The organism is Arthrobacter sp. K5 (assembly GCF_040448525.1).
GTDB classification, from domain to species: Bacteria; Actinomycetota; Actinomycetes; order Actinomycetales; family Micrococcaceae; genus Arthrobacter; species Arthrobacter globiformis.
This window is the reverse complement of sequence record NZ_CP159279.1, coordinates 3,934,693-4,048,726: the sequence shown is the minus strand read 5'-3', so window position 1 is coordinate 4,048,726 and position 114,034 is coordinate 3,934,693. Positions and strand designations below refer to the sequence as shown.

Annotated in this window: 97 protein-coding genes, 5 tRNA genes, 3 rRNA genes and 1 riboswitch (1 of these 106 cut by a window edge); of the genes, 44 read left to right on the top strand and 61 right to left on the bottom strand. The window is 66.4% G+C overall.

Features of this window, described 5'->3' with window-relative positions; translation table 11 throughout:
• Nucleotides 1-6 precede the first annotated feature (6 nt).
• On the top strand, nt 7-1,758 hold the full coding sequence (locus ABRP34_RS18470; protein WP_353711273.1) for a glycoside hydrolase family 13 protein: 1,752 nt from the start codon (nt 7-9) through the stop codon (nt 1,756-1,758).
• A 3-nt stretch (nt 1,759-1,761) separates the two neighbouring features.
• Entirely contained in the window at nt 1,762-2,775 is a 1,014-nt protein-coding gene (locus ABRP34_RS18465; protein ID WP_353711272.1) for a LacI family DNA-binding transcriptional regulator, read from the top strand.
• A 7-nt stretch (nt 2,776-2,782) separates the two neighbouring features.
• On the opposite strand, the gene ABRP34_RS18460 is transcribed toward ABRP34_RS18465, so the two are convergent.
• The 8 genes from ABRP34_RS18460 to ABRP34_RS18425 all read right to left on the bottom strand — a co-directional run bounded on the left by ABRP34_RS18460 (nt 2,783) and on the right by ABRP34_RS18425 (nt 17,987).
• Complete coding sequence (locus tag ABRP34_RS18460) at nt 2,783-3,271, bottom strand: hypothetical protein (protein ID WP_353711271.1); 489 nt, start codon at nt 3,269-3,271, stop codon at nt 2,783-2,785.
• Nucleotides 3,272-3,377: 106 nt separating this feature from the next.
• Nucleotides 3,378-4,019 carry a LysE family translocator gene (locus tag ABRP34_RS18455; protein WP_353711270.1) on the bottom strand — a complete coding sequence of 214 codons (642 nt, stop codon included), beginning with the start codon at nt 4,017-4,019 and terminating at the stop codon, nt 3,378-3,380.
• Between the two features lie 211 nt (nt 4,020-4,230).
• Nucleotides 4,231-4,347 (bottom strand): 5S ribosomal RNA (gene rrf / locus ABRP34_RS18450).
• Between the two features lie 154 nt (nt 4,348-4,501).
• A 23S ribosomal RNA gene (locus ABRP34_RS18445) occupies nt 4,502-7,627 on the bottom strand.
• Nucleotides 7,628-8,169: 542 nt separating this feature from the next.
• Nucleotides 8,170-9,696 (bottom strand): 16S ribosomal RNA (locus ABRP34_RS18440).
• Together the 16S, 23S and 5S rRNA genes form the textbook arrangement of a ribosomal RNA operon.
• 529 nt (nt 9,697-10,225) lie before the next feature.
• Entirely contained in the window at nt 10,226-14,110 is a 3,885-nt protein-coding gene (locus tag ABRP34_RS18435; RefSeq protein ID WP_353711269.1) for a 1,4-alpha-glucan branching enzyme, read from the bottom strand.
• 1 nt (nt 14,111) lies between these two features.
• Nucleotides 14,112-15,908, bottom strand: coding sequence for a maltose alpha-D-glucosyltransferase (gene treS / locus ABRP34_RS18430; protein ID WP_353711268.1), 1,797 nt, complete (start codon nt 15,906-15,908; stop codon nt 14,112-14,114).
• Nucleotides 15,909-15,914: 6 nt separating this feature from the next.
• Complete coding sequence (locus ABRP34_RS18425) at nt 15,915-17,987, bottom strand: alpha-1,4-glucan--maltose-1-phosphate maltosyltransferase (RefSeq protein ID WP_050934315.1); 2,073 nt, start codon at nt 17,985-17,987, stop codon at nt 15,915-15,917.
• Between the two features lie 131 nt (nt 17,988-18,118).
• On the opposite strand from ABRP34_RS18425, the gene glgP reads away from it, so the two are divergent.
• Nucleotides 18,119-20,737, top strand: a complete 2,619-nt coding sequence (glgP, locus tag ABRP34_RS18420) for an alpha-glucan family phosphorylase (RefSeq protein WP_353711267.1) — start codon at nt 18,119-18,121, stop codon at nt 20,735-20,737.
• 65 nt (nt 20,738-20,802) lie between these two features.
• Here the strand turns inward: glgP and ABRP34_RS18415 are convergent, their stop codons facing one another.
• From ABRP34_RS18415 to glgX, 3 genes are read right to left on the bottom strand one after another with little or no spacing between them, the layout of a single operon-like run.
• A complete protein-coding gene (locus ABRP34_RS18415; protein ID WP_307099851.1) occupies nt 20,803-21,159 on the bottom strand; it encodes a barstar family protein in 357 nt (118 codons plus the stop codon).
• A 4-nt stretch (nt 21,160-21,163) separates the two neighbouring features.
• Nucleotides 21,164-21,637 carry a ribonuclease domain-containing protein gene (locus tag ABRP34_RS18410; protein ID WP_353711266.1) on the bottom strand — a complete coding sequence of 158 codons (474 nt, stop codon included), beginning with the start codon at nt 21,635-21,637 and terminating at the stop codon, nt 21,164-21,166.
• Between the two features lie 17 nt (nt 21,638-21,654).
• Entirely contained in the window at nt 21,655-23,790 is a 2,136-nt protein-coding gene (gene glgX, locus ABRP34_RS18405; protein ID WP_353711265.1) for a glycogen debranching protein GlgX, read from the bottom strand.
• Between the two features lie 112 nt (nt 23,791-23,902).
• On the opposite strand from glgX, the gene ABRP34_RS18400 reads away from it, so the two are divergent.
• Complete coding sequence (locus ABRP34_RS18400; RefSeq protein WP_353711264.1) at nt 23,903-24,712, top strand: carbon-nitrogen hydrolase family protein; 810 nt, start codon at nt 23,903-23,905, stop codon at nt 24,710-24,712.
• A 220-nt stretch (nt 24,713-24,932) separates the two neighbouring features.
• Here ABRP34_RS18400 and rlmB read toward each other — a convergent pair whose 3' ends face one another.
• The 6 genes from rlmB to ABRP34_RS18370 form a co-directional block, all read right to left on the bottom strand.
• Nucleotides 24,933-25,934 (bottom strand): 23S rRNA (guanosine(2251)-2'-O)-methyltransferase RlmB, encoded by a 1,002-nt coding sequence (gene rlmB / locus ABRP34_RS18395; RefSeq protein ID WP_353711263.1) that lies wholly within the window; start codon nt 25,932-25,934, stop codon nt 24,933-24,935.
• A gap of 92 nt (nt 25,935-26,026) precedes the next feature.
• Complete coding sequence (gene cysS, locus ABRP34_RS18390; RefSeq protein ID WP_003801157.1) at nt 26,027-27,481, bottom strand: cysteine--tRNA ligase; 1,455 nt, start codon at nt 27,479-27,481, stop codon at nt 26,027-26,029.
• 32 nt (nt 27,482-27,513) lie between these two features.
• Nucleotides 27,514-27,840, bottom strand: a complete 327-nt coding sequence (locus tag ABRP34_RS18385) for a hypothetical protein (protein ID WP_003801159.1) — start codon at nt 27,838-27,840, stop codon at nt 27,514-27,516.
• A 100-nt stretch (nt 27,841-27,940) separates the two neighbouring features.
• A complete protein-coding gene (ispF, locus tag ABRP34_RS18380) occupies nt 27,941-28,426 on the bottom strand; it encodes a 2-C-methyl-D-erythritol 2,4-cyclodiphosphate synthase (RefSeq protein ID WP_353713403.1) in 486 nt (161 codons plus the stop codon).
• A 50-nt stretch (nt 28,427-28,476) separates the two neighbouring features.
• The gene (ispD, locus tag ABRP34_RS18375) at nt 28,477-29,259 is read right to left on the bottom strand and encodes a 2-C-methyl-D-erythritol 4-phosphate cytidylyltransferase (protein WP_353711262.1); all 783 of its coding nucleotides are present in this window, start codon (nt 29,257-29,259) and stop codon (nt 28,477-28,479) included.
• A 176-nt stretch (nt 29,260-29,435) separates the two neighbouring features.
• Nucleotides 29,436-29,918: a CarD family transcriptional regulator gene (locus tag ABRP34_RS18370; protein WP_003801164.1), complete on the bottom strand. Its 483-nt coding sequence runs from the start codon at nt 29,916-29,918 to the stop codon at nt 29,436-29,438.
• A gap of 341 nt (nt 29,919-30,259) precedes the next feature.
• Between ABRP34_RS18370 and ABRP34_RS18365 the strand changes: the two genes are divergently transcribed.
• Nucleotides 30,260-30,835: a hypothetical protein gene (locus ABRP34_RS18365; RefSeq protein WP_353713402.1), complete on the top strand. Its 576-nt coding sequence runs from the start codon at nt 30,260-30,262 to the stop codon at nt 30,833-30,835.
• Nucleotides 30,836-30,950: 115 nt separating this feature from the next.
• Here ABRP34_RS18365 and ABRP34_RS18360 read toward each other — a convergent pair whose 3' ends face one another.
• A complete protein-coding gene (locus ABRP34_RS18360; protein WP_003801167.1) occupies nt 30,951-31,631 on the bottom strand; it encodes a response regulator transcription factor in 681 nt (226 codons plus the stop codon).
• Nucleotides 31,628-32,914: an ATP-binding protein gene (locus ABRP34_RS18355; protein WP_003801169.1), complete on the bottom strand. Its 1,287-nt coding sequence runs from the start codon at nt 32,912-32,914 to the stop codon at nt 31,628-31,630. Before ABRP34_RS18355 ends, ABRP34_RS18360 begins: the two co-directional genes overlap by 4 nt.
• A gap of 203 nt (nt 32,915-33,117) precedes the next feature.
• Between ABRP34_RS18355 and phoU the strand changes: the two genes are divergently transcribed.
• Entirely contained in the window at nt 33,118-33,780 is a 663-nt protein-coding gene (gene phoU, locus ABRP34_RS18350) for a phosphate signaling complex protein PhoU (protein WP_003801171.1), read from the top strand.
• A 126-nt stretch (nt 33,781-33,906) separates the two neighbouring features.
• On the opposite strand, the gene ABRP34_RS18345 is transcribed toward phoU, so the two are convergent.
• Nucleotides 33,907-34,653 (bottom strand): phosphoglyceromutase, encoded by a 747-nt coding sequence (locus ABRP34_RS18345; protein ID WP_003801172.1) that lies wholly within the window; start codon nt 34,651-34,653, stop codon nt 33,907-33,909.
• 116 nt (nt 34,654-34,769) lie between these two features.
• Here ABRP34_RS18345 and ABRP34_RS18340 point away from each other — a divergent pair, with 116 nt between their 5' ends.
• A complete protein-coding gene (locus tag ABRP34_RS18340; protein WP_003801174.1) occupies nt 34,770-35,591 on the top strand; it encodes a class I SAM-dependent methyltransferase in 822 nt (273 codons plus the stop codon).
• 6 nt (nt 35,592-35,597) lie between these two features.
• On the opposite strand, the gene ABRP34_RS18335 is transcribed toward ABRP34_RS18340, so the two are convergent.
• Both ABRP34_RS18335 and ABRP34_RS18330 read right to left on the bottom strand, forming a co-directional pair.
• Complete coding sequence (locus tag ABRP34_RS18335) at nt 35,598-35,954, bottom strand: DUF2516 family protein (RefSeq protein ID WP_003801177.1); 357 nt, start codon at nt 35,952-35,954, stop codon at nt 35,598-35,600.
• A gap of 9 nt (nt 35,955-35,963) precedes the next feature.
• A complete protein-coding gene (locus ABRP34_RS18330; RefSeq protein WP_353711261.1) occupies nt 35,964-37,148 on the bottom strand; it encodes an aminotransferase class I/II-fold pyridoxal phosphate-dependent enzyme in 1,185 nt (394 codons plus the stop codon).
• 109 nt (nt 37,149-37,257) lie between these two features.
• On the opposite strand from ABRP34_RS18330, the gene tmk reads away from it, so the two are divergent.
• The 3 genes from tmk to ABRP34_RS18315 are packed head-to-tail and all read left to right on the top strand — an operon-like array spanning nt 37,258 to nt 40,682.
• Nucleotides 37,258-37,911, top strand: a complete 654-nt coding sequence (gene tmk / locus ABRP34_RS18325; protein WP_353711260.1) for a dTMP kinase — start codon at nt 37,258-37,260, stop codon at nt 37,909-37,911.
• Nucleotides 37,908-39,053: a DNA polymerase III subunit delta' gene (locus tag ABRP34_RS18320; RefSeq protein WP_353711259.1), complete on the top strand. Its 1,146-nt coding sequence runs from the start codon at nt 37,908-37,910 to the stop codon at nt 39,051-39,053. Before tmk ends, ABRP34_RS18320 begins: the two co-directional genes overlap by 4 nt.
• A gap of 57 nt (nt 39,054-39,110) precedes the next feature.
• Nucleotides 39,111-40,682, top strand: coding sequence for an alpha/beta hydrolase (locus ABRP34_RS18315; RefSeq protein ID WP_353713401.1), 1,572 nt, complete (start codon nt 39,111-39,113; stop codon nt 40,680-40,682).
• A gap of 33 nt (nt 40,683-40,715) precedes the next feature.
• On the opposite strand, the gene ABRP34_RS18310 is transcribed toward ABRP34_RS18315, so the two are convergent.
• Nucleotides 40,716-41,483: an HAD family hydrolase gene (locus tag ABRP34_RS18310; RefSeq protein WP_003801185.1), complete on the bottom strand. Its 768-nt coding sequence runs from the start codon at nt 41,481-41,483 to the stop codon at nt 40,716-40,718.
• 222 nt (nt 41,484-41,705) lie between these two features.
• Here ABRP34_RS18310 and ABRP34_RS18305 point away from each other — a divergent pair.
• The 3 genes from ABRP34_RS18305 (at nt 41,706) to ABRP34_RS18295 (ending at nt 42,674) form a co-directional block, all read left to right on the top strand.
• A tRNA-Thr gene (locus tag ABRP34_RS18305) sits at nt 41,706-41,778 on the top strand.
• 275 nt (nt 41,779-42,053) lie between these two features.
• Nucleotides 42,054-42,218, top strand: a complete 165-nt coding sequence (locus ABRP34_RS18300) for a hypothetical protein (protein WP_003801187.1) — start codon at nt 42,054-42,056, stop codon at nt 42,216-42,218.
• A 72-nt stretch (nt 42,219-42,290) separates the two neighbouring features.
• The gene (locus tag ABRP34_RS18295) at nt 42,291-42,674 is read left to right on the top strand and encodes a hypothetical protein (protein ID WP_353711258.1); all 384 of its coding nucleotides are present in this window, start codon (nt 42,291-42,293) and stop codon (nt 42,672-42,674) included.
• A gap of 12 nt (nt 42,675-42,686) precedes the next feature.
• Here ABRP34_RS18295 and ABRP34_RS18290 read toward each other — a convergent pair whose 3' ends face one another.
• From ABRP34_RS18290 to ABRP34_RS18270, 5 genes are all read right to left on the bottom strand, one after another.
• Nucleotides 42,687-43,487: a hypothetical protein gene (locus ABRP34_RS18290; RefSeq protein WP_353711257.1), complete on the bottom strand. Its 801-nt coding sequence runs from the start codon at nt 43,485-43,487 to the stop codon at nt 42,687-42,689.
• A 246-nt stretch (nt 43,488-43,733) separates the two neighbouring features.
• A complete protein-coding gene (locus ABRP34_RS18285) occupies nt 43,734-44,207 on the bottom strand; it encodes an SRPBCC family protein (protein ID WP_003801192.1) in 474 nt (157 codons plus the stop codon).
• 130 nt (nt 44,208-44,337) lie between these two features.
• Entirely contained in the window at nt 44,338-44,577 is a 240-nt protein-coding gene (locus ABRP34_RS18280; RefSeq protein WP_003801193.1) for a helix-turn-helix transcriptional regulator, read from the bottom strand.
• On the bottom strand, nt 44,577-45,164 hold the full coding sequence (locus ABRP34_RS18275) for a hypothetical protein (RefSeq protein ID WP_353711256.1): 588 nt from the start codon (nt 45,162-45,164) through the stop codon (nt 44,577-44,579). Before ABRP34_RS18275 ends, ABRP34_RS18280 begins: the two co-directional genes overlap by 1 nt.
• Before the next feature lie 223 nt (nt 45,165-45,387).
• Nucleotides 45,388-45,876 (bottom strand): DUF805 domain-containing protein, encoded by a 489-nt coding sequence (locus ABRP34_RS18270; RefSeq protein ID WP_003801198.1) that lies wholly within the window; start codon nt 45,874-45,876, stop codon nt 45,388-45,390.
• A 316-nt stretch (nt 45,877-46,192) separates the two neighbouring features.
• Between ABRP34_RS18270 and ABRP34_RS18265 the strand changes: the two genes are divergently transcribed.
• On the top strand, nt 46,193-46,522 hold the full coding sequence (locus tag ABRP34_RS18265) for a nuclear transport factor 2 family protein (RefSeq protein WP_245531503.1): 330 nt from the start codon (nt 46,193-46,195) through the stop codon (nt 46,520-46,522).
• Between the two features lie 92 nt (nt 46,523-46,614).
• Here the strand turns inward: ABRP34_RS18265 and ABRP34_RS18260 are convergent, their stop codons facing one another.
• A complete protein-coding gene (locus ABRP34_RS18260) occupies nt 46,615-46,809 on the bottom strand; it encodes a hypothetical protein (RefSeq protein WP_353711255.1) in 195 nt (64 codons plus the stop codon).
• 178 nt (nt 46,810-46,987) lie between these two features.
• Nucleotides 46,988-47,251, bottom strand: a complete 264-nt coding sequence (locus ABRP34_RS18255) for a GlsB/YeaQ/YmgE family stress response membrane protein (RefSeq protein WP_003801204.1) — start codon at nt 47,249-47,251, stop codon at nt 46,988-46,990.
• 431 nt (nt 47,252-47,682) lie between these two features.
• Between ABRP34_RS18255 and ABRP34_RS18250 the strand changes: the two genes are divergently transcribed.
• The 3 genes from ABRP34_RS18250 (at nt 47,683) to ABRP34_RS18240 (ending at nt 49,290) form a co-directional block, all read left to right on the top strand.
• Nucleotides 47,683-47,928 carry a hypothetical protein gene (locus ABRP34_RS18250; RefSeq protein WP_353711254.1) on the top strand — a complete coding sequence of 82 codons (246 nt, stop codon included), beginning with the start codon at nt 47,683-47,685 and terminating at the stop codon, nt 47,926-47,928.
• Between the two features lie 93 nt (nt 47,929-48,021).
• The gene (locus ABRP34_RS18245) at nt 48,022-49,071 is read left to right on the top strand and encodes a hypothetical protein (protein ID WP_353711253.1); all 1,050 of its coding nucleotides are present in this window, start codon (nt 48,022-48,024) and stop codon (nt 49,069-49,071) included.
• Between the two features lie 39 nt (nt 49,072-49,110).
• Nucleotides 49,111-49,290 carry a hypothetical protein gene (locus ABRP34_RS18240; protein WP_003801210.1) on the top strand — a complete coding sequence of 60 codons (180 nt, stop codon included), beginning with the start codon at nt 49,111-49,113 and terminating at the stop codon, nt 49,288-49,290.
• 140 nt (nt 49,291-49,430) lie between these two features.
• Here the strand turns inward: ABRP34_RS18240 and ABRP34_RS18235 are convergent, their stop codons facing one another.
• The 10 genes from ABRP34_RS18235 to ABRP34_RS18190 form a co-directional block, all read right to left on the bottom strand.
• Complete coding sequence (locus ABRP34_RS18235; RefSeq protein WP_353711252.1) at nt 49,431-50,276, bottom strand: aldo/keto reductase; 846 nt, start codon at nt 50,274-50,276, stop codon at nt 49,431-49,433.
• A 114-nt stretch (nt 50,277-50,390) separates the two neighbouring features.
• Nucleotides 50,391-50,834, bottom strand: a complete 444-nt coding sequence (locus ABRP34_RS18230; RefSeq protein ID WP_353711251.1) for a hypothetical protein — start codon at nt 50,832-50,834, stop codon at nt 50,391-50,393.
• A 6-nt stretch (nt 50,835-50,840) separates the two neighbouring features.
• A complete protein-coding gene (locus tag ABRP34_RS18225) occupies nt 50,841-51,563 on the bottom strand; it encodes a bacterial proteasome activator family protein (RefSeq protein ID WP_353711250.1) in 723 nt (240 codons plus the stop codon).
• A 38-nt stretch (nt 51,564-51,601) separates the two neighbouring features.
• Nucleotides 51,602-52,066 (bottom strand): GNAT family N-acetyltransferase, encoded by a 465-nt coding sequence (locus ABRP34_RS18220; RefSeq protein WP_003801218.1) that lies wholly within the window; start codon nt 52,064-52,066, stop codon nt 51,602-51,604.
• A gap of 2 nt (nt 52,067-52,068) precedes the next feature.
• Nucleotides 52,069-52,290, bottom strand: coding sequence for a YbdD/YjiX family protein (locus ABRP34_RS18215; protein ID WP_353711249.1), 222 nt, complete (start codon nt 52,288-52,290; stop codon nt 52,069-52,071).
• Nucleotides 52,290-54,581, bottom strand: a complete 2,292-nt coding sequence (locus ABRP34_RS18210) for a carbon starvation CstA family protein (RefSeq protein ID WP_353713400.1) — start codon at nt 54,579-54,581, stop codon at nt 52,290-52,292. The genes ABRP34_RS18215 and ABRP34_RS18210 overlap by 1 nt, the downstream gene beginning before the upstream one ends.
• A gap of 223 nt (nt 54,582-54,804) precedes the next feature.
• Nucleotides 54,805-57,711 (bottom strand): FtsX-like permease family protein, encoded by a 2,907-nt coding sequence (locus ABRP34_RS18205; RefSeq protein WP_353711248.1) that lies wholly within the window; start codon nt 57,709-57,711, stop codon nt 54,805-54,807.
• Nucleotides 57,659-58,393, bottom strand: a complete 735-nt coding sequence (locus tag ABRP34_RS18200) for an ABC transporter ATP-binding protein (RefSeq protein WP_003801227.1) — start codon at nt 58,391-58,393, stop codon at nt 57,659-57,661. Before ABRP34_RS18200 ends, ABRP34_RS18205 begins: the two co-directional genes overlap by 53 nt.
• Nucleotides 58,390-59,004 carry a PadR family transcriptional regulator gene (locus tag ABRP34_RS18195; protein ID WP_353711247.1) on the bottom strand — a complete coding sequence of 205 codons (615 nt, stop codon included), beginning with the start codon at nt 59,002-59,004 and terminating at the stop codon, nt 58,390-58,392. The genes ABRP34_RS18200 and ABRP34_RS18195 overlap by 4 nt, the downstream gene beginning before the upstream one ends.
• A 126-nt stretch (nt 59,005-59,130) precedes the next feature.
• The gene (locus ABRP34_RS18190; RefSeq protein ID WP_353711246.1) at nt 59,131-60,114 is read right to left on the bottom strand and encodes an NAD(P)H-quinone oxidoreductase; all 984 of its coding nucleotides are present in this window, start codon (nt 60,112-60,114) and stop codon (nt 59,131-59,133) included.
• 113 nt (nt 60,115-60,227) lie between these two features.
• Between ABRP34_RS18190 and ABRP34_RS18185 the strand changes: the two genes are divergently transcribed.
• The 3 genes from ABRP34_RS18185 to ABRP34_RS18175 all read left to right on the top strand — a co-directional run bounded on the left by ABRP34_RS18185 (nt 60,228) and on the right by ABRP34_RS18175 (nt 61,659).
• Nucleotides 60,228-60,315: transfer RNA gene (locus ABRP34_RS18185), tRNA-Ser, on the top strand.
• A 303-nt stretch (nt 60,316-60,618) separates the two neighbouring features.
• On the top strand, nt 60,619-60,750 hold the full coding sequence (locus ABRP34_RS18180; protein ID WP_280959902.1) for a hypothetical protein: 132 nt from the start codon (nt 60,619-60,621) through the stop codon (nt 60,748-60,750).
• Nucleotides 60,751-60,870: 120 nt separating this feature from the next.
• Nucleotides 60,871-61,659, top strand: coding sequence for a VOC family protein (locus ABRP34_RS18175; RefSeq protein WP_353711245.1), 789 nt, complete (start codon nt 60,871-60,873; stop codon nt 61,657-61,659).
• A 145-nt stretch (nt 61,660-61,804) separates the two neighbouring features.
• On the opposite strand, the gene ABRP34_RS18170 is transcribed toward ABRP34_RS18175, so the two are convergent.
• A complete protein-coding gene (locus ABRP34_RS18170; protein ID WP_353711244.1) occupies nt 61,805-63,811 on the bottom strand; it encodes an FAD/NAD(P)-binding protein in 2,007 nt (668 codons plus the stop codon).
• Nucleotides 63,812-63,872: 61 nt separating this feature from the next.
• Between ABRP34_RS18170 and ABRP34_RS18165 the strand changes: the two genes are divergently transcribed.
• The 3 genes from ABRP34_RS18165 to ABRP34_RS18155 all read left to right on the top strand — a co-directional run bounded on the left by ABRP34_RS18165 (nt 63,873) and on the right by ABRP34_RS18155 (nt 68,001).
• Entirely contained in the window at nt 63,873-66,116 is a 2,244-nt protein-coding gene (locus tag ABRP34_RS18165) for a prolyl oligopeptidase family serine peptidase (protein WP_353711243.1), read from the top strand.
• 178 nt (nt 66,117-66,294) lie between these two features.
• Nucleotides 66,295-66,383, top strand: a tRNA-Ser gene (locus tag ABRP34_RS18160).
• Between the two features lie 142 nt (nt 66,384-66,525).
• Nucleotides 66,526-68,001: an MFS transporter gene (locus ABRP34_RS18155; protein ID WP_353711242.1), complete on the top strand. Its 1,476-nt coding sequence runs from the start codon at nt 66,526-66,528 to the stop codon at nt 67,999-68,001.
• Here the strand turns inward: ABRP34_RS18155 and ABRP34_RS18150 are convergent.
• Nucleotides 67,946-70,159, bottom strand: a complete 2,214-nt coding sequence (locus tag ABRP34_RS18150) for a RecQ family ATP-dependent DNA helicase (RefSeq protein ID WP_353711241.1) — start codon at nt 70,157-70,159, stop codon at nt 67,946-67,948. The two genes, ABRP34_RS18155 and ABRP34_RS18150, sit on opposite strands and share 56 nt — an antisense overlap.
• Nucleotides 70,160-70,286: 127 nt before the next feature.
• Between ABRP34_RS18150 and ABRP34_RS18145 the strand changes: the two genes are divergently transcribed.
• The 4 genes from ABRP34_RS18145 to ABRP34_RS18130 all read left to right on the top strand — a co-directional run bounded on the left by ABRP34_RS18145 (nt 70,287) and on the right by ABRP34_RS18130 (nt 74,081).
• Entirely contained in the window at nt 70,287-71,705 is a 1,419-nt protein-coding gene (locus ABRP34_RS18145; RefSeq protein WP_003801245.1) for a phosphomannomutase/phosphoglucomutase, read from the top strand.
• A 9-nt stretch (nt 71,706-71,714) separates the two neighbouring features.
• The gene (locus ABRP34_RS18140; protein ID WP_353711240.1) at nt 71,715-72,197 is read left to right on the top strand and encodes a hypothetical protein; all 483 of its coding nucleotides are present in this window, start codon (nt 71,715-71,717) and stop codon (nt 72,195-72,197) included.
• 101 nt (nt 72,198-72,298) lie between these two features.
• Entirely contained in the window at nt 72,299-72,748 is a 450-nt protein-coding gene (locus ABRP34_RS18135) for an Rrf2 family transcriptional regulator (RefSeq protein WP_003801248.1), read from the top strand.
• A 172-nt stretch (nt 72,749-72,920) separates the two neighbouring features.
• Nucleotides 72,921-74,081 (top strand): globin domain-containing protein, encoded by a 1,161-nt coding sequence (locus ABRP34_RS18130; protein WP_353711239.1) that lies wholly within the window; start codon nt 72,921-72,923, stop codon nt 74,079-74,081.
• Nucleotides 74,082-74,277: 196 nt separating this feature from the next.
• Here the strand turns inward: ABRP34_RS18130 and ABRP34_RS18125 are convergent, their stop codons facing one another.
• Complete coding sequence (locus tag ABRP34_RS18125) at nt 74,278-76,104, bottom strand: phosphoenolpyruvate carboxykinase (GTP) (RefSeq protein WP_003801252.1); 1,827 nt, start codon at nt 76,102-76,104, stop codon at nt 74,278-74,280.
• A 279-nt stretch (nt 76,105-76,383) separates the two neighbouring features.
• Here ABRP34_RS18125 and ABRP34_RS18120 point away from each other — a divergent pair.
• A tRNA-Arg gene (locus tag ABRP34_RS18120) sits at nt 76,384-76,457 on the top strand.
• 137 nt (nt 76,458-76,594) lie between these two features.
• Here ABRP34_RS18120 and ABRP34_RS18115 read toward each other — a convergent pair.
• Nucleotides 76,595-77,323, bottom strand: a complete 729-nt coding sequence (locus ABRP34_RS18115; RefSeq protein WP_353711238.1) for an FCD domain-containing protein — start codon at nt 77,321-77,323, stop codon at nt 76,595-76,597.
• Nucleotides 77,324-77,452: 129 nt separating this feature from the next.
• Here ABRP34_RS18115 and ABRP34_RS18110 point away from each other — a divergent pair, with 129 nt between their 5' ends.
• From ABRP34_RS18110 to ABRP34_RS18090, 5 genes are all read left to right on the top strand, one after another.
• Nucleotides 77,453-78,910: an NAD(P)/FAD-dependent oxidoreductase gene (locus ABRP34_RS18110; RefSeq protein WP_353711237.1), complete on the top strand. Its 1,458-nt coding sequence runs from the start codon at nt 77,453-77,455 to the stop codon at nt 78,908-78,910.
• Between the two features lie 67 nt (nt 78,911-78,977).
• Complete coding sequence (locus ABRP34_RS18105; RefSeq protein ID WP_353711236.1) at nt 78,978-79,706, top strand: ABC transporter ATP-binding protein; 729 nt, start codon at nt 78,978-78,980, stop codon at nt 79,704-79,706.
• Complete coding sequence (locus ABRP34_RS18100; RefSeq protein ID WP_353711235.1) at nt 79,703-81,739, top strand: YhgE/Pip family protein; 2,037 nt, start codon at nt 79,703-79,705, stop codon at nt 81,737-81,739. The genes ABRP34_RS18105 and ABRP34_RS18100 overlap by 4 nt, the downstream gene beginning before the upstream one ends.
• Nucleotides 81,736-82,386, top strand: a complete 651-nt coding sequence (locus tag ABRP34_RS18095) for a TetR/AcrR family transcriptional regulator (protein ID WP_353711234.1) — start codon at nt 81,736-81,738, stop codon at nt 82,384-82,386. The genes ABRP34_RS18100 and ABRP34_RS18095 overlap by 4 nt, the downstream gene beginning before the upstream one ends.
• A gap of 8 nt (nt 82,387-82,394) precedes the next feature.
• Nucleotides 82,395-82,997 (top strand): hypothetical protein, encoded by a 603-nt coding sequence (locus ABRP34_RS18090; protein ID WP_050934316.1) that lies wholly within the window; start codon nt 82,395-82,397, stop codon nt 82,995-82,997.
• Nucleotides 82,998-83,022: 25 nt separating this feature from the next.
• On the opposite strand, the gene ABRP34_RS18085 is transcribed toward ABRP34_RS18090, so the two are convergent.
• From ABRP34_RS18085 to ABRP34_RS18075, 3 genes are all read right to left on the bottom strand, one after another.
• Nucleotides 83,023-84,450 (bottom strand): D-alanyl-D-alanine carboxypeptidase family protein, encoded by a 1,428-nt coding sequence (locus tag ABRP34_RS18085; protein ID WP_353711233.1) that lies wholly within the window; start codon nt 84,448-84,450, stop codon nt 83,023-83,025.
• 52 nt (nt 84,451-84,502) lie between these two features.
• On the bottom strand, nt 84,503-85,030 hold the full coding sequence (locus ABRP34_RS18080; protein ID WP_003801267.1) for a histidine phosphatase family protein: 528 nt from the start codon (nt 85,028-85,030) through the stop codon (nt 84,503-84,505).
• A 150-nt stretch (nt 85,031-85,180) separates the two neighbouring features.
• Entirely contained in the window at nt 85,181-86,056 is an 876-nt protein-coding gene (locus ABRP34_RS18075) for a winged helix-turn-helix domain-containing protein (RefSeq protein ID WP_003801270.1), read from the bottom strand.
• A 154-nt stretch (nt 86,057-86,210) separates the two neighbouring features.
• Here ABRP34_RS18075 and ABRP34_RS18070 point away from each other — a divergent pair, with 154 nt between their 5' ends.
• Nucleotides 86,211-86,477 carry a hypothetical protein gene (locus ABRP34_RS18070; RefSeq protein WP_353711232.1) on the top strand — a complete coding sequence of 89 codons (267 nt, stop codon included), beginning with the start codon at nt 86,211-86,213 and terminating at the stop codon, nt 86,475-86,477.
• Between the two features lie 177 nt (nt 86,478-86,654).
• Here ABRP34_RS18070 and ABRP34_RS18065 read toward each other — a convergent pair whose 3' ends face one another.
• Complete coding sequence (locus tag ABRP34_RS18065) at nt 86,655-87,704, bottom strand: hypothetical protein (protein ID WP_353711231.1); 1,050 nt, start codon at nt 87,702-87,704, stop codon at nt 86,655-86,657.
• A 197-nt stretch (nt 87,705-87,901) separates the two neighbouring features.
• Here ABRP34_RS18065 and ABRP34_RS18060 point away from each other — a divergent pair, with 197 nt between their 5' ends.
• The 6 genes from ABRP34_RS18060 to ABRP34_RS18035 all read left to right on the top strand — a co-directional run bounded on the left by ABRP34_RS18060 (nt 87,902) and on the right by ABRP34_RS18035 (nt 97,373).
• On the top strand, nt 87,902-88,642 hold the full coding sequence (locus ABRP34_RS18060; protein ID WP_003801275.1) for a response regulator transcription factor: 741 nt from the start codon (nt 87,902-87,904) through the stop codon (nt 88,640-88,642).
• A gap of 3 nt (nt 88,643-88,645) precedes the next feature.
• Entirely contained in the window at nt 88,646-90,256 is a 1,611-nt protein-coding gene (locus tag ABRP34_RS18055; protein WP_353711230.1) for a HAMP domain-containing sensor histidine kinase, read from the top strand.
• Between the two features lie 94 nt (nt 90,257-90,350).
• Nucleotides 90,351-90,514, top strand: a riboswitch (cyclic di-AMP (ydaO/yuaA leader).
• 5 nt (nt 90,515-90,519) lie between these two features.
• Entirely contained in the window at nt 90,520-91,416 is an 897-nt protein-coding gene (locus tag ABRP34_RS18050) for a hypothetical protein (protein WP_353711229.1), read from the top strand.
• A 312-nt stretch (nt 91,417-91,728) separates the two neighbouring features.
• Nucleotides 91,729-93,168, top strand: coding sequence for a bifunctional glycosyltransferase family 2/GtrA family protein (locus ABRP34_RS18045; RefSeq protein WP_353711228.1), 1,440 nt, complete (start codon nt 91,729-91,731; stop codon nt 93,166-93,168).
• Entirely contained in the window at nt 93,165-95,306 is a 2,142-nt protein-coding gene (locus tag ABRP34_RS18040; protein ID WP_353711227.1) for a glycosyltransferase family 39 protein, read from the top strand. The genes ABRP34_RS18045 and ABRP34_RS18040 overlap by 4 nt, the downstream gene beginning before the upstream one ends.
• Nucleotides 95,307-95,312: 6 nt before the next feature.
• Entirely contained in the window at nt 95,313-97,373 is a 2,061-nt protein-coding gene (locus tag ABRP34_RS18035) for a glycosyltransferase family 39 protein (RefSeq protein WP_353711226.1), read from the top strand.
• 39 nt (nt 97,374-97,412) lie between these two features.
• Here ABRP34_RS18035 and ABRP34_RS18030 read toward each other — a convergent pair whose 3' ends face one another.
• From ABRP34_RS18030 to ABRP34_RS18015, 4 genes are read right to left on the bottom strand one after another with little or no spacing between them, the layout of a single operon-like run.
• Nucleotides 97,413-98,093, bottom strand: a complete 681-nt coding sequence (locus tag ABRP34_RS18030) for an HAD-IA family hydrolase (protein WP_353711225.1) — start codon at nt 98,091-98,093, stop codon at nt 97,413-97,415.
• Nucleotides 98,094-98,139: 46 nt separating this feature from the next.
• Nucleotides 98,140-98,517: a VOC family protein gene (locus tag ABRP34_RS18025; protein WP_043418505.1), complete on the bottom strand. Its 378-nt coding sequence runs from the start codon at nt 98,515-98,517 to the stop codon at nt 98,140-98,142.
• Between the two features lie 43 nt (nt 98,518-98,560).
• The gene (upp, locus tag ABRP34_RS18020; protein WP_003801288.1) at nt 98,561-99,196 is read right to left on the bottom strand and encodes a uracil phosphoribosyltransferase; all 636 of its coding nucleotides are present in this window, start codon (nt 99,194-99,196) and stop codon (nt 98,561-98,563) included.
• 12 nt (nt 99,197-99,208) lie between these two features.
• The gene (locus tag ABRP34_RS18015; protein WP_353711224.1) at nt 99,209-100,042 is read right to left on the bottom strand and encodes a phosphatase PAP2 family protein; all 834 of its coding nucleotides are present in this window, start codon (nt 100,040-100,042) and stop codon (nt 99,209-99,211) included.
• 60 nt (nt 100,043-100,102) lie between these two features.
• On the opposite strand from ABRP34_RS18015, the gene ABRP34_RS18010 reads away from it, so the two are divergent.
• Nucleotides 100,103-100,609, top strand: coding sequence for a nucleoside deaminase (locus ABRP34_RS18010; protein ID WP_003801292.1), 507 nt, complete (start codon nt 100,103-100,105; stop codon nt 100,607-100,609).
• Between the two features lie 26 nt (nt 100,610-100,635).
• Here ABRP34_RS18010 and ABRP34_RS18005 read toward each other — a convergent pair whose 3' ends face one another.
• From ABRP34_RS18005 to ABRP34_RS17990, 4 genes are read right to left on the bottom strand one after another with little or no spacing between them, the layout of a single operon-like run.
• On the bottom strand, nt 100,636-101,862 hold the full coding sequence (locus tag ABRP34_RS18005) for a crosslink repair DNA glycosylase YcaQ family protein (protein ID WP_353711223.1): 1,227 nt from the start codon (nt 101,860-101,862) through the stop codon (nt 100,636-100,638).
• A 3-nt stretch (nt 101,863-101,865) separates the two neighbouring features.
• Nucleotides 101,866-103,041 carry a glycosyltransferase gene (locus tag ABRP34_RS18000; protein ID WP_353711222.1) on the bottom strand — a complete coding sequence of 392 codons (1,176 nt, stop codon included), beginning with the start codon at nt 103,039-103,041 and terminating at the stop codon, nt 101,866-101,868.
• A 7-nt stretch (nt 103,042-103,048) separates the two neighbouring features.
• Complete coding sequence (locus ABRP34_RS17995) at nt 103,049-103,447, bottom strand: 6-carboxytetrahydropterin synthase (protein ID WP_003801297.1); 399 nt, start codon at nt 103,445-103,447, stop codon at nt 103,049-103,051.
• Nucleotides 103,448-103,450: 3 nt separating this feature from the next.
• Nucleotides 103,451-104,497 carry a zinc-binding alcohol dehydrogenase gene (locus tag ABRP34_RS17990; RefSeq protein ID WP_353711221.1) on the bottom strand — a complete coding sequence of 349 codons (1,047 nt, stop codon included), beginning with the start codon at nt 104,495-104,497 and terminating at the stop codon, nt 103,451-103,453.
• A 148-nt stretch (nt 104,498-104,645) separates the two neighbouring features.
• On the opposite strand from ABRP34_RS17990, the gene ABRP34_RS17985 reads away from it, so the two are divergent.
• Nucleotides 104,646-104,735, top strand: a tRNA-Ser gene (locus ABRP34_RS17985).
• Nucleotides 104,736-105,018: 283 nt separating this feature from the next.
• On the top strand, nt 105,019-105,624 hold the full coding sequence (locus tag ABRP34_RS17980; RefSeq protein ID WP_003801301.1) for a dihydrofolate reductase family protein: 606 nt from the start codon (nt 105,019-105,021) through the stop codon (nt 105,622-105,624).
• Nucleotides 105,625-105,649: 25 nt separating this feature from the next.
• Here ABRP34_RS17980 and ABRP34_RS17975 read toward each other — a convergent pair whose 3' ends face one another.
• Together ABRP34_RS17975 and ABRP34_RS17970 are read right to left on the bottom strand one after the other, a co-directional pair.
• Complete coding sequence (locus tag ABRP34_RS17975; RefSeq protein ID WP_353713399.1) at nt 105,650-106,351, bottom strand: pyrroline-5-carboxylate reductase dimerization domain-containing protein; 702 nt, start codon at nt 106,349-106,351, stop codon at nt 105,650-105,652.
• 538 nt (nt 106,352-106,889) lie between these two features.
• Nucleotides 106,890-107,243 (bottom strand): hypothetical protein, encoded by a 354-nt coding sequence (locus tag ABRP34_RS17970; protein WP_003801307.1) that lies wholly within the window; start codon nt 107,241-107,243, stop codon nt 106,890-106,892.
• Between the two features lie 104 nt (nt 107,244-107,347).
• Between ABRP34_RS17970 and ABRP34_RS17965 the strand changes: the two genes are divergently transcribed.
• On the top strand, nt 107,348-107,929 hold the full coding sequence (locus ABRP34_RS17965) for an SRPBCC family protein (protein WP_353711220.1): 582 nt from the start codon (nt 107,348-107,350) through the stop codon (nt 107,927-107,929).
• Here ABRP34_RS17965 and ABRP34_RS17960 read toward each other — a convergent pair.
• The 3 genes from ABRP34_RS17960 to ABRP34_RS17950 form a co-directional block, all read right to left on the bottom strand.
• The gene (locus ABRP34_RS17960) at nt 107,926-111,063 is read right to left on the bottom strand and encodes an efflux RND transporter permease subunit (RefSeq protein WP_353711219.1); all 3,138 of its coding nucleotides are present in this window, start codon (nt 111,061-111,063) and stop codon (nt 107,926-107,928) included. The two genes, ABRP34_RS17965 and ABRP34_RS17960, sit on opposite strands and share 4 nt — an antisense overlap.
• Before the next feature lies 1 nt (nt 111,064).
• On the bottom strand, nt 111,065-111,427 hold the full coding sequence (locus tag ABRP34_RS17955) for a hypothetical protein (RefSeq protein ID WP_353711218.1): 363 nt from the start codon (nt 111,425-111,427) through the stop codon (nt 111,065-111,067).
• Nucleotides 111,428-111,510: 83 nt separating this feature from the next.
• Nucleotides 111,511-114,034 carry the 3' portion of an efflux RND transporter permease subunit gene (locus tag ABRP34_RS17950; RefSeq protein ID WP_353711217.1) on the bottom strand. 635 nt of this gene lie beyond the right edge of the window, so only the last 2,524 of its 3,159 coding nucleotides appear in the window; its start codon lies off the right edge, out of view; it ends in the stop codon at nt 111,511-111,513.

The window sequence follows — 114,034 nt, the reverse complement described above, 5'->3', positions numbered from 1 at the left end:
GGCCCAATGTCTGTTGACTCGTTTCTGCACTCGGCATCGCCGCTGGCTGGCGCCCTGACGCCCATCCATGCCCCGGACAAAGCGCACGGCTGGTGGCGATCAGCCGTCATTTACCAGGTGTACCCGCGATCCTTCAGGGACATGAACGGCGACGGAATCGGTGACTTCGCGGGGATCACCGCCGAGATGCCGCAGCTTGCCGAGCTCGACGTGGACGCCGTCTGGCTCTCACCCTTCTACCGCTCACCACAGCGCGACGCCGGATACGACGTCAGCGACTACTGCGACGTCGACCCGATCTTCGGTACGCTCGGCGACTTCGACGGCATGGTGGCCGAGGCGAACCGGCTGGGCCTGCGCGTCATCGTGGACCTGGTCCCGAATCACTGCTCAGACCAGCACCGGGATTTCCAGGCGGCGCTGGCTGCCGGCCCTGGCAGCCCCGAACGGGACATGTTCATCTTCCGCGACGGCCAGGGCGCCGAGGGTAACGAACCACCCAACAACTGGGAGTCGCACTTCGGCGGCTCAGCCTGGACCCGCATTACCGAACCTGACGGTACTCCGGGCCAGTGGTACCTGCACCTCTTCGATTCATCGCAGCCGGACTTCAACTGGGACAACCAGGCCGTGCATGCCGAGTTTGAGCGCATCCTGCGCTTCTGGCTGGACCGCGGCGTGTCCGGGTTCCGCGTGGACGTGGCCCATGCCCTGGTCAAGGCCCCGGGCCTCCCCGCCTGGGGCGGGCGCGCGGATGGCAGCAGCTCCGACGGTTTCCCCGGGCACGAGGCACCGATGTTCGGGCAGCCGGCCCTGCACGACATCTACCGTGCGTGGCGCCGGATTCTTGAGGAATACGGTCCCGACCGCATTCTCTGCGCCGAGGCCAACGTGGACCCCCTGCCGCGGCTGGCCCACTGGGTCAGGCCCGACGAAATGCACCAGGCCTTCAACTTCCCCTACCTCCATGCGGGGCTGGACCTCCCCCGCCTGCGCCACATCGTCACCGAGTCCCTGACGTCCTTGGATGCCGTGGGTGCACCCAGCACCTGGGTGCTGTCCAACCACGACGTCGTCCGGCACGCCACCCGCTTCGGGTACGCCTGGTCCGGGCCGCGGGACGGCGACGGCATCGGCCCCCAGGACCCCCAGCCGGATGAGGAGCTGGGCAGGGCCCGGGCAGCGGCGGCGTCGCTGTTCATGCTCGGGCTCCCCGGCGGCGCCTACCTCTACCAGGGTGAAGAACTTGGGCTCCCTGACGGGATCGATATCCCGGACCACCAGCGGCAGGACCCGACGTTCGCACGGACCGGCGGTGACCGGCTGGGACGTGACGGCTGCCGGGTCCCGCTGCCCTGGAAGGCGTCCGAGCGACACAGCGGATTCGGCGACGGCGACGCGCCCTGGCTACCGCAGCCCGAGAGCTTCGCGAAACTGGCCCGTGACGCCCAGGCCGGGGACCCGTCGTCGCACTTGAACCTGTACCGCCGCATGCTCAATGCCCGCCGCGAACTGGACCTTGGGCGCGGCTCCCTCTCATGGGCGGAGGAATGGTGCACCGCTTCGTCCCTGGCCTTTCTCAACGGAGACATCCTGGTTGTCATGAACGTCGGCTCCGATCCGCTGGAACTTCCCGCCGGCGAGGTTGTGCTCCGCAGTTCGTCGCCCTCAGGCTACGGCGAGGATGACCGGCGGTTTACCTTGGGCTCCGGCGAAACCGTCTGGCTGCGGATCCCTGTCGAGGGCACGGAGGGTTAAGACATGGCCGGCATCAAGGACGTTGCGGAACGGGCCGGGCTTTCCATAGCCACCGTTTCGCGCGCCTTGAGCGGCAAGGGCAACGTGTCACCCGCGAGCCGCGAGCGAGCCCGGGCAGCTGCGGCCGAGCTTGGCTTCGTGCCGTCCTACCAGGCATCCAGCCTCGCCTCCGGCCGTACACGCAACATCGGCCTCGTGGTCCCCACCGTCCGCCGCTGGTACTTCTCGTCCGTGGTGGAGGGCATTTCCGCTGCCCTCCTCGACGCCGGCTACGACCTGACGCTCTACAACATCACGGAGGGGCCGGTCCGGCGCCGGAGCATCCTCCAGGACTTCCTGCTGCGGAAACGCGTGGACGCGGTCATCGCGGTGGCGCTGGCGCTGACGGAAGGGGAGATCGGCCAGATGCTTGCCATCAACCGTCCGCTCGTAGGCATCGGCGGACCACTGCCCGGAGCTTCGACCATCCGAATAGACGACCATGCTCTGGCGGAGTCGGCGGTGAACCACCTCATCCGGCTCGGCCACACGCGGATCGCGCACCTCACGGGCGATTCGGTGTACGAGCAGGACTTCAAGATCCCGCGCACACGTCTCGACGGATATGAAAAGGCGATGACGGCTGCAGGACTCCCCCTGCGTTCCTCGTGGGTGGTCAGGGCGGATTTCACCATCGAGGGTGCCTACACCGTTGCACGGGACCTTCTCGGCGGAGCTTCGGAACGGCCAACGGCAGTCTTTGCAGCGTCGGACGAGATGGCGATAGGAACCATCCTGGCCGCCCGGGACTTCGGGCTCCGGGTGCCCGAAGACCTGTCAGTCGTCGGCTTCGACGGACACGAACTGGGCGAGCTGTTCGGCCTGACCACGATTGATCAGGATCCGCGGGGCCAGGGAGCATTGGCGGTGCGCCTGCTGCTGGAGGAGTTCGACGCCGGAGCGGAGAGCGCCGTCGCGAACACCGAATACCCCACACGGTTTGTTATTCGGCGGAGCACGGCGGTACCCCCGTCCTAGAGCCGCACTAGTCTGAAGCGCCGCCCATGAACCGCACGTACCGGTCAAGAACCTCCGGCCAGTCCTTCTCCCAGGCAGCCCGGGTGCCGGCCGGGTCCTCGGCACCTTCCCAGCCGTCGTGGACTATGCGCACCTCCGTGCCGTCCTCGACGCCACGGAACGCAACACGAAGCTCAGTGGACCAGAGCGCGGTGCTGCCGGGGTACCACGACGCGTGGAAGGACAGCGGTGGCTGCCAATCGTCAATGGTTCCCCATGTAGCGCCCCGGCCGTCGTCGGCGGTCTCCAGGATGAGGTTTTCCTCGAACTCCACGTAGGAGCCGGGACCGTACACGCTGATGTTCTCCATGGGCCACCACAGATGCGTGTGGTCTGTGAAGCCCATGAACGCCCGGGCTACCGGCCCTGGGACCACTGCAGTGCAGATGACAGGGTCCAGGTTGTCTACGGGCTCGGGCACATCGCTGCCTGCGGCGTGGCTGAAGAGATTTTCCATGGCTACCAACTCTACCGGCCTCTCCACCGCGGACGCTTCCTCACATCCCGCCGCGAAACCCCGGACGCTTCCTCACATCCCGCCGTCCCGATGAAATGTAGCGGGGCTAGCTGCTCGCGCCGGAGGCGATGACGCCGGCGCCGAGGGCGGTGATGATGCCGCTGCTGACGCGTTCGACGCCGGTGCTCACTTTAGGGCGACGCAGCCACCCCATCGCCTTGTAAGCGACGAGCGAGACGACGGCCAGGTAGGCGAACGCGATGACCGCTTCCAGTGCCCCCAGGATCATCGCGGTACCCATGGTATCGCCGCCCTGTGGGATGAACTGCGGAACGACCGCCAGGTAGAAGAGGCCAACTTTGGGGTTGAGCAGCGTGGACAGCGCGCCGGCACCGAGGCCAGCGATCCTGCCGTAACGAAGCCCGCCTACTTCGTTGCCACCCTGCATGCCATCCTTTGCGGCCTTCCGCGTCTTCAGGAACGAGGAAATGCCGAGATAAAGCAGGTAGAGGCCGCCCGCGATCTTGATCCAGCGGAACACCTCTGCGGACTGCTCCAGGATCGCTGCCAGTCCGAGCCCGACAAGCGCCGCCCAGGCAACGGCGGCAACGGCCGAGCCCGCCCCGGCCGCAATCCCTGCGCTGGGCCGGTTCAACGCGATGCGCAGCACCAGGAACGTGTCCGGTCCGGGCGTAAGGGACAGAACCAGGCACAGTCCAGCGAAGGCTACAAGCGAAGCGAATGTCATGGCGACGATTATCCTCGACCGGAATCCTGCCGGCCAATTTCATCCAACAAGTCCGGGCCCGCAGGACGTGAGGGAGCGTTCGGGAAAAACCTGCAGGATGTGAGGGAGGGTTCGGGAAAAACCTGCAGGATGTGAGGGAGGGTTGGGTCTCCCTAGGCGTTAAAAGGGTCAGGCCCCGACGTTCATCGTCGGGGCCTGAGCCCTAAATAGTGTCCGGCGGTGACCTACTCTCCCACACCCTCCCGGGTGCAGTACCATCGGCGCTGTGGGTCTTAGCTTCCGGGTTCGGAATGGGACCGGGCGTTTCCCCCACGCTATGACCGCCGTAACCCTGTGTCCCGTCACACACCCGTGCGGGTGTGCGGGGGAAATCTTGTGGTTACAACAACTGTGGTGTTGTTATTCAGTTTATTTTGGTTCCTGTTCCAACGGGTTTGTTGGTTGGGAACCACATAGTGGACGCAAGCATGCTTTGTTCTTGTGTGGTGTAAGTTATCGGCCTATTAGTACCGGTCAGCTTCACGAGTCGTTAGTCCTCGCTTCCACATCCGGCCTATCAACCCAGTGGTCTGGCTGGGGGCCTCTCACACCCGAGGGTGTATGGAAATCTCATCTCGAAGCGAGCTTCCCGCTTAGATGCTTTCAGCGGTTATCCCATCCGAACGTAGCTAATCAGCGGTGCACTTGGCAGTACAACTGACACACCAGAGGTTCGTCCGTCCCGGTCCTCTCGTACTAAGGACAGCCCTTCTCAAATTTCCTGCGCGCGCAGCGGATAGGGACCGAACTGTCTCACGACGTTCTAAACCCAGCTCGCGTACCGCTTTAATGGGCGAACAGCCCAACCCTTGGGACCTACTCCAGCCCCAGGATGCGACGAGCCGACATCGAGGTGCCAAACCATGCCGTCGATATGGACTCTTGGGCAAGATCAGCCTGTTATCCCCGAGGTACCTTTTATCCGTTGAGCGACGGCCATTCCACAATGTACCGCCGGATCACTAGTCCCGACTTTCGTCCCTGCTCGAGATGTCTCTCTCACAGTCAAGCTCCCTTGTGCACTTACACTCGACACCTGATTGCCAACCAGGCTGAGGGAACCTTTGGGCGCCTCCGTTACTTTTTAGGAGGCAACCGCCCCAGTTAAACTACCCATCAGGCACTGTCCCTGACCCGGATTACGGGCCGAAGTTAGATGTCCAAAGTGACCAGAGTGGTATTTCAACGATGACTCCACCCGAACTGGCGTCCGGGCTTCAACGTCTCCCACCTATCCTACACAAGCCACTCCGAACACCAATACCAAACTATAGTAAAGGTCTCGGGGTCTTTCCGTCCTGCTGCGCGTAACGAGCATCTTTACTCGTACTGCAATTTCGCCGAGTTTATGGTTGAGACAGCGGGGAAGTCGTTACTCCATTCGTGCAGGTCGGAACTTACCCGACAAGGAATTTCGCTACCTTAGGATGGTTATAGTTACCACCGCCGTTTACTGGGGCTTAAATTCTCAGCTTCGCCGTGAGGCTAACCGGTCCTCTTAACCTTCCAGCACCGGGCAGGAGTCAGTCCGTATACATCGTCTTGCGACTTCGCACGGACCTGTGTTTTTAGTAAACAGTCGCTTCCCTGGTCTCTGCGGCCCCGATCCCCTCCCGGACGCACGGTCCGTTCAAGGTTGGGGCCCCCCTTCTCCCGAAGTTACGGGGGCATTTTGCCGAGTTCCTTAACCATAATTCTCTCGATCGCCTTAGTATTCTCTACCTGATCACCTGTGTCGGTTTGGGGTACGGGCGGCTAAAACCTCGCGCCGATGCTTTTCTAGGCAGCATAGGATCACCGAATCCCCCCTTTACGGGAGTCCCGTCAGATCTCAGGCACATGAACAGCGGATTTGCCTACCGTTCGCCCTACATCCTTGGACCGGGACAACCATCGCCCGGCTCGGCTACCTTCCTGCGTCACACCTGTTAATACGCTTGCCTCCCAGGATCAGGTCCCGCGCTCCACCAAAACCCTTCACCCACAAGGGGTGTCAGGCAGGTCTCGGGCGGTTAGTATCCCCTGTTCAACATGGGCGGTTTTTCGCCGGTACGGGAATATCAACCCGTTGTCCATCGACTACGCCTGTCGGCCTCGCCTTAGGTCCCGACTTACCCAGGGCAGATTAGCTTGACCCTGGAACCCTTGATCATCCGGCGGACGGGTTTCTCACCCGTCTTTCGCTACTCATGCCTGCATTCTCACTCGTGTAGGCTCCACCGCTGGTTTACACCGCGACTTCACCGCCCACACGACGCTCCCCTACCCATCCACACTCCTGAACCACAAAGGCTTGGAAAATATGTGAATGCCACAACTTCGGCGGTGTACTTGAGCCCCGCTACATTGTCGGCGCGGAATCACTTGACCAGTGAGCTATTACGCACTCTTTTAAGGATGGCTGCTTCTAAGCCAACCTCCTGGTTGTCTTCGCAACTCCACATCCTTTCCCACTTAGCACACGCTTAGGGGCCTTAGTTGGTGGTCTGGGCTGTTTCCCTCTCGACTATGAAGCTTATCCCCCACAGTCTCACTGCTGCGCTCTCACTTACCGGCATTCGGAGTTTGGCTGACGTCAGTAACCTTGTAGGGCCCATTAGCCATCCAGTAGCTCTACCTCCGGTAAGAAACACGCAACGCTGCACCTAAATGCATTTCGGGGAGAACCAGCTATCACGAAGTTTGATTGGCCTTTCACCCCTACCCACAGCTCATCCCCTCCATTTTCAACTGAAGTGGGTTCGGTCCTCCACGACGTCTTACCGTCGCTTCAACCTGGCCATGGGTAGATCACTTCGCTTCGGGTCTAGATCACGCCACTGCAACGCCCTGTTCAGACTCGCTTTCGCTACGGCTTCCCCACACGGGTTAACCTCGCGACGTAACACTAACTCGCAGGCTCATTCTTCAAAAGGCACGCCGTCACAACTACTATGGCTGCTCCGACGGATTGTAAGCACACGGTTTCAGGTACTGTTTCACTCCCCTCCCGGGGTACTTTTCACCTTTCCCTCACGGTACTGGTCCGCTATCGGTCATTAGGGAGTATTTAGGCTTATCAGGTGGTCCTGACAGATTCACACGGGATTTCTCGGGCCCCGTGCTACTTGGGATACTCATCAAAGGCGGTACACAGCATTACGGTTACGGGGCTCACACCCTCTACGGCCGGCCTTTCAAGACCGTTCACCTATACCAGCACTCACACCTCCCCGGTCCGGCAGAACCAGGACAACAAGTCCCACAACCCCGCCCATGCAACGCCCGCCGGCTATCACACATGGGTCGGTTTAGCCTGATCCGCGTTCGCTCGCCACTACTAACGGAATCACTGTTGTTTTCTCTTCCTGCGGGTACTGAGATGTTTCACTTCCCCGCGTTCCCTCCACGCACCCTATGTGTTCAGATGCGGGTCACCAGATCACTCGCGCGTCTGGCGGGGTTTCCCCATTCGGACACCCTGGGATCACAGTCCGGTTATCGACTCCCCCAGGCTTATCGCAGATTCCTACGTCCTTCTTCGGCTCCTAATGCCAAGGCATCCACCGTGTGCTCTTAAAAACTTGACCACAAAAGATCAATCAGTAATTTTCGAGAGAACCATGAAAACCAACCACACCCAACAACCACCCCCAAAAAAGGAAGCCATCATCACGCGCAGCCAGATCCAGGTTCATATTCTTGGAAATTGCTTCTTATAAAAGATGCTCGCGTCCACTATGTAGTTCTCAAACAACAACCCCGTACCACACACCCCACACACAACCCCCAAAGGGGCCAACGCGCATGACCGGTGCAGCCAGGAAACCAGAAACAAACAAGCCCCGGGAAAACACGGCCAAAAACCGCAGCCTCCCCGGCCCTGTTGCCTCAGGACCCAACAGTGTGCCAAACACTAAACCACGCATCCCCCACCCGCACCGTTCCAGGACAAACCCCCACAGGGAACCCATCCGTACTAAACACAGGAAAAAAACACGCGGCCGCTATCCGTTGATATTCCACCCATGAGCACCCGCCGCAGAACAAACGTCTGCGCAACGGGCCTTTACTCCTGACAACCCCTCCACACCCGCCTACACGGGCCGCAGAGACTGTAGGTGCTCCTTAGAAAGGAGGTGATCCAGCCGCACCTTCCGGTACGGCTACCTTGTTACGACTTAGTCCCAATCGCCAGTCCCACCTTCGACGGCTCCCTCCCACAAGGGGTTAGGCCACCGGCTTCGGGTGTTACCAACTTTCGTGACTTGACGGGCGGTGTGTACAAGGCCCGGGAACGTATTCACCGCAGCGTTGCTGATCTGCGATTACTAGCGACTCCGACTTCATGGGGTCGAGTTGCAGACCCCAATCCGAACTGAGACCGGCTTTTTGGGATTAGCTCCACCTCACAGTATCGCAACCCTTTGTACCGGCCATTGTAGCATGCGTGAAGCCCAAGACATAAGGGGCATGATGATTTGACGTCGTCCCCACCTTCCTCCGAGTTGACCCCGGCAGTCTCCCATGAGTCCCCGCCATTACGCGCTGGCAACATGGAACGAGGGTTGCGCTCGTTGCGGGACTTAACCCAACATCTCACGACACGAGCTGACGACAACCATGCACCACCTGTGAACCGGCCCCAAAAGGAGAAACCACATTTCTGCGGCGGTCCGGTCCATGTCAAGCCTTGGTAAGGTTCTTCGCGTTGCATCGAATTAATCCGCATGCTCCGCCGCTTGTGCGGGCCCCCGTCAATTCCTTTGAGTTTTAGCCTTGCGGCCGTACTCCCCAGGCGGGGCACTTAATGCGTTAGCTACGGCGCGGAAAACGTGGAATGTCCCCCACACCTAGTGCCCAACGTTTACGGCATGGACTACCAGGGTATCTAATCCTGTTCGCTCCCCATGCTTTCGCTCCTCAGCGTCAGTTAATGCCCAGAGACCTGCCTTCGCCATCGGTGTTCCTCCTGATATCTGCGCATTTCACCGCTACACCAGGAATTCCAGTCTCCCCTACATCACTCTAGTCTGCCCGTACCCACCGCAGATCCGGAGTTGAGCCCCGGACTTTCACGGCAGACGCGACAAACCGCCTACGAGCTCTTTACGCCCAATAATTCCGGATAACGCTTGCGCCCTACGTATTACCGCGGCTGCTGGCACGTAGTTAGCCGGCGCTTCTTCTGCAGGTACCGTCACTTTCGCTTCTTCCCTACTGAAAGAGGTTTACAACCCGAAGGCCGTCATCCCTCACGCGGCGTCGCTGCATCAGGCTTTCGCCCATTGTGCAATATTCCCCACTGCTGCCTCCCGTAGGAGTCTGGGCCGTGTCTCAGTCCCAGTGTGGCCGGTCACCCTCTCAGGCCGGCTACCCGTCGTCGCCTTGGTGAGCCATTACCTCACCAACAAGCTGATAGGCCGCGAGTCCATCCAAAACCACAAAAAGCTTTCCACCCCCCACCATGCGATGAGGAGTCATATCCGGTATTAGACCCAGTTTCCCAGGCTTATCCCAGAGTCAAGGGCAGGTTACTCACGTGTTACTCACCCGTTCGCCACTAATCCCCGGTGCAAGCACCGGATCATCGTTCGACTTGCATGTGTTAAGCACGCCGCCAGCGTTCATCCTGAGCCAGGATCAAACTCTCCGTTGAAGTAAAACAGACACAACCAACACCCCCGGAAATAACAGGAACGAAGGCTGCACAAAATTTGAAACCAGCTAAAAACACCAGGCCACACCACGGGGGTGGGCAGCCCGGCACAATCAACCAATTCATAAAAAAATCGGTATCAACAAACTTGGCACACTATTGAGTTCTCAAACAACAGACACACCCGGCACCACCCAAACCAACGTTCAGGATCGCTCCGGAGCAACTTTTCAAACTTACCCGCTCGCTTTATCCGAGTCAAATCGGCGGCTTCTGTCCGGTCCAGCCTGTGGCTTCCGGATCACCTCGATCGACTCGCTCTGTGGAGCGGCGCGGAAATAAACTCTACCACTACCTCGGCGGAATGCCAACTGGGCTTACGCAACGCCAAGGAGGGCCCGGAATCCCAAGGGATTCCGGGCCCTCCTCCTAGTGAACAACCGCCCTAGTGAAACAACCGTCTGGTGGCGGCGCCGACCAACGGTCCGCCGGGACCCACATCTGCGGTCCTCCGTGACTCAGACGGGACTCAGACGAGCGGCCCGCCGGGCAAAGCAGACTTCCCCGTCCCACCCTTCGGTTCAGCACTCTTCGGTTCAACAACCCCGGTTTCAGCATCACGGGCCTCAGCACCTCGCGATTCAACACGCCCTGTCTCGGCAGCCGTGGGCCCGGCAAAGATGGATTCAGCTTCAGTGGCTTTAGCCCTGGCCGCAGCCGCCGTGGTGATGACGTTGGCACCGGCGGGCCGGAAGTACGCGGCGCCCAGCGGCGGCAGCGTAACCGTAAGGGTTGCCGGCTGGCCGTCGATTCCCTCGTCCTCCGCGGTCAGTGTGCCGCCGTTGAGGACGCCCGATCCGCCGTATTCCGCGGAGTCGGTGTTCAGCACCTCCGTCCATGCTCCCGTCGACGGCACGCCAAGGGCGTAGTCCTTGTGCGGTCCGCCGGAGAAGTTGACGGCGCAGACCAGCGGGTTGCCCTCAGTGTCCCAGCGGACAAAGGTCAGGACGTTGCGGTCGGCGTCGGCGCCGTTGATCCATTGGAATCCGCCGGGTTCGTTGTCGCGGGCGTACAGGGCGGGCGTCGACCGGTAGAGCCCGTTGAGGTCCTTGAGCAGCATCTGGATGCCGCGGTGCGCCGGAATGTCCGCGAGCCACCAGTCGAGGCCGTGCTGTTCGGACCACTCGGCTTCCTGGCCGAATTCGGTGCCCATGAAGATCAGCTGCTTGCCCGGGTGCGCCCACTGGTAGCCGAGGAAGGCGCGGAGGTTGGCCAGCTGCTGCCAGCGGTCGCCCGGCATCTTGCGGAGCATCGAGCCCTTGCCGTGGACGACCTCATCGTGGCTGATGGGCAGCAGGAAGTTTTCGGTAAAGGCGTACACCATGGAGAACGTGACCGTGCCGTGGTGCCATTTGCGGTTGACCGGGTCTTCGGAGGCGTACTTGAGCGAGTCGTGCATCCAGCCCATGTTCCATTTGAGGCCGAAGCCGAGACCCCCCTGGCTGGTGGGCGCGGTGACGCCGGGGAACGCCGTGGATTCTTCCGCGATCATGACAGCGCCGGGGTGCGTCTTGTATACCGTGGCGTTGGCCTCCTGGAGGAAAGAGATGGCCTCCAGGTTTTCGCGGCCGCCGAAGCGGTTGGGCTGCCACTGGCCGTGCTCCCGCGAATAGTCCAGGTACAGCATGGACGCGACGGCATCCACGCGGAGGCCGTCGATGTGGAACTCATCGAGCCAGTACAGCGCGTTGGCCACGAGGAAGTTCCGGACTTCGGTGCGGCCGAAGTCGAAGATGAGGGTGCCCCAGTCCGGGTGCTCGCCCAGGTTCGGGTCAGCGTGTTCGTAGAGCGGCTGGCCGTCAAACTGTGCCAGGGCCCAGTTGTCCTTCGGGAAGTGCGCCGGCACCCAGTCCAGGATTACCCCGATGCCCGCCTGGTGGAGGGAGTCCACCAGGAAGCGGAACTCATCGGGATGCCCGAAGCGGGACGTGGGTGCGTAGTAGGAGGTGACCTGGTAGCCCCAGGAGCCGCCGAAAGGGTGCTCGGCCACGGGCATGAACTCGACGTGGCTGAAGCCGAGCCACTTCACGTAATCGACGAGCTCCTTGGCCAGCTCGCGGTAGCTAAGCCCCAGGCGCCAGGATCCGAGGTGGACCTCGTAAACGCTCATGGGCGAGTTGTGCGGATCCCGAGCGGCACGTTCCTTCATCCAGTCCGCGTCCTGGAACTGGTAGTGGGACTCGACAACCCGCGAAGCGGTGAGCGGGGGCACCTCGGTGCCGAAGGCCAGCGGGTCGGCTTTCTCCACCCAGTAGCCGCCCTTGGTCTTGATTTCGTACTTGTAGCAGGCGCCGGCCGGGACACCCGGGATGAACAGTTCCCAGACGCCCGAGGAGCCGAGGGACCGCAGCGAATTTTCCCGCCCGTCCCAGGCGTTGAAATCGCCCTTGACCCGGACCGCTTCGGCGTTCGGGGCCCACACGGCGAAGGACACGCCGTCAATGTCGCCCAGCGAGGACTTGTAGTGCTGCACGTGCGCGCCCAGCACCGTCCAGAGCTTCTCGTGGCGTCCTTCACCGATCAGGTGCAGGTCCACTTCGCCCACGGTGGGAAGGTAGCGGTACGGATCGTCCACGGTTACCGGCTCGGCGCCCTCGTACGTGACCTCAAGGCGGTAGTCCGGCACGTGGCCGTGCTGCAACGGCTCCAGTACCGCCACCCAGACGCCTTCGGCCTCATGGGTCATGGGCACGGTTCCGGCTTGGGTCACCACGTTGACGGCCTCCGCGAGGTGCTTCACGGTGCGGATGGTCACGTGACCGTAGTTGTCCAAATGGGCACCAAGCACCGAGTGCGGGGCGTGGTGTTCACCGGCCGCGACGCGTGAAAGCGTGTGCGCGTCCACGTGCAACGGTGCGTGGGGACTGTCGGTGTGTGCAGAGCCTGTCATCTTATTACCTTCCGCTGCTGCCCCGGCCGGTTCGCCGGAGCTTTTAGTGCTGAGGAGCCGTCTTGCCGCATTCACCGGGATGGCCAGCCAGCCCGGCCGGTTGCGCAGCTCGTACACGACTTCGTAGAGCGCCTTGTCCAGCCACAATGCCACAAAGAGCGGCGAATTACGGTCCACCGTTCCGGGAGTTACTTCCGCGTAGCCTGCCAGGAAGGCCTCGGTGCAGTCGTCCACCCAGGATTCCGGGACGCGGACGTCCGGCTGTTCGCGTTCGGCGGCACCGGCCGCGTAGTCAAAGGAGCGAAGCATGCCTGTCACGTCCCGGAGCGGGACGTCGGGGAAGTTGCGCTCGGAGATTGGCCGGAGGGGCTCCCCCTCGAAGTCGAGGATAGCCCACCGGTCATGGCCGCCTCCGGCGCCGGGTACCTGCAGGATCTGGCCGAGGTGCAGATCGCCGTGGATGCGCTGAAGCGCGCCGGCGGGGGTGCCTTCGAGCCGGCTGAGCAGGCTTTCCAGCGCTTCTTCGTAAGGTCCGACGGCGGGTCCCGCCTCCGCCCACGTCTGACGCACCCGCTGGGCTACTCCGGGGGCAATATCCCCGCCCGGAACCGCTTCGGCCGAAACGCCCAGTGTCTCGGCGAGCCTGCGGTGGACTGTGGCCGTCGCATGGCCAAGGGCATGCGCCTCGGCCGTGAAGTCCACTCCCCCGGCCGCCGCGTCAACGGCGAGCCGCCATGCGTCCCGGCCGCCGGCCAGGAATTCGTGGGCCACCGCCAGTTCGCCCCGGGCAGGGCCCCCCGATGCGGGCTTACCCTGGGGCAGCTGCCCCTGCGGATACCACTCGCCGGTGACCCAGCCCAGCGTGGCAGGGACCTCCGAGGTGCGGGCCGCGGACAGCGCGGCGCCAACCTCCACCTCCGGATTTCGCCCGGCCGAAAGCACACGGAAGAACTTCACGATTGCCGCGGAGTCGCCGTCGTCCACTATCACCGACGTGTTGGACTGTTCGCCGGACAGGACACGGACCGTCCCGGAGGCCTGCGGCAGGGGCTGGCCGGCACCGGAAAGGTGGCCACTGGCGGTGCCGGCGGCGTCCTCCGTTCGAATCAGGTCCAGCCACGCTGCAATGAAGGCGGGGTCGTGGACGGCGTCGTAGACCCACCGGTGCCCCATTTCGGCATCGTCGCTTTCACCGATCAGGGCCCGTTCGGCGCCCGGCAGCGGCTGGCTGCGGTAGCTGAGCGGGATCTGGACAACGTCGGTGCGGGAGACGCCGTCGGCCGTTTTGGACTCAACGGACGCGAGGAACACCTCCAGGCCGGCGCGGCGGGTGGGGTCCTCCAGGACCAGGCCGCCCACCGGCGCCAGGGTGAAGTCCGGGGACTTCACCGGGAACCACCTCTGGGCCGGCAGCCAGTCACGGAGCAGTTGTTCGAGTGTGGGTGTCAGTGTGGTTTGGGTCATCTCATCCCTCAATCGACAGTATCGGCATCGCTTGGGTAAAGGGTGAAGCTGGGTTTGAAACCGTGGACCGCAGGCGCAGCCAGAAGAAGTCGTGGCTGCCCAGCGTCAGCGTCAGCTGTCCGTCGTCGCTGATGCCGGGGAATGGCTGGCCTCCGAAGACGTCCCGCAGGCCCCGGCCGGAAAAGTCCGGAAGCCTCAGCGTGGAGGACACCGGATGCTGGGAAAGGTTGAAGACGCACAGGATGGATTCGGCCGGTTCGCCCGCTGCATTGCCTTCCGGCAGTTCGCGGAGGTAGGCCAGCACCACCTCGTGGTCGGCCTCCACATGCCTGAACGCCCCGAGGCCGAACGCCGGGTGGTTCTTCCGCACGCTGAGAATCTGCCGGGTCCAACGAAGCAGCGATCCGGAATGTGCGGCCTCGGCCTCCACGTTTGCCATGGAGTAGTTGTAGACCAGCGACTGGATCACAGGGAGGTACAGCTTGCCGGGATCGGCGTTGGAGAACCCGGCGTTGCGGTCGGGGTTCCACTGCATGGGCGTGCGGACGGCGTCACGGTCCTCGAGCCAGATGTTGTCGCCCATCCCGATCTCGTCCCCGTAGTACAGGAACGGGCTGCCCGGCAGGGACAGCAGCAGGGCATTGATGAGCTCGATTTCCGCCCTGGAGTTGTCCAGCAACGGCGCCAGCCGGCGCCGGATCCCGATGTTGGCCCGCATGCGCGGGTCCGGCGCGTACCAGCCGAGCATGGCAGCCCGCTCATCGGCGGTGACCATCTCCAGCGTCAGCTCGTCGTGGTTGCGAAGGAACGTTCCCCACTGTGCACCTTCCGGGATGTCCGGGGTGTCGTGCATGGTCTCGATGATGGGCGCGGCCTTCTGGTCACGCAGCGCGTAGTAGAGCCGGGGCATGATCGGGAAATGGAAGGCCATGTGGCACTCCGGTTCCTCCTCTGTGCCGAAGTACTCCACCACCTCGTTGGGCGGCTGGTTGGCCTCGGCGATGATGACCCTGCCGGGATAGCTCTCGTCCACCATCTTCCGCAGCTTGCGCAGGAACTCGTGCGTTGCCGGGAGGTTTTCGCAGTTGGTCCCCTCCTCCTCGTACAGGTACGGGATGGCGTCCGCCCGGAACCCGTCGATCCCCTGGTCCAGCCAGAACCGCACGACGTCGAATACGGCGTCGATGACCTTCGGGTTCTCGAAGTTCAGGTCAGGCTGGTGGCTGAAGAACCGGTGCCAGAAGAACTGCCGCCGGATGGGGTCAAAGGTCCAGTTGGATTCCTCCGTGTCCACGAAGATGATGCGCGCGTCCTGGTATTTCTCGTCCGTGTCGCTCCACACGTAGAAGTCGCCGAAGGGGCCGTCGGGGTCCTTCCTGGACTCCTGGAACCAGGGGTGCTGGTCGGACGTGTGGTTCAGCGGGAGGTCGATGATGACCCGGACACCGCGGGCATGGGCCTCCGCGACGAGCCGTTTGAAGTCGCTGATGGTGCCGAACTCGTCCAGAACGGAGTTGTAGTCCGAGATGTCATACCCGCCGTCCCGGAGGGGTGACTGGAAAAACGGCGGCAGCCATAGGCAGTCCACGCCCAGCCATTGCAGGTAGTCCAGCTTGTCGATCAGCCCGTGGAAGTCGCCCGAGCCGTCGCCGTTGGCGTCCGCAAAGCCCCTGACCAGCACTTCATAGAACACCGCCTTCCGGTACCACAGCGGATCATGCTGCAAACCCGGAGCATTGAGCTCGAACGTGCTCTTGGGGGTGAAGTGCTGGAAGGGACTCTGCGGACTGAAACTCACTGGCGGCTACCTCCGGATGCTCAGGATGTGTGCAGGTTCAACATGTGCATCCAGCCTCACGTAGTTGTACTCCCCCCATTCCCAAGACTCGCCTGAGATCAGGTCATCCACCCAGAACCCGCCGTTCGGCGTGAGATCGGCCGGGTCCAGCCCCAGCGCTGACAGGTCCAGCGACACCATGCCTTCCCTCGCACTGTGCGGGTCCACGTTGACCACCACGATGATGGTGTCCCGCGTGCCGTCCGGGAGCGTCTTGTGCTTCGAGTAGACCACCGTGGCGTCGTCCGTGCACTGGTGCAGGGTGAGGTTCTGCAGGTCCCCCAGAGCCGGGTGCGCCCTGCGGATTTCATTGAGCCGGGTCAGGTATGGCGCGAGGGTCCGGCCGGAGGCGGCGGCAGCGTCCCAGTCCCGGGCCTTGTACTCGAACTTCTCGTTGTCGATGTACTCCTCGGCACCGGGCCGGGCAACGTGCTCGTACAGTTCGTAGCCGGCGTACACGCCCCACAGCGGGCTCGCGGTTGCCGCCAGGGCCGCCCGGATCTTGAACGCCGCCGGCCCGCCGTACTGCAGGTACTCGGTGAGGATGTCCGGGGTGTTGACGAAGAAGTTGGGCCGGAAGAAGGCAGCCGACTCGTGGCTGACGTGGTGGAAGTACTCCTCCAGCTCTTTCTTCGTGTTGCGCCACGTGAAGTAGGTGTAGGACTGCTGGAAGCCGGCCCTGCCGAGCGCGTGCATCATGGCGGGGCGGGTGAAGGCCTCGGCCAGGAAGACGACGTCGGGGTCCTTCTTGTTGACCTTGGCGATGAGCCACTCCCAGAACCACACGGGCTTGGTGTGCGGGTTGTCGACCCGGAAGATCTTGACGCCGTGGCTGACCCACAGCTGGACGATCCGCAGGATTTCCTTGGACAGGCCTTCGGGGTCGTTGTCGAAGTTGAGCGGGTAGATGTCCTGGTACTTCTTCGGCGGGTTCTCGGCGTACGCGATGCTGCCGTCCACGCGGGTGGTGAACCATTCCGGGTGCTCGGTGACCCAGGGGTGGTCCGGAGCGGCCTGGAGGGCCAGGTCGAGTGCCACTTCGAGGTTGAGTTCATTCGCCCGCGCCACAAAGGCGTCGAAGTCCTCGAAAGTTCCGAGATCGGGGTGGATGGCGTCGTGCCCGCCTTCCTTGGCGCCAATGGCCCACGGCGAACCGGGATCGTTCGGGCCGGCGATCAGGGTGTTGTTGGGGCCCTTGCGGTGCTGGATGCCAATCGGATGGATCGGCGGCATGTAGATGACGTCAAAGCCCATGCCGGCCACGGCATCCAGCCGGTTGGCGGCGGTCCGGAAGTTGCCGGATGTCCAGGCGCCCGTGCCGGGATCGCGCACCGCGCCCTCGGAGCGCGGGAAGAACTCGTACCAGGAGCCGCGGCCTGCGCGGTCGCGCTCGACGAGCAGTGGGAACGGTTCGGAGACGGTGACGAGCTCACGGATGGGCTCGCGCTCAACCACGCCGGCGACGTCCCGGCTGAAGCCGGCAGCCAGGCGGTCCTCGGGCGACAGGGAGGTGTCCGCGAGGATGGTGGCTGCGGAGCGCAGCGTATGGCGGTCCGCATCGTTCCGGGCCGGTTCCTCGGCGGCCTGGGACAGCAGCGCAGCCCCCTCCGCAAGCATCAGTTCGACGTCGATGCCCGCGTCCACCTTGACCTCGGCGTTGTGGTGCCAGGTGCCGTAGCGGTCGTGCCAGGCCTCGATGACGAAGGACCAGTTACCGGTGGATTCAGGGGTGAGCAGGCCTTCCCAGAGGTCGGTTCCCTTGCCGCGGTCGCCCGACGGCGGCTGGAGCCGGGTCCGCTGGCGCTCGTTGCCCTTCGGGTCCAGAAGGACAGCACTGACGCCCAACTGGTCGTGGCCCTCCCGGAAGGACCTGGCGCTGACCACGATCCCTTCGCCGGGCAGCGCCTTGGCCGGGAACTTCCCCCCTTCGACAACAGGCTGAACGTCCGTGATCGGAAAACGGCCGAATCGAAGGCCCTCCGTGATCGAAACTTTCGGCTTTTGCTTTGCTGGGGCGCTGGTTCGCGTGTTTGTCGTCACAGGCTCGACGTTAGCGAGAAACGGGGCGGATTGCTAAGCCTGCGAACTTAATTAATGAAGCGATTCGTCATTTACCGGAAAGTAATCAAAAGCGGTTCCTGCCGTTCACCTAGTCGGTTAGTGTGGCGCAGGTGAAGGCAATCCGCAGATTTACAGTCCGTACCGTTCTTCCCGAGCCGATCCGGCCGCTGGCCCGGTTGGCGACCAACCTCCGCTGGTCCTGGCACCGGCCCACCCGGGAACTGTTCGAAAGCCTGAACCCGCGTGTCTGGGCCCAGTGCGGTAATGATCCGGTCAGCTTCCTGGGCCTGGTGGGCCGTGAAGACATGCACCGGCTCGCGACGGACAAGGACGTGGTGGCCAGGGTCCAGGCGGCAGCCGCGGACCTGGACCGGTACCTCACCGAACCCCGCTGGTACCAGGGCCTGGGCAGCGACGCCCCCGCCTCCATCGCCTACTTCTCCCCCGAATTCGGCATCACCGAAGTCCTGCCACAGTATTCGGGCGGCCTCGGCATCCTCGCCGGCGACCACCTGAAGGCCGCCTCCGACCTCGGCGTGCCGCTGATCGGCGTCGGCCTGCTCTACCAGGCCGGCTACTTCAAGCAGTCACTCTCCCGGGACGCCTGGCAGCAGGAGACCTACCCGGTCATCGATCCCGACGGCCTGCCCCTCACGCTGCTGCGCGAACCGGCCGCGGACGGCAACGGCAAGCCGCTGGAAATTTCCCTGCCGCTGCCCAATGGGCGGCACCTTGCGGCACACATCTGGCGTGCCGACGTCGGACGCGTCCCCCTCCTGCTCCTGGACTCCAACGTCCCCGGAAACGACGACGCCGCCCGCAGCATCACGGACCGCCTGTACGGCGGCGGCGGGGACCACCGGCTGCAGCAGGAACTGCTACTCGGCATGGGCGGGGTCAAGGCACTGCGCGCCTACCAGAAGCTCACCGGCACGCCCGCACCCGAGGTGTTCCACACGAATGAGGGCCATGCCGGTTTCCTCGGCATCGAACGGATCCAGGAGCTGATGGCCGGCGAACAGGCGCTCACCTTCGACGAGGCCCTCGCTGCCGGGCGCTCGTCCACCGTGTTCACCACCCACACGCCGGTTCCGGCCGGCATCGACCGTTTCGAGGCAGCGCAGATCCAGCACTTCTTCGAGGCCGGGCTGGCGCCGGACGTTCCCACCTCGCGCATCCTTGACCTGGGCCGGGAGAACTTCCACGAGGGCAACCCCTTCGTGTTCAACATGGCCGTGATGGGCCTGCGCCTGGCACAGCGGGCCAACGGCGTTGCCAAGCTCCACGGCGAAGTCTCGCGCGGCATGTTCTCTGCACTGTGGCCGGGATTCGACCACTCGGAAGTGCCCATCACCTCCGTGACCAACGGCGTGCACGTCCCCACCTGGGTGGATCCCCGCATCTCGAAGCTCGCCCGGGAGCGGTTTGGGCCCGAAGCCGAGGTGATGGGCCGGTGGGACCTCGCCTACAACGTCTCCGACGCCGAGGTCTGGGCGCTCCGGCGTGAGATGCGCGTCTCGCTCGTGGAGGACGTGCGGCGACGGTTGCGGGCAGCGTGGAAGAAGCGCGGTGCTGCCGATGCCGAGCTGGCCTGGACCGATTCCGTGCTGGACCCGGACGTCCTGACCATCGGCTTCGCCCGGCGCGTGCCCACCTACAAGCGGCTGACCCTCATGCTGCGGGACCCGGAGCGCCTGAAGGCCCTGTTGCTCCACAAGGAACACCCCATCCAACTGGTCATCGCGGGCAAGTCGCACCCGGCGGACGACGCCGGCAAGAAGATGATCCAGGACCTGGTCCGCTTCACCGACGATCCCGCGGTCCGGCACCGCATCGTGTTCCTGCCGAACTACGACATCGCCATGGCCCGCACGCTGTTCCCCGGCTGCGACGTCTGGCTGAACAACCCGCTGCGGCCACTCGAAGCCTGCGGCACCTCAGGCATGAAGGCCGCGATCAACGGGTCCCTGAACCTGTCCGTCCTGGACGGCTGGTGGGATGAGATGTACGACGGCGAAAACGGCTGGGCGATCCCGACCGCCAACAACGGCGCTTCCGCCGACGAGCGGGACGACATCGAGGCCGCGGCGCTGTACGAGCTGCTCGAGACCCAGGTGGCGCCCCGCTTCTACGGCAACACCGTGTCCGAGGCGGCTGGCGCCGCCGGGCCGTCCGAGTCCGGTCACGAGAAGATCCCTACGCACTGGGTCTCCATGATCAAGCACACGCTGTCGCATCTCGGCCCGGCGGTCTCGGCCGAGCGGATGCTGCAGGACTACGTCAACGTCCTGTACCGTCCCGCCGCGGTTTCGGGACGCGAGGCGGTCGCAGGCTCCTATGCCCAGGCCAAGGCACTGGCGGCATGGGTCGCCAAGGTCCGCGCGGCCTGGCCGCAGCTGCACGTGGAGCACGTGGACTCGCTCGGCGTCTCCGAGGACCCGCAGATCGGTGACACCCTCCAGGTCCACGCCTACGTGGGACTGCACAACCTGTCTCCGCAGGACGTGGCAGTGGAGGTGGCGTACGGGCAGGCAGCCGAGAGCGACGAACTGGCCAATGTGACGATGGTGGAACTGGAGGCCAAGGAGGAGCTCGGCAACGGCCGCTATCTCTTCGCCGGGTCCATTGTGATCGACCGCTCCGGATCCTTCGGCTACACCGTGAGGGTACTCCCCAAACACGACGCCCTCGCGTCCAAGGCCGAGCTGGGGCTGATCGTCAACGCGTAGTCCCCACCGTCTCCGTAGCCTCGCAGGCTCGGCCAGTTACCCCTGACGGCGTGGGCCCAGGTGGGCTACAGCAGCACTGCGATGACTGCGAGGTCCTTGCCGGCGTAGGCCTCGGCGTCCTGGAGGATCTCGCAGATGATGCCGAAGGAGCGGTCGCCGCGGAAGGCTGCGGGAACCTCCCAGATCACGGTCAGGGGCTCCGCGCCGTCATCGGAAATCGCGTCCGCGAAGTCGTGCAGTGAGTCGTTGAGCGCGTCCAGGTTCACGCCGAAGTGCTCCGGAAAGTCCAGGGCCTCGCCGAAAGCGGCGAGCACAGCCTTCTTGGAGTCGGCGGCCGGGACGAGCAGGCTGCGGCGGCCGGCGTCCACGACCTGGTCGCGGAGTTCCTCGAGGGTCCAGGTGTCGCCGGAGTAGATCTTCATGGTGCTATTTGCCTTCTGCTATGAACTTGAACGATTCGTAGTGGTCCGGGGTGTAGTACTTGTCGCCGGCCTGTCCTGCCACGATCCTGCGGGCTCCGCGGTCCGACTCGCCCGGGGTAGGAACCGTGTACTCCTTGTAGTACCCGCTGGCCTTGCGGGGCAGGATGCGTTCGAAGTTGCCGAACGTCACGCCGTCGCGGCTGTACGGGTAAGGGCCGCCCTTCCGGATCAGGGCAAGGGTCCGCCGGCCTTCGGCCGGCAGTTGGGACTCCCGGATAGCGGGCAGTCCGGACGCGTTCGGCACTCCGGTGGCCTTGCCGTCCGACGACGACGGCGCAGCGGCGGGTGCCGACGTCGTCGTTCCCTGCGGTCCCGCTGCGGGCGGCGTGCCGCCCGGCGGGATGAAAAGATTGAAGACCACAAGGGCAGCCACGGCAAGCCCCAGCAGCAGCGTTCCGACAGTCCAACGCCTGCGCATGCCTGATTCCCCGTAGCCTATGTGCGGTAGATGTTGATGGTGTGGGCCTGCACCTCGTCAGGCTCGCCGGACGCCACAAGGGCGCCTTGGCGCCGGTCGTGCAGCTCGGACGTGGTGAGGCGCAGATCGAACAGCCTCTTGCCGGTGCCGTCGTCGTTGGTGACCTGCGGAAGGGTGACCTCAATGTCCTCGGGGCCGCCGTTGACCACGATGAGCCCGGCCACGTGCCCGTCGTCGGAGCCGAGGAGCAGCTGAACCACCCGGTTCCCATTGTCGTTCCACCGTTCCATGGACATGGGCTGCCCGGTCCGGTCGTACCAGTACAGGTAGGAGCGGGCGTCGCGGACCGGATAGTCGTGCGGCTGGGCGGCCAGGAACTCGTTGCGAAGCCGGATGACGCGCTTGGTGCTGCGGAGCATGGCGTGGGATTCCGGCGTGCTGGTCCAGTCGATCCAGGTGAGCGGGTTGTCCTGGCAGTACGCGTTGTTGTTGCCCTGCTGGGTGCGGCCGAGTTCGTCCCCCGCCGTGATCATGGGGACGCCGAGGGAAATCATGAGCGAAGCCATGAGGTTGCGTTTGCTCTGGGCGCGGCGCGTCAGAATGCCCTCGTCCTCGGTGCGCCCTTCGAAGCCGTGGTTGTAGCTGCGGTTGTCGCCGTGCCCGTCCCGGTTCTGTTCCCCGTTCGCCTCGTTGTGTTTGCGGTCGTAGGACACGAGGTCAGTCATCGTGAAGCCGTCGTGGGAGGTGATGTAGTTCAGCGAGGCCAGCCTGGAACGGCCCGACGGTTCGAACAGGCTTGCCGAGCCGGACAGGGCGTCGGCGAGCCGGGCTACGGATCCGCCCCGGCCGCCGTTGTCGAGAGCGGCGCGGTCGGCCAGCCAGAAGGAGCGGACGGCGTCGCGGTAGTGATCGTTCCAATCGACCCAGCCGACGGGGAAACGACCGGTCTGCCAGCCGCCGTAGCCCACGTCCCACGGTTCCGCGATCAGCTTGACGCGGGACAGCTCCGGATCGGCGGCGACCGCTGCGAGGAAGGGGTGGCGGGGATCGAACTCGTTGGCTGCGTTCCGGCAGAGCGTTACGGCAAGGTCGAAGCGGAAGCCGTCGATGTGGAACTCGTCCACCCAGTACCGCAGCGAGTCCAGCACCAGCTGGACGACGCGGGGTTCGCCGAAGTTGAGCGTGTTGCCGCAGCCCGTAGTGTCGATGTATTTTCCGTTGCCGTCGGTGCGGTAGTACTTCTGCTCGCCCAGCCCCCGGAAGCTTAGGGTGGTCCCGTCCGGCCCGCCTTCGGCCGTGTGGTTGTAGACGACGTCGAGGATGACCTCGATGCCGGCTGCATGCAGCAGCCTGACCATTCCCTTGAATTCGTCCTGGACGGCCTGCGGCCCGGCTTCCTGGGCGGCCTTGGTGGCGTACGCGGGGTGCGGGGCGAAGAACGCCGCCGTGTTGTAGCCCCAGTAGTTGGTGAGGCCGAGGTTCTGGAGGTGGGGCTCGTCCAGATGGAAATGCACCGGCAGCAACTGCAGGGCGGTGATGCCAAGGCCTGTGAGGTGTTCGATCATCGCGGGATGGGCCATGCCGGCGTACGTGCCGCGCAGCGCCTGCGGGATGTCCGGATGAAGCATGCTCTGTCCGCGGACGTGTGCCTCGTAGACGATGGTGTTGCGCCACGGGATATTCGGCTTCCCGTCCGAGCCCCAGTCGAAGTCGGAGGACATCCTGACGCTGGTCAGGAATCCGTCGCGTTCATCGACGGCCCGGCCGTAAGGGTCCAGCAACAGCGGTTGCCGGCTGCCGTCGTCGTCGTCGTCAAAATCAACCGTGGGAACCGCGAGCGGCAGTACCTCGTCGCCCGTGGCGGCGGCTTCGTCCCTGGGGGCTGTGAGGAAGCCGTACCGGGATCCCACGGGGAAACCGTCCACCACTCCTTGGTGGACGCCGTTCGCGAGGCTGGACAGGGTCTGGAGCCGCCAGCTTTGGCCGGGCGCCTGGTAGGCCACCTCAAGCGTCGCGACGCCGGGCGCGTAGACGGCGACTCTTACGCGGCTGCCGGGTGCGCCCCCCGGACCTTGGCGCGCGTCGCTGACCCCGAGGGGAAAGGCCTGGGAGTCGTCCACCGTCAAGGCTGTGTCTAAAAGGGGCATTACCATCAATTAAAGCTTAGCTGTCACAGCCAAATAGCTAATCTCCTCCCGCATGTTACGCGGGCGGGCTGTGGCGGCACCGCTGAACGCTCTCACAACGCACCGACTGGAGGTTTTCGTGAAGATTGCATTGGCCCAGATCATCACCGGAAGGGATGTGGCCGGGAACCTCACCGTGGTCGAAGAATACGCCCGCCGTGCCAAGGACGGCGGCGCCGAGATCGTCGTTTTCCCGGAGGCCACCATGCGCGCATTCGGCAATTCGCTGCTGGACATCGCCGAGCCCCTGGACGGCCCGTGGGCCGGCCGTGTCCGCTCGATTGCCGGCGAGTTGGGGATTGTAATTATTGCCGGAATGTTCACCCCGGGTTCATCGAGCTCCGACGGGCAGGCGAAAGTCCGCAACACGCTGCTGGTGACAGGGCCGGGCGTGGACGCCAGCTATGACAAGGTGCACCTGTTCGACGCCTTCGGATTCCTGGAGTCCGACACCGTGGATGCCGGGACCGGGCCCGTAACGTTTGACGTCGGCGGCCTCACCTTTGGCTTGGCCACCTGCTACGACATCCGTTTCCCGGCCCTGTTCACGGCCAACGCCGATCGCGGAGCGGTCGCCAACATCGTTTGCGCCTCCTGGGGTTCCGGCCCCGGCAAGGTGGACCAGTGGCAACTCCTGGCCCGCGCCCGTGCCGTGGACACCACCACCTACGTCCTCGCCTGCGGCCAGGGCGATCCTGCCACCCAGGGCACCGAACCCCGCGGCGCAGCGCCCACGGGCGTCGGACACAGCGCGGTCATCTCGCCTTTCGGTGAGGTGCTCCAGGAGCTCGACGGCGCCCCCGGCCTTCTGTTCGCCGATCTGGACCCCGACCGGGTCAAGGAAGCCCGCACCAAGCTCCCAGTCCTGGCCAACCGCCGGGAATTCTAGGAGCACAAAAACGCTTCCTCACCTCTTGTCGCTTAAAACCGAACGCTTCCTCAGGTCCTGCTCTTAAAACGCAAACGCTTCCGCACCTGGGTGCGGAAGCGTTGGCCGTTTCGCTGCGAAAGGTGCGGAAGCGTCCCCGGTTTACCTGCGAAAGGTGAGGAAGCGTCCCCGGTTTACCTGCGAAAGGTGAGGAAGCGTTTCGGCCCTCGACAGGGTGGGCTTATTTGGCGGAGCGCTGGCGCGAGACCTCGTAGAGCGAGATGCCGACGGCCATGGAAGCGTTCAGGGATTCCATGGCGGAGTCGATCGGGATGGAGACGATCTGGTCGCAGTTCTCCCGGACGAGGCGGCTGAGGCCCTTGCCTTCAGAACCGACCACGATGCAGACGGGTTCGGTGGCGACGGTCAGGTCCGGCAGCGACACGTCGCCGTCGCCGTCGAGCCCCAGCACGAAGACGCCCATGTCCTTGAACTGCTTGATGGCGTTGTTCAGGTTGGAGGCACGGGCCACCGGAACACGCACGGCCGCGCCGGCGCTGGTCTTCCACGCCGCCGCCGTGACGCCGACGGAGCGGCGTTCGGGGACGATGACGCCGTGGCCGCTGAATGCCGAGACCGAGCGGATGATCGCGCCAAGGTTGCGGGGGTCGGTGATGCCGTCGAGGGCAACGAAGAGCGGCGCATTCGCGATGTGCCCCTTCTTCCAGCCTTCAACCGTCTGTTCGGCCAGCTCGTAGGCGTCCTGGTAGTCGTACGGGGGAATCTGGAGCACGAGCCCCTGATGCACGGCATCGTCGGTCATCCGGTCCAGCTCGGGCTTGCCGGTTTCCAGCAGCGGGATGCCGCGTTCAGCGGCGATCTTCAGGGATTCCTTGACGCGGTCGTCCATCTCGATGCGGATGGCAACGTGCAGTGCCTTGGCCGGAATGCCGGCCCGGAGCGCTTCGACGACCGAGTTGCGGCCGGTGACCACTTCTTCGGTGGCACGCCCCTTCGGACCAGACCGGGCACCGGCACTGCGGGTGGCGCCGGCACTGCCGGGCCGCTTGGCGGCCGAGCGCTCAGCGAGCTGCTTGTTCTTGTGCGCCTTGTGGTAGGGGCGGTCCTCGGCCTTGGGGGTTGGCCCCTTGCCTTCGAGAGCCTTGCGGCCGTGGCCACCGGTTCCGGTGGTGGGCCCCTTCTTGAGCTTGCGGACTGCGCCCGGGCGACCTTTGTTGGCCATGAATTCCACCCTTGGTTGTATTGAGTAAGTCTGGACTCCAGTCTACTGACTGGCCTCAAATCGTTGACCGGGCGGGCGCTGAGCCGCCGGGGCTAGCTGCGCTGCAGGCTCCACGTGGCGCCGTCGGCGTTGTCTTCGACCAGGACGCCGGCCGCAGCGAGGGTGTCCCGGATAGCGTCGGAGGCAGCCCAGTCCTTCCTCGAGCGGGCTTCGGCGCGGGCGGCGAGCTGCGCTTCAATCAACGTGCCGAGGGCACTGGTGGCCTGGTCGTCGACGGCAGGCTGCGCGGCGGCGCTGATGCCCAGGACCCTGAGCATGTCGGTCACGCTGTCCAGCGCCTGCCGCGTAGCCGTGAGGTCACCATCGGTCAGTGCCGAGTTTCCGGCCCGGACCGTGTCGTGCAGCACCGCGAGGGCCTGCGGCACGTTGAGGTCGTCATCCATCGCAGCGGCAAACGCCTCCGGAACCGTGCCGTGGCTGCCAAACAGCAGGGCACCGTCGGATGACAGCGCCCGGACGGCGCGGGCCACGAAGCCGTCAATGCGCTCGACGGCGGCAGCGGCCTCCTGCAGCGACGTCGGCTGGTAGTCCAGCACCGAGCGGTACTGTGCCTGGCCCAGGTAGTAGCGGACGACCCGCGGCGGCGCGAGCTCCAGCATCTCCGCCGGGCTGACCGTGTTGCCGACGGACTTCGACATTTTCTCGCCCTGGTACGTCACCATGCCGTTGTGCATCCAGAAGTTCGCGAAGCCGTGGCCCGCAGCCTGGGATTGCGCCATCTCGTTTTCGTGGTGCGGGAACCGCAGATCGAGGCCGCCGCCGTGGATGTCGAATTCGGTGCCGAGGTATTTGGTGACCATCGCCGAGCATTCGAGGTGCCAGCCCGGGCGGCCGGCGCCCCACGGCGAAACCCAGCTCGCCGTCGTCGGCTCCCCCTCCTTGTGTCCCTTCCAGAGGGCAAAGTCGCGAGGGTCCTTCTTGCCGCGCGGGTCGGCGTCGGCGGCTCCCTGCATGTCATCGATCTTCTGGCGCGTCAGTGCGCCGTATTTGTTCCAGGAGCGCACGTCGAAGTAGACGTCCCCCGAAGCATCGAGGGCAGGGTACGCGTGGCCGCGGTCGATCAGCAGCTGGATGAGGGCGTGCATCTCCGGGATGTGGCCCGTTGCCCGCGGCTCGTAGGTGGGCCGGGACACGCCAAGGGTGTCGTAGGCCTTGAGGAACTCCTGCTCATAGCGGTAGGCCAGCGCCCACCATTCCTCCTCTGGCACGGAGCCGGGCTCCTGCTCGAAATCGGGGTGGAAGGAGGCCTCGGACTTGGCGAGGATCTTGTCGTCGATGTCGGTGACGTTGCGGACCACCGTGACACGGAAGCCGCGGTACTCAAGCCAGCGGGTGAGCTGGTCGAAGGCGATGGCGGAGCGGATGTGCCCCACGTGCGGCATGCCCTGCACCGTCGCACCGCAGTAGTACAGGCTTACCTTGCCCGGTACCAGAGGAACGAAGTCACGGACTTCGGCGGATGCAGTGTCGTAAAAGCGCAGGGTCACCGCTCCAGATTAGCCGATGCCAATGTCCCCGCTTACTTGCAGACCTCGCCGATCCTGTTGTTCTGCCTGGCGAGTTCCGCCGTCTGCTCCGCACTCTTGTTGCCCAGCGACGTGCCAGCCACCTGCTTCATGATGTCGGCCATCTTCTGGATGGGGTCGGCCACGTCCTGGGCCACCTTGTCGGCGACCTCCTGGTAGTGCTTGGCGATCTGGTCGGCCTGCTGCTGCTGGTTGCCCGTGGGCTTGAACGTGTCGCCCTGCAGGAACTTGCAGCTCTCCTCGACGCTCATGCGGGGACTGCCGGCACAGCCGGCCAGAAGCACCCCAGCGATCACGACGGCGGGAAGCAACTTTTTCACGGCGGGTCTCCTGGGATTGGGGTACTTGGGCTTATTCCAGCCTAGGCGATTTGGCCGTGGGGGCGGGCAGCCGCCCGGCGGGCCGGTTCCGTCGGGGCAGCTACGCCGCCGGGTAGACCAGGGCCGTAGCCACAGCGGAAATGCCTTCGCCGCGGCCGGTAAAGCCCAGGCCGTCGCTGGTGGTGGCGGTGACGCTGACCGGAGCGCCTGCGGCCTCGGTGAGGACGCGCTGGGACTCCTCCCTGCGGGGGCCGAACTTCGGACGGTTGCCCACGAACTGCACAGCGACGTTGCCTATTTCGAAGCCTGCCGCCCGGACGATCCGGGCAGCTTCGGCCAGGAGCGTGACTCCGGAAGCGCCGGCGAATTCGGGACGGTCCGTGCCGAAGTGGGTGCCCAGGTCGCCGATCCCGCAGGCGGAGAACAATGCATCGGCTGCGGCATGTGCCACGGGATCGCCGTCGGAATGGCCGGCGAGGCCCCGCTCCCCCTCCCAGAAAAGCCCGCCCAGCCAGAGCGGCTGCGGATCGCTGTCCGGGGCAAAGGCGTGTACGTCGATGCCGATGCCTGTCCGTGGCAGGAGCATTGGGGTCCGCGAAGCGTTGTCTGTCAAGGCGTCTTTCGTCATGTGGTTGATCAGCCCTCCACCCAGCGGGCGCCCAGGGGTCCCTCCAGCAGGCCTTCGGCGATGATGAGGTCCAGCGGCGTGGTGATTTTCAGTGACTGGCTGGCCCCGCGGACGGCATGCACCGGCACCCCGAGAAGCTCCACCAGCATGGCGTCGTCGGTAACCGCGGCGGCCTGGCGCTCATCGAAGCCCGAGGCTGCCTCGTGCGCCTGCCGCAGAACGGAGAGCTTGAACCCCTGTGGGGTCTGGACCGCCCGGAGCTCCTCCCGCGGGGCGGTTCCCGTGACGAGTTCAGGGGCGATGTCCGCAGCAGGCCCTTCGGTGGCGGCGACGGTTTTGACCGTGTCCACCACAGGGATGACCGGAATCACTGCGTCGGCACCGGCCGCCAGCGCCTGGACCACCCGGTGGAAGACCGGCTCCGGCGTCAGGGCACGGGCGGCGTCATGCACCAGGACCGCTTCGGTGCCGTCCTCCACGGCGGCCAGGGCGGAACGGACCGAATCCGCCCTGGAGGCACCGCCGTCGACCATGGTCAGGAGCGGGCCGCCGTCCACCAGCTCCAACCGGAAGTCCTCGCAAAGCCGCCGAAGCTCCTGTTCCCCTGCCGGGAGCGCAATGCACACCTGGCTGGCAATGCCTGCCGCGACGACCCCGCGGAGGGCATGCATGAGGATCGGTTCACCCCCCAGCGGCACGGCGGCCTTCGGCATGCCATACCCCAGCCTCTGCCCGGAACCGGCGGCGACGAGGATCACGGCGGTCACAGGGCGCTTGGGTGCAGTGTTCATGCGCTCTAGCCTACGTCCCTGCCGCGCTCCCCCTCCATCTCCCAACTCGGTAGCAGCTGCGGGCGTTCCCAGCGCTGAGACCGCCGCGAGCTGCTACCTGGACGGGGATTTTGGGCCGACAGATTTTGGGCAAAAAGAAACCCCGGCGGCACGGTGCCACCGGGGTTCAATTCTTGTTAGGAAGCCAAGACCTCGTCGAGAACGCTTGCAGCCTTCTCTTCGTCGGTCTTTTCAGCCAGAGCCAATTCTGAAATCAGAATCTGCCGGGCCTTGGCCAGCATACGCTTCTCGCCTGCGGAAAGGCCCCGGTCGTGATCCCGGCGCCACAGGTCGCGAACGACCTCTGCTACCTTGATGACGTCACCGGAAGCAAGCTTCTCCAGATTTGCCTTGTAACGACGCGACCAGTTGGTGGGCTCCTCAGTGAACTCGGCGCGAAGCACGTCAAACACGTGCTCCAAACCGTCTTTGCCCACTACGTCGCGAACCCCAACAAGGTCAACGTTCTCTGCTGGAACTTCAATGGTCAGATCACCCTGAGCCACCTTGAGCTTGAGATACATCTTCTCTTCGCCCTTGACAGTGCGCATCTTGATCTCTTCAATTTTTGCTGCACCGTGGTGAGGGTAAACTACTGTCTCGCCGACCTCAAAAACCATGTGGACTTTCCCCTTTCCCGCAGATCAGTTTATCACGATTAAGGCATATGACTGGCATGGAAACGGCCCGGGAACCCCGTAAATCCGCGGAAAATAGCCGAAATCGGCCGCTCAGACCCCTTGACGAACGCGAACAATAGTGCATCGCATGCAGGCCCACAAGCGTTACGCGCGGGTAGTTGCGGGTCTCCGCCGGCGGCCCGGGGACCCCCATAATCGGCGACGGAGGGGCCAGTCATGTGGAGGGGCCGAATCCTTGTTTGACCCTCTTTGCCGATAGGCTATGCCTGAAAACTGTTTCAAAGACTTTTCGAGGAGTGCGTGACGTGCGTTTCACTGCGATGAACCGGGGCCAGAGCGGCAAAATGGCAATGGCGGCAGCCGCCCTGAGCGTCGGCCTGCTGGCCCTGACGGGCTGCGGCTACGTCAACGCCCAGCAGACCTCTCACCAGTACGCCGCCTCCGACGGAATCCGTGCCGACGTCGGGCCGGTCCAGTTGCGCAACATGCTGATCGTTTCCGGTGGCGAGAACCAGCCGGGCCGCGTCATCGGTGCCGTCTACAACTCCTCGTCGAAGGACGTCAAGGTCACCCTCAAGGGAGCAGAAGGCGCACAGACTGAAGTTGCGGTCAAGCAGAACGCCTACACCCTGCTGAACGAGTCCGCGGACGCAGCGGTCCTGAGCACGTCCGGCGGCAAGCCCGGATCCCTCGTGGACGTCCAGGTGACCGAGGACGGCACCAACGTCAACAAGACCGTGAAGATTCCCGTGGTGGACGGCACGCTGAAGGAATACGCCGCCTACCTGCCGGGCGGGGCGCCCAGCGAGTCCGCCACTCCGAGCGAGACCGCGACCCCGGGCGAAACCGCAACGCCGAGCGAGTCCGCCACGGCCGCGCCCGCCGAAGGCCACTAAGAGCGCAGCCAACAGGGCAGCGATACCAGAAGGAGGGGCTCCCGGCAGGGAACCCCTCCTTCTTCGTTTGTTGCCGCCGCCTCGCCCTGGCCGTTCCCCGGCCGTCGGCCAGCTTCTACGGCTCGAATTTGTAGCCCAGTCCCCGCACCGTGACGAGGTAGCGCGGCAGCGACGGGTCGGGCTCGATCTTGCTGCGCAGGCGCTTCACGTGGACATCGAGCGTTTTCGTGTCGCCTACATAGTCGGAGCCCCACACCCGGTCAATCAGCTGGCCGCGGGTCAGTACTCGTCCGGAGTTGCGCAGCAGCATCTCCAGCAGTTCAAACTCCTTCAGCGGCAGCGACACCTGCTCGCCGTCGACACTCACCACGTGCCGCTCGATGTCCATCCGCACCGGACCGGCATGCACGGTGGATGAGATCAGCTCCTCGGGCTCGCCCTGGCGGCGCAGCACCGCGCGGACACGGGCCACCAGCTCACGGGAGGAGTAGGGCTTGGTGACGTAGTCGTCTGCGCCCAGTTCAAGCCCGACGACCTTGTCGATCTCGGTGTCCTTCGCGGTCAGCATGATGACGGGGACTGTGGAGCGCTGCCGAAGCTGCCGGCAGACCTCCGTGCCGGACTGTCCCGGCAGCTGCAGGTCGAGCAGCACCAGGTCTGCCCCGTTGCGGTCGAATTCCGTGATGGCGTCCAGGCCGTTGTCCACGACCTCCACTTCGAACCCTTCCTTGCCCAGAAGATAGGAAAGGGGATCGCTGAACGACTCCTCGTCCTCGACAATAAGAATCCTGCTCAAGCGTTAGCTCCTCGTTCGTGGACGCCGGCGGCGTCGTGTGGTTCCCTGGCCTGTTGCGGCCGGTCAGGCTGGTTCTGCGGTGAGGCGGGCGCCGGCGCTTTGGTTTCCTGGGCGGCGCCGGCGTCCCCGGCGCGGGGACGCGGCTCCGGTGCGGCTTCCCCTTCCTGACCTTCCATCTCCGGCAGCCGAAGGGTGAATGTGGAGCCCTGGCCGGGCTGCGACCACAGCGTGACTTCCCCGCCGTGGTTGGAAACAACGTGCTTGACGATGCTCAGGCCCAGACCGGTTCCGCCGGTGTGGCGGGACCGGGCCGCATCCACCCGGTAGAAGCGCTCGAAAACCCGTTCCTGGTCCTCTGGTGACAGGCCTTCGCCCTGGTCTGTCACAGAGACGGAAACCAGGCCTTCCTTGGACCGCACGCCGATGCCCACCCGGGTGTTTTCCGGTGAGTACCGGATCGCGTTGTCGATGAGGTTGCGCAGCGCCGTGACCAGCAGGTCCTGGTCACCGTAGACCTTGGCCTCCGCCCGGCCGCCAATGACGATCTGGATGTTCTTGCTCTCGGCGGGCAGCTGCGAGCGGTCCACCGCCTCGGAGATCACGTCGTTGATATCCACGGGGTGGCCCTGCTGCGCCACGTTCGCGCCCTGCAGCCGGGACAGCTCAATGATGTCCTGCACCAGCGCGGCGAGGCGGGCCGACTCCTTGTGCATGCGTTTCGCGAAGCGGCGGACGGCATCCTCGTCGTCCGCCGACGACTCCAGCGCTTCAGCCAGCAGCGAGATGGCGCCCACCGGTGTCTTCAGTTCGTGGGACACGTTGGCCACAAAGTCGTTGCGGATCTCCTCGGTCCGGGTGATCTCGGTGCGGTCATCAGCCAGCAGGAGGATGTATTCCTCGCCCAGCATCGCGGCCCGGACCTGCACGATGATGGTTCCCTGGCCGAGCGGCCCCCGGGGCAGTTCCAGCTGCCTCTCCAGAATGACGCCGTCGCGCCGGACGTTCGCCGTCATGTCCAGCAGTTGGCGGTGCACAACGGTGTGGCCGCGTACCAGGCCGTAGGCATAGGCAGCCGGGCTGGCGCGGACGACGCCGTCGATCGCGTCCACCACCACAAATGCCTGTCCGACGACGGCGAGGACTTCCGCGGAGCCCTGCGGCAGCGCCGGTTCGTCATACTCAATGTCCACAAGCTCGCGCTGCTTCTCGCTGGCGCGGAAGGCGAGCACGCCAAAGACGCCGAACGACAGGCCCACCAGGCCGGCGATGACACCTAAGAGCATTGGATCCACGCCTCCAGCTTATGCTTCCGGGAAGCCCCGATATCCGCTAAACAGCCCACACAGTACGGATTCAGCTAACGTTCATCTTGAGGTGTGTAACAGTTCACCGAACACTGGAAGAGTGTGCGGTTGGACTGCCGGAACGGTGACACGAAATTCTGACCGCCGCGGCGGGGCGGGGTTTCCAAGGAAAGGACGCCTACGTGCGCAAGGTTTTTCAGGAGGAGCTGGCCCATGTGGGCGAGGACCTCATCGAGATTTCAAAGCTGGTCAGCGAAGCGATCGGCAAGGCAACGACGTCGTTCGAGAGTGCCGACGTCGATCTGGCACAGGATGTCATCGCCGCGGACGCCAGGATCGACTTCCTGCAGAACAGCCTCGACGAGCGCGCGATCGACATCCTCGCGCTGCAGGGCCCCGTGGCCAGCGACCTGCGCATGATCGTCGGGTCGCTGCGGATGAGCGCTTCCCTGGAGCGCATGGGTGACCTTGCCCGCCACATCGCCCAGCTCGCCCGGCTGCGGTTTCCCTCCACCGTGATCCCGGAGGCGCTGACCGGAACGTTCAAGAGTTTCGCCGAGCAGGACATCGAGATCGCCAACAAGCTCACGCAGCTGCTGGAGACCCGCGACCTCGAGGTTGCCCGCGACATTCTCAAGGCCAACTCCACGGTGAACGACCTTCACCTCAGCGTGTTCAAGGCGATCGCACGCCCGGACTGGCAGGAATCCCCGGCCACCACCGTGGACGTGGCCCTGGCCAGCCGCTACTTCGAGCGGTTCGCGGATCACGGCGTGTCCGTGGCGCAGAAGGTCACCTACCTCGTGACGGGCGCGTGGCACCCGAACAGCATCGAGCACGGCTAACCTGTCGAGCACGGCTGGGCAGCACCTCCACCGAACTAAACGGACGACGCCGGCCGGTCACCAAGGTGACCGGCCGGCGTCGTCCGTTTGTGGCTGCGACAGGCTCAACCAGCGAAGGGCAGGGGGCTACTTCTTGCCCTGGTTGGCCACGGCCAGGATGGCCTGCTCCGCTGCCTCGGGGTCGAGGTACGTTCCGCCCGGCGTGATCGGCTGGAAGTTCTCGTCCAGGTCGTAAACCAGCGGGATGCCCGTGGGGATGTTCAGGCTGGCGATGGCGTCGTCGCTGATGCCGTCCAGGTGCTTGACCAGTGCGCGCAGGGAGTTGCCGTGGGCGGTGACCAGGACGGTCTTGCCGGCCTTCAGGTCTTCCTTGATGTCCGATTCCCAGTACGGGAGCAGGCGGATGAGGACGTCCTTGAGGCACTCGGTGCGGGGCAGTTCATCGCCGAGGTCCGCGTAGCGCGGATCGCGGGACTGGGAGAACTCGCTGCTGTCGTCCAGGGGCGGCGGCGGGGTGTCGTAGGAACGGCGCCACAGCATGAACTGGTCCTCACCGAATTCCGCAAGGGTCTGGGCCTTGTCCTTGCCCTGCAGTGCGCCGTAGTGGCGCTCGTTGAGTCGCCAGTCGCGCTTGACGGGGATCCAGCCGCGGTCGGCCTTGTCCAGGGAGATGTTGGCCGTGTTGATGGCCCGCTTCAGGAGCGAGGTGTAAAGGATGTCCGGGAGAATGTTGTTCTCAACCAGCAGCTCCCCGCCGCGTGCTGCTTCCTCGCGGCCCTGGTCGTTCAGGTCAACGTCCACCCAGCCGGTGAACAGGTTCTTGGCGTTCCATTCGCTGTGGCCGTGGCGCAGCAGAATCAGCTTGTAAGTCATGATTTTCATCCTAGCCGAGCGCAGCCCGCGGGTGCCGAGAGTTACATCTCGCGGCAGGGGCCGCCCGCATCCCCCGGACGCATCCCCGGGAAGGGCCCGCCAGATAGGCTGGGGCCGTGGTGCAGAAAGCAGAACGGGTGGTGACCAACCGGAGCAGCCGGGGCAAGCCGGTGGGGAACGTGACCCGCGGCACCACCAACCCGAACCGTATGCGCCGGCTGGACCGCTGGCTGGCAGGGCCGCAGGCCTGGCGGCTCCGGAGGTCCGCCGACCCGCTTGTGGTGGACCTGGGCTACGGCGCTTCGCCGGCCACCGCCGTCGAGCTCTTTGAACGGCTCCGGGCGGTACGGCCGGATGTGCGCGTCTGCGGGATCGAAATCGAACCGGAGCGGGTGCGTGCGGCGAAGTCACTGGAGCGCCCGGGCCTGAGTTTCCACAACGGAGGATTCGAACTTCCGGTGCCCGGGAACCCGGTGTTTGTGCGCGCGTTCAACGTGCTGCGGCAGTATGAGGAAGCGGACGTCCGCGGCATCTGGGAACTGGTGCAGGGCAGGCTGGCTCCGGATGGCCTGTTCATCGACGGGACGTGCGACGAGATTGGCCGGCGCTCCGCGTGGATTGCCCTTGATGCCAAGCGTCCGCTCAGCCTCACCATGTCAGTGCGGTTCGGGAGTTTTGTCCTGCCGTCCGAGATCGCGGAACGCCTGCCGAAGGCCCTCATCCACCGCAATGTCCCCGGCGAACGTATCCACACGCTGCTGCAGGCGATGGACCGGGCCTGGCTCGAGTCGGCGCCGCTGGCGCCCTTCGGTAACCGGCAACGGTGGACGGCCATGTGCCGGGCACTGCTCGACGGCGGGTGGCCGGTGCAGGATGGTCCGTCGCGTTGGCGGCTGGGGGAACTTACGGTCGGCTGGGAAGCTGTGGCGCCTGGGTAACGCCGGTCACCAGGGTCCGTACGGGCCCATGTTCCGGCTGCCGCCGCGTCCGGCGTCCTTCACGGCCGGCCGGACGTCGGCCAAGTAGACGGAGGCTGCCACCACGGCGCCGAGGCCGAACAGGCCAAGCGGGCCGAGCAGGCCGCCCGCTCCGCCGCCGAGCACGGACAGCGCTCCGACGGCCAGGCTGCCGCCGGTCAATGCCAGCCAGAACGTCTTGGTGCGCTTGCCTACAGCCTCGAAGGCGTTGGCCCGGTGGCGGACGCAGTCAAAGAAGGCCCACACCTCGAGTGCCAGTGCTATCAGCCCCAGGATGTAGTAGACCGTGCTCTCAACGTAGAAAATCAGTAGTCGTCCGTCCACCAGCCCAGCCTATCGGTCCAGCGCGTCCAGCGCCTGCTTCAAATCGGCCCAAAGGTCCTCGACGTGTTCGATGCCCACGCTGAGCCGTACCAGGTTCTCCGGAACGCTGACCGGTTCCGCGGCGTGCCGGCGCCGCCGCTCGATGAGCGACTCAACCCCGCCAAGGGACGTGGCCGGCAGCCACAGGCTCAGGGCACGGACCAGTTTGTCCGCGGTTTCGGGAGCGCTGAGCCCGCCGGCAGCGGCCACATGGACGCAAAGAATGGAACCGAATCCTGTCATCTGAGACTTGGCCAGATCGTGGCCCGGGTCCGACACGAGCCCCGGGTACCGCACGCTCTCCAGTGCCGGGTGCGCGCTGAGCCGCTCGGCGAGCACCGCGGCCGAGGCCTGCGAACGCTCAATCCGCAGGGCCAGGGTCCGCAGTCCGCGCAGCGCCAGCCACGCTTCGAAGGGGCCGGCGATTCCGCCATGGATGATGCGGTGGTGGAGGAGGGTTTCGCGCAGTTTCGCATCAGAGGTCACCAGGGCGCCGAGTACCACGTCCGAGTGGCCGGCCAGGTACTTGGTCACCGAGTGAAGGACGACGTCGGATCCCAGACTGAGCGGCTGCTGCACCAAAGGGGTGGAGAAGGTGTTGTCCGTGACGACGACGGCGCCGGCGTCATGGGCGGCCTGTGTCAGGGCCCGGATGTCCGCGATGCCGAGCATCGGGTTGGTGGGGCTTTCCAGCCACAGCATGTCCGCCGCTTTGCCGTTGCGCGGCGCGATCTGTGCCCGGACCGCTTCCGTGTCCGCGATATCCACGGTGCGGAGCTCCAGGAGGCCCTTTTCCGCCAGCTCGGCAGCCATGACCAGCGATCCCGAATAGCTGTGGGACGGCATCACCAGGACGCCCCCGTTGGGGATGAGGGAGAGCGCGGAGCTGACTGCCGCCAGGCCGGAGGAGTACAGCAGGCCCGGCAGCGAGGCACCCTCGAGCTGGCCGAGGGCCTCTTCGAACGGGTCCCACGTGGGATTGGAGTAGCGGCCGTAGCCCCGGTCGCCGTCGTCGAGCGCGCCAGTGCCGAAATACGTGGAGGAGAGGACGATGGGCGGGTTGACCGGCGCGTCGTGTTCACGGGGCGGACGGCCGGCGGCCACAACCACCGTTTCGGCGGACAGGGATGCGGCATGCTGATCGGAAAGACTCATGGTCAAAGCGTACGTTGGGTGCCTGCCCGCACGGAAAGCGCCCCCTTCCAGCGAGCTGCGGAAGCGGGCGCCGGGCGTTTTCGTCGGTGGAAATCGGTAGGCTGGATAAGTGAATATGCAGAGTCCCGGACTTTTCATCGCCTTCGAGGGCGGTGACGGTGCCGGCAAGTCGACGCAGGCGGCCCGGCTGGCCGGCTCGCTGGAATCGCGCGGCCTCACCGTGCTGCGCACCCGGGAACCCGGAGGTACGCCCATCGGCGAGAAGCTCCGTTCCCTGGTGCTGGATCACGGCCATGGCCACATTGACGCCCACACCGAGGCCCTGATCTTCGCCGCCTCCCGGGCCGCGCATGCCAGCCAGGTCATCAGGCCCGCCCTGGCCCGCGGCGAGGTGGTGCTGACCGACCGCTACATCGACTCCTCGGTGGCGTACCAGGGCGCAGGCCGCGGCCTCGGGACGGACGCCGTCCGGGGCGTTAACGAATGGGCCACCTCCGGGCTGCAGCCGGACCTGACGGTGCTGCTGGATGTCCACCCGGCCGAGGGCCGCAGCCGCCGCACCGCCGGGGATGCTGCCGAGGACCGGCTGGAGTCGGAAGCAGACGAGTTTCATGCCCGGATCCGGCAGGCGTTTTTGGACCTCGCCGAGGCGAGGCCGGAGAGTTACCTGGTGCTGGAGGCGCGGCTGCCCGTCGAGGAGATCGCCGGACTGATCCTGGCGCGCGTCGAGCAGCTCCTTTCAGCAACCGGCAGGCGGCCATGACGGTCTGGGATGACCTGCAGGGGCAGCCAGCCGTCGTCGCCCAGCTGCGGCAGGCATCCATGGGTGAGGGGCTCACTCACGCCTGGCTGTTCACCGGGCCTCCGGGGTCGGGACGTTCAAATGCCGCCAAAGCTTTCGCCGCCGCACTGAACTGCGACCAGGACGACGTCACCATGCGCGGCTGCGGCACCTGCCCGGCGTGCCTGACCATCCTGGGTGAAACCCACGCCGACGTCTCCTTTGTCCGCACCGAAAAGGTGACCATCACCATTGAAGAGGCACGCGAACTCGTGGCCACGGCCGGCAACCGGCCGTCGTCGGCGCGCTGGCGGATCATCGTGGTGGAGGACGCCGACCGCATGGCAGAGCGCACCACCAATGTGCTGCTCAAGGCCATCGAGGAGCCCACGCCACGCACCATCTGGATGCTGTGTGCTCCGTCCCCCGCGGACGTCCTGGTGACCATCCGGTCGAGGTGCCGTGCGGTTGCGCTGCGGCTCCCGCCGGCCGCCGACGTCGCGGCCCTGCTGGTGAACCGCGACGGCGTGGATCCGGCCCTTGCCGAGCGTGCCGCCCGGGCAGCGCAGAGCCACGTGGGCATCGCCCGGCGGCTGGCCCGCGACGCCGAGGCCCGGGAGCGGCGGTTGGAGACCGTCCGGTTCCCGCTGGGGCTGCGGGGCATCACGGCCGCCGTGATGATGGCTGACAAACTCGTCAAGATCGCCACCGAAGAAGCCACGAGCTCCAACGAGGAACGGGACGCTGCCGAAAAGGCCGCATTGCTGGCCACCCTCGGCGCCCCCGAGACCGGCACCCTGCCGCCCGCCATGCGCAGCCAGGTGAAGCAGTTGGAGGACGACCAAAAGCGGCGCGCCAAGCGCTCCATCACCGATTCCCTCGACCGGACACTGACCGACCTCCTGTCGTTCTACCGGGATGTCCTGATCATCCAGCTGGGGAACGCCGTGGAACTGGTGAACGTTGAGCTGAGGAGCGAGCTGGAAGAGTTTGCCCAAAGGTCCGGGCCGGACGTGACCCTCGCCCGGATGGACGCCATTAACAACGCCCGCAAGCGAATCACCACCACCAACGTCGCGCCGCTGTTGGCCGTAGAGTCAATGGCCGCAAGCCTGATCCAGTAGCCACGCACCCCCATTTGCCTGACCAAACTGGCACCGTCCACAAGGAGAAACCGCATGATGTCTGCACCGCCCCTGTCCTCGCGACCCCGGACCCTCGCGGCCGGGATGCGGGCGGCCGGCGCCATGGCGCTGGCCGTACTGCTGGCATCGTGCAGTGCTCTGGGCCCGTCCAAGGACGGGTCCCCGCAGAACGGCTCCACGGGACAGGCCGACCCCTCCATAGCAGCGGCCGCCCCCGAGGGGCTGAAGGCCTATTACTCGCAGAGGATCATTTGGGAGCCCTGCGAGGACAAGCTGCAGTGTGCCAAGGTCAAGGTGCCCGTCGATTATGCGAAGCCTGACGGCGACACCATTGAACTGGCTGCGGTGAAAATCGCCAGCACCGGGGACAAAAAGGGCAGCCTGCTGGTCAACCCCGGCGGTCCGGGCGCGTCCGGCTACGACTTCGTCAGGGACGCCGGCAACAGCCACTTCTCCGAGACTGTGCGCGCCAACTACGACCTCGTGGGCTTCGATCCGCGCGGCGTCAAGCGTTCCGCGCCCGTCACCTGCCTCACCGACAAGGAACGGGACGAGGCCCGGGCGAAGATCTACACGCCGGAAACCGATGCCGGGCTGGCCACGCTTCTCGCCGACAACAAGGCCACCGCGGCCAAGTGCGCGGAACAGACCGGGCCCGTGCTCGGGCACATCGATACCGTCAGCGCGGCCAAGGATCTGGACGTCCTGCGCGCCGTGCTCAACGATTCCAAGCTGAACTACATGGGCTTTTCGTACGGGACTTTCCTCGGCTCCACGTACGCTTCCCTGTTCCCTGACAATGTGGGGCGCATGGTCCTCGACGGCGCCATGGACCCCTCGCTCAGCGCCGAGGACCTGACGTTGGGCCAGGCCCGGGCGTTCGAAAAGGCGCTGCGCGCCTACGTTGAACACTGCCTCGGCGAGGAAGGCTGTCCCCTGAGCGGCACGGTCGACGACGGCCTGCAGCAGATCCGCGACCTCATCACTTCCGTGGTCCAGACCCCCCGCACCGCCAAGGACGGCCGCCTGGTGGGCGGCAACCTCTTCGTCAGCGGCCTCATTGTGCCGATGTACGGCAACGAAAGCTGGCCGGCCCTGACCCAGGCATTGGACGCCGCTATGAAGGGCGATGTCAGCCCCATGCTCCGCCTGGCGGACCTGGGCGCAGACCGCTCCCCCAACGGCAAGTACACCTCCAACACGGCTTTGGCCTTTAGTGCCATCAACTGCCTGGACTACCCCATGAGCAGCGATCCGGTGGCCATGCGCGCCGAAGAGCAGCGCCTCCTCGAGGCTTCCCCCACCCTGGGCTACTTCTTCGCCTACGGCGGTGCGAACTGCGCCGACTGGCCATACAAGAACATCCGCACCCCGGCCCCGGTGAAGTACAGCGGCTCCGCCCCGATCGTCGTCGTCGGCACCACCGGTGACCCGGCAACGCCGGTGGAAGGGGCCAGCGAACTGCGCAAGCAGCTGGGCAACGCGTCCCTGCTGACCTTCAAGGGCGAGGGCCATACCGCCTACGGCCGGTCCAACACCTGCATCAGCGATGCCGTGGACAAGTACCTGGTTGACGGCAAGGAGCCGGCGGACAACACCGTCTGCTGATCCCTGCGGCTGTGGCGGCCGCCGTCGAGGTCTTCAGAGCCGGTAGGCTCGCCGCTCCAGGAGGGCGGGAAAGTCCTTGATGGAAGGCAAGACGTCGGTGGCACCTGCGCTGCGAAGCGCCGCCTCCGAGTTCGACCCGGTCAGCACCCCGGCAGCCACCGAGGCCCCGGCGCGCAGCCCCGAATGGATGTCCGCGGCGGAGTCCCCCACTACGGCAACTTTCCGGACGTCGTCGATGTCGAGGGCCAGGACCGCGGTCAGCACCATGTCCGGGAACGGCCTGCCCCGGCCGGCGTCCGCGGGGCACAGGCTAAGGTCCGCCAGGCCCATCCAGCCCAGGGATTCGAGCACCATGTTCTGCGTGTGGCGCCCGAAACCGGTGGCCAGGCAGACCTTGATGCCGGCGTCCCGCAGCCAGCCGATGGTGTCCTCCGCCCCGGGGACGGCCCGCACTCCGCCGTCGGCGATGAGTTCGTCGCAGTTCAGCTCAAACTTCTTGTTGGCGCTGGCCGCTGCCTGGGGGTCGTCGAACAGTTCGGCGAAAACCGTCATCCGCGAGATGCCGGAACGCTCCCTCGCGTAGCGCAGCATGCGTTCGAAGCGCGCCGAGCCGGCCTGGACTCCCTGATCCGCCAGCGTGCGGGACATCGCGCGGTCCATGAGGCCGCCGTCGTATACGGTTGTTCCCACCATGGCCAGCACCGCCAGCAGGACGGGCTGGTCATGGTCTGCCGCGTCCGCGCCCGCCGCGGGGGCAGTGCGCAGCTCGCGACGGGTTGAGATTGCACTGTCTGGTGTCATGGTCGAGCTCCTTTGCCGCTGGCGCGCAGGCATGCTGCGCCACTTTCGGGTCCAGCATGGCGGCCGTTGCTGTTGTGGGCCTGAACCGGATCCGACGGCGGAATGAACGTCCTGCCAACGTCAATCTCAGCCTGCGGGACGCTCATTTTGACCCGGACGCGGGGACTCTATTACAGTTGTCTCTTGCATGAACCGGCCGGTTTTCCGGCTGATTGGTGCGGTGCTTCCTTAGCTCAGTCGGTAGAGCGTTTCACTCGTAATGAAAAGGTCATCAGTTCGATTCTGATAGGAAGCTCGGGAAGAACCCCGTATTGTCGCTCGTTCGGCGGCGGTACGGGGTTTTTTGCTGGTTTCGCCCGTAGGCGCCGATAGGCCCGGGGCACATCTTTAGGCGCCCTTCGGCGCCGACCTCCACGGTGTACCGGAGTGCCGTCCTCGGGAACGGATCCTGGCGTACCCCTCATCAGCGCCCGCGCCTCCAGCCGGTCTTGCACAGGCGGCAGCGGAACAGAATTTTCTTGAGCAAGTATTGATCGGCACTCGATAGTTCCTTGAGGCACGGAAGGCAGAGTGTTCGGTACCGGCACGGATGACCGGTCCTCCAGAGTCCGCACGCCGGGCGCCTTCAAGAAACGGACGTTCGCCACTATGGGCCGCAACCTGAACTCCGCCACGGGCAGGGCCTACGCCTTCGTGCTCTTCACCGGCACCCACCCCTCCCGTGCCAACACATAACCCACACACGTCCCCTCCGTCGTCTGGCCCCAGAACCGCGGCGGAGGGGGCCCATCCGTAAGGGAGCAGCGGATGGTGCAAAAACACCGGCCTCAGGCTGAGGCGCCCCCACCGGCCCTGGACGGGCAGCACCTCCGAAACTTGGCGGAAGGTTGTTCGACGGCGGCGGCTGAGGCCTTTGCGGACAACTACACAGCCCTCCTTCCACAGCGCGTTGACCGCATCATCCGGAGTGTCGGCGTCGGGCACCGGGAGATGGCCCTGGACGCTGCCCTCAGCCTGCGCACGTCATCGTCAATGGCTGGCGCCCTGCAGATGAGCCACCTGTGTACCCAACTGGAGAAGGCCCTGGTGGTCGCTGACCTGGCCGCCGCTGCCGGCGTGGCCCGGGACATCGACCTCCACCTGCCGGAACTGCAGGAAGCTCTCGCGAGCCGCCATCGCCCGGCCCAATAGTTCCTTCAGCGCTTAGTTCAGCTGGGCACAGGCTGAGGTCACAAAGTCGTAAGTCTGTCCACGCAGTGCCGTTCCTGCCGCGATCTTCAACTGTCCCTCACGTCCTCCCAAACTCACATTCAGGGGCAGCAGGGTACCCACCTTGTCCTCGGCGACGGCATGCGGATCGCACCGGGCAGGGCGGATGCGCAGACGCAGTTCAATGCGTGGGGCGCCCTGCACGATGCGGATGTTCCGCGGCCAAGGGCTTTCCGCCGATTCGGCAACCAGGGTGGTCCCCGCGATGCTCGCGATGGTCATCGATCCTCCGCCCGGGCCTGCGCCGCCCGCTTCCTTCGGGGTGATGAGCAGGCGGACGACGCCGGTGCGGGAGTCCGGCGCAACCTCAAGTCTGCGGTCCAGGACGATGTCCGCCACCGCGGCCGCCCCTGCCGCAAGGCACAGCTCCATGTTGTTCCGCTCCAGGACCCCGAAAGGGTCGACGGCGACGGGCGCCACCTCCCGCACGCCGGCCTGGCCGGCCTGCGAATATCTCACGGTGACGACAGGCTGCTGGGTGGTTGTTGGCTCCGTGGTTGATTCCTCCGTGGCTGATTGCTCCGGTCCGCAAACCGGGGCCGGAAGCCTGGCTGGAAGACTCTTGGGCTGGCCGGGAGGCAGTTCGAGGCCGCCGCCGGTTGGCTCCCACAGGATCTGCCCGCGGAACAGGGGCGACGCGAGCTGCGCGGCAGCCACCGTCAGGGGCCTGCCGGACACGTTGGTGAGCAGGAGCTGGATGGACTGTTTTCCGTACTGGTCGCGCGACTGGTTCACCTCCACCGTTATCGGCAGTGGCCCAGCAGATTCCTGTGGCTCCGGCGCGGTGCAGCCAGACAGCACAGGAAATGCCGCCGCCAAGGCTGTCACAGCTACGGTGGCGGGCCACCGGCGCGTGCGCGCACGAGTCCCCAGTGCGTGCACAAGGATCCCCACCTCAGGGGAACCCTGCGCTGGGGAACCATGTGCGTAACGGCACGAGCCATGGACCTGTTCATGCAACAGGTCCATGGCGGAGCCTGTCTAGAACTGCCCGGTGGGGCCAGTGTCCTCGACTTCGCCGCGCCAGCCACCGGTTTCGGTGCCGCGTGATTCGATGAAGTCCTTGAACTTCCGCATGTCTGACTTCACCTGCATCTTGTCGATTTGCAGGGCCGCGCCCGCCTTCTCGGTAACGGTTTCCGGCGCCCACTCGAAGTGGACCTTCACCTTGGTGTGGGTGGCGTCCAGCGGCGTGAACCTGATGATGCCGGCATGGGACTTGCCGTCAGTGCTGCGCCAGGCGATCCGGTCATCCGGCTCCTGGTCAACGATCTCCGTATCAAATTCCCGCTTCACGCCGCCGACCTTCGTCACCCAGTGATTCGTGGTGTGGCTCAGCTGGGTTACGGATTCCACGCCGGACATGAACTGCGGAAATGATTCGAACTGTGTCCACTGGTTATAGGCCGTATGGACCGGAACTGCGACATCAACGGTCTCTTCAACAGTTTCCATCTGCTTCCTCCTGTCATTACGGGTGGCCCGATTACGGGCCCTCGGCAGTCGCCGTCGTCTCCCACAGCAACCACCATCTGAACGGTAGGTCCGGTGGCTTCCGGTGTCCAGACCCCGCGGGTAACAGGGATCAGGGAAGGCCAGCGGTGCCGCCCGAGGTGACCAGAAGGTCCCCGACCTGGCAGTCCAAGGCGTCACAGATGGCTGTCAGGGTGGAGAACCTGATCGCTTTGGCCCTGTCGTTTTTCAGCACCGACAGGTTCACCAGGCTGACACCGACGCGCTTGCTCAGTTCGGTCAGGGTCATCCCGCGGTCTGCCAGCAGCTCGTCGAGCCGGCAATGGATTCCTGTTGTTTCGTCCGCCGGCATCAGACCAGGCCCTCGGTGTCCTTCTGCAGCCGCCGCCCCAACTGAAAGACCCCGGCCACGAGAATTAAGGCGATGCCCAGCACCAGCGGACCGACGTTGAAGTCCAGGGAGAAGATGTAGGACTCCCCCGGCGCGTGCCCGTCCGCTCCGATCAGGCCTGCCAGCCAGCTCCGCGCAAGAGAATCGAGTATCTGCCCCACGGTCCCGGTCACAGCGAGGACGGTTCCCCCGGCACCAACAAGCCACGCAGAGCCAGGGGTGAAGAGAATCTCGCTACGAAGCCGGTAGGCCAGCAGGAAGATCAGCGCCAGAACGGCCAGGATACCTGTCTGGTTCAGTGCCTCCGCCCAGCCCAGCAGCGCCGCCGGGCCGGAAGGAAGGACCGGGATGGTCGCATCCAGGGCCGTGTATTCCCCGGTAGCCCCCAGCGACAATCCGGACGCCGTCTGGCGCGGCGTTGCCACAGGAAGCGTGAGCGTAACCTGCTCCGCAGAGGAGGCAACGATGCCCGACACCGTCAGGGCCGTCGTCGCGACTGCCGCCGCCGCCGAGGCAACCATCAGGAATAGCGCATCGGTTCTGGACACAATCTGCTTCCGGCCTGACGCCTCAGCGGCGCTCTTGTAAATTTTCACCCGTCCCCCAGTTATCGAAACTCGTTAATAACGACAATCGATAACATAGGGCTTTCACAAGCCGGCGTCAATTGCCAGTGCACCAGACTGCCGCCCTTACCAGGGCAAAAAGGAGCCCGCCGGGACGGCCGGATGATCCGTGGTCGGCGGGCTCCTTAGGGTAAATGCCCTGGCCTTAGGCCGCCGGCACGTCGAACCGCTGCCCTTCGGGCTTTGACGGCAGGATGGTCAGGACCAGCAGTGCAATGGCCCCAAGGAACGGCACAAGCCCCAGCAGCACAAGCCAGCCGCTCACGTTTACATCGTGAAGGCGCCGCACAGTCAATGCCAGGGAAGGAACAATGGTCGCCAGTCCCCAGATGATGGCCACGACGAGGCCAACCGTGGCGCCCGGACCGGGCACCGCAGTACCGTTGGCGGCCACAGTTGCTCCAGCCGAACCTCCTACGGCCGTGATGATGTTGATGATGATGCCGACCACGGCCGCGACGAGCACCCACCACCAGTACTCACTCCGGCTGGCCCTACCCGAGAACGTGGCGTACTTCTTGAAAAACCGGCGGACTGCCACAGGAAAGGGCGCCCCGTAATACGGTGCCCAAAGCGGCGGCTCGCCGGCTGCTGCCTGGTAAGCCTGCTGCTGCGGATATTGCTGATAGCTCATGGATTTCCCCCCCACGGGTTCTGAGTTATGAGACCAGCTCATCCTAGGGGCCAAACTCCCGGATCCCCCGCGTGATGGAGAAAATTTACTGCGAATTTCACTTCGTGAATGGATAAATGCGGGAATCTCACATTCCCCGGGCCCACTGACGCCCGAGACTGGACGCCAGCAATGAACTGACCATCGACACGATCCTCGCGCAGGCTTAACCTTTCCTCGCTGGGACCCGACAACGACGACGGTGAGGTGCGAAATGGGAACCCGGGAAGATGTTGATTTGGTACGGCGGGGTTACGAAGCGTTTGGTGCAGGTGACATGGACACTCTTCGCGGCCTGTTCGCGGAGGACGCAGTATGGCATCTGGGAGGCAGCGGCGGGCTGTCCGGTGACAAGCAGGGCCTGGACGCCATCCTTGCATACTTCGGCGAACTGTTCACACGATCCGACGGCACCATCAAAGTCGATTTGGATGATCTGATTGGCGGGGAAAAGCACACCATTGGATTCCAGAGGGTGCACGCGCAACGCAACGGCGCTGCCATCGACCAGCGCACTGTCATCGTCTTCGCATTAAAAGACGGCAAAGTCAGCGAGGTATACGAATTCCCGGAGGACACCGCCAAGGCCGCCGATTTCTGGTCCTGAGAATTTGGTTTTCCTCTGGCGAGTACATGCACGACGACGGCGGCCAGCCGGCTTTCCGTCTGTTTTCAACCGCGCGAATCAACCGGGCGCCGCTACGCGACGTCGTCGGCGATGCTCCGGTCCGACAGGTGGGCCAGCAGGGCCCTTTCCGGATTTCCCGGGTTTTCCTCGAGGTGGCGCAACAGGCTAGTGCGCACGTCGGGCCCCGTGGCAACCGCGGAAAGAACATCGACGATGACGTCCATGACCTGACGGCGTATCGTCCAGTCGTCCGAAGCGTACGTCATGAGCACTTCCTCACCGGCCGCGAGCCCTTTGCCCCGGGTGTTCTTGCGATCGATGCTGTTCCCACGATCGATCGTCGCTCCCGCTGTTCCCGCCTGGCCGCGAAAATGCGGGAACCAGTGGGGGCCGGCCCATGTCTGGGCCGGCCCCCACTGCGGATCCCTGTGTCACGAAGTCAGGTCAGACCCGGCTTCTGCGTGTTACGGCGCCGTAGATCAGCAACACAATAACGGCGCCGAGGATGGACAACAGCCAGGTCCTCAGGTCGAAGAAATCACCCAGGCCACCACCGAAGATCAGCGAACCGATCCAGCCGCCGAGGATAGCCCCGACGACACCCAAGACGAGGGTGACAATCCAACCGCCGCCCTGCCTCCCGGGAAGAATGGCTTTTGCAATGGCCCCCGCAATCAGACCGAGCAGGAGAAATCCAAGAATTCCCATGACGCACTTTCCTTTCCACCAGACAGGTACCGCGGGTGTGGCACCAGCTATAGAGATGAGTTAATCAGCAGGCTTAGTAGCTGGCAAGCACCCGGTGCCCGTGCCCCGAAAATTCTCTTGTCAGGCCTGCGGGGCGGTGCTATAAAAATCGGTATCACCAGCATCGGAACTGAGGTCAAGGAGGGGTCCCCGGCAGCAAGTCAACGCCTCATGGACCGGGACGGGATACCGGTAAACGCAAAGCTGCTTATTGGGCGGTGAGCTTATCGAGAACGCCACAGCGCATAATGCGCACGTGCAGCAACATCAGCGTGCGGATCCTCATCCCGCTAAGTGGTCCCCGGCTGCAGGAGCAGCCGGGGACCACATCACCTCAGCTGCAGAGAGTTCCGCAGCATCCGGAGTCATTGAGCTGGTTGTGGTGATTTCACGTGGACCAGGCGACAATCGTCAACTATGCCCTCGGCTATATTGCCGTTGCCGTAGCCGTTTTTCTTATGTTCCTGCCGGCACTCGCTGTTTTTGGCCTGCTTCTGCTCGGGGCCGGCGCCGTGCAGGTGGTCGTTCTACTCATCCATGCAATGGCTGCTGGCCTCTACCGAGCTGCCCTCAGGATGTACCAGCACCTGCGGGACAGGTGGCAGAGCAGCCATGGTGGCAGACTAGCCGCCCACTAGAGCGGAACCGCGCCCGGAGGAATGCGTCGGGCCGGAACGCCGCCTGTGCTGGGGCATGCTCAAACCTGCGCGCCGAAACATATGATGGCTCTCATGGAGGAGGAACTGGAGCGCACCGCCCAGGCCCTGTACGCGCTTCCCTTCGACGAGTTCGTCGCCGCCCGCACTGCCGCAGCCAAGGATGCCGCCGCATCCAACAAGACCCTTGCCCAGGCGATCCGGACCCTGCCGAAGCCTTCGGTGGCCGCCTGGACCATCAACATGCTGGCGCATCACAACCCCGACGCCGTTCAGCGGCTCAGGACCCTCGGACAGACGATGCAGGAGGCTCAGGCGTCACTCGATGCCGCAGCCTTGAGGGAACTCGCCAAGGAACGGCGGAAGCTCCTCGGCACCGCTGTGGGTGAAGCACGGCTCGCCGCTGAAAAGCAGGGCCGGAAGATCAGCGGCGCAGTTGCCACCGAAGTGGAAGCGACACTGCGGGCCGCAACTGCGGATCTGGCGGCTGGCGCCGCCATCGAAAGCGGGCTCTTACTCCGCGGACTGTCAGCCGACGGCGTGGACCAGGTTGATGTCAGTGACGCCGTGGCGGTTCCGTCCGCTCTCGGCAAGCTGCCGCCGCCGCTCCCGCGGCCCAGTGGAACGCAGCGCCCCTCTGGTGAAGTACCGAAAGGTCGCCGGAGGGAACCAACCGCCGCAACGGCTCCGCCCGCTCAGCGCACACGGACCCAGACTCGGAAGGCCGGGGCCCGGACGGACAGCGATGCCGACGCCGTAGAGCCCGAGAAGCCGCGCCTCCATGCGGTCCGCACCGCTCCCCGCCCGGTCACACCGTCACTGTTGGAGAAGGCCCAGGCGGCGCTGGCAGAGGCCGAGGAAGCGGCCGCTGAGGCCGCAGATGAGGCCGCGCGCCGCGCCCGGGCCCAGGAGGAAGCCGCGGCAGCCTTCGTCCAGCTCACTGCGGACGTCAACGAGGCACGGCAGCGGCTCCGGGCCCTGGAGCTCTCGCTCGATGCCGCGCGCAAGGACCGCGAGACGGCTGCCGCCGAGGCGAAGCAGTACGCCCGGGCAGCGGAGAAAAGCGAGCGGTCGGCCGTGCTGGCGAAGGAACGTGTGCTCCGGCTCCGCAACACGCCGGACTGAACTGCCAAAAATGTCAGACCCCGGTTGCACGATGGAGCCATGGAAATTAATCAGGAGTTCCACGTAACCTACTTCGACGCCGACTGCGGCCGGATCCGCACGGAGGTCTTCGACACTGTGGCGGCAGCTGAGCGTTTCGCCAGCCGCAGCATCACGGACGAGGACAGCTGGGCCATCGTCGACGCCGTCGCCGTCCAGCAGGAACAGCTCGCCGCCTAAGCCGCAAAGCCTGCCCAGCCAGGCCCGAACAGCCCGGCCCGGTCAACCCGGCCCGAACAGCCCGGCCCGGTCAACGCTGAGAGGCCCCGCCCCGTCCGCTTGAGCGAACACGGCGGGGCCTCTCAGCGGCCACCTGGGAATTAGGCGAAGTCAGAGACAGCCGGGTCGGGGCCGATCCTGCCAGTTCCTTCCGCGGTGCGGTCCAGGCCGTTGATGGCTTCAACGTCCTCGGCGTCCAGAGTGACGTTCAGGGCGTCGAAGTTCTCGCGGATTCTGGACTCCGTGACGGACTTGGGGATGACGACGTTTCCGATGGCGAGGTGCCAGGCGATGACCACCTGCGCCGGAGTGGCGTCGTGCTTCTGTGCGATGCCGGCAATAATCGGGTCCTCGAGGAGCTCGCCGCCCTGGCCCAGCGGAGACCAGGCCTGGGTCAGGATGCCCTGGGAGGCATTGAATTCGCGCAGTTCCGGCTGGCTGAAGTACGGGTGCAGTTCCACCTGGTTGATGGCGGGAACCACGCCGGTCTCGTCGATGATCCGCTGCAGGCCTTCGATGGTGAAGTTTGAGACACCGATGGACTTGACCCTGCCGCGCTTCTGAAGTTCGATCAGCGCCTTCCACGTGTCCACGTACTTGTCCTGCTTGGGCTGAAGCCAGTGGATGAGGTAGAGGTCCAGTGTTTCAAGGCCCAGGCGCTCCAGTGACTCCTCGAACGCGGCAAGCGTTGATTCGTAGCCCTGGTCGGAGTTCCACAGCTTGGTGGTGATGAAAATTTCCTCGGCCGACAGCCCGGAGCTCGCGATCGCGCGGCCGACGCCGGATTCGTTGCCGTAGATCTTGGCGGTGTCGATGTGGCGGAACCCGGCCTGGAATGCCTGGAAGACAACCTTCTCGGCGACGTCGTCTTCAACCTGCCACACCCCGTAGCCCAGCTGGGGAATGGTGTTGCCGTCATTGAATGTCAGTGTTGGTGAAGAAGTCATTTGTCCATCCTGCCAACAATCAAACTCGGAGCGCATGGAATATGACGAAGCTAAGCTAGCCGCGTAACGGCCCGGCACGGGGAATATTTCGGGGCAGGGGAAAATACAGGCCGGTCACGACTCCGAAAGGAGCCGTTCGGCGTCGGCCACCTGCTCAAAGACAGTTTCCGCCCGGCGCCAGACCGAGGCCGCCCCGACGGGCACCGGACCCACGGCGAGCCGGAGCATCGCGGCCGCCTCGGCGGTGGCGGCCAGCGAATTGCCCGCTTTGGACAGCGAACGGTGAACTCCGGACAGGGCGTGCGGAATATCCAGGCCCTCGCTGGGTGACCGCCGTTGCGCCTCAACACAGATCTCCCGGACACGGCCGGAGAGGCCTGCCAGCTGGTTGGCTATTTCGACCAGTTCTCCATAGAGCTGCTCGTCCTCCACGCCCTCGAGCACCTGGTGGTACCGGTCAAGGCCGCGGTGGAACCGATCGTGGGCTCGGCGCCACAAGCCCTTGCCAAGTTCCGCGTCGTCTTTCCGCCCTTGCCGGGCGGCCGTGAAAAATCCCAAAGAGGCCTACAAGTACTGGCCGGGGCCGTGGTCGGGGTCTTCCTTCCGGCCCGGGTGCAGCGGGTCGGTGCCGGGCTGGGATGCCTTGGCACGCTGCGGCTCGCCGTTTTCACCAATGACGACGCCGGGGGCGATGACGGTCCCCGGCGGAAGCTGCCGGAGCTGCATCTGGGCCATCGTGTGTTCCCGGGCCGCGTGCTGGGCTGCGATCGCCGTCTGGATGCCATGGAACAGGCCTTCCAGCCAGCCCACCAGCTGGGCCTGGGCGATCCGCAGTTCGGCGTCCGAGGGGGTGCCATCCTCCGGGAAGGGCAGGCTGATCCGTTCCAGCTCCTGCACCAGTTCCGGCGCCAGGCCGTCCTCAAGCTCCTTGATGGAGCGCTCGTGGATCTCCGCCAGGCGGCCCCGTGCGGCGTCGTCCAAGGGCGCCGACTTCACCTCTTCGAGCAGTTGCCGGATCATGGTGCCGATCCGCATCACCTTGGCAGGCTCGTCCACTAGGTCCTGCAGGCTGGCATGTTTGGGCTGGCCGGCGTCGGCAGCGCGGTCGGCAGCTCCCGCATCAAGGGTGGTGCCCTCCACGGGCTCCTCGTCATCCTGCGGCGCGGAGGACGCCACGGAAGGCTCCGCGGCCTGCTGCGCAGCGGGCTGAATGCCGGGTTCGCCGGGCTGGGCGGCGGCCTGCGGACCGGCCGCCTGGGCGGGTTGAGTGTCTTCGGGATCGCTCATGCGTTCATACTCTCACGGGCCCGGAACGCGGAGTCCAGTCAATGAAGCTCCTTGACCAGGATTTCGCCTTCGTCCGTAGCGAAACCGCACTTGCGGTAAAAACCGACCGCATAGGTGTTGGCCGGGACCCACACTTCAGCCACGCCGTTGCTCCTCATCCAGGCTTCCATCTCCGCGACAAGCGCCCGGCCCATGCCCCGACGGCGCCACTGGGCATGGGTGCCCATCTCCATCAGCAGAAGCTCCGCCCAGGGGCCGGGCGTCCGGCGCCGCTGGATGCAGCAGTGCAGGAAACCCACGGTCTGTCCCCCGGCCTCCGCCAGCCAGAAGAGAACCGAGGGGTCCGCGAGGAAGTCCCGGGCGCCGTCGGGATCTAAGACCCCCGACGGCGCGGTGCCCGGATCCTCGTCAAAGAGGTTGTCCGTGGCCGCCAGTGCGACGAGCGCGCCGGCATCCGCCGGCCCGATCCTGCGGACGGCGAATCCGGCCGGCAGGGCACCCATGGTCAGCAGCACCTGCCCTGCGGGTTGGTGTCCTGGCGGTCGGTCCGGTCGCGCCAGAACGCCCGCTCGTCCATGGGCGGTGTGCCGTGGCCTGCCGCCGCATGGTGCTCCAGGTACTTGCGGTAAGCGTCAGCCCCCATGACTCCCTGCAGGTACTTCGCCAACCCGCGGAGGGCCTGCGCTACCGGGTGCAGCAGGCCACCCAATCCCGCACCGGCACTCATCAGTGATGGCCTGCCCGCTCAGCACGCATATTTGCCGGCACCTTGTTCCATTCCGCCATGAGCTCGCGTTCGGCAGAAGTGGGGATCAGCCCGGCGGGTGCGTACACCCGAGAGGGATGCGGCCGGTCCTCGTTATTGAGGTTCGGGACCCCTGCCGTCGTGTTCCGGAAGGCCTTCACGGTGGCCGCCACTGCGGTGATGATGACGATGATGCTCAGGACCACAAAGACGACGGACAGCCAGCCCTGGATCATGGTGTTGCGGACCACCGCTTCCATGGCCGCAGTGGTCTTTGCCGTGCCAAAGGAGGTCTTCCCGTCGGCCAGGGCCTTGCTGAAGGCGGCGTTGTTGGCGAAGTACCCCACCGCCGGGACGGAGGAGAAGATCTTGTGGATGCTTGCAGTGATGGTGACGACCGCCGTGAAGGCCAGCGGGACGGCAACAATCCACAGGTACCGGAAAGAGCCGCGCTTGGCCGCGATGGCCATGCACACCGCCAGCGCGATCGCGGCCAGCAGCTGGTTGGCGATGCCGAACAGCGGGAACAGGGTGTTGATGCCGCCCAGCGGGTCGGTGACACCCATCAGCAGCACCGCGCCCCAGGCGCCGACCATGATCGCCGTGCAGAGCCAGGCGCCGGGCCGCCATGACGCTTCCTTGAACCTCGGGGCAAAGTTCCCGATCGAATCCTGCAGCATGAACCGCGCAACGCGGGTTCCGGCGTCGACAGCGGTGAGGATGAACAGAGCCTCGAACATGATGGCGAAGTGGTACCAGAACGCCATCATGCCGGTGCCGCCGATGAACTGCTGCATGATGTGGGCAAGGCCCACGGCCAGGGTCGGTGCACCGCCGGAGCGCGAGACGATGCTTTCCTCGCCCACGTTGGAGGCGGTCTGGGCCAGGACATCGGGGGTGATGTTGACGCCGGCCAGGCCTAGTCCGTTGACCCACTGCGCCGCCGTCTCCACCGTTCCTCCGGTCAGTGCCGCGGGGGCGTTCATGGCGAAGTAGATCCCGCGGTCGATCGAAATGGCCGCCACGAGCGCCATGATGGCGACGAAGGATTCCATCAGCATTCCGCCGTAGCCGATGAAGCGGGTCTGCCGCTCCTTCTCGATGAGCTTGGGCGTGGTGCCGGAGGAGATCAGGGCGTGGAAGCCGGACAGCGCGCCGCAGGCGATGGTGACGAACAGGAACGGGAACAGTGCCCCGGAGAAGACCGGGCCGTTCTCGCGGCCGGCGAACTCGCTGAAGGCGGGAACGGTAATCTCGGGGCGCACCACGATGATGGCCACGGCGAGCATCGCGATCACGCCGATCTTCATGAACGTCGAGAGGTAGTCTCGCGGTGCGAGCAGGAGCCACACGGGCAGGATGGCGGCGATGAAGCCATAGACGATGAGGCCCCACGCGATGGTGACCTTGTCCAGGTGGAAGAACGCAGCACCCCATTCCGTGCCTGCCACTGCGCCGCCGCCGATGATGGCCGCCATGAGCAGCACGAAGCCGATGATTGAAACCTCCATGACCTTGCCCGGACGCAGGTACCGCAGGTACACGCCCATGAAAAGCGCGATCGGAATGGTCATGCCCACCGAGAAGACGCCCCAGGGGCTCTCCCCCAGGGCATTGACGACGACGAGCGCCAGGATCGCGACGATGATCACCATGATCAGCAGGGTGGCCACGAGGGCGGCGGTACCGCCGATGACGCCGAGCTCCTCGCGTGCCATTTGGCCGAGGGAACGGCCGCCGCGGCGCATGGAGAAGAACATGACCAGGTAATCCTGGACGGCGCCGGCGAGGACGACGCCGATGATGATCCAGATGGTGCCGGGGAGATACCCCATCTGGGCAGCGATAACGGGTCCCACAAGCGGGCCTGCTCCGGCGATGGCGGCGAAGTGGTGTCCGAAGAGGACGTTGCGGTCCGTACGGACGTAGTCCTTGCCGTCGGCCTTGTATTCGGCCGGCGTTGCGCGGCGGTCATCAGGCTTGAGCAGATACCGCTCAATGACCTTCGAGTAGAAGCGGTAGCCGATCAGGTAGGTGCACACCGAGGCAAACACGAACCAGATGGCGTTCACCGTTTCGCCTCTGACGACCGCCAGCATGAACCAGGCCACGCCGCCCAGGAGTGCGATGGCAACCCAGATGGCGATCTTCGCAGGGGTCCATCTGCGCTCCTCGGCGTCGCGGACCGCGTCATCAACGGACGCCGGCGGCAGCGATCCGTCGACGTCGGGATTCAGGTCCTCGGCCGCGGTTCGGGTCCCGTCCTCAGGCATGGTGCCCATGTCTCCTCCTTGAGATTCCCAGGTGGCACGGACTGTGCCACGGGCACCCTACCAACGGGTAGGGCTTCAATCGCGGTCATTTGCGGGGTGCTGGCCGAGGAATCGACGAGCGGTCGCGATACCGCGGTGAGCGGACGGCCTGCCGGGTTGTCCGCCGTCCGCCCCGGGCCGTCCGCCGTCCGCCCCGGGCCGGCAGTCAGGGCCAACCTAGCTGTCAGGAGCCGAGACGTCGCCGGGACACCGGCAGGCGGGCACGGGCAAAGACCCAGGCCAGTGCACTGCCTGTCAGCGGCACGCCAACGAGCAGCGCCAGCAGCGGCATCCAGGGAACGACGGGCTCTGCGAACATCCGGGTGGCCCCAATGAGGAGGACTGCGGGCACCACCCCGGCGGCCACTCCCAGCGAGGTGCCAAGGGACGCGGTCATGAGGGACTGCGCAGCGGCCAGTGCCTTCCGCAGCCGCGGCGGCGCCCCGACGCCGGCCAGCGTCATGTGGTCTGCCCGGGCATCGGCGAGCGCAAGTCCCGTGGTGATGCCGGCGGCGCTGAGTGTGATGAGTGCGCTGGTGCCAACGATCAGCCACAGCAGCTCAGACCCTGTTCGGTCCGCTCCCGGCTCAACGTAGAAGCCAAGGGCCTGGATCCGGTAGACCTGCGCGAGTGCCGCCGATGCGCGGTCCTGCTCAGCGGCTTCCGGGTAGGCGGACAGCTGGGCGAGCAGGACGGAATTGCCGACGTGCATGCCCGCCCTGGACGCGGTGCCCGGTGCGATGACTCCGTAGAACGGGACCGGCACCTCCGGCGCCTCGACGACGGCGGGCAGCACGGTGTTGCTCTGGGGCTTGTAGGAAACGGCGGGCCCGGGGCCGGGAACGGGCTGGCGAACGTCATAGGACTGGAGCGTGGTTTTCCCGTCCTTTTCGAAGACCGGGTTGCTGACCACCATTCCGCCGGTGTTCAGTGCCTCCACCGCGGCGGGGCTGGGCTCCCGGCCCAGCAGTGCCCGGAGCTCGTCGGCGCCGCCAACCACCACTGGCGGAAGCTGGCCCGCGGCGCCGGCGGGGAACATTGATCCGTTGCACCGCCAGTCCTTCCCGTCCAGGACGCGGCCCTGCGGCGTGGCGGGGCATTCCTGGCCGGCGGGCACGGCGAGCTTGTATTGCCGGCAGTCCACTCCGTCGTTAGTGGCGGGAAGGGATCCACCGGCGGACGCCTGCATGTTGCACTTGCTCAGCACCGGGCCCTTCAGGACCTGCGTCCACTGCACGGTTTCAAGCTCCCGATGCAGCGCCGCGGCTACGGCGGCCGGGTCAATCGGCGGGGCGGAGGCCGTCCCCGGTGCTTGGATTGGTGCGGTTTCCAGCGGCAGCGAGACTTGGTTCTCCTGTGCAGCCCACATGTGGGTGCGCTTCGCCTCCGCCATCTGGCTGGCGGAGAGGACCATCGCGGCACTGGCAAGCGTTGCGGCGGCGAGGACCGCCGCCACGGCAGGCACCGTGCGGCTCCGGTTCCTGGCAGAGTCCCGGGCGGCCATCCGCAGTGGAAGCGGCAGCCAGGCGGTGCGTGCAGTCAGGATTTTCACGAATGTCCCGGTGAGCAGCACCAGAGCCGCCACTGCCAGGATTGCGCCACCAGTGAGCAGAGCCGCGAGCAGCGGGGTGCGGGCAGCCACGGCGTCCAGGTCACCGGTCAGCCCCAGCGTCCGCCCGGCTGCCAGGCAGATGATGGCCACAACCAGCAGAAAGGCTCCCACCCGCGCCGGCCAGGTCCCCGAAGCAGCGAGGGAGCGGCCCGACTTCAATGCGCCGAGCAGCGCCTGCCGTGCAACCTGCCGCGCAGGAACCACAGCGGCCAGGAAGCATGCCAGCAGGCCCATGGCCATGGCCGCAACAGTCGGCAGGAGGTCCAGATGGATTCCGGGAAATCGGACGGAGCCCAGATGCCTGGCGACGCCCACTACCGCGGCAGCCCCGCCGGCCCCCAGCACGGCGCCGGCAACCACCGCGATGGTCCCAAGCCACAGCCCGGCGGCAGTCACCACCGCCCGGACCGTGGGTGCCTCCGCACCGCTTGCGGCCAGCAGGGCCAGCTCGCGGACCTGCCGTTTGGCGCCCACGGCAAACGCTGCGCCGGCCAGGAGGCCCACTTCGAGCAGGGCAAGTGCCCCGATCAGCACGCCGCCAATGTAGCCGGCGGCGGGCATGGCCCTGGCGTTGGCGGCAGCGCCCGACGTGACCGGCGGCTTCAGGGCCACGGCGCGTGACAGCACAGCGACGCCGGACTTGTTCAGGTCACGGATCTGGTCCCACGTGACGGGTTTTGGACCCATGAGGTAATACATCGTTTCGCCCAGCGGATTCCCCTGGGCAGCCGGCCTGTCGATTGCCGCCTGGCCTGGCTGGAGGAACAGAATGGGGTTGCCGTCCGAGTAGGTGGCATCCCGGACGGTGCCGACGACGGCGAAGGAGCCGTCCGCCGTCGTCATCCTGTCCCCGAGGCGGATCCCGAAGCGTTCCAGCGCTCCGGGCGAGACGAGGATTTCATCACGGGCGGCTGCCGGCCTGCCCTCCAGAAGGGTGTATTTGCCGGTGAAGGCGGGGTTCAGGGCGTCAACAGCTTTGGCCATCACCGGGACATCCGACGCGCCGCCAAGGGACGCGCGGGCCCGGACCATGAGTGTGAGCTGCGTTTCGGTGAGGACTTCGTAGCCGGCGGGGATGGCATCCCTCGGATTTCGCGGTGTGAAGTCGGGGTCGACGGTGAAGTTCCGCGTCATGGTTGCCGTCTCCAGCACGGGATCCTGCACCGTCTCGGCGTTGGAGGCGGGCATGCTGCGGAGCCGCGCCTGGGTGCTGCCCAGCTGGTACTGCACCCGTTCCGCAGGCGTTTCCTGCATGCTTTGCGCTAGGGCCGCGGCACCGGTCATGCCGGCCACGGGCAGCAGGATCAGCAAAATGATCAGCAGGGAGCGGCCGCGGTGCCGGCTGATGTCCCGGCGCGCCATCCGAAGGGCAAGACCGAAACTGTGCCACCGGCCGTGGGGCACGGGCGCAACGTCAAGGGCCATCTCAGCCGGCCGGCGCCAGGAGAACCGCGGGATCGTGCATGGCCGTTGCCTCATCCACAATCCGGCCGTCGCGGATGAACACCACGCGGTCCGCCCACGCGGCATGGCGGGCCTCGTGCGTGACCAGCATGACCGCGGCGCCGTCGTCGGCCCGGGAGCGGAGCACTTCCATCACGCCGTGGCCGGTGGTGGAATCCAGCGCACCGGTGGGTTCGTCGGCAAGGATCAGCCGGCGGCTCCCCACGATGGCGCGTGCGATGGCCACACGCTGCTGCTGCCCGCCGGACATTTCATCCATGAACCGGTCCGCGAGCCCGGGGATCCCCACCTGCCGCAGTGCATCCAGTGCCTGCCGGTGCGCTTTCCTGGCCGGCACGCCGTCGAGTTCGAGCGGCAGTGCGACATTTTCCACGGCCGACAGCGTCGGGACCAGGTTGAAGTCCTGGAAGACGTAGCCCACGGCACGGCGGCGGAGCCGTGCCAGCGCGTTCAGTCCCAGCCCCGCCAAGGGCGTTGACTCCACAAAGACGCCGCCCGACGTCGGCCGGTCCAGTCCGCCGGCCAGCGCCAGGAGGGATGATTTTCCGGAGCCGGATGGCCCCATCACCGCAACGAATTCCCCGGCGTTGATGGTGAGGTCCACATCCCGCAGGGCGGCAACGGCCGTCGCTCCCTGCCCGAACGTCCTGCTGACCTTGGCGAGCTCAAGGACCTGTTGCGGTCCCTGCACGCTCACCGGCGGTTCTCCGCTGTGCGCGGGGCAGCCTCTTGCGCAGTGACCCCGTTGGACGGTTTACGTGCTTGGCTGCGCGTCCCGGAGGCCTGTGCAAGCTGCACCATCCTGGCCTCGCACAGGTCAAGCCAGCGGATCTCGGCCTCCGTCTGGAAGATCAGCGAATCCAGCACCAGCAGCCAGGCCGTGTCCGCCGCCCGCTGGTTGGCCGCGGTGTCCCGCCGGGACTTCGTGTAGTCCTGCAGGGCGCGCATGGAAGCGGCGCGCTGGGCCTGGATGATGGCTGCCACGTCCACCCCGGGCAGGGTGACGGCGAGCGCCAGCTTGATGGCGAGCTCGTTCCGCGGCGGATTGCTGCGTTCCACCGGTGTCGCAAACCAGCCCTGGACCTCTGCCCGGCCCGCATCGGTGATGCTGTAGACGACGTGGCCTTCGCCGTCGCCGCCGTCGTTGCTGACAAGGCCGTCACGTTCCAGCCGGTCGAGGGTGGTGTAGACCTGCCCGATGTTCAGCGGCCAGGTGGAGCCTGTGCGGTCTTCGAATTCGACCCTGAGCTGGTAGCCGTAACGCGGCTGGTCCTGCAGGAGGGCGAGGAGGCTGTGGCGGATGGACATCGGGCTCCTTGGCTGGAAGTCGGCGGCATGCACGCGCCCCCAAGACGCGTGCATACCGCGTATGCCCAGAGCCTAGTACGATCCCGGGCGAATCGCAATACTGAGTATCTACCGCCAGGTGCGCGGTTACATCACCAGCAGGACCTTGCCCACGTGCTCGCCGGAGTCGAAGTACTTGTGGGCCGCCCTGGCCTGGTCCAGTGGAAAGGTCTTGGCCACCAGCGGGTGGATCCGCCCGTCAGCAATGAGGGGCCACACGGAGTCCCTGACCGCCGTCATGATGACGCCCTTCTCCGCAGCCGGCCGGGGCCGGAGCGCTGTTGCCACGACGGCCGCACGTTTGCGCAGCAGCTGTCCGAGGTCCAACTCCCCCTTGGCGCCTCCCTGCAGCCCGATGACGACGAGCCGGCCGTAATCCGCCAGGGCGTCGACGTTCTTCTGCAGGTACTTGCCGCCGACCACGTCCAGGATGACATCGGCACCCTTGCCCCCGTTCTGCGCGCGGAGGCTTTCGGCGAAGTCTTCCTCCGCATAGTTGATGGCGATGTCGGCACCAAGGAATGCCTTGGCGGTGCTGACTTTTTCGTCGGTGCCCGCGGTGGCTGCCACGGTAGCGCCCAACGCCTTGGCCAACTGGATGGCCATGGTGCCGATGCCTCCCGTGGCGCCGTGGATCAGGACGGTCTCCCCCGGCTGCAACTGCGCGGTCATGACCAAATTCGAGTACACGGTGGCCGCCACCTCAGGCAGGGCGGCAGCGGTGACCAGGTCGACGCCGTCGGGAATCCTCAGCACCTGTTCCGAGGGCACCGCGACCTGCTGCGCATAGCCGCCGCCGGACAGCAGCGCCACGACTTTGTCCCCGATGGAAAACGGCTTGGTCACGCCGGGGCCGAAGCCCGCGATCCTGCCGGAAACCTCCAGCCCGGGAATCTCCGAGGCACCCGGCGGGGGCGGGTAGTAGCCTCTCCGCTGCTGGACGTCGGCGCGGTTCAGACCCGCCGCCACAACGTCGATGAGGACCTCACCCTGGCCCGGCTGCGGAGCCGGGACCTCACGGATTTCCAGCACTTCCGGCCCGCCGGGCTCCGAGATAAAGACGGCTTTCATGGCGAACTCCCGATTTCTAGCTGATTCCTGCCCCAAAAATACTGTGCACCGGCGACAACTGCCACGCGGTGGTTTTTGTTGCAGCCAACTGCCTATGAAACACTACTAGTTAGGGAAGGTTGTCCGAGCGGCCGAAGGAGCTGGTCTTGAAAACCAGTGTGCGGTAACCCCGTACCAAGAGTTCGAATCTCTTACCTTCCGCGCAGGGCCGGCGGCGTGCGAAAGCACCGCGCTGACGGCCATTTTGAAGGCCGGCCGGGCCAATCGAAAGTTTGGTTCGGCCGGCCTTTTGCGTGGGCAAGTAGTGGCCCTTTTGTACGGGCAAGTAGGGGTGCGGACCGCGGTCCGAAAATCAGGTAATCCGAGTACCTGCCCTGCAGAATACGAGTACGCGCCACTCATGCGCGCCGTTGCCGGAAGGCGTTCACTTGTATCAGCACAGCTCTATCCCGCAACCGCAGGACAGAGCTTCCGCATCCACCGTTGCATGTGGGGGTCGAGGTCATGAGCAAGGCTGAGAAGCAGAGCCTGCGGTACTCGGACTACTACTGGTGCATGTCGCTGAAGGACTTCATTGAGTGGATCGAGGCCGACGACGACCAGGAGCCGGCCACGTCATACTCGGACCGGCCCTGAGCTCCCGCCTGCAGACGGCACATCCATTGAAAGTGTCACACCCCCGGCATAGTGTCGGTTCTGTCCGTAGCACCTCCATGACCTGCGGGGATGTCCCGCAAACCACACCAGGAGCAGACTATGCCTACGCCCGAACCCACTTCCGGCGCACCGTGCTGGGTCGACCTTATGACCACCGACGCCAACCAGGCGAAACAGTTCTATGGCGAACTGTTCGGCTGGGACTTCCAGACCGGAGACCAGGAAAAGTCCGGCGGCTACATCACCGCCACAAAGAACGGCAAGACCGTCGCCGGCATCATGCAGAAGCAGGAGGACCAGGCGGGTATGCCGGACATGTGGTCCACCTACCTGTGGTCGGACGACGCCGCCGCCACAGCCGCGGCGGTTCCCCAAAACGGCGGCCAGGTGTACGTGGAACCCATGGACGTCCCGGAACAGGGCCACATGGCGCTCTTCGGTGATGCCTCCGGTGCCGCGATTGGTGTGTGGCAGCCGCGGGAGATGCGGGGTTACGAACTTGTGGGCGAACCGGGCGCCCCGGCCTGGCACGAGCTTCACACCAAGGACTATGCCGCTGCGGTGAAGTTCTATCAGGACGTGTTCGGCTGGGACACCGACGTCATGAGCGACACCCCGGAGTTCCGCTACACAACCCTGGGCGCCGGCAGGGAGGCAAAGGCCGGGATCTATGATGCGTCGGCCGACCTTCCCGCCGAAGTCCCCTCCAACTGGGTGGTCTATTTCGCCGTAGAGGACGCCGACGCCTCCATTGACAAGGCCGTCAGGTTGGGCGCGACGGTCCTTGACGGACCGGACGACACACCCTACGGCCGGATGGCCACGCTGACAGACCCCACGGGGGCCAGGTTCAAGCTTTTGGCCGACACGGGCCAGGGCGCCCAGTAGGCGACGTTCCCCGAATGGATGCCGGCCGGCGGCTTCGCAGGAAGCGACCGGCCGGCATCCTTTGTGCCGCCCGGGGTCGGCATTCTGCCGGGAAATCGCGGAAGCGTTCCCGCTCAAGCAACAGGACTTGAGGAAGCGTTTGGGCTCAAGCGACAGGACTTGAGGAAGCGGTTGGGGGCAGGCCGAGGATGGCGCGGGCGATCTCGTCGGCGTCGCGGAGGGTGCGCTGCCCGCTGGGGTACACCGGACCGGCCTGCTGGGCCGCTTCGGCGGCAATGGCGGTTCCCCACTGGACGGCCGAGAGCTGAAGCCCCAGCACGTACATCCCGTCCGTGACCTCGCCGTTCGATGCAACCGGCCGGTACGGGTGCGGGCGGACGTCGAGGCCGGAGGACTGCACTGGAGTGCCTTCCACCGTCATCATGGTCCGTGGCCGCACGAGCCCGTCGGCGAGGAGCTGCTCCAGCAGCGGGGACTCGTTGAGGGCCACCCGGTTGGCCGGCGCCAGTGCCTCCACCAGTGTGTGTGCTTCCGCGGCACCGCCGTGTACCCACGGCGAGGCGGCGGTGAAGGCGCGCTTCCCGCGGACCACGCCGAACTTGGGGTCCGGGCCAACGAAGCTGACAATTCCGGCCCGTGCCAGTGCCGCCAGCTGCTCGGCGCGCAGCGCCGGCGGACCGCTGGCGAGACCCTCCACCAGCGATTCAAACCAGCCCCGCAGGCCGGCGACCCATGACTCATCGGTGATCCCGCCGTCGGCCACTACCGATTTCAGCACGGCACGGCCGTGGTGCAGCGCCCCGATGGCCATCTTGACGGGGTCGTCCTCGCCAAGAGCGGAGCGGCGGGCATCGTCGTCGAGGTAGTCGACGACGGCGGCGTCCAGCTCGGCACGCGAGGCGAAAGTCCGCCCGGCCAGCGGGGCGGCAAGACCGCGCAGGTTCAGCCTGCTGTCCGGATGGACATGGCGGCCGACGACGGCGTTGAAGTCCTCTTCCCACCGGCCGGTGCCATGGGCATGCGGGTGCAGGGCCTCGTCCAGTTCCTTGAGGAACGCGGCATGGTCCTGAACCGTGTCCGGCTGCGAGCGCACGAGGGTCGTGTAATAGGCCCAGAGCGCGTCCCGGTGCAGGAGCGGCCAAAGGTCGTGGTCGAATGCCGGAACGATCCCGGCGGCCGAGAACCTCCGCAGCGCCTTGCCGGTGAAGTAGCGGAGTGTGACCGACGCCGGGTAGTAGCCTGCGAGGGTGGCTTTGGACCGGTACGGCGTTCCGCGCCGGGACGCCGCCAGGATGAAAGGCTCCTGGCCTGAAGGCCGGTACTCGAGGGCGTCTCCTGCCTCTACGAATTTCCCTCCCCTGCCCTCCGTGAGCTGGCCCATCACGTCGAAGAAGTTCAGGCCCATCCCGCGAACCAGCACCGGCTCCTGCGCGGGAATCACACTCCAGTCGACGTCGGCGGGGACGGCCGGCGGCAGGTAGCGCAGGCCGAACTGCGCGGCGGCTGCCTGGAGTTCGCGCTGTTCGGGGCTGAGGCGGGAGGCCAGGTGGCCCAGCGCGAGGACGACGGAATCGACGGTGAGGCTCACGCCGCCGTCCAGTTCGCCGTTGTCCCGTTCGACCGCGTCCAATACGATCGCGTCCAGTTCGACCTCGAACCTTCCGTCCGGCTGCCGGCGCGCGGCGGTGGCCGTCGCCTGGTGCATTTCCACGGTGACGCCGTCGGGCAGCGCGGCGAGCAGCTCCTCGAAAGTGGACCGCAGGTAGCGGCCGTAGATGGCACGGCTGGGGAAGTCGCCGGATCCCAGCACGGCGAGCTCTGCCCGTTCGTCGTCGGAGAGCCCGGCCAGGGGGCTGTGCTGCTGGGCTGTCCGCCAGCGGTCGAAGGTGGTGCCAGCCACCGGCGCGGCCAGTCCCGTGTCCTCGGGAATGAGCGTGGGGTAGAACGATTGCGTGTTCATCAGGTAGAGACGCGACTGTCCGGGCTGCCAGACGTGCCCCGGACCAGCAGGAAACGGATCGATGACGTCGATGTGCAGGCGGGCACCGGCGGGACGGGCGGCGGACCAGTTGGCGAGCAGCCGCTCCAGCACGCTGGTACCCCTGGGACCGGCGCCAATCAGCGCCGTCCGGATGCTCTGCGAAATAACCACGCCTTCCAGAGTATCGGCATGTGACTTGCTAGCTGAGTGGGGATGTTGTTTGGATGGGCGCATGACCACCACCGCAGCTGATTCTGCCCCCGCGTCCGGCGCCGCCCCCACGGAGACCGCGCCCGCGCCCACCGACGAGAACATCTGGCTGGAGGACATCTACGGCGAGGAACAGCTGGCCTGGGTACGCGAGCAGAATGCCCGCACGGAGGACCTGCTGGAAGACGCCGACTACGCCCGGCTCGAGGGCGAGATCCTCGAAGTGCTGGACTCGACGGACAAAATCGCCATGGTGAGCAAGCACGGCGAGTGGTACTACAACTTCTGGAAGGACCGGCAGAACCCCAAGGGCCTGTGGCGCCGGACCAGCTGGGAGAGCTACCGCAGCGACGCCCCGGAGTGGGAGGTGCTGCTCGATGTGGACGCCTTGGCGTCCGCCGACGGCGTGGAATGGGTCTTTCACGGCGCAAACCTGCTCCGGCCCGAACCCGGGCAGCCGTACCGGCGCGCGATGGTGGCTCTCTCCCCCGACGGCGGCGACGCCAACCGTTACCGCGAGTTCGACGTCGAAACCCGGGCTTTCGTTGATCCCGCCGCCGGCGGCTTTGACCTCCCGACGGCGAAGGGGAACGTCTCGTGGCTCGACGCGGACACGCTGCTGGTCGCCAGCACCGCGGGGGATCTCCCCCGCACTGCGTCGTCCTACGCCCGCACCGCAGTGCGGCTCCGCCGCGGCCAGGTCCTGGCCGATGCGCCGCGCATCTTCGAGATCCCCGAGGACCACATGATGGCCATCGTGGCCCACGACTCAACCCCGGGTTTTGAGCGGACGTTCGCCGTGGACTGGATCGACTTCTTCAACCGCCGCACGTCCGTGCTCCAGGACGATGACTGGGTGCCGGTGGACGTGCCCACCGACGTGAACACGGGCGTGCACCGGGAATGGCTGCTGTTCAGGCCGCAGCGCGACTGGACCGTGAACGGCACCACCTATGCGGCGGGATCTCTGCTGGCGGCTGATTTCCGGGCGTACCTGGCGGGCGAGCGCGAACTGACGGTTCTCTTCGCCCCGGACGCGCACACCTCCCTGCAGTCCTGGAGCTGGACTCGGAACTTCCTGCTGCTGAACCTGCTGAAGGACGTGTCCTCGGAAATCCGCGTGCTGGATCCTGCCGACTCATGGCACTCCTCGCTGCTGGACGCCTGCCCGCCGCTGCACGACGTTAATGCCTTCGCCGTGGACGACGAGGACGAGGCGGAACGCGGGGCCGGGGACGACTTCTGGCTCGTTGCCACCGGCTTCACGACGCCGAGCACGCTGACCCGCGGCACACTGACCCGGAGCGCACTGGCCCGGGGAACCGCCGACGGCGGGGCTTCAGACGGAACTGCAGCGGCAGGCGTGGTGAGCCGCCATGCGGTGGTGAAGACGTCGCCGTCGTTCTTCAACGAAGCGGACTACGAGGTGCAACAGCACTTCGCCGTCTCGGCGGACGGCACGAGGGTGCCCTACTTCCAGGTGGCCGCGCGGGGCCTGGTCCTTGACGGGCAGAACCCCACGCAGCTCTCCGGCTACGGCGGCTTCGAAGTCTCACGCACGCCGGCGTACAGCGGCACCATCGGGCGGGCGTGGCTGGAACGGCGCACTGCCGCGGTTCCGGGCGACGGCTTTGCGGAGGGGCACAGCCGCGGCGGCGTGTACGTCGTGGCCAACATCCGCGGCGGCGGGGAATACGGCCCGTCCTGGCACCGGGCGGCGCTGCAGGAGAACCGGCACCGCGCCTACGAGGACTTTGCGGCGGTGGCCAGGGACCTGATCTCGCGGGGTGTCACCAGCAGGGAACGGCTCGGCTGCGTCGGCGGCTCCAATGGCGGCCTGCTCGTGGGCAACATGCTGACGCGGTACCCCGAACTGTTCGGTGCAGTGTCCTGCGGGGTGCCGCTGCTGGACATGCGCCGGTACACGAAGCTGTCGGCAGGACACTCGTGGATTGCCGAGTACGGCGACCCCGACCTACCCGAGCACTGGGAATTCATCAAGACGTTTTCGCCGTACCACCAGCTGAAGGACGGCGTGGAATACCCGGAGACGTTCATCTGGACCGCAACGTCCGACGACCGCGTGGGTCCCGTGCAGGCCCGGAAGATGGCCGCGCGGATGCTGGCCATGGGCATCCCTAACATCTGGTTCCACGAAGCGCTGGAAGGCGGACACGCCGGTGCCTCGGACAACCGGCAGGCGGCCGCGCTCCAGGGCCGCAGCCAGCACTTCCTGTGGAAGGCGCTGGCCGAAGGCACGGCCTGACGCGCCTGCTGGAGATTTTGTTCAGATATCGCGAGATAGGGCCGCCGCTTGAGCCCGCATTATCTGTGCAAAAACTCCGGGGTTTGGGCCGGGCCGGCGCGTTTTTCGCCGGCAGCGGGGGCCGTTTTGCACTGGATGGCCGGTTCTGCGTATCCTTGGTGGGCTAGTAATAGCAATTGGAGACGTGCCAGAGCGGCCGAATGGACTTCACTGCTAATGAAGGGTCGGGGTTAAACTCGACCGGGGGTTCAAATCCCCCCGTCTCCGCGTTTGGCCCCGGTCCTCGGACCGGGGCCTTTTGCGTTCCCGGGCTCCTGCATCTCGGCGGCGGCAGTCCGTTAAACGAGGCAGCAGTCCGCGTGCCGGACGGCCGAGGCGATAAAGCGCTTTCCGGTGGCAGGATGATTGCATGAACAAGCTTTCTGCCAACGAGGCCTGGAGCCCCCGGCTGGCCCTGCTTGTGGCGGCCACGTTCTTCATGGAGTTCCTCGACGGGACGGTCCTGACGACTGCGATTCCGAGCATCGCCGGGGATTTTGGGGTGCCGTCAGCCAGCGTGAACATCACCATGACCGCCTACCTGATGACTGTGGCCATGGGCATCCCGCTGAGCGGCTGGCTGGCGGAGCGGCTCGGGGCCCGGCGGATTTTTTGCCTGGCTATCGCTGTCTTTACCGCGGCGTCGCTGCTGTGCGCCGCAAGCCAGGACCTCACGGCGCTGACCGTCAGCCGCGTCCTGCAAGGCCTGGGCGGGGCGATGATGGTGCCGGTCGGTACGCTGCTGGTGCTTCGCGGGACGCCAAAGTCGGATCTGCTGCGCGCCACGGCCTACCTCGTCTGGCCCGGGCTGCTGGCTCCGGTCCTGGCGCCACTCGTGGGCGGCGCCCTGACCACTTACCTGTCCTGGCATTGGATCTTCCTGATCAACCTGCCGCTCGGCGCCGCCGCCTTCCTCGCCGCCCTGCGCCTGGTCCCCGCCGTCCCCGGTGACCGCAACCGCCGGCTGGACTGGCTTGGACTTGCCCTCACCACGGCCGGCGTGGGAGCGCTGGTGGCGGGACTTGAACTGGCCAGCGGCCACCCCGGCGGTTCTTGGACCTGGCCGAGTATTCTGGCCGGGGTTCTCTCGCTGGCAGCCGCGGTCTTCTGGATGCGCCGCGCTGCCCACCCGTTGTTTGATCTGACAGTGTTCGGCACCCGCACCTTCCGGGCCACCAACTCGGGCGGCTTCATTTACCGGGTGACCATCAGTGCCGTGCCGTTCCTGTTGCCGCTGATGTTCCAGAACGGCTTCGGATGGAGCCCCCTGCACGCGGGCATCATGGTGGCCGCCGTGTTCATCGGCAACATCGGCATCAAACCCGCGACGACGCCGCTCATCAGGCGCTTCGGATTCAAGCCCGTGCTCGTGTTCGCGTCCCTGGCGTCGGCTACCACCTTTGCCCTCTGCGCGACGCTGACCCCGGCCACGCCGGAACCTCTGGTATTCGCGCTGCTCGTGTGCAGCGGGGCCTTCCGTTCCGTTGGCTTCTCCGCGTACGCGTCGGTCCAGTACGCCGACATTCAGCCCGGGCAGCTGACGTCCGCCAATGCCGTCTCGGCCACGATCGTTCAGCTGGCCACCGGGGCTGGAATCGCAGTGGGCGCCCTGCTGCTGCGCCTCTTCGAGTCGGAGCCCCTGCTCTCGTCCGGGCTTGGCGGCATCCTGTCAGCCGGACCTGACGGCAGTGGCGTGGCCGCCTACCGCGGCGCATTCCTGTCGATTGCGGTGCTGATGCTCCTCAGCACCGTCGACAGCCTTACGCTGCACCGGCATGCGGGGGCCGAAGTCAGCCGGCCTGGGCCAGCGCCAGCGGAAGCACCGCGCCCGCACCGGCACGTCTAAGCGCCCGTCCCGCGACGGTGACCGTCCACCGGCTGTCCACGAGGTCGTCGATAAGCATCACGCTGCCGCCGCCCAGCCCGGCGAGCTCTGCCGCCAATGACTCCCCCACCACGAGACGGTCCCACACCCCGGCCAGCCGGTAGGCGCTGTTGCCGCCGCGTCCGCCGGCGGGCCCGCCATGGTCGAGCTGCAGCTGGCCGATGTACGGGATACGGCCGATCTGGGAGATGCCCCGGGCCAGCGAGTCCACGAGTTCGGGCCTGCTGCGCGAGGGCATGCTGACGATCGCTGCCGGCCTGCCCGCGCCGCTCCAGCCGGGAATCCGCGAGTCACCGGCGCCCCATTCACGCAGCACCTGGACACAGGCCTGCAGCATGCCGGGATCGACAGCGCGGTCCGGAGCCCCGGCCGCGAAAAGTTCGCGCAGCGCCCCGCCCCAGCCCAAGTCCGTCAGCCTGGCCAGGACCCTTCCGTCAGCTGTGTTTTCGTCGGGTTTAATCTTGCCCTTCACCGGCACCCCGAGGCGGTCCATTCCGCTGGGCCACTGAAGCCTGGGCTCCAGCACGATGCCTGCGCGGCTGAGTGTCTGGCCGGCAGCCTCCGTGGCTGTTGACGCGATCTCCGCGGGGAACCATCGGCCGGCGCAGTTGTCACACCGGCCGCAGGCGGCGGCGGTCACGTCGTCCAGGACGGAAGTGATGTACTCCATCCGGCACCCGGCAGTGTTCTGGTAGATCACCATGGAGTCTTGCTCGTCCACCCGGGCCTCCGCGATGCGGCGGTACCGTTCGGCGTCGTACGTCCAAGGCATTCCGGTGGAGCGCCAGCCGCCGCCTACCCGTTCCACTGCGCCGTCCACGGCGAGCACCTTCAGCAGGAGTTCCAGAGGCGTCCGGCGAAGGTCCACCCGGGCTTCCAACGCCACGGTGGACACGGCCGAGCCGGCCTCCGCCAGCGCGGTCAGCACAGCCGCGGCCTTCTCCTCGGAGGGCATGGACGCGGTGGCAAAGTACTGCCAGATTTCGCGGTCCTCGGACCCGGGCAGGAGCAGGACGTCTGCATTGGCGGCGCCACGGCCGGCCCTGCCCACCTGCTGGTAGTAGGCAACCGGGGACGACGGGGCGCCCAGGTGCACCACGAAACCGAGGTCCGGCTTGTCGAAACCCATCCCCAGCGCGGAGGTGGCCACAAGCGCCTTGACCTGGTTGTCCTTGAGGAGCTGCTCCGCCCTCTCCCGGTCCGCCGGGTCGGTGCGGCCGGTATAGGCCAGTACCTCGTGGCCTGCCTCCGCGAGCAGCCTGGCGGTGTCTTCGGCGGCAGAGACCGTCAGGGTGTAGATGATCCCGCTGCCCTGCAGATCCGCGAGGTGCGTGAGAAGCCAGCCGAGACGCTCACGCGAGTTCGGCAGCGCCAGGACCCCGAGCCGCAGCGACTCCCTGCCCAGCGCGCCGCGGATGGTCAGCACGCCCTCGCCAAGCTGTTCCTCGATGTCGTGGACCACGCGGGAGTTGGCCGTGGCTGTGGTGGCCAGTACAGGCACGGTGTCCGGCAGCTGCGTGATGAGGTCCGCTATGCGCCGGTAGTCGGGCCGGAAATCGTGGCCCCAGTCGGAGATGCAGTGGGCCTCGTCGATGACCAGCAGCCCCGTGCGCCGGATGAGTTCCGGCAGCTGGTTTTCGCGGAACGAGGGGTTGGTGAGCCGTTCGGGGGAAACCAGCAGGACGTCCACCTGGTCAGCGGCTAGCTGCTCCCGCACCGTGTCCCATTCCAGCTGGTTGGCGGAGTTGATGGCCACGGCCCGTACACCTGCTCGGGCTGCCGCCGCCACCTGGTCCCGCATCAGGGCCAGCAGCGGCGAAACGATGAGCGTGGGTCCTGCCCCGCGCCGGCGGAGCAGCAGGGACGCCACGAAATAAACGGCGGACTTTCCCCAGCCTGTCCGCTGCACCACGAGCGTCCGGCGGCCGCCGTCGACCAGCGCCTCAATGGCCTCGAACTGGCCGTCGTGGAAGTCGGCATCCGGCCTGCCCACCAGCTCGCGCAGCACCGACAGGGCCTGGCCCCGGGTCCCAGTGACCGATCCCTCATCCCTTCCGGCGCCGGTGCCGGAGGGGCCGGGGGCAGAAGCAAGGACTGGAGCGTGCTGGTTATTTGCCATTGATTCAGTATCCCAGCCGCCTCTGACACACCAAACCCCGGGCACCCACCATGTGGAAAACGCCGGCGCGCGCTTCTGTGACTTCCCCTTCACTGGCCGCCGCGCGCGTGCCCGTAAGATAAGTGCCGTGACTAGCGACCAGACCCGTACTTTTGACCTTTCGGCCTCGTTCAAGGCGTATGACGTCCGCGGCATCGTGGGCGAATCCATCACCGCTGAAATCGTCGAAGCCGTAGGCGCAGCGTTCGTTGACGTGCTTGGCCTTGAGGGGCAGACAGTCCTGGTCGGCGGTGACATGCGCCCGTCCTCCCCCGAATTCAGCAAAGCATTCGCCAGCGGTGCCGCCACCCGCGGAGCCAATGTCCAACTGCTGGACCTGATCTCCACAGACGAGCTGTACTACGCGTGCGGAGCCCTGAACGCCGCTGGCGCCACGTTCACCGCGAGCCACAACCCCGCCGAGTACAACGGCATCAAGATGGCCAAGGCCGGCGCCGTCCCGATCTCCTCCGAGACCGGCCTCAAGGAAATCCAGGCGCTGGCCGAGCAGTACCTGAACACGGGCTCCATCCCCGCTGCCGAAACTCGCGGCCAGATCGGCGTCCGCGATGTGCTGAAGGACTACGCCGAGTATCTCCGCACCCTCGTTGACCTCTCCGGCTCGCGCCCCCTCAAGATCGTGGTGGACGCCGGTAACGGTATGGCCGGACTGACCACGCCGGCCGTCCTGGGCGACACGCTGCTTCCGAAGCTGCCCTTCGACATCGTTCCGCTCTACTTCGAACTGGACGGCTCTTTCCCGAACCACCCGGCCAACCCCTTGGAGCCGGAAAACCTGCGCGACCTGCAGGCCGCCGTCGTCGAACACGGCGCGGACATCGGCCTGGCGTTCGACGGCGACGCCGACCGTTGCTTCGTCATCGACGAAAAGGGCGAGCCGGTCTCGCCGTCGGCCATCACGGGCATGGTGGCCCGCCGCGAAATCGCCCGCGCGAAGGCCCAGGGCGAGGCAAAGCCCACCATCATCCACAACCTCCTGACCTCCCGTGCGGTGCCCGAACTCGTCGCCGAGGACGGCGGCCGGGCCGTGCGCACCCGGGTGGGCCACTCCTTCATCAAGGCCGTCATGGCAGAGGAAGGCGCCATCTTCGGCGGGGAGCACTCCGCCCACTTCTATTTCCGTGACTTCTGGAACGCGGACACCGGGATGCTGGCTGCCATGCACGTGCTGGCCGCCCTCGGCGAGCAGGACGGCCCGCTTTCGGAGCTCGGCCGGGAGTACGAACCGTATGTGTCCTCCGGCGAAATTAACTCCGAAATCGAGGACAAGGCCGGCGCCGTGGAGCGCGTCCGGGCCGATTTCGAGACCGAGGACGTGGCTGTGGACCACCTGGACGGCAGCACCTTCACCGCCGCCGACGGCAGCTTCTGGTTCAACCTTCGCCCCTCCAACACCGAACCGTACCTGCGGCTGAACGCCGAAGCCACAGACCGGGCCACGATGGAGCGCGTGCGCGACCGCGTGCTGGCCCTGGTCCGCAGCTAGGACAGCACCGTGGAATCACCCGACCCGGCCCCGGACCCGTCATCGTGGCGCGCATCCGTGCCGGAGTCCACGGCCACGGACCTGGAAAACCTTCTGGGCACCGGCATGGCGGCAGCCCAGGAACAGCTTGAGCGGAGCGGCGGGTTCCTGCCGTTCGCCCTCGTGATGGAGAACGACGGCGACGTCCGCCTGGTGGCGGTCTCGCCGGCGGACCCGGATGCCGACGGGGACGGCGAGTTCGACGCGGACGGGATGATCCGCGATGTCACCGAGCTTCTGCGCCAGCACCGGGACGAGTTCCGGGCCGCCGCAATCGTCTGCGACATCACCCTGGTCGAGGAGGACTCGGACGCCATCCACGTGGCCACCGAACACCGGGACGGCGCGGTTTTCGCAGCCGTCCTGCCGTACTCCCCGAACAGCGAGGGCACTGAGTGGGAGTTCGGGGACCTTGCCGCCGACTCCAACGAGCCTGTTATTTGGGCTGACTAGACCGGTCCGCAGCAGCGCTTTCACCCGGTCACGCGGTGCGCACAGACCACGCGCTCCGCACCGGACGGACCGTGATTTGCACAGGCCATTAGGCTAGAAGCATGAAAATCAACGCCTTCGCGGACGTCAGCCTGCGCGCCCTCATGGTGCTCGCTGCCGCACCCGAGGGCGGACTGCTCACCACGCAGAACGTCGCCGACGCCGTCGGAACCCCCTACAACCACGTCAGCAAGGCCGTGGCCAAGCTACGCATGCTGGGCCTAATTGACGTTGAGCGCGGCCGCAACGGTGGTTCGCGGCTCAGCGCCGCCGGCCGCCGAGTCACCGTGGGCCAGGTTCTGCGGGAGCTGGACACCCGCGAGGACGCGGCCGAATGTATCGGCCCGGCGGGCAGCTGCCCCCTCATCAATGAATGCCGGCTCCGCGGCGCCCTCGCGCGGGCGCGCGAGGCTTTTTACCGCGAGCTCGACGACGTCGTGGTGGCCGAATTGCCGACCTCACGCCAGATGACGCCCGTTTTCGAGGCGATCGGGCTGCGCCCCGGCGCCTGACCAACCCGGCCGTCGCGCCCCTGCAGGCGCCGTCCCCGCCGGCTCTCCGCTCTATTTGGCAATCTCCTTCTACAGGGTGTAGAAATGAGTCATCAGAAACCCGCATTTCAAATGCCAGTATCTGAAGTTCCGGTCCGGCCAAAGACCCCGGACCATTAGCTCAGGAGTGTCAATGCTCTCGGACAAAGCCCGTCCTGTCATCGAAGCCACCCTTCCCCTGGTCGGTTCACGAATCGGCGAGATCACCCCCAAGTTCTATGACCGGCTCTTTGCCGCGCACCCGGAACTCCTGGACGGGCTGTTCAGCCGCTCCAACCAGCGCTCCGGCAACCAGCAGCAGGCCCTGGCCGGCAGCATCGCCGCCTTCGCCTCCCACCTGGTGAACAACCCCGGCACCCTGCCCGAAGCCGTTCTCTCCCGGATCGCCCACAAGCACGCCTCCCTGGGCATCACCGAACCGCAGTACCAGGTGGTCTACGAGCACCTGTTCGCGGCCATCGCCGATGACCTGGCCGAGGTCATCACGCCGGAAATCGCCGAGGCCTGGACCGAGGTCTACTGGCTCATGGCCGATGCCCTGATCAAGCTCGAAAAGGACCTGTACGCGGCACAGTCAAACACCAGGATGTGGATGCCGTGGACTGTCGTCGAAAAGACGCCCGCAGGAACAGGCGCCATGACGTTCACCCTGGCGCCGGCCGATGACACCCCGGTCACCCCCGCGCTGCCTGGCCAGTACATCAGCGTGAAGGTCCAGCTGCCCGACGGCATCCGCCAGGTCCGGCAGTACTCCCTGTCCGATGAGGCCGGGACGAGCCGCACCTTCACCGCCAAGCTGGACGACGGCGGCGAGGTCTCCCCGGTGCTGCACCGCAGCGTGGCCGTAGGAGACACCCTGGAGATTTCCAACCCCTACGGCGAGATCACCCTGAAGGACGGCAACGGACCGGTGGTCCTTGCTTCCGCCGGCATCGGCTGCACTCCCACCGCATCGATCCTGCGTTCCCTCGCGGAAGCCGGTTCCGAACGCCAGGTTCTGGTGCTGCACGCCGAAAGCAGCATGGAGAGCTGGGCCCTCCGCGGGCAGATGACCGCCGATGTGGCACGCCTGGACGGAGCGGACCTTGAAGTCTGGCTCGAGGAACCCCAGGCCGGCACGAAGGCAGGCTTCATGTCCCTTCGCGAGGTGGACCTGCCCGCCGACGCCTCCCTGTACCTGTGCGGCCCCCTCCCGTTCATGAAAAAGATCCGCAACGAGGCTATCGAAGCCGGAATCCCGGCAACACGCATCCACTACGAGGTCTTCGGCCCGGACATCTGGCTGGCCGCCTAGCCGCGGCCGCTGCCCTGGATGAGCGCGAACGGACATTTAAGCCCCGGGGCTTAAATGTCCGCTCGCGCCTCTCCTATCGGACGACGGCGGCCCCGCACCTTTGGATGAAAAAGGTGCGGGGCCGCCGTCGTACTTTTGGGCCCACGCTGCCGAGGGGTCCCCACCCGAGCTTGCGAGATGGGGGAGGCAGTGGGGACTAGGCCAGGCGGGCCTTGAGGCCGTCGAGCTCCTGCTGGAGCGCAGCGGGCAGCGAATCACCGAAGTTGGCGAACCACTCCTCGATCGAGGCGAGCTCGGTCTTCCACTCGTCGGGGTCGACGTGGACTGCTTCCTCCACCTCGGCGGGGGTCATGTCGAGTCCGGTGAGGTCGATGGCGTCGCCGGTGGGGACGAAGCCGATGGGGGTCTCCACGGCGTCGGCCTTGCCTTCGAGACGCTCAATGGCCCACTTCAGGACGCGCGCGTTGTCCCCGAAGCCCGGCCAGGCGAAACCGCCCTGGGCCGTGCGGCGGAACCAGTTGACCAGGAAGATCTTGGGCAGGCGCTCCGGGTTGGCCTTGGCGGACAGGTTGACCCAGTGGTTCAGGTAGTCACCCGCGTCGTAGCCGATGAACGGAAGCATGGCCATGGGGTCGCGGCGGACCACGCCGACGGCACCGGCCGCAGCAGCGGTGGTCTCGGACGACAGGGTGGAGCCCATGAAGATGCCGTTGGTCCAGTCGCGGGCCTCGGTGACCAGCGGGATGGTGGTCTTGCGGCGGCCGCCGAACAGGATCGCGGACAGTTCCACACCGTCCGGGCTGTGGTACTCCTCGGCCAGCATGTCGATCTGGTCGATGGGGGTGCAGAAGCGCGAGTTCGGGTGGGCTGCCGGCTTGCCGGACTCAGGCGTCCAGGAGTTGCCCTGCCAGTCCGTGAGGTGCGCCGGGGTTTCCTCGGTCATGCCCTCCCACCAGACACCGCCGTCGTCGGTCAGTGCAACGTTGGTGAAGATGCTGTTGCCCTTGGCGATGGCACGCATGGCGTTGGGGTTGGTGCCCCAGCCTGTGCCGGGAGCCACACCGAAGAGGCCGGCCTCGGGGTTGACGGCACGCAGCTCGCCTTCCTTGCCGAACCGCATCCAGGTGATGTCGTCGCCGAGCGTCTCGACCTTCCAGCCCTCGATCGTGGGGTCCAGGAGGGCCAGGTTCGTCTTGCCGCAGGCGGACGGGAACGCTGCTGAGACGTAGTACGTCTTCTGTTCCGGCGAGGTGAGCTTGAGGATGAGCATGTGCTCGGCAAGCCAGCCCTCGTCGTGGGCCATGACCGACGCGATGCGCAGGGCGTAGCACTTCTTGCCCAGCAGGGCGTTTCCGCCGTAGCCCGAACCGAAGGACCAGATGGAGCGCTCTTCGGGGAAGTGCACGATCCACTTGTCCGGGTTGCAGGGCCACGGGACGTCGGCCTGGCCGGCCTCCAGCGGAGCACCCAGGGAGTGCAGGGCCGGAACGAAGAAGGCGTTGGTCTCGGTGATCCGGTTCAGCACGTCGGTGCCGATGCGGGCCATGATGCGCATGGAGGCAACAACGTAGGCGGAGTCGGTGATCTCGACGCCGAACTTCGGATCCTCGGCATCGAGGTGGCCCATGACGAACGGGATGACGTACATGGTGCGGCCGCGCATGGAGCCGGAGAACAGCCCGCGCAGCTTCTCCTTCATCTCCGCCGGGGCCATCCAGTTGTTGGTGAAGCCGGCGTCGTGCTCCTTTTCGGAGCAGATGAAGGTCTGCTCTTCGACGCGGGCCACGTCGGCGGGATCCGAGAAGGCTGCGAAGGAGTTGGGGAACAGGTCCTGGTTCAACCGCTTCAGGGTGCCGGCCGCGACGAGTTCGTCAGTGAGGCGGGTGTTTTCTTCCTCGGAGCCGTCGACCCAGTGAATCCGGTCCGGCTGGGTTAGCCCAGCGACCTCTTCAACCCACGCCAGCAGACCGGGGTGGGTGGTGGGTGCCTCTTCAAGCAGGGGCAGTCGCGTCAGGTGGGCCATTGCAGTTCCCTTCGTCGGGTTCAGTGGTGTGTGCTAAATGCTATTTCTGATGATCTGGACCAATCCGCTGTCAGACATCGGATGTCCTGCCCGTCCGCAGGCAACTTCCGCGGAAAATCAAGGAATTTTGATTTAGGAAACTTGAAATTAGTGACGAAGGTCACGTAGACCGGTCTAGTTGTGTAAATTACATGGTCCTCGATTTGGAACTGCGGCCGTCCTCGCGTAAAGTTATTCGAGGTTCGGGGCGAGCGAAGAGTTCGGCAGGAACCGGAAGATGCGCCCATAGCTCAGCTGGATAGAGCGTCTGTCTACGGAACAGAAGGTCAGGGGTTCGAATCCCTTTGGGCGCACAAAGAGAAGGTCCGCACCGGGAAACCGGTGCGGACCTTCTGCGTTAAGCCCGCCGGCCGAGCTGCATTAAGTCTCAAGCCTGCCTGCCGGGGCCGCGGCCCCAAACCCGATGAAAACGCACGCCGGAACCGGCTACCTATTCGCCGACGGCCTCAAGGATCCGCCTGCGGAATCCGTCGAAGTGGTGAGTCAGCTCGCGGGCTGCCCATGCCTTGTCCCCGGCGGCGACGGCCGAGTAAATGTTCCGGTGCACTGCAGCGAGCGCAGGAAGGTCCTCCACTCCGGGGCCAACCTCGGTGTAGATCTTGCGGTAGACCTTCCAGAAGACGCCAAGCAGGTTGAGCAGCAGTTCATTGTTCAGTGGTTCAAAGAGCCGGCGGTGGAATTCGGCATCGGCTTCCACGAAGGCCTCCCCTGCCGCCGCGCTCTGCTCCATGCGGACCACGGTTTCCTCGATGGCGGACAGCTGTTCGGCCGTCATCTCATCCATCGCACTGCCGATGAGACCCGCCTCCAGCGCCTGGCGGACGTCCACCAGCTGGCGCGCTTCCAGGCCGTGGTGCCGCAGGGACAGCCGTCCGCGGAATATCAGGCCGTCGGCGAGGGACTCGAAATTGCTGGGCGCGACGAACATACCGAATCCGTGGCGGATCTCGATGACCCCCAGCGCCTGCAGGACCTTCAGCGACTCCCGCAGGGTGTTCCGGCCCACGCCGAGAGCCAGGCACAGCTCATTTTCGGTGGGAAGGGCATCTCCGGGCTCCAGATCGCGGTCCAGGATCAGTTCCATGATGTCCGACTGCAGGGCGCGCAGACGGGCCTGGGCGCTGAAACGGGCCGGCGGAACCATGTTGGAGGGCTGCATGGAGGGCTCCTTAGCAGTGGCCGTACTTTTCCTCACCGTATCGGATGTCCCACGTCCCCGGAACGGGCGGTCCATTGTTACGGCTGCGCCTGCCAAATTCCGCGTCAGGCGTGGGCGTAGTCTGATGCCATGCCACGTCTTGTTGAACGGGAATTCGATGTCATTGTGATCGGCGCCGGCGCCGTAGGCGAAAATGCCGCGGACCGCGTGGTGCAGGGAGGCCTGACAGCGGTCCTGGTGGAAGCCGAACTGGTGGGCGGCGAGTGCTCCTACTGGGCCTGCATGCCGTCCAAGGCGTTGCTCCGCCCGGGCACCGCGCTTCACGGTGCCCAGGCAGTTCCCGGCGCCAGCGAAGCCGTGACCGGAACGCTCGACGCAGCCGCGGTCCTCAAGGGGCGCGACTCCTTCACCTCCCACTGGCAGGACGCCAGCCAGGTGGAATGGGTGGAGGGTGCGGGCATCGAACTGATCCGCGGCCGGGCACGGATCACGGGCGAACGGGCCGTGAAAGTAGCCGGGCTGGACGGTGACGACTACGCACTCACGGCGCGTCACGCCGTCGTACTTGCCAACGGCTCCACGCCCAGCCAGCCACCCGTTGACGGGCTGTCCGAGGTCGAGTACTGGGGCACACGGGAGGCGACCTCGGCAAAGGAGGTCCCCAAGCGCCTTGGCGTGCTGGGCGGCGGCGTCGCCGGCACGGAGCTTGCCCAGGCGTTTGCCCGCCTCGGGTCCGCGGTCACGCTGGTGGCCCGCAGCGGGCTGCTGCGGAACTTCCCGGCCGAGGCCGCGGAACTGGTGGCCGCCGGCCTGCGTGCCGACGGAGTGGAGCTCCGGGTCGACACCAAGACCCGCAGCGTCCACAGGAATTCCGATGGCTCCCTGACGCTCTCGCTCGACGGCGGCGACACCGTCACTGTGGACAAGCTGCTGGTGTCCACCGGCCGGCGGCCCGCGTTGGACGGGCTCGGACTGGAGAGCGTGGGGCTGTCCGCCAGCGACGGCAAGCCCCTGGCCATCCGCACGGACCCGACCGGCCTGGTGGCCGAAGCGGCGGGCAACGGCGACGGTCCCTGGCTGTACGCGGTGGGCGACGCGGCAGGCAAGGCCCTGCTCACCCACCAGGGCAAGTACGAGGCCCGGGCCACCGGCGCAGCCATTGCAGCCCGGGCCAAGGGCGAGCTTCGCGGGGAACCCGAGCCGTGGAGCCGGTATGCCCAGACGGCCGATGAGCATGCCATTCCCAACGTGGTGTTCACCGATCCCGAGCTGGCCAACGTCGGCAGGTCGCTGGAGCGGGCCCGCAAGGATGGCTACAACGCGTCGTCGGTGGAGCTGCCCATTGCCGTGGCGGGTTCCTCCCTGCACGCCAAAAACTATGAGGGATGGGCGCAGCTCGTGGTGGATGAGGACCGCAAGGTGCTCCTCGGCGCAACGTTCGCCGGCCCGGGCGTCGCCGAACTCCTGCATGCCGCGACGATCGCCGTCGTCGGGGAGGTTCCGCTGGACCGGCTCTGGCACGCAGTGCCCTCCTATCCAACCATCAGTGAGGTCTGGCTGCGGCTGCTGGAGAAGTATGGTCTCTGACGTTTATTTGAACTGACCAGTCAGTTCAGTTAGCCTTGAGGCAGACAACTTCTGCGAAAGGCTCCCTTTGCTCTGCGCACGACAGCCCAGCGTGAAAGGCCGGCGGCTCGACCTCCTGCCGCCGACTTCCCTGCAGGTGGCCCGCGGCGAACTGCTGCTGGTGACCGGCGACCGCCAGGACCAGAGGACGGCCCTCGCGCTCGTCCTCAGCGGCCGGATGAGGCCCGACGGCGGCACTGTCAGCTGGGACGGCTCTGCCGGGATCAGGCCGCTGCGGCGCGCCGCCGCCCTGGTGGACTCCCCCGGCGTCAACGAACCCGAACAGCACCTGAGTGTCGCGGATCTCGTCACCGAGGATCTGGCCCTGGTCCCCCGCCGTTACCGTGGGGCCCTGCTCAGCAAGCCGTGGCTGAAGGTCAACCGCTTCGAGGATGTCGCCGGCCTGTGGACGGAGCAGCTGCCGCCGGCCCGCCGCACCGAGCTCCTCACGGCGCTGGCCCTCGCCAACCCCGGCACGGACCTGCTCGTTGTGGACTCCCCTGACCGGCACGGCGCCGACCCTGCCGGCTGGCTGCCGCGGCTCAGGGAACTGGCGTACGACGGCGGCCGCCCCCTCGCCGTCGTCGCAACCGTTACTGCCCTCCCGGACGGCTGGACCGGACCGTCCGCGGCAATCGGCAACGCGGACCGCCGCTCCTCGCCGGGGAGTTTTTGTACAGATGATGGCCACAAAACGCCCCCGACGTCCGAATATGTGGACGAGAACTCCGGCCTGACGGGTGAGGTGGCCAAATGACCGTCCTGCGGCTGGCGCGCTCCGAACTCAAGCGCATGACCGGCGGGTTGCTGCCCAAGCTGACCATCATGGCGCTCACCCTGGTGCCGCTGCTCTACGGGGCGGTGTACCTGTATGCCAACTGGAATCCGTACGGCAACCTCGACCGGATCGACGCCGCACTCGTGGTGGAGGACGCCGGGGCGGCCACCGGCAACGGAACGCGGCTGGAGGCCGGGCAGAAGGTGGCGGACAGCCTCCTCGACGGGCACGTATTCAACTGGCAGACGGTCCCGACCGCCGCCGAGGCGGACCGGGGCGTCAGCGACGGCAAGTACGCATTCGCGCTCAAGATCCCCAAGGACTTCTCCGCCAACCTGGCCTCGCCCGGCAGCTTCGATTCGGCGACCCAGGCCATGCTCAACGTCACCACAAACGACGCCAACAACTACCTGCTGAGCACCATCGTGGACAAGCTGGCCACGGCCGTGCATGCGTCGGTGGCCAAGGAGGTCGGCGCGGAAACGGCCAACCAGCTCCTCACCGGGTTCGGCACCATCCACTCCCAGATGGTGAAGGCGGCCGACGGTGCCGCCCAGCTGGCCGGCGGCGTTACCCGCCTGCACGACGGCACGGCCACCCTGCATGAGGGAACCGGGAAACTGGAAACCGGGGCCGCCGACCTTCACAACGGCCAGGTCAGGCTCCGTGACGGGGCAAACGAGCTTTCGGCCGGCGCCGGACAGCTGAGCGGAGGGCTGGCGGAACTGCGGGACGAGACGGCGGGACTTCCGGCGGACTCGCAGCGCCTCGCAGACGGTGCCGCGCAGGTTGCGGCAGGAAACGCGGCGCTAAACAGCAAAGTGCAGGACGCCGTCGGGCAGCTGGAGGCCGCTGAAGACGGTCTCCGCGGCCGGCTGCAGGAGTCCAACAACAAGCTGGTGGCCGCCGGTGTCCTGACCCAGGAACAGGCGGACAAGGTGCTCGCGGAGGTTGATTCATCGGCCTCCTCCGGCCCGGTCAGCGATGCCAGGGGGAAGATCCAGGCGGACGCCGCGCAGATCCAGCAGCTTGCGGACGGATCGGCTGCGGTCAGTGCCGGCGCGGCCCGCCTGGCCGCCGGCACACCGGCCCTGACCGGCGGCATCGCCACCGCGTCCGCCGGGGCAGACCGGCTGGCGGCCGGAGCCTCGACGCTCGCTTCCGGCGAGCAGTCAGCGGTGGACGGTTCCGCTGCCCTGTCGGCGGGTGCCCAAAAGCTCGACGACGGTGCGGCGCAGCTGGAGAGCGGAGCGGGCACCGCCGCGGCCGGGGCCGGGAAACTGGCTGACGGGCTGTCCCAGGGAGCCGGCAAGGTCCCCCACCCCGACGCCTCGCAAAAGAGCAGCCTCTCGGCTGTGATGTCCGATCCCGTGGCCGTCAGCAACGTCTCGCAGGCAAAGGCCGGCTCCTACGGTGCAGGACTCGCTCCCTTCTTCATGACACTTGCCCTATGGATCGGCATCTTCATGCTGGTCCAGGCCATGCGGCCCATCACCCAGCGCGCCCTGGCCTCCAATGCGCCGGCGTGGAAGATCGCCGTCGGGGGCTGGCTCCCGTTTCTGGCGGTATCTGCCTTGCAGGCAAGCCTGCTCACGGTGGTGGTGAACGTCGGCCTGGGACTGCATCCTGCCCACCCGTGGCTGATGTGGCTGTTCCTGCTGGCAGCCGCCATGGCGTTCAGCGCCATCATCCAGGGCATTGTGGCGCTGCTCGGTTCGCCGGGTAAGCTCGTGGTGCTCATCCTGCTCGTGCTGCAGCTGGTCTCCTCCGGCGGCACTTTCCCGTGGCAGACCACGCCGGAGCCGCTGCACACCGTCCACCGGGTCCTGCCCATGGGGTACGTGGTGGACGGCATGCGGCACCTGGTCTACGGCGCGGACCTGTCCCTGCTCCCGGCTACCGTGGCGGGCCTGTTTGGCTACACTTTGCTGGGGATAGCCCTTTCGACGCTGGCCGTCCGAAAGAACAAGTTCTGGACCCTCAAGACCCTGAAACCGGAGATCGCCGTATGAGCACGCTGGAGGCGGACCAGGAACCCGCTGCACCGAGGAAGCTCCGCCCCGGCCGGACCAACGCCACGAAGCAAAAACTGTTCGAGGCATCCATGGACCTGATCGGGGAACGCGGCGCGTCAGGCGTGACGGTGGACGAGATCGCCGCCGCGGCCGGCGTGTCCAAGGGGACCGTCTACTACAACTTCGGCAGCAAGTCCGACCTGATTGCCCAGCTGCTGCGGCACGGCGTGGACATCCTCGAGGCCAGGCTGCTCAGCGTGCAGGGCGGGACGGCGGATCCGCTGGCCGGCATGGAGGCGATGATCGGCCAGGCCATGGACTTTATGGCCGAGTATCCGTCCTTCGCCAGGCTGTGGGTGGGCGAACAGTGGCGCACCCCGAGTGAATGGCAGGACACCTTCGCCGAGCTCCGGGCCCGGCTGCTGCAGGTGATTGGCACGGCAATCGAAGGTGTCGCCGCGCAGTACCCGGTGGACGCCACCATTTCCCGGGGAAGCCTGGAAGCTGCCGTGTTTGGCGCCTGCTTTGTGGTGGGGCTGGACCGCCAGACGTACAACCCCGAACGGAGCCGTGACCAAAGCGTTGCAGCCATCATGACAATCATGCGCGGCTACGTGCTGAAGGGACCCAACCGTCAGGGATGATTAGTCCCATGCGCCACATGGGTAACAGCGGAAAGACAGCGATAGGTGCGTTTGCCGCAGCGGCGGGCCTGCTGGTGCTGACGGCCGTCACGCTGGAGGAGGCCGCGCTGGTGGCCTTCCTGGGCGCCCTGGCCGTGGGGTATGTGGCGTCCGTGGCGGAGGCCTTTGCCCGGCACCGCTACCTTGCCCTGTTGGCGGGCGGCGCCGGGACCAGCCTGTTTATCGGCTGCAGCATCGCCTTCCTGCGCATGTGGGGGCTGGCGTTCAACCAAAGTCCGGCAGCCCTGGGCCAGGCTGTGACCACACGGGACTCGGACATCTACTTCTACCTGGCCGCAGCCTCGGGATGCCTGACGCTGCTGGTCCTGTTCTGCGCGGCGGTCTGGCCGTCCCGGCGGCGGCTCCGGCGGGAGAGCCCCACGAGGCCCGCGGCCGCGGCCAGGCCCCGGGGCGTCAGTCCGGCCAGGGCGGCCGGAGCGCCGTCGCGTCCTGCAACGAGACTCCCGGCGGGCGCCCGGCAACCAGCGCAGGCCCCGGTTCGGCAACAGCAGGCCCAGCGGCCGGCCCAGCCAAAGCCGCCGCAGCAAAAACGCGCAGTCAGGCAACGCTAGGGCCGGCCACCGGACCAAAGACCGGCTACCGGAGGATGTTGAACGACTGCCACCCTGGCCCAACCGCCCGGAGCCCGGTGAACTGGCTGTTGCCCAGGCCGTAGTACACGAGGCGCCCATCGGTGGTTTTCGCGGTGAGTCCGCGCGTCCCCGGCCCCTGGAACCCGAACGACGCGTGGGACTGGACCAGCGCATTCCACCCGGTCCCCACCCGGCGGCGGGTTTCGGCAGCGAACCTTCCGGCGCCGTCGGACCTGTACAGCAGGAGTTCGCCGGTCGCCCTGGTGACCAGCAAGTCCTGGCGGCGGTCATTGTCGAAGTCGGCCATGGTCAGTTTCATGCCCTGGAATCCCTGCCCGAGCCGCAGCCGCGTGCTGAGCGCACCGCCCGTGGCGTTCGGGTAGAAGTACATGGCACCGTCTGCCGCGGTGCCCACCACGCCCGGATAGCGCTGGCCGCTGTGCCATTTGCCCACGGTGATGTTCATGGACTGCCATCCGGCGCTGCCCACACGGAGGGGGCTGAGGAATCCGCCGGAGAGCTTGCCGCGGTACACAGAGAGCGTCCCCGTCTTCCACTGGGCCACGATGTCGTTGACGCCGTCGGCATTCCAGTCAGCGACGAAGCCCGCCTTCAGGCCTGACCAGCCCGGGCCGATCCGGACGCGCGTGCCTAAGCCGCCGCGGCCGTTGGCCGGATAGGACCAGAGCACGCCGCTGGAATCGGCGGCAAGCACGTCGGCCCCGCTCCTGATCGTGGGGCGGGCGGAAAAGTACTGTTCCATGGTGGGGATGGCCCGGCTCTTCATATCGGTGGCCAGCGGAACGCCGACGAATCTTAGGTGCCACGGTTCATACGTGTAGCCGGTGATGCCGGAGTATCCCTGCGGGTAGCGCACGATGAAGCCGTAGCGGTGGGCGTTCGCCGCCACCCAGCGCCCGCCCGGTGTGGTCCCGAAGCAGGCGGTGAGGCCACAGCCGCCGCCCGCGTTGCCGATGTCAGCCGCCAGGCCCGTCTGGTGCTCGCTGTAGCCAGGTCTGGCCGAAATCTGGTCGGCATAGGCCTGCCCGTACATCTGCACGTAGGAGCTGTACAGGGCACTCTGGGATGCGTAGGACCGGTAGCCGCTGATGACCTCCAGGGAATATCCGGCGGCGCGCGCCCCGGCGAACAGCTGGCCCAGGGCACCTGCGACCTGTCGCCGCAGCAGGTGGCCCGTGCCGTTCGTGCTGACGAGGTCCGACGGCGCGAACTGGCGCGGATTCAGCGGGCGCGACTTGTTCACAAGGACCCACGCATGGCTGGGGTTCGAAACCACCTGCGTGGACAGCGGCTCACCGGAAGGAGCCGCGGTTGCCTGCTGCGCCCCGGCGGACAGCATCAGCAGAACGACGACGGCGGCAGCGAACCGCCGGGCACCGGCCCGCCACCGGGCGGATACGGAATTCAGCATGGCGGCCCTTCCCCAAATTAGACGACGCTGGGGACAAGCCTACTCGTCCGCGCTAGTGCGCGCGCGGGACTTTGAAGTGCGTGAGCCTGGCGTCCTGGCCGTCCAGTTCGGCCCAGGGCTTCTCTGTCTCCAGCACCGTCAGGCCGCTCGTGGGAAAGCGTGTGGCAGCATCCATATAGGCGTCGTGGTTGGAATCCCGCGACGCCAGGTGCATGGCCAGATCCTGCACGCCGGGCATGTGGGAGATCACCATCAGGGTGGTCACGGTGTCCGGCACGTGGTTGATGACCGCAAGCATGCGCAGCGCAGAGGCGCCGTAGAGGCCGTCCTCAAGTTTCGGCGTCGGGGCCTTCTCGCCCAGTTCACTGCACACCCACGTGCATGTCTGCCGTGTGCGCAGGGAACTCGAGCACAGGATGAAATCCGGGACGATGTTGTGCTTGAGCAGCCATTTGCCGGCAAGCGGAGCCTCGCGGTGGCCGCGTTCCTCCAGGGGACGCTCGTGGTCCGCCACCCCGCCCGGCCAGTCGGCCTTGGCGTGGCGCATCAGGACCAGCCGCTTCTTATGGTGCGCACTCATGGACTCACCCTACTATCAGCCGCGGAGGCCAGTGCCCGCTGGCCCCGAACGCGGAAAAGCGGTTTTCTGCGTAGTGCCGCATCGCCGACTGAGGAACGAAGGAGGTGTCTAAGGCACGGCAGAAAGCCGCTTTGGCGCGTCGCTGAAGGACTAGATCGAGTATTCCGGGGCGGCCCAGACAACGACCTCCGGGTGCTCGTAGAAGCGGTAGCCCTGGCCGCGGACCGTGCGCACGGTGTTGGCGAGGCGGCCGAGCTTGGAGCGGAGGCGGCGGATGTGGACGTCGATGGTGCGCTCGTTCGGCACTTCTTCGGCGTTGCGCCACAGGCCCTCGAGCAGTTCGTCGCGGCCCACGGTGCGGGTGCCGTTCTCCACGAGGTAGTTGAGCAGTTCGAATTCCTTGAACGTCAGGTTCAGGGATTCGCCGTCGAGGTGCACCTCGCGGCGGGCGAGGTCGATCAGAACACCGGAGGGACGGGGATCCTGGGCCGGCTGCACGCGGGCAGTCTCGGTGCGCTGCCGGGCATTGACGGTGGGGTCACCAAAGGTGGAACGGACCACGTCGAGCGCGGAACCGGGCGCGCTGGCCGGCGCCACAGCGACGGCGGCGTAGCTCTCGGCACCGGTAACCAGGGACTGCGCGTAGGCCCGGATCTCCTGGGCAAGCTTGGCGATCGAGGTGCCGGCGGCAGCCGCGGTTTCCTCGTCGATGCCCATGTACAGGACGAACCCGCGGGCGACGTTTTCGTTCGGCACGGGGCGCACCGGGGCGGTGGCAGCCGGGGCCACAAGAGGTGTGGGCGCGGTCAGCGGCGCGGCTTCGTCAGCCTGCACGGCGCGCAACTGGCCGTACGAGTTCGGGTTGTAGCCCTGCGGTGCGTAACCCGGTGCCGCGGGAACGGTGTTGGCCGGGCCAGCCGGGGCGAACGCGGGGCGGGCGCCGAATCCCTGGCGCAATCCCTGTGCCTGACCTGCTTTGTTGGCGTTACGGACTGAGATGTGGACGTATCCGGATGCAACTGACATGAATGCTTACCTCAATGTGAATGGCCGTCATCGCGGCTCGAATGCTTGGGTCCCCGCAATGATTCTGGGGAGGGGCGCCCTACGCTGGGCTGGGGGCGAATGCCTAAAAACTTCGTGGGGTGGTGAAAGTTAGGCGTGCATTCGACAACAGCGCATGTCGGCAGCAGCGGGTGTGCTGGACCAATATTCTGCGGCTGCAGGTGCTGTTGAGTTCTTGTTCACATTTGAAAGTGTGCAACGTAACAATGAAAACTTGCAAGTAACAATGGACGAAAGCGTCCGCATGCTGAGACAAAAAGCTCTTTTGTGTGATAAATCACAGTTTTGCAGGCGGCTGATTTTTCGTTTTATTTTCCTGAACGGACGGTCGGAAAGCTGCTCCCGCAGAATCTTCTTCGATTTTTCCATGAATACGCGCTGAATATTCAATGACATCTGAATTGCCGGAAACCCGCAGCCGCGATACCTCGATTGTCCAGCTATGACGCAGGCGAGGCGAAAGTTTTTTGCTCAAGCGCAGGTAGCGGCTGGGGTCAAATCCGCCGGGACGGGCGGCGGCAGCGCCCGGTTCGACGGGCGCTGCGCCTTTCCGGGTTAGTCAGCTGGACTGGCTCGAGCCGCTGGTTCCTGACTGCGTGCTCCCGCCTGACTGTGTGGTGGTCCCGCTCACCTGCACGTTCTCGGCTGCAAATGCCGAGCCATCCTTGCCGGCCACAATCCTGACAGTGGTCCCGGAAACGATGTCAGCCACTGTCAGGTCGCCGGTTGCCGACTGCTGCCTCCTCTGCAGCAGGTTGCTCACTACCGTGTCGCCGCTGAGTGTGTAGGTGCGCGTGAAGCCGTCGGAACTCTTCACCGTGACCGAACCGGAGGAAACGGCGGAAACAGTGCCGAGCTGCGCCACCTTGGTGACGTACTGCCCGTTCTCCTCGATGACGTATTCCGAGTGGACCGCCGCCGAGACGCCGCTGCCCATGCCGCCGAGGCCGTTGGGCGCGAAGTCGCCTCCTTGGCCGGGCACGGATCCGCTGCCCGGGGCCTGCATGCCTCCCGGGCCGCCCATTGACCCGCCGTCCTGTGGCAGGCCACCCTGCGTTCCGCCCTGACTCAGGCCACCCTGCGCCAACCCGCCCTGGGCCCCGGCGGCAGTTCCGCCGGCAGCGGCAGCGTTGCTGCCCAGGCCGTACACGGTGGCCCCGGCGCCTGCCGCCAGAACCGTTGCCGCACCGGCCACTACCAGTCCGCGCTTCATGGTCCAGGGCTTGCCGCCGGCTGCTGGACCTCCGGCTTTTCCGGCCGGCGGCGGCCCTCCCCAGCCCGCACCCCACCCGGCGGCAGCACCGCCGTCGGCGTCCTCGGCTGTAAGCAGGGCTCCGCCGGCACCCCAGCCCGCATACGCAGGGGTGGCTGCCGGCGGGTTCGCGGCCTGGAAGTCGGGGTCGCCGCCCGTGGCGGCAGGGTTCGGCACGGCGGTATTAGGTGTGGCGGCCTCCGGTGCGGCATGTGAAGCGGCGCTCCGGGAGGAAAACGTGCCCAGAGACATCACCGGTTCGGCCGCGGGTCCCGTTTGGTACGCCTGAACATCCGGTAGCGGCGCCGGAGGCAGGGGTGTGGTTTCTGGAACAGGTGCGTGCTGCTGTCCGCTCATTGCGATCTCCTTAGGGGTGCGGAAGTGTCCGTTCCAGACTGGAAAGCCTTCCTGTGTTTGGCCTGTGCGGCTCAAGAGCCATGGCTGTGACCTGAAAAATGCCTTCATCGGGCCTTTCAGCTCGCTAGGCTGGGATTCACAGCCGGCGCACAGGGTTGCCAAAGCGGCGGCTAAACACCAGAACGGAGAGTTGTCACATGGCCACTTCGCACTCCATGACCAACAACCTTCCCCAGCTGACCCATCCGGACGGCTCCCCCATCCGCGCGCTTGTGGTTGACGACGAGCCGAGCCTCTCGGAGCTCATGAGCATGGGCCTGCGCATGGCCGGCTGGTCGGTCGCCGTCGCTGCCGACGGCCCCGAGGCCGTGAAACTCGCCAAGGAGTTCCGCCCGGACGTGCTGGTGCTTGACGTGATGCTTCCCGGGTTCGACGGCGTCGAACTCCTGGGCAGGATCCGCGCCTTCGCACCGGAAGTCCCGGCCCTGTTCCTCACCGCCAAGGATGCGGTGCAGGACCGCATCGTGGGCCTCGCCGCGGGCGGCGACGACTATGTCACCAAGCCGTTCAGCATGGAGGAGGTCCTGCTGCGCCTGCACCGGCTGGTCCAGCGCTCCGGTGTGGCCGCCATGGATTCCGCTGAACTTGTGGTGGGCGACCTGGTCCTGAACCTCGACACGCGCGAAGTCACGCGCGCCGGCGACGAGCTGCAGCTGACCGCCACCCAGTTCGAGCTGCTCCGCTATCTCATGGAGAACCCCAAGCGCGTGGTCAGCAAGGCCCAGATCCTGGACCGGGTGTGGAATTACGACTTTGGCGGCCAGGCCAACATCGTCGAGCTGTACATCTCCTATCTGCGCAAGAAGGTGGATGCCGTGCATCCGCCGATGATCCACACGGTCCGCGGCGCGGGCTACGTCATCAAGCCGGCAGAGTAGGCCGTGGCAAACCTTTCCGGTGCAGTCCGTACCCAGCGCCGAAGCTGGCTGAAGCCGGGCACCTGGCATCTCCGCACCCGCCTGGTCCTGGTGGCAATGGCGCTGCTCGTGGCCATCTGCGCTGCGATCGGCCTGTTCAGCTACGCCAGCATGGACTCATTTCTGACACGCCAGCTCGACGAGCAGCTCACCGGGGCCGCTGACAGGGCCCGGGACTTTGGCCGTCCGCCGCCCGGCGCCTCGGGCTACAAACCGGATCCCCTCGAAGGCCGGGGCCAGCGTGTGGGCACTCTTGCGGGCAGGATCCAGGCCGGCCAGGTCACCGCAGGATTCCTGGCCTCCGATGCCACCCGGAAGGCACTCTCCGCGGCAGACAACCAGGTTCTCCTGGCTCTGCGCCGCGACGGCGTCCCCGTCGACCGCACCCTGTCCACCGGCGCCTACCGGCTGGTTGCCGCCCAGACACCCTATGGCGACGTCATGGTGACAGGGCTCCCCCTGGCGGACAAGCAGAGCACCCTGACCTCGCTCGTCTGGACCATCACGATTGTCTCGCTGGGCGGACTCGTGCTGATCGGCCTGGCCGGGACGGTGCTCATCCGCCGCACCATGAAACCGCTGGAGCAGCTCTCCGAGGTGGCCACCCAGGTGTCGCGCCTGCCGCTGGACGCCGGTGAGGTGGCACTCGCCGTCCGCGTCCCGCCGTCGAACGCCCATCCGGGAACCGAAGTGGGCAGCGTGGGGCACGCCCTGAACCAGATGCTGGACAACGTCTCCAACGCGCTGGAAGCGCGGCAGGAAAGCGAAATGAAGGTGCGGCAGTTCGTGGCGGACGCCTCCCACGAGCTCCGGACGCCGCTCACCGCCATCCGCGGCTACACCGAGCTGATGCGCATGACCGAAAAGTTCACCCCGGACGGCCAGCGGTCCCTTGCACGCGTGCAGAGCCAGTCGGAACGCATGACCGCCCTGGTGGAGGACCTCCTGCTGCTGGCACGGCTCGACGAAGGCCAGCCGCTCAAGCTCAGCGAGGTTGACCTCACCCAGCTCGTCATCGAGACCGTCAGCGACGAAAAAGTCATGGCGCCGGACCGGGCGTGGCACCTCGACCTTCCCGAGGAACCCGTGTCGGTCCGGGGCGATGCCTCACAGCTGCACCAGGTCCTCGTGAACCTGCTCTCCAATGCCCGCAAGCACACCCCGCCCGGCACCACGGTGACCACCGGCGTGATGCGGTCGGCCGACGGCAGCGCTGTGATTACGGTCACGGACGACGGCGCCGGCATCCCGCCCGAATTCGTGGACAAGGTGTTCGCTCGCTTCGCCCGCGCAGACGCGTCACGGGCGACTCCGGCGCAGCCGCCACTGGCACCGGCATCCGCTGCGGCGAAGGGTTCTGCGGCCGGTGGCGCAACTGCGGGAACGGCCCTCCGTACCGCGGATCCACAGGGAGAACCGGGGGTCGCCTCGGCAGAGGGAACGAGCGGCCTGGGCCTGTCCATCGTGCAGTCCATCGTGGAGGCGCACGGCGGCACAGTGGAAGTCACATCCCGGCCGGGCCGGACAGAGTTTGCCGTCCGGCTGCTCATGCAAGGCGCCGCGCCGGCCTCGTGATTCCCGTTACCTAAATGTGACTTAATCAAAAGCCTCCTGTACCGTCGATGGAGTGCGGCCGCCACTAGAGCCGCATGTCCGGATTGACGCCCAGCTCTGCCGCTTCCCGGATTCCGCTAGATCAGGCAGAGGCGGGGGAACCAGAGTCCCGGGCTTTCCGCATCAGCCCTTGGGGTGAAGCCGACACGTGAATTTTCCGTGCGGCCGGATGACCTCATCCGAACCCGACAGCTAACTCCGCAGGTGTTGAGAGGCAATCAACCATGTCTGAATTTAAGACTCAGGCGCGCCCTGAACGCGCCTCCAAGCAGTCCGGCAGCAAAATTTCACGTCATCGGGCCGATCCTGCCCAGCCCAAGACTGCACTTGGCCGTTTCGCCGCAGGCCTGCCTACCTTCGGACGCCGGGCAGCCGTCCTGACCACTGCGGCCGCCGTGCTCGTTGGCGTCGGCGCCGCAGGCCAGGCGGCCGACCAGGCTGCCCCTTCCGCCGCCGTATCGTCCGTGGCCACCGCTGACAGCGGGCAGACGCTGAGCTTCGACAGGTCGCTGATCTCCGCCCTCCCGGCCCCGTCCGCGGCGTCCATCGCTCCGCAGTCCTCGTCCCAGGATGCCGCCGCAACCAAGGCCGCCGCCGCCGCCAAGACCGCCGCTGCGAAGACGGCCGCTGCGAAAGCGGCTGCGGCAAAGGCAGCCGCCGCCAAGGCGGCCGCTGCTAAGAATGCCGCCGCTGCCAACGCCGCCGCGGTTGCCAAGGCCAACGCCGCGGCCGCTAAGGCTGCTGCGGCCAAGGCCGCCGCTGCCAAGGCTGCCGCCGCCGCCAGGGCCAAGGCTGCCGCACCTGTTGCCCTGAATGATCCCGCCGGTGCCCAGGCCTACGCGGCCAGCAAGCTGGGCTCCTTCGGCTGGTCCGCCCACCAGATGCAGTGCCTGAAGCGGCTCTGGACCAAGGAATCGGAATGGCGCACCACGGCCACCAACGCCAGCAGCGGCGCCTACGGCATCGTCCAGTCGCTGCCTGCCGAAAAGATGGCGACCGCCGGGGCGGACTACCGCACCAACTACCGCACCCAGATCAACTGGGGCCTGGACTACATCAAGGAGCGCTACGGCTCCCCGTGCGGTGCTCTGAACTTCCACCTCGCCCACAACTGGTACTGACCGGTTGCCGCAGCCACACCGGCTGACGGCGAGCATTTCTGCACCGCTTTAGGGTGACCGCCTAGGTGTGCCAAGGGCCCCGGATCCGCCAGGATCCGGGGCCCTTCTGCGTCCCTGCTCTTCCTCGCGCAGGCAGAGTGGTGCAGAAATGCAGGCCTCAATGTCCACCGCACCGACGACAACCACACAGGGGGCGCAGAAATGCGGCAACCACCGCTGATGATGACGGCCGGCGAACGCCGAAGCCACATCCACAGCCCGTGCACAGCTTCGCCCTAAAACCCTCATAACAGCGGCCGCCACTGTTGATGCATGACCATCACTGACCAGGCCTCAGGAACCCAGCCGCACCCACCTCTGCATACGCCGCCGCACGCGCTCCACGGAACCGGCGCGGCCGGACACGCCCCGGCGCAGACCCTCACCAGGCACACGCGGCGGTCCCCCATCGACATCGCCACCGCGGTACCGGTGCTGGACGTGACCATCCCGGTCTACAACGAGGAACGCGACCTGGAGGAGTGCCTGCGCCGGCTGCACGCTTACCTGCGCGGTATGTTCCCGCACTCGTTCCGCATCACCGTTGCCGACAACGCGAGCACAGACGGCACGCTCAAGGCCGCCGAGCGGGTGGCGCGGGAACTCCGTGAGGTCACCGTGGTGCACCTCGAGGAGAAGGGCCGCGGCAACGCTCTGCGCAAAGTCTGGCTGGCCTCGCCGTCACCCGTCCTGGCCTACATGGACGTGGACCTCTCCACCGACCTGGCCGCGCTGGGCCCGCTCCTGGCGCCGCTCATCTCCGGCCACTCGGACCTGGCCATCGGCACCCGGCTGACCCGCAACTCCCGGGTGGTCCGCGGGCCGAAGCGCGAATTCATCTCCCGCAGCTACAACTTCATGCTGCAGTCCCTGCTGGGCGCACATTTCAGTGATGCACAGTGCGGTTTCAAGGCCATCCGGGCTGACATCGCCCAGCAGATCCTCCCACACACCATGGACACCGCCTGGTTCTTCGACACCGAACTGCTGGTCCTCGCGGAACGGTGCGGCCTACGCGTCCACGAGGTGCCGGTGGACTGGACGGACGACCCCAACTCCAGCGTGGACATCGTCCAGACGGCCCTCGCCGACGTCCGCGGCATCGCCCGGCTCAGCAAAGACATGGTCACCGGCCGCATCCCCGTCGCCGAACTCCGTGCTGCCTTGGCCCGCGGCCCCCTCCCCGCCGCATCACGCAGCCAGGAGCAAAGCCCGGGCAGCAGCCTGTTCGGCCAGCTGGTGCGGTTCGGCACGATCGGCGTGGCATCCACTCTGGCGTATCTCGTTCTCTTCTACCTCTGCCGCAACCTGATGGACCCGCAGCTGGCCAACCTGCTGGCCCTCCTCACCACAGCCGTGGCCAACACCGCTGCGAACCGCCGTTTCACGTTCGGCATCGCCGGCAACAGTGGCGTTGCCCGCCACCATTTCGAGGGGCTGCTGGTTTTCGGGATCGGGCTCGCCCTCACGTCCGGAGCGCTCGCCCTGGTCCACAGCGGCGCACTGCCGGGAGGCACGACGCCGGACCGCTGTCTTGAGCTGGCGACCGTCACCGCCGCGAACCTCGCGGCCACCGCGGTGAAGTTCCTGCTGTTCCGTCTGTGGGTTTTCCGACGGCGGCCGGTCCCCGCCAACGCTCCCGCCGATCCTGCCGCCTCCGAGGCATCCCTCCCGCAGGCATCCGTCCCGACCACAGAAACGGCAGAGTCATGAGCACCACTGTCACTCCCCCCAACCAGACGGCAGACCAGACCGAAGCACGCGAGCCGGCGAAAGCCGCGTCGGCCGCACCCGGCAAGCCCAAAGACACCCCGGCGCGAACCCGCCGGACCGGCAGGGCGTCCCGGCTGCTGCTGGGAAACCAGCCCCGCTGGATCCGCCCCTCGGCGGCGGCGCTGCTGGCGTTCACCGCCGTCCTCTACTTGTGGAACCTCGAAGCCACGGGATACGCCAACTCCTTCTATGCAGCGGCCATCCAGGCAGGCACCAAGGACTGGACGGCGCTGCTGTTCGGCTCCCTCGACGCCGGAAACGCGATCACCGTCGACAAGCCCCCGGCTGCGCTGTGGATTCCCGCCCTCGTGGGCCGGGTCTTCGGCTTCTCGCCGCTGAGCATGCTGGTGCCGCAGGCACTCATGGGCGTGGCCGCCGTCGGACTCCTGTACCTGACGGTCAAGCGCATATCCGGACCCGCGGCGGGACTGCTGGCCGGCGGCGTGCTGGCGCTGACTCCGGTGGCCGCGCTGATGTTCCGGTTCAACAACCCCGACGCGCTGCTCACCCTGTGCCTGGTGCTGGCCGCCTACCTGGCCACCCGGGCCATCGAAAAGGCCGGCTGGAAGTGGCTGGCCGCCGCCGGTGCAGTCATCGGCCTGGCCTTCCTGACCAAGATGCTCCAGGGCTTCCTGATCGTTCCCGGCCTCGCACTCGCCTACCTCTGGGCTGCCCCCACGGGCCTCGGCCGGCGTCTGCTGCACTTGCTCGCGGCGGGAGGCGGCATCGTGCTGGTGGCCGGCAGCTACATCGCCTTGTTCCAGCTGACGCCCGCGTCGGCCAGGCCCTACATGGCCGGGTCCGAAACCAACAGCTTCCTCGAACTGACCTTCGGCTACAACGGCCTCGGCCGCATCACCGGATCCGAGGGCGGCATGGGCGGCGGCATGCCCGGCGGTGGCGGCGGCATGGGCGGGAACGTCGGCTTCGGCGGAACCGCGGGGATCACCCGGATGTTCGGTACCAGCTTCGGCGGCGAGGTGTCCTGGCTGCTGCCGTCGGCCCTGATCCTGCTGGGTGCCGGCCTGTGGTTCACCCGCCGCGAAGCCCGCACGTCCCGGACCCGCGCGGCTCTGGTCCTCTGGGGCGGCTGGCTGCTGGTCACCGCCGGGATCCTGAGCTTCATGAGCGGCACTGTCCACCCGTACTACGCTGTTGCGCTGGCCCCGGCAATAGCCGCGCTGGTGGGCATCGGGGCCGTGGAGCTGTGGCGGGGCCGTGCCTACTGGCCTGCGCGGATTACGCTGGCCGCCACAGTCCTGGCCGGATCGGTCTGGTCCGCGGTGCTCCTGGGTCGCGACGCAACGTGGCTGCCCTGGATCAGGGTGGCGGCGGTCATCCTCGGTGTGCTCGCCGCCGCCGCACTGCTGCTCCGGCTCGACTCACTCCGGGTTGTTCCCGCCCGCTTCCGCAGGATGGCAACGGCAACCGTCGTGGCGGTTTCGCTGCTGGCCGGCGGGCTGGGCAGCACGGCCTGGACCTTCGCTACGGCAGCCCAGCCCCACTCCGGGTCGATTCCGACGTCGGGCCCCACGGCCTCCGCGATGGGCGGACCCGGCGGCCAGGGCGGACGCACCGGCTTTGCCGGCCCGGGCACCTCCGGGCCGGGCACCTCCGGGCCGGGCACCTCCGGCTCGGGGCTGGCGGATGGCTCCGGTCTGGCCCCGGACGGTTCCGGTCTGGCGCCCAACGGCTCAATCGACGGCGGGACTGTTTCCGGCGGTGCAATGGGTCCCGACGGCGCCAGCACGGCGAACTCCCAACTCACCGCGCTGCTCAAGGCCAGCACTGCCAAGTGGTCCGGGATCGTTTCCGGGGCCAGCCAGGCAGCCAGCCTGGAACTCGCCACGGACACCAGCGTGATTGCCCTCGGCGGCTGGAACGGCGGTGACCCCTACCCCACGCTCGCGCAGTTCCAGGAGATGGTGGCCAACGGCGAGATCGGCTACTTCATCTCCGGCGGCGGGATGGGCGGAGGCGGCGGACGCGGCGGAAACTCCGAGGTGGCCACCTGGGTTGCCGCCAACTTCGCGGCCCAGACCGTGGGCAACTCCACCGTCTACAAGCTGACCACCTAGGCAATCATGACCAACACCATTCCCCGTTCAACGGCCGGAACCCCGAACCGCTCTGGCCCGGCGCAGCAATCACAAGCCGGGAAGCCAGGGAACCCGCGGCGGCCACGGAATCTGCAGCAGCGACTGAGGCGGCCATCCCGGGCTGGGCTGCGGCCCCGGCTGGAACTTGCCGGACTCCTGCTCAGCACATCCGTCCTCTACCTGTGGAACCTGGGCGCCTCCGGCTGGGCCAATGCCTTCTACTCGGCGGCGGCCCAGGCCGGGTCGCAGGACTGGACGGCGTGGTTCTTCGGTTCATCCGACTCCGCCAACGCCATCACCGTGGACAAGCCTCCGGCCGCCCTCTGGATCACCGGCCTCTCGGTTCGCCTGTTTGGACTGAATTCGTGGAGCATCCTGGTGCCCCAGGCTCTGATGGGCGTGGGTACGGCATGGCTGCTCTATTTGTCCGTGCGGCGCGCCGCCAGGCCCGCCACCGGCGGTGACCGGCTGGCCCACCTCGGCGGCCTGCTGGCCGGCGCGGTGATGGCCCTGACGCCGGTGGCCACCCTGATGTTCCGCTTCAACAACCCCGACGCGCTGCTGGTGCTGCTCATGACGGCGGCCGCCTACGCAGTGCTGCGCTCCATCCAGGACGCCCGCTTCCGCTGGCTTCTGTTGGCGGGCGTGTTCCTGGGCTTCGGGTTCCTGACCAAACAGCTGCAGGTCCTGCTGGTGGTGCCGGGACTGGCAGCGGCTTACCTGCTCGCTGCCCCGGTCCGCTTCGGGAAGCGCCTGCTGCACCTCGCGGGCGCCGCCGCCGCCCTGACGGTGTCAGCCGCGTGGTGGCTGGCCGCCGTCGAGCTCATCCCCGCCGAAAACCGGCCCTACATCGGCGGCTCGCAAACGAACTCCGTCCTGGAACTCACGCTCGGGTACAACGGCCTGGGCAGGCTCAACGGCGAGGAAACCGGCAGCGTCGGCGGCGGTAACGGCTGGGGAACACCGGGGCTGCTGCGGCTCTTCAACACCGAGTTCGGCGGGCAGATCGCCTGGCTCCTGCCGTCCGTCCTGATCCTCGGCGGAGCCCTGCTGTGGATCGGCAGGCGGGCCCCGCGGACCGACGCGGTCCGGGCCTCCGTTGTTGCCTGGGGCCTGTGGGTGGTGGTCACCGGGCTCACGTTCAGCTTCATGGCCGGCATCATCCACCCGTACTACATGGTGGCTTTGGCGCCGGGAATCGCCGGCCTGGCCGGGCTGGGCGGCGTCCTGCTCTGGCAGCGCCGTTCCCTGCCGGCCGCGGCGGTACCGCTCGCCGCAGCGGTAGCGGCCGCCGGTGCCATGGCCTTCCAGCTGCTGGGCCGGTCCCCCGCCTACGTCCCGTGGCTCCGCTGGGCGGTGCTGGCCGCCGCGCTGTTGGCTTTGCTGCTGCTGCTCCCGCTCGCACCCGGCGCCGGACGCGGCACGGCGCTGCGGCGTACGACGGCGGCCGTCTCCCTCGCGGCGGCCCTCGCCGCGCCGCTGGCCTACTCCCTGACCACCGCGGCAACCGCCCATTCCGGCGCGATCGTCAGCGCCGGACCGTCCACGACAGGAGCCCGCGGCAACCTGGCCGGGCTGGGCAACTTTGGCCGGCAGGGCACCCTCGCCGGACCGGGTTCCCTAGCGAATCCGGGCACGGCCAATTCCGGCACCCGGGCACCGGGCGGATTCGGCGGCGGCCGCGGTGGAATGGGCGGCCTCCTGGGCGCCAGCACGCCGTCGGATGCCCTGGTGACTGCGCTGCAGACCGGCGCCGCGAACTACACCTGGGCCGCCGCTGTCGTGGGTTCCAACAACGCCGCCGGCTACCAGCTTGCCGCCGAACTGCCGGTCATGGCCGTCGGAGGCTTCAACGGAACCGATCCCGCCCCCGCGCTGGAAGAGTTCCAGCAGCTCGTGGCGGACGGCAAGATCCACTACTTCATCGGCGGAAGCATGATGCAGGGTGAAACCGGCTCCGACGCCGCGGCGCGCATTTCGGAGTGGGTGGCGGCCAACTTCCAGGCCGAAACCATAGGCGGAACCACGGTGTACGACCTGTCCTGACGGGTCCGGGCCGCCTGGCCCGTGGACCGTCCAGGCTGCCTACAGCCGCAGGGAGATCGCCCGGCGCCCGTCCTCACCGGTCTCCACCGACGCGGAAACGGCGGTGTAGTCAGGAATGTGCAGCACGCCGTCGGGAAGGACACCGGTGTTCGGGCCCACCGCGACGGTCCGGATGCCGGCGGCGACGCCTGCTGCGATCCCGGCGGGAGCGTCCTCGAACACCACCGCCTCCGAGGGGTCGGCCCCGAGCAGGGACGCGCCGAGCAGGTAGCATTCGGGATGTGGCTTACCCCGGGACACGTCCTCGGAGGTGACAACCGCCGCCGGCATCTCCACCCCCGCCGCAGCCATCCGGACCGTGGCGAGGTCGCGCGACGCCGAGGTCACCAGGGCCACGGCATCGGCGGGCAGGGAGTCGAGCAGCCGCAGCGCGCCCGGCACCGCGACGATGCCGTCGGTCTCGGTCAGTTCCATCTGTCCCAGCTCGGCGGCCAGGGCGTAGATGTCGGCACCCTCAGGAGCGAAGCGGCGGACCGTATCCAGAGCCTGCACGCCGTGCGAGGTGCGCAGGATTTCCGCGATATCAAGGCCGTAGCGTCCGGCAAACTCTGTCCACACTCGCTCCACTATTGCCGTGGAATCCACCAGGGTGCCGTCCATGTCGAACAGGACGGCACTGGCTGTCAGCGTGACGGTGGCGGATTCGGCAGGAAGACTCATGGCTTCCATCCTGCACTATCCTCGCGGCAAACGTGGACTCCGGAACTCAGCCGTTCGGCCGGTTGGGGAGGTACTGCACCGCCCACTTGTTGCCGTCCGGGTCGGCGAAGTAGACGAAGTGGCCCCAGTCCTGGATGTCCACGTCGCTGACGTCCACGCCATTCGCCTTGAGCTGGTCGTGGGCGGCGTTGATGTCGCTCACCACCAGCTGAAGGCTGGGCGCCGTGCCCGGAGGAGCGTCGTTGAGGCCTTCCCCGATGGCGATCGAGCAGCCCGACCCAGGCGGGGTCAGCTGGACGAAGCGGATGCCGTCCATGGGCCGTTCGTCATAGTCGGCGTTGAAACCGACCTTGTTGACGTAGAAGTCCTTGGCGCGGTCCACGTCGGACACGGGTACGAAGACGAGTTCAAGTTTCCAGTCCATGCTGCACAGGCTAGCCGGGGCGCCCCGCGCTTCGGAAGGGGCTTTAGCCGGCGATGCCGTAGAGCCGGTCGCCGGCGTCACCCAGGCCCGGCACAATGTAGGCCTTCTCGTTCAGCTTCTCGTCGATGGAGGCAAGGACGATAGTGACGTTGGCGTCTTTGAGCTCCTCCTCCAGCTTGGCCAGGCCCTCCGGAGCGGCCAGCAGGCAGATGCAGGTGACATCAGCGGCGCCGCGCTTGAACAGGAACTTGATGGCCTCACGCAGCGTGCCGCCGGTGGCGAGCATGGGGTCGAGGACGAAGATCTGGCGGCCCGAAAGGTTGTCCGGCAAGCGCTCTGCGTAGGTGATGATGTCCAGGGTTTCCTCGTCGCGGGCCATGCCCAGGAAGCCCACTTCGGCGGTGGGGACCAGCTTGGTCATGCCCTCGAGCATGCCCAGCCCGGCGCGCAGGATGGGAACCACCAGCGGCGTGGGCTTGGTGAACGCTGTGCCGACCGTGGTGGCGACCGGGGTTTCGATGGTGACCGGCTGGGTGCGGACGTCGCGTGTGGCCTCGTAGGCGAGAAGCGTGACCAGCTCCTCGGTGAGCTGGCGGAAGACCGGCGAGGAGGTGTTCTTATCCCGCAGGACGGTGAGCTTGTGGGCGACCAGCGGATGGTCCACGACGAGTGTGCGCATGGGTCAAAACTATCACCCGGGGCTTGGCTCCCCGCCCCGGGTTCCGGCTCCTCCGCCGGCGTCAGGAGACCCCTGGAGGCGCTCCGCCCGCTCGGCTGCGCTGTCCTTCAGATGGGCCGGGTGCTCGAACGTGGGCGCGGGTCCGGCGTGCTCCCGCCGTCGGATGACATGGAAGAGCCTGTGGGCCAGGATCACCACACCCACCCAGGCCGCCCCGATCAACCAGGCTGCCATTACGTCTGTCAGCCAGTGGTGGCCGAGGAACACGCGGCTCAGTCCCATGGCGATGATGAACGCTGCCCCCGCGATGATCATCCACGTCCGTGCCGAGGTCTTCCGGAACTCCAGGCACATGAGGTACACCACGATGCCGATCACCACGGTGGTGTTCAGCGTGTGCCCGCTGGGGAATGACGGCGAGAACTCGAACGGCGGAACGGCGTCGACGTGGTCAGGCCGGGTCCGGCCGAGCAGCGTCTTGCCTACGCTGGTAGCGGTGACTGAAACTGCCGCCGCGCCTCCCACCAGGATGAGCGGCCGCCAGCTGCGGCTGACATAGATCAGCCAGGCAACGAGGAGGCTCGCCAGGATGGGCATGCCAATGCCGCCGCCGATGTTCGTGAAGGCCGTCACGGCCGAGTCGAGGCCGGGGTTCCGGTATTCCTTGGCCAGCTGGAGGGCGGGCCTGTCCAGCCCGGAAACGCCGTCCTGGTCGACAACGCTGTTGTATACCTCGGCGCTGAGGAGCGTCAGGACCACCACCAGGAAGCCGCCGATAATGAGGGTGATCCACAGGGCCGCGTAGGGCCCCAGCCACCGGCCGTACTTCTCCGTCAGGGACTTCATCGTTACTCCCGGCACTCGCGTTGTCCGATGCTAAGTATCCTTCGAAACTATCATTGACCCATGGCCCCGGCAGATCCGCAACACTTGGAATGGATGGGCCTTGCCCTCGAAGAAGCCCGGCGGGCCCTGGCCACTGAGGACGTGCCGATTGGCGCCGTCGTGATCGGTCCGGACGGGACGGTCCTGGGTACCGGACGCAACGAGCGTGAGGCCCTCGGTGACCCCACTGCGCACGCCGAGGTGGTGGCCATCCGGAAGGCCGCCGCGCGGCTGCGGGAACGCGCAATGCTCGACGGCGGCAGCGGCGACGGCTGGCGGCTGGAGGACTGCACGCTGGTGGTGACCCTGGAACCGTGCGCCATGTGTGCCGGGGCGATCGTTCTGGCCCGGATCCACCGCGTGGTGTTCGGGGCCTGGGACGAGAAGGCCGGGGCGGCGGGCTCCGTGTTCGACATTCTGCGGGAGCGCCGCCTCAACCACTGGGTGGAGGTCTACGCCGGCGTGCAGGAGGAGGAATGCGGCCTGCTGCTGCGGGACTTCTTCGCAGCCCACCGCACTGCTGGTTAGACGCCTGCCAGTTAAACGGCGGCTGGTCAGACGCCAGCGGCGTCGAGCGCGTCGATCCGCTCCTGCCGGGACGATGGCGAGTCCAGGCTGAAGGAGCGGAAGTCGCCCAGATCCTCCCGGATCCACGCCTCAATCTCGGCGATGCGCTGTTCGACGGCGGGCGTCCGGCCGGCAAAGAGCCAGGCGGCGATCCTTTCCCTGCCGGGATCGTATTGCCAGAGTCCAATGATCGTGCCGCGGTCAAAGATGGGGTGGTCCGGCAGGTCCGCCTGCAGCGCCAGGGTGGTGTTCAGCAGCTTCCGGTCCCGGTCCGCGTCCGCAAACAGGTCACCGGCGTTCCGGCGGTGCAGCACGAGCGAATCGGTGCCTGCCAGCAACTGGATCTGTTCCCCGTCCGGCGGGCTGAAGTCCGCGAGGCGTTCGACGTCGGCCGGCAGCATCCAGAGCACGTCGCCGGCGGCGGTGGGAACCTCCACGGCCCCGACGGCGGCGAGCGCCGCCTTGGTGTCGGTGAGGGTGAAGCCGGTGAACCACTGGGATTGCTTGCTGGTGGCGCCGCCCGTCCAGCCGAGGTAGCGGCGGACCAGTTCCTCGCGGGCGCCTTCCGGGCCGAGCCGGCTGGGCGGCAGGCCCCACGGAGTGTAGGCATAGCGCTGCTGGTCCAGCCGCCCGTTAACCGGAACGCGGCGGATCCGGCCGTCGGCCTGCAGCAGCCCCAGCGCCGTGGGCAGCGTGGTGGCGGCCCCCTTTTTCTTGCCTTCCTCGCCCAGGTTCCGCACCGATTCCCCGAGCTCCTCTTTCAGCTGCCTGGGGTCGAGCGGACTGTCGGCTTCGCCGAGAACGTGCAGGATCTGTTCCTCCAGCAGCGTGATCTCGCCGCGGTCCACACCGAGCCGGGCCAGCACCCGGAAGGCCTCTTCAGCGCTCTTGCCAAGGGTCAGTGCCCAGGCGAAGTCCTCCCGGCCCAGCACGTAGGTGCAGCCGCGGGCGGTGGGAAGTTCGTGGATCCTGAGCTCGCGGACATCCGCGTCCACCTGGTCGCGGCGGATTCCGGCGCGGGCGAAGAGGGTCAGGTACGGATTGGCGCCGCCCACGGACCTGGCCCAGCCCGCCGTGGCGAGCACCTCCTGTGACGTGCGGCCCTCGAGCGTGCCGTCCAGCCCCTGCCGGTGCCAGGCCCAGGCACGGAGAAGCTCCGGGGTGGGGGCCGTGGCAGTTTCCAGGGTGGCGGCTGACGGGACGTGGCTGGTCATGCCTCATTCTCCATCAGCAGGCGGTTGCGAGGAATGGCCGCCCTGCGATGGCTCCGGCGCCACGTAGCCGAGCACCCGCCGTGCGGTGGCGTCCCAGCCAGGCAGGCGTTCCCGGCCGGCGAGAGCACGCCGGCGCCATTCGGCACGTAGGGCGGGGTTGGTGAGCCAGCTGCGCAGCAGGGCCGCCAGCGGCTCCGGCTCCTCCTCCCCCGACACAACATCTCCGGCATCAACATCCCCTGCGTCACCGAGTTCGACGACGGCGCCGGGCAGGGTGGGCACTGCACCTTCCGGAGGCCCTGGCGCGGTTTCTGCACCCAGTCCCAGCGCCTCCACAGCGCCGGTGCCGGCCCGGACGATGACCGGCACCCCGCGGGCCACAGACTCGGTGACCGCCATGCCGAAGGCCTCCACCTTGGAGACCAGCAGGCTCAGATCAGCGGCGTGCCACTGCTGCTCGAGTGCCTGCCCCGTCAGTTCGCCGGGCAGCTGCACCCTGCCGCCCAGCCCGTGCCGGTCGACCGCCGCCGCGACCCGGCGGGCGTAGTCGGGGTCCGCCGTGGCCGACCCGACGAGGGCTGCCGTCCACTCCAGGTCCTGGAGCCGGGCCAGCGCACGGAGGAGCGTCAGCTGGTCCTTGTTGGGCAGCAGTGCCGCCACAGCAAGCAGGCGCGGCGGCTCGGATCCGCCTGCCACCCGGGCACGCCCGGTTCCGGGCAGCGCAGCGCGGACGCCGGCCAGGCCGTGCCGCCGGGTAATCTCGGCGGCGGCCGAACCGCTGGTGCAGATCACGCCGGCAGCCGCCCGGAGTGCCCGGGCTTCCAGGTCCGGGTGTTCGTCCAGGGGCATGTGCAGCAGGACCCACGGCGCCTGCCCGCCGGCGGCGGCCGCCTCCATGGCTTCGGGGGCGCCGGAGGCCACCAGACCGTCAACGATCGTGATGGTGCTGGCCTGCACGCCCGCCGGGCCACCTGCAGCGGTTCCCGAACCGAGCAGGCCGGCCAGCCGCCGTCGTTCTTCCTTGCTGCCCACCGGCCACTGGCCGTCGACCGGCTGGATGGTTACCCCGACTCCCAGTTGCTCAAGGCCCTGCGCCAGTGCGGCGTTGTAGACGTTGCCGCCGGAGTTATGGCGGATGTTCGCGGGAACCAGGAGCCGGATGGCTGGCAGGGGCAGCATGGCGGCCTTAGTCGCGGTCGAACTCGAGCGCATAGCTCGCCCAGGCGTCGGGGTTTTCGCGCAGCGTGACGTCCAGGCCGGCGAGTTCCCGGCCGTCAGTGTCCTCCCGCAGTCGATCCGCGACGGCGCCGGCAATGTACTGCGCCAGCGCCTCGGTGGTGCTCAATTTCCCGGCGAAGTCCGGGTGGTCGTCCAGGTTGCGGTAGTTGAGCCCGGCCAGCACCTCCTCGATCATGCTGCCGGCGGCGCCGATGTCCAGCACGATCGCGTCCTCGTTGAGGGCACGGCGGCGGAACGTCACCTCCGCCACGAAGGTCGCCCCGTGCAGGCCCTGGGCAGGCCCGAACGCCTCCCGGGGAAGGCTGTGGGCGATCATGAAGTGGCGGCGAACGGTCAGGCTGAACAATGGTTACCTCGCTGTTTCGGTGGTGGCGGTCCGGTGGTCTTCAGGCAGTGGATCATCAGTGGCGGGATACTCAATCACGTGGCACAGCGCCTCGAGCCGGCCGCCGGCCAGGTCCTGGACCACGCCCGGCAGCTCGGCGAACGCGGAGGCACCTGTGAGGAAGGCATCGAACACCGGATCTGTCAGCAGGGACATGGCGAGCTCCAGCCGGTCGGCGTTGGTCCGGCGGTGCCGGCGGGCCCGTGCCACGGCGCCCACCTGGCTGGCCCGGATGGACAGTCTGCGGGCGTGGAAGTCCTCGCCGAGCGGGATCGTGATTTTCCGGTCGGCGTACCAGGACATCTCGATGATGTCGCCCTCGTCCCCCACGAGCTTCAGGCTGCGCTCCAGCCCGCCTTCGGACGCGGAGCAGTGGAACACGATGTCGCAGTCCGGCAGGGCGTCGTCGGGATGCGCGAAGTCCACGCCCAGCGTGTCGGCAAGGTCGTGGCGCTCGGGGTCCAGGTCGACGAGCTGGAGCCGCGCCAGCGGGAACGTACGCAGCAGCGTGGCCACCATGCCGCCCACCAGCCCGGCGCCGATCACGGCGACGCGGTCGCCCAGCCTTGGCCCCGCCTCCCACAGCGCGTTCACGGCCGTTTCCACGGTGCCGGTGAGGACCGCGCGGCGGGGCGGAACGCCGTCGGGAACGCGGGTGAGCGCGGACACCGGCACCACATAACGGTCCTGGTGCGGGTGCAGGCAAAAGACTGTTTGCCCCATCCAGTCATCCGGGCCCTGTTCCACCACGCCCACGGACAGGTAGCCGAACTTTACCGGCGACGGGAACGAGCCCTCCTGGTGCGGGGCGCGCATCTTCTCGGCGATGCAGGGCGGTACGGCGGCCTGGTGGACCACGAGTTCGGTGCCCTTGCTGATGCCCGAATAAAGCGAGCGCACCAGAGCCTCCTCCGGGCCCGGGACGCGCAGCTGCTCGCTGCGCAGTTCACCCCGGCCAGGGGCCACGGTCCAGTATGCGGTTGCTTCGTTGTGCTGCTGGGAAGTACTCATCTTGCTTATGAATCTAGTGCCCGGCCCCGATTTCCGGGAAGATGCGTCCCGGCGCGCCCGCTCCGAACGCCGGGCCGCGGCCTGTGTTTGCCGACAAAGGGATGCCGTTTTGGGGATGCGGCCCTTGCTCCGGTACCCTATTCAGGTTGGTGACGTGTCCGAGCGGCCGAAGGTGCAACACTCGAAATGTTGTTTGGTGTAAAAGCCAACGTGGGTTCAAATCCCACCGTCACCGCCAACGAGAAAGACCCCGGTTTCCTTGTAAACAAGGGAACCGGGGTCTTTGCTTTGACCGGAAAGACCTGACAGTTCCCGCCCGTTAGAGGACAGCATTGCCATAGTTCGGCCCTTGGGCTGAAGTCCAGGGGCCGAACTGCTCAAGCTGTATGGGTTGCAAACGCTGAACTTGGAGGCGCAGTGTGGCCAGCCGCCGGAGCCCGTCGGCACGGAGGCCGTCACGTGCTACAGTCCCAGAATCAGCGCACGACCGCATGCAAATCGCAATCATTCGGAGGTTCGCGATGCCGGACACCACCTGCCACATGTCGATCTCGCTGGACGGCTTCGTCGCCGGGCCGGACCAGAGCCGTGAGAACCCCCTGGGCAAGCGGGGGCTGGAGCTGCACGGCTGGCACATCGGCGACGCACGGGCCAACGATGCCGACGAGGTCGCGAACGGATGGCTCATGCGCCCGCGGGGCGCGTATGTAATGGGTCGGAACATGTTCGGCCCGGTCCGCGGGGACTGGGATGAGGAATGGACCGGGTGGTGGGGCCCCGAACCGCCCTACCACGCGCCGGTGTTCGTGCTCACCCATCACGGGCATGACCCGATCCAGATGGACGGCGGGACCACCTTCCACTTCGTCACCGAGGGCTTCGACGCGGCCTACTCCGCTGCGTGCCGGGCCGCCGGCGATAACGGCGTGGACATTGCCGGCGGGGCGTCGACCGTCCGACAGGCACTGATCGCCGGCGTGATCGACGAGCTCACCCTCGACATCGCACCGGTCCTGCTCGGTTCGGGCGAGCGCATCTTCGACGGCGTTGAATCCTTCGGCTTCGAACCCGCCGAGGTGCTTCACTCGCCGCTGGCCACCCACATCCGCTATCGCCGCGTCAGCTAGTTCGGGTCCGCCGGACCAGCGATAGCTATTTTTCGGTGATTCTTGCAAGCAGCGCGTCGAGGCCGCCCTGCACAGCGTCGTAGGTTCCTGCGGCTTCAAGGTCGCGCGCGAACTGCTCGTTGAGCCCTCCGGGCGTTGTGTGTGACTGGGCGAGGGCCGCGAAGTCCGCGCCAGGCGAGTCGAGTTCGCCGGACAGGGCAGCGAAGGTGTCGGCGACGTAGCGACGCGCCGCGGCTGTCGGGATGCCGCGACTGGACAGCCAGTCGGCGATCGTTCCGAGGTAGCGAAAGTACGCCGCTACCGTACCGGATGCCGCGGACACTGATTCAAATGCCAGCTCGCTGGCGATCTCCATGCTCCCGCCTAGCCGGTCGTAAAGCCCCGTTGCTGCCGGGGTTGCCGGGTACACAGGTGTCACGCTTCTGCGAGTCGCCACGGCGGTGAGCGGGATGCTTCGTGCGATGTCCGTCGCGGGCGCGACTGGTCCGGCCAGCTGCGCGACAGGGAATCCGGCTATCGCACTGACCACGGCGTGATTGGCCCGGAACTGCAGTCCGGCCAGCACCTCCGCAGCGTGGCTGGGCAGCAGGCAGACGACCACCACGTCGCTGTCGTCCACGACCTGCTGGTTGTCCACGGCCACCCGCACCGACGGCAACTGCGCCGCGAGCTCTGTCGCTCGTTCCGCGTTCCTTGGGGAAAGCACAATTTCTGGCGGATCGGCCACACCGCGGCAAAGCCCAGTGACGATCGCCGTCGCGATTGAGCCAACTCCAAGGACGCCATAAGTGGTCACCGGACGACCCTATCCTACGACCGGCTCCCGGCGGCAGCGTCCGAATCTATTGCAGGTCCACTCGTTCCGGGTCGTGATGACGCAGCACAGCACCCCTACGAACCCATCCTGATCAATGGCGCCTGTGTGCTTGTGCTGCTCGGAACAGGTACAGCCCAGCCGGTCATCCAGTCACCAATCCGGCGTCGGTACTCCCGGGCCGGGGCGGCGGCCCGCTCATTCCCCGGTTCGCAGAGCGGGCCACCTACCGAGGCCGTAGATCCAGGAGACCCGTTACGGCGACGGTAGGGGGATAGTACCGCCGCGGGCTTGGGAAAAAGTGGCTCCGATTTGAGACCTAAGCAAGCTTTCCATTAGTTTTGACAGGGACGCTCCGTGTTCCCCCATACATGGAGCGGTTGCCTAGAAGAACCCCGCTGCACGGTTGTGCAGCGGGGTTCTTCGCTGCCTGTGCCGACAGCTGGGGGTGTTACTCGGAGCCGGACTTCTGGTCCCGGTCGAGAAGGTTCTTCTTGATCTCGTCCAGTTTCTCCTTGATGACCCGCTCCGCATCCGAGATCGTCTTCCCTGCGCTGCTCAGCGGGTCCAGCTGCACGTACACCTCGTGCGCCACGGGCAGGTCATACTCGTCCTTCAGGTGCGTCCCGCCGCCGACCCCTTCCAGGCTCAGGTACACCTGGGCGTCGGTGCGGGCGATTCCGGCGATCCTGCCGAACACCACGGTGAAATCGTTCGGCTGAAAGCTGACCGTCTGGCCAACGTGGCTGCGGTCAAGCTCCCCCGCCGTCACGGCCTTTTCGTACTGGCTTCCGCTGTAGTTCATCGCTACTCCTCAATTTGGGCGTGGTGACTTACGCCAGCAGTCTATGGCGGACGGGCGGCACGCGCTTGAATGGTTGCAGATCTTTTCGCGGGCAGGAGTCACACATGAACGCCAAGGGCACCAGGAGCACGGACTACGCCTTCGTCACGGTCTGGCGGGTGGCAGGGACCACGGACGACGTCGCCGAAATCCTGGGCGATCCTGTCGGACTGGCCACCTGGTGGCCCTCCGTGTACCTCAGCGTGGACCTCATCCATCCGGGCAAGGAGAACGGTGTGGGGCGGATGGCCAGGCTCCACACCAAGGGCTGGCTCCCTTACACCCTCCGCTGGACGCTGACCGTCACGGAACCGATCACCAGCAGTGGCTTCGCGATCCGCGCAACCGGCGACCTGGACGGGACAGGGCGCTGGACGTTCGAGCAGGACGGACCGGAAGTCCTGATCACCTACGACTGGCGGGTCAGTGCCACCAAGCCGCTGCTGAGGCGGCTCAGCTGGCTGCTGAAGCCCGGCTTCGCGGCCAACCACCGCTGGGCAATGGCCCGCGGGCAGGAGAGCCTTGCGCTGGAACTGCGCCGCCGGCGCGCGGGCACCGGTCCGCATTCCGTCCCCGCACCACCGCCGCCCACGTTCCCGCGGGTGGCGGGGCGTGGGCGGCGGCTGGACCGGCGGATTCGTGGCTAGGCGTTAGCCAGTACGGGCTCCGGCGGTGCCTGGTTCCGGCTGGCCTTCGGCTTGGCGAACCTCAGGTACAGCGACGGGACCACGAACAGGTTGAGCAGCGTGGACGTCACCAGCCCGCCGAGGATCACCAGAGCCATGGGATGTTCAATCTCATGGCCGGGGATGTTCCCCAGGACCACCAGCGGCACCAGGGCAAGCCCCGTGGCCAGGGTGGTCATGAGGATCGGCGAAAGGCGTTCCCCGGCGCCCCGCAGCACCAGTTCGGGACCGAACTTTTCACCCTCATATTTCTCCAGATGCTGGCAGTGATTGACGAGCAGGATGCCGTTCCTGGCCGCGATGCCCATGACCGTCAGGAAGCCCACAATGGACCCCAGTGACAGCACGCCTCCGCCCATGAAGGCGGCGAACACTCCGCCCACCAGGGCAATCGGGAGCGTGAGAATCACCAGGGTCGCCAGCCGCCAGCTCCCGAAGGCAACCTGCAGGAGCAGGTAGATCACGGCAAGTGCCCCGATGGCGAGCGTCAGCAGGGTCTTGGTCGCGGCCTGCCGCTCCTGGAACTCACCCAGGATCTGGGTGCGGAAGCCCTGCGGCAACTCCACCTTCTTGAGCCCTTCCTCCATGGCCGCAACCACCGAGCCCAGAGCGCCTTCCTTCACGTTGGCCTCGATATCGATCCGCCGGGAGTGTGCATCGCGCTGGATGACGTTCGGGGTCGGCTTGACCAGGACGCTGGCCACATCGGACAGCAGGATCTTCTGCCCGCTCGGTGTATCGATCGGCAGGTTCCGGATGGCGGTGATATCGGAACGGACCTCCGGCGGGCTCCAGACCTGGACGTCATATGCCTTGCCGCCCCGGTACACGTCGCCGACCTCTTCGCCGGCCACCAGCCATGCCGCAGCCCGCCGGACGTCGCCCGGCTTCAGCCCGTAGCTCTGGGCCTTTGCCAGGTCAACCTCGATATTGAGCTGCGGAATGTCCTTTTGCAGGGCCGTGTGGGGGGCAACCGTTCCTTCGGTCTGCTCAAAGATCGACTGGATTTCCGCGGCCTTTGAACGCAGGAGGGCCAGGTCGTCCCCGTAAAGCCGGACGACGACGGCGTCGCTGGCTCCCGTGAGAACCTCACGGATTCTCTCCTTCAGGTAGGTCTGGACGTCGCGCACGATCCCGGGATAGCCATCCACCACTTCATGGATGGACTTCAGTGTCTGGTCATAGTCCACTGCGGGGTCGATGCTGATCCAGTTCTCACCGAAGTACACGCCCACCACTTCGTCAGCGTTGAAAGCCTGCCCGATGTGGGAGCCGCAGTTCCGGACGCCCGGAATCGTGAGCAGTTCCTCGCAGGCCTTCTGGCTGACGCGGTACTCCTCCGTGACCGACGTGCCCGGCTGTGTCAGCCAGTGCATCAGGAAGTCGCGTTCCTTGAAATCAGGCAGCAGCGACTGTCCCAACAGCGGGGCCGTGACGGCACCGATGGCTGCCATGGCGCCGAAGGTCGCATAGCCTGCAACGGGTCGCTTGACCATCCGGCTCAGGACCGCGCGGTAACCGCGTTTCAGCACCCTCACCAGGGGCGGTTCCTGCTCCTTCAGCGGGACTTTCCGCATGAAGATCAGTGCCAGTGCGGGGGTAACGGTCAGTGCCACGAGCATCGATGCCAGCACCGCCAGGGTGTAGGAGATGGCCAGCGGCCTGAAGAAGGCCCCGGTCAGTCCCTGGAGGAAGAAGATCGGCACCGCTGCGGCGATGATGATCAGCGTGGCGTAGATGATCGGACCGCGGACCTCAAGCGAGGCTTCCAGGACCACCGAGGCCGTGGACCGCGAACCGCCCTCCGCCCGGTGCTGCCGGAGTCTTCGGATGATGTTCTCGATGTCGATAATCGCATCATCCACCACCACCCCGACGGCAATCACCAGCCCCGCCAGGACCATGGTGTTCACCGATGCTCCAGTGAGGTAGAGGACGGAGGCCGCCGTCACCAGCGACAACGGGATGGCGATCAGGCTGATCAGCGCCGTGCGCCACTGGAAGAGGAAGGCGCCCAGAACCAGCACCACCAGAATGCAGCCCAGCATCAGCGCGCGGCTGAGGTTGTTCAGGGACTCTTCGATAAACGTTGCCGGCCGGAAAATCTCCGTATCAAGGGTGATTCCGCTGAGCCCCGGCTTCATCTGCTCCAGCGCCGCCTCAACACCCTTGGTGACTTCCAGGGTGTTGCCCCACGGAAGTTTCTCCACGATGAGCATCAGCCCTTCGCCCTGGTTGATTACGGCGTCACCAATGAGCGGCTGATGGTCCTCCACCACATTGGCTACGTCACCGAGGCGTAGCGGCTTCCCGTTCTTCTCCTCGATGGTGATCTCCGCGAGGTCCTTGGGAGTGGTGATCGGCAGCACATGCTGAATGCTGAGCCGCTGGTTCGGCGTCTCGATGTGCCCGCCGGTGCCGATGACGGAACCCGGCGAATACTGCAGCAAGCCCGCGTCAAGGGCGTTGGCGGTGACTTCCATGACCTGGTTCAGGCTGACGTCGTTGGCCTTGAGCTTCTCCGGAATGGCCTGCACCTGCAGCATCTGCAGGCGCTCACCCCAGATGGCTATGTTGGCCACACCGGGGACACGCAGCAGATGGGCCCGGATCTTCCAGTAGGTGATCATGGACATTTCCATGAGCGATCGCTCGTCCGATGTCAGACCGATCTTCATGACCCGGCTGGTGGACGAAAGCGGCTGCAGCATCACCGGTGGAGCCGCCCAGGTGGGCAGCGACGGCGTGACATTGGCAACGCGCTCCGAAACCAGCTGGCGGGCCTTGAGCAGGTCCGCCCCCGGAGCGAAAAGGAGCACGATCGAGGACAGCTGCTCCACTGACTTCGAGCGGATCTCGTCCAGTCCTTCGACGCCGTTGAGGGCGTCTTCGAGCGGAACTGTCACCAACTGCTCCACCTCGGCGGCGGTGAGACCAATGGCGATGGTCTGGATCTCCACCTTCGGTGGCGCGAATTCGGGAAAGACGTCCACCGAGGCCGTACTGAGTTGGACGCCGCCGAACGCCATCATTGCCACTGCGATGGCCACCACCAAGGCGCGGAATTTCAGGCTGAACCCGACAATCCGGCGCATGTCAGTGACCCTTTGTGCCGAATTCGGCGCCGAACAGTTCCGCGGCACCGATGGTGACAACATCGGTTCCTGCAGGGGGACCGGACCGGAGCTGGACCTTGTTGTCGGCGATCTTGTCCACGGTCACCGCGGCCCGGATGTAGGTCCGCGGCTCGGGGTTGGTGTAGACCCAGGTCTTGCCGTTGGCGTCATAGACCAAGGCACCGTAGGGTACCTGCAGCGGGCTGCCTTCGCCCTTGGCCACCTTGACCGTGGTAACGCCCAGCCTTTCCACCGCCTTGTCTGTAAGCGTCAGCTTGTTCAGGTCGGCGCCGGCCTTTTCCATGCTGGCCGCTGCCGAGGTGGGGGTGGCGGCAGGTTTCACTGTCGCACAGCCAGCGAGGCTTATTGATGCTGCACAGGCCAGCACGAGAACAGAACGCCAGCCCCCAAATCCACTCTTGCTTGTCATGACAATTCCGACCTCTCTGCCAGAACCGGTCCATTGTTGATCACCAATGAGCTCCCCCAGTCCGTGTTGGTGCGTGGACCAACGCGGAGGAAGAGGATCGGCAGAATAAATAGGGTCAGCAGGGCCGAGGTGATAAGCCCGCCCCACACAACCAGCGCCAGCGGAAGGATCATGCTTCCGCCGACCGGCCCGCCCAGGAGCACCAGGGGCACCAGCGCCAGCCCGGTGATCACGGTGGTCAGAACAGTTGGCATCAGCCGTTCCCCGGCCGCCTGCCGCATCAGGTGCGCCGGCGACTCCGACGGGGCACGGGACTGCAGGGACTGGTACGTTCCCATCAGCATGATCACGTCCCGGACTGCCAGGGCGAGCACAGCCGCCAGGGCCACCAGCACGTAGACCGAGCCGAAACCGCCGGCCAGGTCTGCAGCAAGGATGCCGCCGGACAGCGCCACCGGAAGCAGCACGAAGACCAGCCCCGCGAGCCGCCAGTTGCCGAGGACCGTCAGCAGAAGGACCAGAATGCCGGCTGCTGCCGCCAGGGCGAGCCACCAGATGAACGCGCCGGCGGCCTCCTTTTCGGCGTACTGCGGCGGGATCTCAGCGTGGTACTCCACCGGGAACTGCATTCCCTTGATGGCGGCCTGGACGTCCCTGGTGACGTCACCGAGGTTGCGGCCCTGGATGTTGGCCACGACGTCGATGCGCCGGGAGGTGTCGTCATGGTGGATCACGGTCTGGTTCGGGCGGAGCGTGACCGTGGCCACGTCACCCAGCCTGACCTGCCCGCCTTCGGGCTTGTCGACCATCATGTCCGTAACACTGGTCAGGCTGTTGCGGGTGGATTCCGTGCCCTTGACGATCACCTGGAACACCTTTTGCTGCTCGAACAGGTATCCGACCTCGATGCCCTGCAGGACGGTGGCAGCCGCCCGCCTGACATCGCCCGGCTTGATGCCCTGCTTCTGCGCCTTGGCGAGGTCAACCTCGATTTCCGCAACAGGCTGGTCTACGGTGACATCCACCTGCGGCTCGACCACGCCGTCGGTACGCGACAGGATCCCGCGGATTTCATCTGCCTTCTGGCGCAGGATGTCCAGGTCCACGCCGTAAACGCGCACCCTGAACTGGCGGTTGTCGATTGCGCTGGCGGCAGCAACCTGCTGCTCCGGGTAGGTGGTTACCTTCGCCGCCAGGCCCGGGTACCCCTCAACAATCTCGCGAACTTCAGAGCGCACCCTGCTGATGTTGGCGCCGTCCTCCATGGTCACCCAGAGTTCGCCGGCATTGACGTCAGAGGAGGTGTCGGAGGTAATGGCGCGTCCCACGTGGCCGCCCACGGAGGAGACTCCGCGGATTGCGCTGAGCTCTTCGCTGGCGCTGGTCATCACCCTGTTCATCACTTCGGTCCCTGTGCTTGCCGCCGACTCCCATTCGACAAGGAGGGTCCGGTCGGGAACAGCCGCCACAACGGGAAGCTCCTTCGTGGCGCCGGGCACGATTGCAAGTGCGGCTATTGCCATCGCCGCAGCCGCAAGGGCGAACACCGTGGCCACCGTTCCGGTGAACGCCCTCGCCGAGCGCTCATAGCCGAGCCGGGCCTTCCGGATTACCGAAAGGCTGCGCCGGGGCCGCCTGTGACCCCGCAGCAGCAGGCTCGCAAGGGCCGGTGTGACTGTCAGGGCGACGAGCATCGCCACGGCAGTTGCCAGCAGGTAAGAGAGCACGAGGGGCTTCAGGAACGCCCCTTCCACGCCCGGCACAAACAGTGCCGGTGCCAGGGCAAGCAGCGCGGTGAGGCCGGCGAACAGGACCGGCACACGGGACCGCTGCAGACCGTGGGCAAGCAGGGCTTCACGCGACACCCGGTAATCGGCCGATTCCCGCCTGAAGCTGTGGAGGTCGGTGATGACATCGCCGATGACGAGGACGAGGGCAAGTACCAGACCCGAGAACGCCATGATGTTCAGGACCGCTCCCTGGAACTGCAGCACAAGCGCAGCAGCCGTGGCCGCCACGGAGATGGCCACGAAGGCCAGCAGGGCATAACGCCAGGACCGGAACGCGAGGCCGATCGCCGCGGTAACCACGAGGAGGCTGACCAGCAGGGCAAGTCCCAGGCTGCCTACGGCGGACTCAACAAACGAGGCGGGCCGGAACACGGTGGAGTCAACAGTGATGCCGGAAAGGCCCGGACGCAGACCGTCCAGTACCGCCTCAACGCCCTGCGTCACGTCCGCAACACTCGTGTCCGGGAACTTCTCGATGACCAGCAGCAGGCCGGGTGACTTGCCGGTGACAGCGTCGCCGATCAGGGGCTGGTGGTCCTCGCTCAGGGTGGTGACGTCGGACAGCGTCAGCGTCTTGTCAGAGGCGCCTTCAACGCTGACCTTGCCGAGATCTTCAGGCGTCCGGATCGGAAGCACATGCTGGATGCCGATGCGCTGGTTGGCCGATTCGAGGAATCCGCCCGTGCCCGGGGTTGAAGCTTCAAGGAAGCTCAGGGGGGACACCCACACC

What these genes read in the sequence shown, in the direction of transcription:
- ABRP34_RS18470 (WP_353711273.1), top strand. Translation starts at nt 7, where the DNA reads ATGTCTGTTGACTCGTTTCTGCACTCGGCATCGCCGCTGGCTGGCGCC.
- ABRP34_RS18465 (WP_353711272.1), top strand. Translation starts at nt 1,762, where the DNA reads ATGGCCGGCATCAAGGACGTTGCGGAACGGGCCGGGCTTTCCATAGCC.
- ABRP34_RS18460 (WP_353711271.1), bottom strand. Translation starts at nt 3,271, where the DNA reads ATGGAAAATCTCTTCAGCCACGCCGCAGGCAGCGATGTGCCCGAGCCC.
- ABRP34_RS18455 (WP_353711270.1), bottom strand. Translation starts at nt 4,019, where the DNA reads ATGACATTCGCTTCGCTTGTAGCCTTCGCTGGACTGTGCCTGGTTCTG.
- ABRP34_RS18435 (WP_353711269.1), bottom strand. Translation starts at nt 14,110, where the DNA reads ATGACCCAAACCACACTGACACCCACACTCGAACAACTGCTCCGTGAC.
- ABRP34_RS18415 (WP_307099851.1), bottom strand. Translation starts at nt 21,159, where the DNA reads ATGAAGATCTACTCCGGCGACACCTGGACCCTCGAGGAACTCCGCGAC.
- ABRP34_RS18410 (WP_353711266.1), bottom strand. Translation starts at nt 21,637, where the DNA reads ATGCGCAGGCGTTGGACTGTCGGAACGCTGCTGCTGGGGCTTGCCGTG.
- glgX (WP_353711265.1), bottom strand. Translation starts at nt 23,790, where the DNA reads ATGGTAATGCCCCTTTTAGACACAGCCTTGACGGTGGACGACTCCCAG.
- rlmB (WP_353711263.1), bottom strand. Translation starts at nt 25,934, where the DNA reads ATGGCCAACAAAGGTCGCCCGGGCGCAGTCCGCAAGCTCAAGAAGGGG.
- ispF (WP_353713403.1), bottom strand. Translation starts at nt 28,426, where the DNA reads ATGCTCCTGCCACGGACAGGCATCGGCATCGACGTACACGCCTTTGCC.
- ispD (WP_353711262.1), bottom strand. Translation starts at nt 29,259, where the DNA reads ATGAACACTGCACCCAAGCGCCCTGTGACCGCCGTGATCCTCGTCGCC.
- ABRP34_RS18370 (WP_003801164.1), bottom strand. Translation starts at nt 29,918, where the DNA reads ATGGTTTTTGAGGTCGGCGAGACAGTAGTTTACCCTCACCACGGTGCA.
- ABRP34_RS18365 (WP_353713402.1), top strand. Translation starts at nt 30,260, where the DNA reads ATGAACCGGGGCCAGAGCGGCAAAATGGCAATGGCGGCAGCCGCCCTG.
- ABRP34_RS18355 (WP_003801169.1), bottom strand. Translation starts at nt 32,914, where the DNA reads ATGCTCTTAGGTGTCATCGCCGGCCTGGTGGGCCTGTCGTTCGGCGTC.
- ABRP34_RS18345 (WP_003801172.1), bottom strand. Translation starts at nt 34,653, where the DNA reads ATGACTTACAAGCTGATTCTGCTGCGCCACGGCCACAGCGAATGGAAC.
- ABRP34_RS18330 (WP_353711261.1), bottom strand. Translation starts at nt 37,148, where the DNA reads ATGAGTCTTTCCGATCAGCATGCCGCATCCCTGTCCGCCGAAACGGTG.
- ABRP34_RS18320 (WP_353711259.1), top strand. Translation starts at nt 37,908, where the DNA reads ATGACGGTCTGGGATGACCTGCAGGGGCAGCCAGCCGTCGTCGCCCAG.
- ABRP34_RS18315 (WP_353713401.1), top strand. Translation starts at nt 39,111, where the DNA reads ATGTCTGCACCGCCCCTGTCCTCGCGACCCCGGACCCTCGCGGCCGGG.
- ABRP34_RS18310 (WP_003801185.1), bottom strand. Translation starts at nt 41,483, where the DNA reads ATGACACCAGACAGTGCAATCTCAACCCGTCGCGAGCTGCGCACTGCC.
- ABRP34_RS18295 (WP_353711258.1), top strand. Translation starts at nt 42,291, where the DNA reads ATGGTGCAAAAACACCGGCCTCAGGCTGAGGCGCCCCCACCGGCCCTG.
- ABRP34_RS18285 (WP_003801192.1), bottom strand. Translation starts at nt 44,207, where the DNA reads ATGGAAACTGTTGAAGAGACCGTTGATGTCGCAGTTCCGGTCCATACG.
- ABRP34_RS18280 (WP_003801193.1), bottom strand. Translation starts at nt 44,577, where the DNA reads ATGCCGGCGGACGAAACAACAGGAATCCATTGCCGGCTCGACGAGCTG.
- ABRP34_RS18270 (WP_003801198.1), bottom strand. Translation starts at nt 45,876, where the DNA reads ATGAGCTATCAGCAATATCCGCAGCAGCAGGCTTACCAGGCAGCAGCC.
- ABRP34_RS18265 (WP_245531503.1), top strand. Translation starts at nt 46,193, where the DNA reads ATGGACACTCTTCGCGGCCTGTTCGCGGAGGACGCAGTATGGCATCTG.
- ABRP34_RS18260 (WP_353711255.1), bottom strand. Translation starts at nt 46,809, where the DNA reads ATGACGTACGCTTCGGACGACTGGACGATACGCCGTCAGGTCATGGAC.
- ABRP34_RS18255 (WP_003801204.1), bottom strand. Translation starts at nt 47,251, where the DNA reads ATGGGAATTCTTGGATTTCTCCTGCTCGGTCTGATTGCGGGGGCCATT.
- ABRP34_RS18245 (WP_353711253.1), top strand. Translation starts at nt 48,022, where the DNA reads ATGGAGGAGGAACTGGAGCGCACCGCCCAGGCCCTGTACGCGCTTCCC.
- ABRP34_RS18240 (WP_003801210.1), top strand. Translation starts at nt 49,111, where the DNA reads ATGGAAATTAATCAGGAGTTCCACGTAACCTACTTCGACGCCGACTGC.
- ABRP34_RS18235 (WP_353711252.1), bottom strand. Translation starts at nt 50,276, where the DNA reads ATGACTTCTTCACCAACACTGACATTCAATGACGGCAACACCATTCCC.
- ABRP34_RS18225 (WP_353711250.1), bottom strand. Translation starts at nt 51,563, where the DNA reads ATGAGCGATCCCGAAGACACTCAACCCGCCCAGGCGGCCGGTCCGCAG.
- ABRP34_RS18220 (WP_003801218.1), bottom strand. Translation starts at nt 52,066, where the DNA reads ATGGGTGCCCTGCCGGCCGGATTCGCCGTCCGCAGGATCGGGCCGGCG.
- ABRP34_RS18215 (WP_353711249.1), bottom strand. Translation starts at nt 52,290, where the DNA reads ATGAGTGCCGGTGCGGGATTGGGTGGCCTGCTGCACCCGGTAGCGCAG.
- ABRP34_RS18210 (WP_353713400.1), bottom strand. Translation starts at nt 54,581, where the DNA reads ATGCCTGAGGACGGGACCCGAACCGCGGCCGAGGACCTGAATCCCGAC.
- ABRP34_RS18205 (WP_353711248.1), bottom strand. Translation starts at nt 57,711, where the DNA reads ATGAGGCAACGGCCATGCACGATCCCGCGGTTCTCCTGGCGCCGGCCG.
- ABRP34_RS18195 (WP_353711247.1), bottom strand. Translation starts at nt 59,004, where the DNA reads ATGTCCATCCGCCACAGCCTCCTCGCCCTCCTGCAGGACCAGCCGCGT.
- ABRP34_RS18190 (WP_353711246.1), bottom strand. Translation starts at nt 60,114, where the DNA reads ATGAAAGCCGTCTTTATCTCGGAGCCCGGCGGGCCGGAAGTGCTGGAA.
- ABRP34_RS18180 (WP_280959902.1), top strand. Translation starts at nt 60,619, where the DNA reads ATGAGCAAGGCTGAGAAGCAGAGCCTGCGGTACTCGGACTACTACTGG.
- ABRP34_RS18175 (WP_353711245.1), top strand. Translation starts at nt 60,871, where the DNA reads ATGCCTACGCCCGAACCCACTTCCGGCGCACCGTGCTGGGTCGACCTT.
- ABRP34_RS18165 (WP_353711243.1), top strand. Translation starts at nt 63,873, where the DNA reads ATGACCACCACCGCAGCTGATTCTGCCCCCGCGTCCGGCGCCGCCCCC.
- ABRP34_RS18155 (WP_353711242.1), top strand. Translation starts at nt 66,526, where the DNA reads ATGAACAAGCTTTCTGCCAACGAGGCCTGGAGCCCCCGGCTGGCCCTG.
- ABRP34_RS18150 (WP_353711241.1), bottom strand. Translation starts at nt 70,159, where the DNA reads ATGGCAAATAACCAGCACGCTCCAGTCCTTGCTTCTGCCCCCGGCCCC.
- ABRP34_RS18135 (WP_003801248.1), top strand. Translation starts at nt 72,299, where the DNA reads ATGAAAATCAACGCCTTCGCGGACGTCAGCCTGCGCGCCCTCATGGTG.
- ABRP34_RS18130 (WP_353711239.1), top strand. Translation starts at nt 72,921, where the DNA reads ATGCTCTCGGACAAAGCCCGTCCTGTCATCGAAGCCACCCTTCCCCTG.
- ABRP34_RS18125 (WP_003801252.1), bottom strand. Translation starts at nt 76,104, where the DNA reads ATGGCCCACCTGACGCGACTGCCCCTGCTTGAAGAGGCACCCACCACC.
- ABRP34_RS18115 (WP_353711238.1), bottom strand. Translation starts at nt 77,323, where the DNA reads ATGCAGCCCTCCAACATGGTTCCGCCGGCCCGTTTCAGCGCCCAGGCC.
- ABRP34_RS18110 (WP_353711237.1), top strand. Translation starts at nt 77,453, where the DNA reads ATGCCACGTCTTGTTGAACGGGAATTCGATGTCATTGTGATCGGCGCC.
- ABRP34_RS18100 (WP_353711235.1), top strand. Translation starts at nt 79,703, where the DNA reads ATGACCGTCCTGCGGCTGGCGCGCTCCGAACTCAAGCGCATGACCGGC.
- ABRP34_RS18095 (WP_353711234.1), top strand. Translation starts at nt 81,736, where the DNA reads ATGAGCACGCTGGAGGCGGACCAGGAACCCGCTGCACCGAGGAAGCTC.
- ABRP34_RS18090 (WP_050934316.1), top strand. Translation starts at nt 82,395, where the DNA reads ATGCGCCACATGGGTAACAGCGGAAAGACAGCGATAGGTGCGTTTGCC.
- ABRP34_RS18085 (WP_353711233.1), bottom strand. Translation starts at nt 84,450, where the DNA reads ATGCTGAATTCCGTATCCGCCCGGTGGCGGGCCGGTGCCCGGCGGTTC.
- ABRP34_RS18080 (WP_003801267.1), bottom strand. Translation starts at nt 85,030, where the DNA reads ATGAGTGCGCACCATAAGAAGCGGCTGGTCCTGATGCGCCACGCCAAG.
- ABRP34_RS18075 (WP_003801270.1), bottom strand. Translation starts at nt 86,056, where the DNA reads ATGTCAGTTGCATCCGGATACGTCCACATCTCAGTCCGTAACGCCAAC.
- ABRP34_RS18070 (WP_353711232.1), top strand. Translation starts at nt 86,211, where the DNA reads ATGTCGGCAGCAGCGGGTGTGCTGGACCAATATTCTGCGGCTGCAGGT.
- ABRP34_RS18065 (WP_353711231.1), bottom strand. Translation starts at nt 87,704, where the DNA reads ATGAGCGGACAGCAGCACGCACCTGTTCCAGAAACCACACCCCTGCCT.
- ABRP34_RS18060 (WP_003801275.1), top strand. Translation starts at nt 87,902, where the DNA reads ATGGCCACTTCGCACTCCATGACCAACAACCTTCCCCAGCTGACCCAT.
- ABRP34_RS18050 (WP_353711229.1), top strand. Translation starts at nt 90,520, where the DNA reads ATGTCTGAATTTAAGACTCAGGCGCGCCCTGAACGCGCCTCCAAGCAG.
- ABRP34_RS18045 (WP_353711228.1), top strand. Translation starts at nt 91,729, where the DNA reads ATGACCATCACTGACCAGGCCTCAGGAACCCAGCCGCACCCACCTCTG.
- ABRP34_RS18040 (WP_353711227.1), top strand. Translation starts at nt 93,165, where the DNA reads ATGAGCACCACTGTCACTCCCCCCAACCAGACGGCAGACCAGACCGAA.
- ABRP34_RS18035 (WP_353711226.1), top strand. Translation starts at nt 95,313, where the DNA reads ATGACCAACACCATTCCCCGTTCAACGGCCGGAACCCCGAACCGCTCT.
- ABRP34_RS18030 (WP_353711225.1), bottom strand. Translation starts at nt 98,093, where the DNA reads ATGAGTCTTCCTGCCGAATCCGCCACCGTCACGCTGACAGCCAGTGCC.
- ABRP34_RS18025 (WP_043418505.1), bottom strand. Translation starts at nt 98,517, where the DNA reads ATGGACTGGAAACTTGAACTCGTCTTCGTACCCGTGTCCGACGTGGAC.
- upp (WP_003801288.1), bottom strand. Translation starts at nt 99,196, where the DNA reads ATGCGCACACTCGTCGTGGACCATCCGCTGGTCGCCCACAAGCTCACC.
- ABRP34_RS18015 (WP_353711224.1), bottom strand. Translation starts at nt 100,042, where the DNA reads ATGAAGTCCCTGACGGAGAAGTACGGCCGGTGGCTGGGGCCCTACGCG.
- ABRP34_RS18010 (WP_003801292.1), top strand. Translation starts at nt 100,103, where the DNA reads ATGGCCCCGGCAGATCCGCAACACTTGGAATGGATGGGCCTTGCCCTC.
- ABRP34_RS18005 (WP_353711223.1), bottom strand. Translation starts at nt 101,862, where the DNA reads ATGACCAGCCACGTCCCGTCAGCCGCCACCCTGGAAACTGCCACGGCC.
- ABRP34_RS18000 (WP_353711222.1), bottom strand. Translation starts at nt 103,041, where the DNA reads ATGCTGCCCCTGCCAGCCATCCGGCTCCTGGTTCCCGCGAACATCCGC.
- ABRP34_RS17990 (WP_353711221.1), bottom strand. Translation starts at nt 104,497, where the DNA reads ATGAGTACTTCCCAGCAGCACAACGAAGCAACCGCATACTGGACCGTG.
- ABRP34_RS17980 (WP_003801301.1), top strand. Translation starts at nt 105,019, where the DNA reads ATGCCGGACACCACCTGCCACATGTCGATCTCGCTGGACGGCTTCGTC.
- ABRP34_RS17970 (WP_003801307.1), bottom strand. Translation starts at nt 107,243, where the DNA reads ATGAACTACAGCGGAAGCCAGTACGAAAAGGCCGTGACGGCGGGGGAG.
- ABRP34_RS17965 (WP_353711220.1), top strand. Translation starts at nt 107,348, where the DNA reads ATGAACGCCAAGGGCACCAGGAGCACGGACTACGCCTTCGTCACGGTC.
- ABRP34_RS17960 (WP_353711219.1), bottom strand. Translation starts at nt 111,063, where the DNA reads ATGCGCCGGATTGTCGGGTTCAGCCTGAAATTCCGCGCCTTGGTGGTG.